The 106,469-nt window shown below is 65.4% G+C and carries 116 protein-coding genes and 2 pseudogenes; 62 read left to right on the forward strand and 56 right to left on the reverse strand.

Going from position 1 to position 106,469, the window contains the following annotated elements; all coding sequences use genetic code 11:
- The 4 genes and pseudogenes from FMM79_RS16310 to FMM79_RS16325 all read left to right on the forward strand — a co-directional run.
- Positions 1-127, forward strand: a pseudogene (locus FMM79_RS16310) (IS630 family transposase); the annotation flags it as partial.
- Between the two features lie 692 nt (positions 128-819).
- Positions 820-2,832: an NAD(P)-binding protein gene (locus tag FMM79_RS16315; RefSeq protein ID WP_162528533.1), complete on the forward strand. Its 2,013-nt coding sequence runs from the start codon at positions 820-822 to the stop codon at positions 2,830-2,832.
- Between the two features lie 141 nt (positions 2,833-2,973).
- On the forward strand, positions 2,974-3,498 hold the full coding sequence (locus FMM79_RS16320) for a hypothetical protein (RefSeq protein ID WP_148628512.1): 525 nt from the start codon (positions 2,974-2,976) through the stop codon (positions 3,496-3,498).
- Between the two features lie 2 nt (positions 3,499-3,500).
- Positions 3,501-3,872 (forward strand): c-type cytochrome, encoded by a 372-nt coding sequence (locus FMM79_RS16325; protein ID WP_148628513.1) that lies wholly within the window; start codon positions 3,501-3,503, stop codon positions 3,870-3,872.
- 170 nt (positions 3,873-4,042) lie between these two features.
- Here the strand turns inward: FMM79_RS16325 and FMM79_RS16330 are convergent, their stop codons facing one another.
- From FMM79_RS16330 to panC, 6 genes are all read right to left on the reverse strand, one after another.
- Positions 4,043-4,624 (reverse strand): TetR/AcrR family transcriptional regulator, encoded by a 582-nt coding sequence (locus FMM79_RS16330; RefSeq protein ID WP_148628514.1) that lies wholly within the window; start codon positions 4,622-4,624, stop codon positions 4,043-4,045.
- Positions 4,625-4,695: 71 nt separating this feature from the next.
- The gene (locus tag FMM79_RS16335; protein ID WP_148628515.1) at positions 4,696-5,085 is read right to left on the reverse strand and encodes a hypothetical protein; all 390 of its coding nucleotides are present in this window, start codon (positions 5,083-5,085) and stop codon (positions 4,696-4,698) included.
- Positions 5,078-5,311 (reverse strand): hypothetical protein, encoded by a 234-nt coding sequence (locus FMM79_RS16340; protein ID WP_148628516.1) that lies wholly within the window; start codon positions 5,309-5,311, stop codon positions 5,078-5,080. The genes FMM79_RS16335 and FMM79_RS16340 overlap by 8 nt, the downstream gene beginning before the upstream one ends.
- Positions 5,308-6,663: a HAMP domain-containing sensor histidine kinase gene (locus FMM79_RS16345; RefSeq protein WP_240339262.1), complete on the reverse strand. Its 1,356-nt coding sequence runs from the start codon at positions 6,661-6,663 to the stop codon at positions 5,308-5,310. The genes FMM79_RS16340 and FMM79_RS16345 overlap by 4 nt, the downstream gene beginning before the upstream one ends.
- On the reverse strand, positions 6,660-7,346 hold the full coding sequence (locus tag FMM79_RS16350; RefSeq protein ID WP_148628517.1) for a response regulator transcription factor: 687 nt from the start codon (positions 7,344-7,346) through the stop codon (positions 6,660-6,662). Before FMM79_RS16350 ends, FMM79_RS16345 begins: the two co-directional genes overlap by 4 nt.
- Positions 7,347-7,466: 120 nt before the next feature.
- The gene (panC, locus tag FMM79_RS16355) at positions 7,467-8,321 is read right to left on the reverse strand and encodes a pantoate--beta-alanine ligase (RefSeq protein ID WP_148628518.1); all 855 of its coding nucleotides are present in this window, start codon (positions 8,319-8,321) and stop codon (positions 7,467-7,469) included.
- A gap of 160 nt (positions 8,322-8,481) precedes the next feature.
- Here panC and FMM79_RS16360 point away from each other — a divergent pair, with 160 nt between their 5' ends.
- From FMM79_RS16360 to FMM79_RS16375, 4 genes are all read left to right on the forward strand, one after another.
- Positions 8,482-9,294 carry a division plane positioning ATPase MipZ gene (locus FMM79_RS16360; RefSeq protein ID WP_148628519.1) on the forward strand — a complete coding sequence of 271 codons (813 nt, stop codon included), beginning with the start codon at positions 8,482-8,484 and terminating at the stop codon, positions 9,292-9,294.
- Complete coding sequence (locus FMM79_RS16365; RefSeq protein ID WP_148628520.1) at positions 9,291-9,614, forward strand: J domain-containing protein; 324 nt, start codon at positions 9,291-9,293, stop codon at positions 9,612-9,614. The genes FMM79_RS16360 and FMM79_RS16365 overlap by 4 nt, the downstream gene beginning before the upstream one ends.
- Positions 9,615-9,616: 2 nt before the next feature.
- On the forward strand, positions 9,617-11,074 hold the full coding sequence (gene pgmG / locus FMM79_RS16370; protein WP_148628521.1) for a phosphoglucomutase/phosphomannomutase PgmG: 1,458 nt from the start codon (positions 9,617-9,619) through the stop codon (positions 11,072-11,074).
- A gap of 70 nt (positions 11,075-11,144) precedes the next feature.
- Positions 11,145-13,607, forward strand: coding sequence for a ligase-associated DNA damage response DEXH box helicase (locus tag FMM79_RS16375; protein ID WP_148628522.1), 2,463 nt, complete (start codon positions 11,145-11,147; stop codon positions 13,605-13,607).
- A gap of 87 nt (positions 13,608-13,694) precedes the next feature.
- On the opposite strand, the gene FMM79_RS16380 is transcribed toward FMM79_RS16375, so the two are convergent.
- From FMM79_RS16380 to FMM79_RS16395, 4 genes are all read right to left on the reverse strand, one after another.
- Positions 13,695-14,129 (reverse strand): biopolymer transporter ExbD, encoded by a 435-nt coding sequence (locus FMM79_RS16380; RefSeq protein WP_148628523.1) that lies wholly within the window; start codon positions 14,127-14,129, stop codon positions 13,695-13,697.
- Between the two features lie 29 nt (positions 14,130-14,158).
- A complete protein-coding gene (locus tag FMM79_RS16385) occupies positions 14,159-14,689 on the reverse strand; it encodes a biopolymer transporter ExbD (protein ID WP_205466701.1) in 531 nt (176 codons plus the stop codon).
- A gap of 125 nt (positions 14,690-14,814) precedes the next feature.
- Positions 14,815-15,588 (reverse strand): MotA/TolQ/ExbB proton channel family protein, encoded by a 774-nt coding sequence (locus FMM79_RS16390; protein WP_148628525.1) that lies wholly within the window; start codon positions 15,586-15,588, stop codon positions 14,815-14,817.
- Positions 15,589-15,663: 75 nt separating this feature from the next.
- Positions 15,664-16,335 (reverse strand): energy transducer TonB, encoded by a 672-nt coding sequence (locus FMM79_RS16395; RefSeq protein ID WP_148628526.1) that lies wholly within the window; start codon positions 16,333-16,335, stop codon positions 15,664-15,666.
- 403 nt (positions 16,336-16,738) lie between these two features.
- On the opposite strand from FMM79_RS16395, the gene FMM79_RS16400 reads away from it, so the two are divergent.
- Positions 16,739-17,542 (forward strand): hypothetical protein, encoded by an 804-nt coding sequence (locus tag FMM79_RS16400; RefSeq protein WP_240339263.1) that lies wholly within the window; start codon positions 16,739-16,741, stop codon positions 17,540-17,542.
- Between the two features lie 114 nt (positions 17,543-17,656).
- On the forward strand, positions 17,657-18,964 hold the full coding sequence (locus FMM79_RS16405) for a homoserine dehydrogenase (protein WP_148628528.1): 1,308 nt from the start codon (positions 17,657-17,659) through the stop codon (positions 18,962-18,964).
- Positions 18,965-19,086: 122 nt separating this feature from the next.
- Here FMM79_RS16405 and FMM79_RS16410 read toward each other — a convergent pair whose 3' ends face one another.
- On the reverse strand, positions 19,087-19,563 hold the full coding sequence (locus FMM79_RS16410) for a hypothetical protein (protein ID WP_240339264.1): 477 nt from the start codon (positions 19,561-19,563) through the stop codon (positions 19,087-19,089).
- A 60-nt stretch (positions 19,564-19,623) separates the two neighbouring features.
- On the opposite strand from FMM79_RS16410, the gene glpX reads away from it, so the two are divergent.
- The gene (glpX, locus tag FMM79_RS16415; RefSeq protein ID WP_148628529.1) at positions 19,624-20,601 is read left to right on the forward strand and encodes a class II fructose-bisphosphatase; all 978 of its coding nucleotides are present in this window, start codon (positions 19,624-19,626) and stop codon (positions 20,599-20,601) included.
- A gap of 193 nt (positions 20,602-20,794) precedes the next feature.
- Complete coding sequence (locus FMM79_RS16420; RefSeq protein ID WP_039389128.1) at positions 20,795-21,730, forward strand: ribose-phosphate pyrophosphokinase; 936 nt, start codon at positions 20,795-20,797, stop codon at positions 21,728-21,730.
- 20 nt (positions 21,731-21,750) lie between these two features.
- Here FMM79_RS16420 and FMM79_RS16425 read toward each other — a convergent pair whose 3' ends face one another.
- Positions 21,751-22,704, reverse strand: a complete 954-nt coding sequence (locus tag FMM79_RS16425; RefSeq protein ID WP_371710949.1) for a helix-turn-helix domain-containing protein — start codon at positions 22,702-22,704, stop codon at positions 21,751-21,753.
- Between the two features lie 134 nt (positions 22,705-22,838).
- Here FMM79_RS16425 and hisN point away from each other — a divergent pair, with 134 nt between their 5' ends.
- The 15 genes from hisN (at position 22,839) to FMM79_RS16500 (ending at position 36,859) form a co-directional block, all read left to right on the forward strand.
- A complete protein-coding gene (gene hisN / locus FMM79_RS16430) occupies positions 22,839-23,624 on the forward strand; it encodes a histidinol-phosphatase (RefSeq protein ID WP_148628531.1) in 786 nt (261 codons plus the stop codon).
- A gap of 37 nt (positions 23,625-23,661) precedes the next feature.
- On the forward strand, positions 23,662-24,111 hold the full coding sequence (locus tag FMM79_RS16435) for a gamma-glutamylcyclotransferase (protein ID WP_162528534.1): 450 nt from the start codon (positions 23,662-23,664) through the stop codon (positions 24,109-24,111).
- A gap of 327 nt (positions 24,112-24,438) precedes the next feature.
- Positions 24,439-24,891, forward strand: coding sequence for a hypothetical protein (locus FMM79_RS21270; RefSeq protein ID WP_153269332.1), 453 nt, complete (start codon positions 24,439-24,441; stop codon positions 24,889-24,891).
- Positions 24,892-25,003: 112 nt separating this feature from the next.
- Positions 25,004-25,207 (forward strand): 50S ribosomal protein L35, encoded by a 204-nt coding sequence (rpmI, locus tag FMM79_RS16445; protein WP_007012839.1) that lies wholly within the window; start codon positions 25,004-25,006, stop codon positions 25,205-25,207.
- 13 nt (positions 25,208-25,220) lie between these two features.
- Positions 25,221-25,580, forward strand: coding sequence for a 50S ribosomal protein L20 (rplT, locus tag FMM79_RS16450; RefSeq protein WP_039389117.1), 360 nt, complete (start codon positions 25,221-25,223; stop codon positions 25,578-25,580).
- A gap of 203 nt (positions 25,581-25,783) precedes the next feature.
- The gene (locus tag FMM79_RS16455) at positions 25,784-26,632 is read left to right on the forward strand and encodes an AraC family transcriptional regulator (protein ID WP_240339273.1); all 849 of its coding nucleotides are present in this window, start codon (positions 25,784-25,786) and stop codon (positions 26,630-26,632) included.
- Positions 26,633-26,721: 89 nt separating this feature from the next.
- Positions 26,722-27,819: a phenylalanine--tRNA ligase subunit alpha gene (pheS, locus tag FMM79_RS16460; protein WP_148628607.1), complete on the forward strand. Its 1,098-nt coding sequence runs from the start codon at positions 26,722-26,724 to the stop codon at positions 27,817-27,819.
- A gap of 23 nt (positions 27,820-27,842) precedes the next feature.
- Positions 27,843-30,254 (forward strand): phenylalanine--tRNA ligase subunit beta, encoded by a 2,412-nt coding sequence (pheT, locus tag FMM79_RS16465; RefSeq protein WP_148628534.1) that lies wholly within the window; start codon positions 27,843-27,845, stop codon positions 30,252-30,254.
- A 37-nt stretch (positions 30,255-30,291) separates the two neighbouring features.
- Positions 30,292-31,182, forward strand: coding sequence for an aldose 1-epimerase family protein (locus FMM79_RS16470; RefSeq protein WP_148628535.1), 891 nt, complete (start codon positions 30,292-30,294; stop codon positions 31,180-31,182).
- A 117-nt stretch (positions 31,183-31,299) separates the two neighbouring features.
- Positions 31,300-32,052: an SDR family NAD(P)-dependent oxidoreductase gene (locus FMM79_RS16475; protein WP_148628536.1), complete on the forward strand. Its 753-nt coding sequence runs from the start codon at positions 31,300-31,302 to the stop codon at positions 32,050-32,052.
- 95 nt (positions 32,053-32,147) lie between these two features.
- Complete coding sequence (locus FMM79_RS16480) at positions 32,148-33,686, forward strand: peptide chain release factor 3 (protein WP_148628537.1); 1,539 nt, start codon at positions 32,148-32,150, stop codon at positions 33,684-33,686.
- A 107-nt stretch (positions 33,687-33,793) separates the two neighbouring features.
- A complete protein-coding gene (locus FMM79_RS16485; RefSeq protein WP_148628608.1) occupies positions 33,794-34,495 on the forward strand; it encodes an endonuclease/exonuclease/phosphatase family protein in 702 nt (233 codons plus the stop codon).
- Between the two features lie 148 nt (positions 34,496-34,643).
- On the forward strand, positions 34,644-34,982 hold the full coding sequence (locus FMM79_RS16490; protein ID WP_039389106.1) for a P-II family nitrogen regulator: 339 nt from the start codon (positions 34,644-34,646) through the stop codon (positions 34,980-34,982).
- 14 nt (positions 34,983-34,996) lie between these two features.
- Entirely contained in the window at positions 34,997-36,316 is a 1,320-nt protein-coding gene (locus FMM79_RS16495; protein WP_148628538.1) for an ammonium transporter, read from the forward strand.
- A 204-nt stretch (positions 36,317-36,520) separates the two neighbouring features.
- Positions 36,521-36,859, forward strand: a complete 339-nt coding sequence (locus tag FMM79_RS16500; protein ID WP_148628539.1) for a P-II family nitrogen regulator — start codon at positions 36,521-36,523, stop codon at positions 36,857-36,859.
- A gap of 192 nt (positions 36,860-37,051) precedes the next feature.
- Here FMM79_RS16500 and FMM79_RS16505 read toward each other — a convergent pair whose 3' ends face one another.
- Complete coding sequence (locus FMM79_RS16505; protein WP_148628540.1) at positions 37,052-37,486, reverse strand: TIGR01244 family sulfur transferase; 435 nt, start codon at positions 37,484-37,486, stop codon at positions 37,052-37,054.
- A 299-nt stretch (positions 37,487-37,785) separates the two neighbouring features.
- On the opposite strand from FMM79_RS16505, the gene FMM79_RS22125 reads away from it, so the two are divergent.
- The 6 genes from FMM79_RS22125 (at position 37,786) to queC (ending at position 42,926) form a co-directional block, all read left to right on the forward strand.
- Complete coding sequence (locus FMM79_RS22125) at positions 37,786-38,544, forward strand: cold-shock protein (RefSeq protein ID WP_148628541.1); 759 nt, start codon at positions 37,786-37,788, stop codon at positions 38,542-38,544.
- Positions 38,545-38,691: 147 nt separating this feature from the next.
- Positions 38,692-39,882, forward strand: a complete 1,191-nt coding sequence (locus tag FMM79_RS16515; protein ID WP_148628542.1) for an aspartate aminotransferase family protein — start codon at positions 38,692-38,694, stop codon at positions 39,880-39,882.
- Entirely contained in the window at positions 39,882-40,808 is a 927-nt protein-coding gene (gene argF / locus FMM79_RS16520) for an ornithine carbamoyltransferase (RefSeq protein ID WP_148628543.1), read from the forward strand. Before FMM79_RS16515 ends, argF begins: the two co-directional genes overlap by 1 nt.
- Positions 40,805-41,722: an Hsp33 family molecular chaperone HslO gene (locus tag FMM79_RS16525; RefSeq protein WP_148628544.1), complete on the forward strand. Its 918-nt coding sequence runs from the start codon at positions 40,805-40,807 to the stop codon at positions 41,720-41,722. The genes argF and FMM79_RS16525 overlap by 4 nt, the downstream gene beginning before the upstream one ends.
- A 35-nt stretch (positions 41,723-41,757) precedes the next feature.
- Positions 41,758-42,171 carry a hypothetical protein gene (locus tag FMM79_RS16530; protein ID WP_240339265.1) on the forward strand — a complete coding sequence of 138 codons (414 nt, stop codon included), beginning with the start codon at positions 41,758-41,760 and terminating at the stop codon, positions 42,169-42,171.
- A gap of 59 nt (positions 42,172-42,230) precedes the next feature.
- Positions 42,231-42,926 (forward strand): 7-cyano-7-deazaguanine synthase QueC, encoded by a 696-nt coding sequence (queC, locus tag FMM79_RS16535; RefSeq protein WP_148628545.1) that lies wholly within the window; start codon positions 42,231-42,233, stop codon positions 42,924-42,926.
- A 360-nt stretch (positions 42,927-43,286) separates the two neighbouring features.
- Here the strand turns inward: queC and FMM79_RS16540 are convergent, their stop codons facing one another.
- The 19 genes from FMM79_RS16540 to FMM79_RS16630 form a co-directional block, all read right to left on the reverse strand.
- Positions 43,287-44,288: an OmpA family protein gene (locus FMM79_RS16540; RefSeq protein ID WP_148628546.1), complete on the reverse strand. Its 1,002-nt coding sequence runs from the start codon at positions 44,286-44,288 to the stop codon at positions 43,287-43,289.
- 191 nt (positions 44,289-44,479) lie between these two features.
- Positions 44,480-44,938 (reverse strand): DUF2793 domain-containing protein, encoded by a 459-nt coding sequence (locus FMM79_RS16545; protein WP_148628547.1) that lies wholly within the window; start codon positions 44,936-44,938, stop codon positions 44,480-44,482.
- Between the two features lie 45 nt (positions 44,939-44,983).
- Entirely contained in the window at positions 44,984-47,182 is a 2,199-nt protein-coding gene (locus FMM79_RS16550; RefSeq protein WP_148628548.1) for a phage tail protein, read from the reverse strand.
- 25 nt (positions 47,183-47,207) lie between these two features.
- Positions 47,208-47,648, reverse strand: coding sequence for a hypothetical protein (locus tag FMM79_RS16555; RefSeq protein WP_240339266.1), 441 nt, complete (start codon positions 47,646-47,648; stop codon positions 47,208-47,210).
- Positions 47,645-48,463, reverse strand: a complete 819-nt coding sequence (locus tag FMM79_RS16560; RefSeq protein WP_371710950.1) for a DUF2163 domain-containing protein — start codon at positions 48,461-48,463, stop codon at positions 47,645-47,647. The genes FMM79_RS16555 and FMM79_RS16560 overlap by 4 nt, the downstream gene beginning before the upstream one ends.
- On the reverse strand, positions 48,463-50,811 hold the full coding sequence (locus FMM79_RS16565; RefSeq protein WP_148628550.1) for a DUF2460 domain-containing protein: 2,349 nt from the start codon (positions 50,809-50,811) through the stop codon (positions 48,463-48,465). Before FMM79_RS16565 ends, FMM79_RS16560 begins: the two co-directional genes overlap by 1 nt.
- A gap of 41 nt (positions 50,812-50,852) precedes the next feature.
- Positions 50,853-51,416, reverse strand: coding sequence for a tail tape measure protein (locus FMM79_RS16570; protein WP_148628551.1), 564 nt, complete (start codon positions 51,414-51,416; stop codon positions 50,853-50,855).
- The gene (locus tag FMM79_RS16575) at positions 51,406-51,612 is read right to left on the reverse strand and encodes a phage tail assembly chaperone (protein WP_240339267.1); all 207 of its coding nucleotides are present in this window, start codon (positions 51,610-51,612) and stop codon (positions 51,406-51,408) included. The genes FMM79_RS16570 and FMM79_RS16575 overlap by 11 nt, the downstream gene beginning before the upstream one ends.
- Entirely contained in the window at positions 51,609-51,923 is a 315-nt protein-coding gene (locus tag FMM79_RS16580; RefSeq protein WP_148628552.1) for a gene transfer agent family protein, read from the reverse strand. Before FMM79_RS16580 ends, FMM79_RS16575 begins: the two co-directional genes overlap by 4 nt.
- Positions 51,920-52,327: a phage major tail protein, TP901-1 family gene (locus FMM79_RS16585; RefSeq protein WP_148628553.1), complete on the reverse strand. Its 408-nt coding sequence runs from the start codon at positions 52,325-52,327 to the stop codon at positions 51,920-51,922. Before FMM79_RS16585 ends, FMM79_RS16580 begins: the two co-directional genes overlap by 4 nt.
- Positions 52,328-52,351: 24 nt before the next feature.
- Complete coding sequence (locus FMM79_RS16590) at positions 52,352-52,744, reverse strand: DUF3168 domain-containing protein (RefSeq protein WP_148628554.1); 393 nt, start codon at positions 52,742-52,744, stop codon at positions 52,352-52,354.
- A gap of 3 nt (positions 52,745-52,747) precedes the next feature.
- The gene (locus FMM79_RS16595) at positions 52,748-52,930 is read right to left on the reverse strand and encodes a hypothetical protein (RefSeq protein WP_148628555.1); all 183 of its coding nucleotides are present in this window, start codon (positions 52,928-52,930) and stop codon (positions 52,748-52,750) included.
- Entirely contained in the window at positions 52,927-53,472 is a 546-nt protein-coding gene (locus tag FMM79_RS16600; RefSeq protein ID WP_148628556.1) for a hypothetical protein, read from the reverse strand. Before FMM79_RS16600 ends, FMM79_RS16595 begins: the two co-directional genes overlap by 4 nt.
- A 192-nt stretch (positions 53,473-53,664) precedes the next feature.
- A complete protein-coding gene (locus FMM79_RS16605; protein ID WP_148628557.1) occupies positions 53,665-54,807 on the reverse strand; it encodes a phage major capsid protein in 1,143 nt (380 codons plus the stop codon).
- Between the two features lie 85 nt (positions 54,808-54,892).
- Complete coding sequence (locus FMM79_RS16610) at positions 54,893-55,330, reverse strand: HK97 family phage prohead protease (RefSeq protein ID WP_240339268.1); 438 nt, start codon at positions 55,328-55,330, stop codon at positions 54,893-54,895.
- Positions 55,327-55,635 (reverse strand): DUF6127 family protein, encoded by a 309-nt coding sequence (locus FMM79_RS16615; RefSeq protein ID WP_148628558.1) that lies wholly within the window; start codon positions 55,633-55,635, stop codon positions 55,327-55,329. The genes FMM79_RS16610 and FMM79_RS16615 overlap by 4 nt, the downstream gene beginning before the upstream one ends.
- Positions 55,632-56,828 carry a phage portal protein gene (locus FMM79_RS16620; RefSeq protein WP_148628559.1) on the reverse strand — a complete coding sequence of 399 codons (1,197 nt, stop codon included), beginning with the start codon at positions 56,826-56,828 and terminating at the stop codon, positions 55,632-55,634. Before FMM79_RS16620 ends, FMM79_RS16615 begins: the two co-directional genes overlap by 4 nt.
- An 86-nt stretch (positions 56,829-56,914) precedes the next feature.
- The gene (locus FMM79_RS16625; protein ID WP_148628560.1) at positions 56,915-58,237 is read right to left on the reverse strand and encodes a DNA-packaging protein; all 1,323 of its coding nucleotides are present in this window, start codon (positions 58,235-58,237) and stop codon (positions 56,915-56,917) included.
- Entirely contained in the window at positions 58,227-58,739 is a 513-nt protein-coding gene (locus FMM79_RS16630) for a hypothetical protein (protein WP_148628561.1), read from the reverse strand. The genes FMM79_RS16625 and FMM79_RS16630 overlap by 11 nt, the downstream gene beginning before the upstream one ends.
- A 192-nt stretch (positions 58,740-58,931) precedes the next feature.
- On the opposite strand from FMM79_RS16630, the gene FMM79_RS16635 reads away from it, so the two are divergent.
- Together FMM79_RS16635 and FMM79_RS16640 are read left to right on the forward strand one after the other, a co-directional pair.
- Positions 58,932-59,570 (forward strand): YqaA family protein, encoded by a 639-nt coding sequence (locus FMM79_RS16635; protein ID WP_148628562.1) that lies wholly within the window; start codon positions 58,932-58,934, stop codon positions 59,568-59,570.
- Positions 59,571-59,683: 113 nt separating this feature from the next.
- Positions 59,684-60,238, forward strand: a complete 555-nt coding sequence (locus tag FMM79_RS16640; protein ID WP_148628563.1) for an NADPH-dependent FMN reductase — start codon at positions 59,684-59,686, stop codon at positions 60,236-60,238.
- 89 nt (positions 60,239-60,327) lie between these two features.
- Here FMM79_RS16640 and FMM79_RS16645 read toward each other — a convergent pair whose 3' ends face one another.
- From FMM79_RS16645 to FMM79_RS16655, 3 genes are all read right to left on the reverse strand, one after another.
- A complete protein-coding gene (locus FMM79_RS16645) occupies positions 60,328-61,566 on the reverse strand; it encodes an aminotransferase class I/II-fold pyridoxal phosphate-dependent enzyme (protein WP_148628564.1) in 1,239 nt (412 codons plus the stop codon).
- An 11-nt stretch (positions 61,567-61,577) separates the two neighbouring features.
- Positions 61,578-61,817, reverse strand: coding sequence for an acyl carrier protein (locus FMM79_RS16650; protein ID WP_039391734.1), 240 nt, complete (start codon positions 61,815-61,817; stop codon positions 61,578-61,580).
- A 149-nt stretch (positions 61,818-61,966) separates the two neighbouring features.
- Positions 61,967-62,329 carry a response regulator gene (locus FMM79_RS16655; RefSeq protein WP_148628565.1) on the reverse strand — a complete coding sequence of 121 codons (363 nt, stop codon included), beginning with the start codon at positions 62,327-62,329 and terminating at the stop codon, positions 61,967-61,969.
- 62 nt (positions 62,330-62,391) lie between these two features.
- On the opposite strand from FMM79_RS16655, the gene FMM79_RS16660 reads away from it, so the two are divergent.
- Genes FMM79_RS16660 through FMM79_RS16680 form a run of 5 tightly spaced genes read left to right on the forward strand, consistent with a single transcriptional unit; the run spans position 62,392 to position 65,736 of the window.
- Complete coding sequence (locus tag FMM79_RS16660; protein WP_148628566.1) at positions 62,392-62,679, forward strand: DUF3572 domain-containing protein; 288 nt, start codon at positions 62,392-62,394, stop codon at positions 62,677-62,679.
- A gap of 37 nt (positions 62,680-62,716) precedes the next feature.
- The gene (locus tag FMM79_RS16665; RefSeq protein WP_148628613.1) at positions 62,717-63,367 is read left to right on the forward strand and encodes an HAD family hydrolase; all 651 of its coding nucleotides are present in this window, start codon (positions 62,717-62,719) and stop codon (positions 63,365-63,367) included.
- Entirely contained in the window at positions 63,360-63,824 is a 465-nt protein-coding gene (locus tag FMM79_RS16670; RefSeq protein WP_148628567.1) for a RidA family protein, read from the forward strand. Before FMM79_RS16665 ends, FMM79_RS16670 begins: the two co-directional genes overlap by 8 nt.
- Positions 63,805-64,572 (forward strand): glycerophosphodiester phosphodiesterase family protein, encoded by a 768-nt coding sequence (locus FMM79_RS16675; protein WP_148628568.1) that lies wholly within the window; start codon positions 63,805-63,807, stop codon positions 64,570-64,572. Before FMM79_RS16670 ends, FMM79_RS16675 begins: the two co-directional genes overlap by 20 nt.
- A gap of 21 nt (positions 64,573-64,593) precedes the next feature.
- On the forward strand, positions 64,594-65,736 hold the full coding sequence (locus tag FMM79_RS16680; protein WP_148628569.1) for a GNAT family N-acetyltransferase: 1,143 nt from the start codon (positions 64,594-64,596) through the stop codon (positions 65,734-65,736).
- 21 nt (positions 65,737-65,757) lie between these two features.
- Here FMM79_RS16680 and FMM79_RS16685 read toward each other — a convergent pair whose 3' ends face one another.
- Positions 65,758-66,108, reverse strand: a complete 351-nt coding sequence (locus FMM79_RS16685; protein ID WP_240339270.1) for a hypothetical protein — start codon at positions 66,106-66,108, stop codon at positions 65,758-65,760.
- A gap of 299 nt (positions 66,109-66,407) precedes the next feature.
- On the opposite strand from FMM79_RS16685, the gene dksA reads away from it, so the two are divergent.
- From dksA to FMM79_RS16710, 5 genes are all read left to right on the forward strand, one after another.
- Positions 66,408-66,866, forward strand: coding sequence for an RNA polymerase-binding protein DksA (gene dksA, locus FMM79_RS16690; protein WP_039389064.1), 459 nt, complete (start codon positions 66,408-66,410; stop codon positions 66,864-66,866).
- 211 nt (positions 66,867-67,077) lie between these two features.
- Entirely contained in the window at positions 67,078-67,443 is a 366-nt protein-coding gene (locus tag FMM79_RS16695; RefSeq protein ID WP_148628570.1) for a PilZ domain-containing protein, read from the forward strand.
- Between the two features lie 71 nt (positions 67,444-67,514).
- Positions 67,515-69,179 (forward strand): ABC transporter substrate-binding protein, encoded by a 1,665-nt coding sequence (locus FMM79_RS16700; RefSeq protein WP_240339271.1) that lies wholly within the window; start codon positions 67,515-67,517, stop codon positions 69,177-69,179.
- A 72-nt stretch (positions 69,180-69,251) separates the two neighbouring features.
- A complete protein-coding gene (locus tag FMM79_RS16705) occupies positions 69,252-69,641 on the forward strand; it encodes a DUF4112 domain-containing protein (RefSeq protein ID WP_240339272.1) in 390 nt (129 codons plus the stop codon).
- 4 nt (positions 69,642-69,645) lie between these two features.
- Positions 69,646-69,864, forward strand: a complete 219-nt coding sequence (locus tag FMM79_RS16710) for a hypothetical protein (protein ID WP_148628572.1) — start codon at positions 69,646-69,648, stop codon at positions 69,862-69,864.
- A 16-nt stretch (positions 69,865-69,880) separates the two neighbouring features.
- On the opposite strand, the gene arfB is transcribed toward FMM79_RS16710, so the two are convergent.
- The 4 genes from arfB to pabB are packed head-to-tail and all read right to left on the reverse strand — an operon-like array spanning position 69,881 to position 73,939.
- Positions 69,881-70,297, reverse strand: coding sequence for an alternative ribosome rescue aminoacyl-tRNA hydrolase ArfB (arfB, locus tag FMM79_RS16715; RefSeq protein ID WP_148628573.1), 417 nt, complete (start codon positions 70,295-70,297; stop codon positions 69,881-69,883).
- A complete protein-coding gene (locus FMM79_RS16720) occupies positions 70,294-70,947 on the reverse strand; it encodes an RluA family pseudouridine synthase (RefSeq protein WP_148628574.1) in 654 nt (217 codons plus the stop codon). The genes arfB and FMM79_RS16720 overlap by 4 nt, the downstream gene beginning before the upstream one ends.
- Positions 70,944-72,062 (reverse strand): pyridoxal phosphate-dependent aminotransferase, encoded by a 1,119-nt coding sequence (locus FMM79_RS16725; RefSeq protein ID WP_148628616.1) that lies wholly within the window; start codon positions 72,060-72,062, stop codon positions 70,944-70,946. Before FMM79_RS16725 ends, FMM79_RS16720 begins: the two co-directional genes overlap by 4 nt.
- A 50-nt stretch (positions 72,063-72,112) precedes the next feature.
- Positions 72,113-73,939 carry an aminodeoxychorismate synthase component I gene (pabB, locus tag FMM79_RS16730; protein ID WP_148628575.1) on the reverse strand — a complete coding sequence of 609 codons (1,827 nt, stop codon included), beginning with the start codon at positions 73,937-73,939 and terminating at the stop codon, positions 72,113-72,115.
- Positions 73,940-74,136: 197 nt separating this feature from the next.
- On the opposite strand from pabB, the gene FMM79_RS16735 reads away from it, so the two are divergent.
- A complete protein-coding gene (locus tag FMM79_RS16735; protein ID WP_148628576.1) occupies positions 74,137-75,735 on the forward strand; it encodes a helicase HerA-like domain-containing protein in 1,599 nt (532 codons plus the stop codon).
- A gap of 24 nt (positions 75,736-75,759) precedes the next feature.
- Positions 75,760-76,191 (forward strand): hypothetical protein, encoded by a 432-nt coding sequence (locus tag FMM79_RS16740; protein ID WP_148628577.1) that lies wholly within the window; start codon positions 75,760-75,762, stop codon positions 76,189-76,191.
- Between the two features lie 145 nt (positions 76,192-76,336).
- Here the strand turns inward: FMM79_RS16740 and FMM79_RS16745 are convergent, their stop codons facing one another.
- From FMM79_RS16745 to FMM79_RS16760, 4 genes are all read right to left on the reverse strand, one after another.
- The gene (locus FMM79_RS16745; protein WP_148628578.1) at positions 76,337-77,758 is read right to left on the reverse strand and encodes an ATP-binding protein; all 1,422 of its coding nucleotides are present in this window, start codon (positions 77,756-77,758) and stop codon (positions 76,337-76,339) included.
- Positions 77,755-78,489 (reverse strand): response regulator, encoded by a 735-nt coding sequence (locus tag FMM79_RS16750; protein WP_148628579.1) that lies wholly within the window; start codon positions 78,487-78,489, stop codon positions 77,755-77,757. Before FMM79_RS16750 ends, FMM79_RS16745 begins: the two co-directional genes overlap by 4 nt.
- 27 nt (positions 78,490-78,516) lie before the next feature.
- A complete protein-coding gene (locus FMM79_RS16755) occupies positions 78,517-79,152 on the reverse strand; it encodes an EF-hand domain-containing protein (protein WP_148628580.1) in 636 nt (211 codons plus the stop codon).
- A 519-nt stretch (positions 79,153-79,671) separates the two neighbouring features.
- The gene (locus FMM79_RS16760; protein WP_148628581.1) at positions 79,672-81,492 is read right to left on the reverse strand and encodes an aminopeptidase P family protein; all 1,821 of its coding nucleotides are present in this window, start codon (positions 81,490-81,492) and stop codon (positions 79,672-79,674) included.
- Positions 81,493-81,543: 51 nt separating this feature from the next.
- Between FMM79_RS16760 and FMM79_RS16765 the strand changes: the two genes are divergently transcribed.
- Together FMM79_RS16765 and FMM79_RS16770 are read left to right on the forward strand one after the other, a co-directional pair.
- On the forward strand, positions 81,544-83,613 hold the full coding sequence (locus tag FMM79_RS16765; protein WP_148628582.1) for a S9 family peptidase: 2,070 nt from the start codon (positions 81,544-81,546) through the stop codon (positions 83,611-83,613).
- A gap of 5 nt (positions 83,614-83,618) precedes the next feature.
- Positions 83,619-84,029, forward strand: coding sequence for a thioesterase family protein (locus FMM79_RS16770; RefSeq protein WP_148628583.1), 411 nt, complete (start codon positions 83,619-83,621; stop codon positions 84,027-84,029).
- A 12-nt stretch (positions 84,030-84,041) separates the two neighbouring features.
- Here FMM79_RS16770 and FMM79_RS21980 read toward each other — a convergent pair whose 3' ends face one another.
- A complete protein-coding gene (locus FMM79_RS21980) occupies positions 84,042-85,493 on the reverse strand; it encodes a diguanylate cyclase (RefSeq protein WP_305778400.1) in 1,452 nt (483 codons plus the stop codon).
- Positions 85,494-85,812: 319 nt separating this feature from the next.
- Positions 85,813-86,928: an alanine dehydrogenase gene (gene ald / locus FMM79_RS16780; RefSeq protein ID WP_148628585.1), complete on the reverse strand. Its 1,116-nt coding sequence runs from the start codon at positions 86,926-86,928 to the stop codon at positions 85,813-85,815.
- Positions 86,929-87,084: 156 nt separating this feature from the next.
- Here ald and FMM79_RS16785 point away from each other — a divergent pair, with 156 nt between their 5' ends.
- Positions 87,085-87,540: an Lrp/AsnC family transcriptional regulator gene (locus tag FMM79_RS16785; protein ID WP_148628586.1), complete on the forward strand. Its 456-nt coding sequence runs from the start codon at positions 87,085-87,087 to the stop codon at positions 87,538-87,540.
- On the opposite strand, the gene FMM79_RS16790 is transcribed toward FMM79_RS16785, so the two are convergent.
- The 4 genes from FMM79_RS16790 to FMM79_RS16805 all read right to left on the reverse strand — a co-directional run bounded on the left by FMM79_RS16790 (position 87,525) and on the right by FMM79_RS16805 (position 92,987).
- Complete coding sequence (locus FMM79_RS16790; protein ID WP_148628587.1) at positions 87,525-89,312, reverse strand: cation:proton antiporter; 1,788 nt, start codon at positions 89,310-89,312, stop codon at positions 87,525-87,527. The genes FMM79_RS16785 and FMM79_RS16790 overlap by 16 nt on opposite strands.
- Positions 89,313-89,412: 100 nt before the next feature.
- Complete coding sequence (locus FMM79_RS16795; protein ID WP_148628588.1) at positions 89,413-89,838, reverse strand: hypothetical protein; 426 nt, start codon at positions 89,836-89,838, stop codon at positions 89,413-89,415.
- A complete protein-coding gene (locus FMM79_RS16800) occupies positions 89,835-92,285 on the reverse strand; it encodes a DNA translocase FtsK (protein WP_148628589.1) in 2,451 nt (816 codons plus the stop codon). Before FMM79_RS16800 ends, FMM79_RS16795 begins: the two co-directional genes overlap by 4 nt.
- 87 nt (positions 92,286-92,372) lie before the next feature.
- Positions 92,373-92,987, reverse strand: a complete 615-nt coding sequence (locus tag FMM79_RS16805) for a thiamine phosphate synthase (RefSeq protein WP_148628590.1) — start codon at positions 92,985-92,987, stop codon at positions 92,373-92,375.
- On the opposite strand from FMM79_RS16805, the gene FMM79_RS16810 reads away from it, so the two are divergent.
- Positions 92,986-93,648, forward strand: coding sequence for a YggS family pyridoxal phosphate-dependent enzyme (locus FMM79_RS16810; RefSeq protein WP_148628591.1), 663 nt, complete (start codon positions 92,986-92,988; stop codon positions 93,646-93,648). The two genes, FMM79_RS16805 and FMM79_RS16810, sit on opposite strands and share 2 nt — an antisense overlap.
- A gap of 31 nt (positions 93,649-93,679) precedes the next feature.
- On the opposite strand, the gene FMM79_RS16815 is transcribed toward FMM79_RS16810, so the two are convergent.
- Both FMM79_RS16815 and pyk read right to left on the reverse strand, forming a co-directional pair.
- Entirely contained in the window at positions 93,680-94,309 is a 630-nt protein-coding gene (locus tag FMM79_RS16815; RefSeq protein WP_148628592.1) for a LysE family translocator, read from the reverse strand.
- A gap of 78 nt (positions 94,310-94,387) precedes the next feature.
- The gene (gene pyk / locus FMM79_RS16820; RefSeq protein ID WP_148628593.1) at positions 94,388-95,869 is read right to left on the reverse strand and encodes a pyruvate kinase; all 1,482 of its coding nucleotides are present in this window, start codon (positions 95,867-95,869) and stop codon (positions 94,388-94,390) included.
- A 77-nt stretch (positions 95,870-95,946) separates the two neighbouring features.
- On the opposite strand from pyk, the gene FMM79_RS16825 reads away from it, so the two are divergent.
- The gene (locus tag FMM79_RS16825; RefSeq protein WP_084591942.1) at positions 95,947-96,258 is read left to right on the forward strand and encodes a DUF1244 domain-containing protein; all 312 of its coding nucleotides are present in this window, start codon (positions 95,947-95,949) and stop codon (positions 96,256-96,258) included.
- A 25-nt stretch (positions 96,259-96,283) separates the two neighbouring features.
- On the opposite strand, the gene FMM79_RS16830 is transcribed toward FMM79_RS16825, so the two are convergent.
- Both FMM79_RS16830 and FMM79_RS16835 read right to left on the reverse strand, forming a co-directional pair.
- Positions 96,284-97,348: an AI-2E family transporter gene (locus FMM79_RS16830; protein WP_148628594.1), complete on the reverse strand. Its 1,065-nt coding sequence runs from the start codon at positions 97,346-97,348 to the stop codon at positions 96,284-96,286.
- 79 nt (positions 97,349-97,427) lie between these two features.
- Positions 97,428-98,540: an acyltransferase gene (locus FMM79_RS16835; protein ID WP_162528535.1), complete on the reverse strand. Its 1,113-nt coding sequence runs from the start codon at positions 98,538-98,540 to the stop codon at positions 97,428-97,430.
- A 227-nt stretch (positions 98,541-98,767) separates the two neighbouring features.
- Between FMM79_RS16835 and FMM79_RS16840 the strand changes: the two genes are divergently transcribed.
- Positions 98,768-99,004 carry a DUF2312 domain-containing protein gene (locus tag FMM79_RS16840; protein ID WP_039389019.1) on the forward strand — a complete coding sequence of 79 codons (237 nt, stop codon included), beginning with the start codon at positions 98,768-98,770 and terminating at the stop codon, positions 99,002-99,004.
- Between the two features lie 39 nt (positions 99,005-99,043).
- Here the strand turns inward: FMM79_RS16840 and FMM79_RS16845 are convergent, their stop codons facing one another.
- Positions 99,044-99,778: a type II CAAX prenyl endopeptidase Rce1 family protein gene (locus tag FMM79_RS16845; RefSeq protein WP_148628596.1), complete on the reverse strand. Its 735-nt coding sequence runs from the start codon at positions 99,776-99,778 to the stop codon at positions 99,044-99,046.
- Positions 99,779-99,875: 97 nt separating this feature from the next.
- Here FMM79_RS16845 and FMM79_RS16850 point away from each other — a divergent pair, with 97 nt between their 5' ends.
- Complete coding sequence (locus FMM79_RS16850; RefSeq protein ID WP_148628597.1) at positions 99,876-100,193, forward strand: heavy metal-binding domain-containing protein; 318 nt, start codon at positions 99,876-99,878, stop codon at positions 100,191-100,193.
- A gap of 30 nt (positions 100,194-100,223) precedes the next feature.
- On the opposite strand, the gene FMM79_RS16855 is transcribed toward FMM79_RS16850, so the two are convergent.
- Entirely contained in the window at positions 100,224-100,604 is a 381-nt protein-coding gene (locus tag FMM79_RS16855; RefSeq protein ID WP_148628598.1) for a helix-turn-helix domain-containing protein, read from the reverse strand.
- Between the two features lie 156 nt (positions 100,605-100,760).
- Between FMM79_RS16855 and FMM79_RS16860 the strand changes: the two genes are divergently transcribed.
- The 8 genes and pseudogenes from FMM79_RS16860 to FMM79_RS16895 form a co-directional block, all read left to right on the forward strand.
- Positions 100,761-101,879, forward strand: coding sequence for an NADH:flavin oxidoreductase (locus tag FMM79_RS16860; RefSeq protein ID WP_148628599.1), 1,119 nt, complete (start codon positions 100,761-100,763; stop codon positions 101,877-101,879).
- 149 nt (positions 101,880-102,028) lie between these two features.
- Complete coding sequence (locus tag FMM79_RS16865) at positions 102,029-102,166, forward strand: hypothetical protein (protein WP_205466704.1); 138 nt, start codon at positions 102,029-102,031, stop codon at positions 102,164-102,166.
- A 163-nt stretch (positions 102,167-102,329) separates the two neighbouring features.
- Positions 102,330-103,094 (forward strand): YebC/PmpR family DNA-binding transcriptional regulator, encoded by a 765-nt coding sequence (locus tag FMM79_RS16870; protein WP_148628600.1) that lies wholly within the window; start codon positions 102,330-102,332, stop codon positions 103,092-103,094.
- 148 nt (positions 103,095-103,242) lie between these two features.
- Positions 103,243-103,719, forward strand: a complete 477-nt coding sequence (gene ruvC / locus FMM79_RS16875) for a crossover junction endodeoxyribonuclease RuvC (RefSeq protein WP_148628601.1) — start codon at positions 103,243-103,245, stop codon at positions 103,717-103,719.
- Between the two features lie 54 nt (positions 103,720-103,773).
- Entirely contained in the window at positions 103,774-104,388 is a 615-nt protein-coding gene (ruvA, locus tag FMM79_RS16880; RefSeq protein ID WP_148628602.1) for a Holliday junction branch migration protein RuvA, read from the forward strand.
- Positions 104,385-104,927: a DsrE family protein gene (locus tag FMM79_RS16885; RefSeq protein WP_148628603.1), complete on the forward strand. Its 543-nt coding sequence runs from the start codon at positions 104,385-104,387 to the stop codon at positions 104,925-104,927. Before ruvA ends, FMM79_RS16885 begins: the two co-directional genes overlap by 4 nt.
- Positions 104,927-105,970: a Holliday junction branch migration DNA helicase RuvB gene (ruvB, locus tag FMM79_RS16890; protein ID WP_148628604.1), complete on the forward strand. Its 1,044-nt coding sequence runs from the start codon at positions 104,927-104,929 to the stop codon at positions 105,968-105,970. The genes FMM79_RS16885 and ruvB overlap by 1 nt, the downstream gene beginning before the upstream one ends.
- A 256-nt stretch (positions 105,971-106,226) precedes the next feature.
- Positions 106,227-106,469 (forward strand): annotated as a pseudogene (locus FMM79_RS16895) (PEP-CTERM sorting domain-containing protein); the annotation flags it as partial.

Raw genomic sequence — 106,469 nt, forward strand, 5'->3', positions numbered from 1 at the left:
GGCAGCCATCAACCGCTTCATCAAAGAGCACAACGAGGATCCGCGTCCCTTCGTCTGGAAAGCCGACCCCCACGACATCATCGCCGCTGTCAGGCGCGGGCACCAAACGTTGGAATCAATCCACTAGTCATCACGTAATCCCCCTTGTTGTTTCATTCCTCCCTCTCCGATTCTGGACCCGTGCCTGTCTGTTCGTGCTGGCCGGATCTCTGGGTTCCGGCGTTATTTGTCCGGACCTTTGTGTCGGCTAGGATCGTCGTATGGGGCGACGGGATTGTGTTGCCGTTTTCTTTTGCGGCTTCGGCAGAACCTGCCAATTCGGACGCCGATTTTGCGAAATGTGCTGCTATCGGTGCAATTTGTGCGCTGCAGCATGCACGTTGCAGGAGCAGCTTTAAGTCCGGCGCATCAGGTCGATTCCGACAGAATTATGACTAAGGCTGTTTGCTTGTCGGATAAATATGGCCGAAATTGCGCCTGTAACCCTTTCCAAGGGGCCGTTTGGAAGGCTTGATGGCGCTCGCGAAGGACTCCCGCAGGCGCGTGGTATCGCGGCGCAGGTGTTCGGCTGGGCGGGTGTATTCGGCAGAATCTGTTTCGGCCTGCCCGGGATTCGGCACGTATCGAACAAGGCCGCTGATAGCCTCGCTGCAGAAGCCCGGAGCGCGGGAGCCCAAGACCTGCATTCCAGCCCGTGTTCGGGATCGCGCAGGATCGCGCCGTCCCGTCGACGAGCGGCCACAACAGATCGTGCCGACAGAGGGGCTTCGAACAGACACGAAGGCCGGCCGTGCGCTGGCCCAGACCAGGGGAACGACTATGAGGGGTGAAGACAGAGATCTGGGTATGGGCCGGTCGATCGACCGGCGCGATTTCATTCAGGGCGTCGCCGCCGCGACCGCGGGCAGCGCGATGGCCATGGCCGCGCCTTCCGCCTTCGCCAAGGCCGCGATGGGCCCCAAGGGTGCGGCGCTCTCGGGCGTCAACGTCGACGGCGCAGTGACCGCGGCGAACTATCCGCCCTTCCGCACCGGCATGCGCGGCCATCACCCCGGCGCCTACGAGGCTGCCCACGAGATGCGCGACGGCAAGGTCTTCCCTGCGGGCGATCCCACCGGGGAAATGTACGACCTTGTCGTGGTGGGCGGGGGCATCAGCGGCCTCGCCGCAGCCTGGTACTTCCGCGAGCGTTTCGGCAACGACGCGAAGATCCTCATCATCGACAACATGGACGACTTTGGCGGCCATGCGAAGCGCAACGAATTTCAGGCGAGCGGCAAGCAGCTGATCGCGAACGGGGGCTCGTCCTACATCGTAGGTCCTTCGTTCTGGACCAGGGATTCGATTGCGCTCGTTAATCATCTGGGCATCGGCCCGGGCAGTCCGACCGACCGCTCGGACGGCAATCTCTACAAGTCGCTGGGCCTCGCATCGGGGACATTCTTCCGCAAGGAGGTCTATGGCCGCGACCAGCTGGTGAAGGGCGGCTCGACGCTCGGCTTCGACCGCGCCTGGCTCGATCAGACGCCGTTCCCGCCCGCGGTCAAGGAAAGTCTCGACCGCTTCGTGAACGGCCAGATCGACTACCTTGCCGGAAAGAGCGCGGCGCAGAAGGTCGAGACGTTGCGTTCGATGAGCTACCGTGACTACATGCTCAACGTCGCCAAGGTGCACCCCGACGTGGTGCCCCTGATGCAGGGTATCTGGTGTCTGGGCTCGGACATGGGCTCGGCCTGGTTCGCCTTCTTCCGCCACCGTCCCGGGTTCGAGGGGCTGGGGCTGGAGCGTCCGGCCAACTCGCCCGAAGGCGAGACGATCCACCATGACGATTACCACCTGCCTGCCGGCAACAGCGACATCGCGCGCCTTATCGTGCGCGATCTCATCCCCGACGCGCTGCCGCCGGGCAACTTTGCCGAGGTCGAGACCAAGCGGGTCGACTACTCGACGCTCGACCGGCCCGGCCAGAAGGTGCGCATCCGGCTCAAGAGCATCGTTACCGGCGTGAAGCACGAAGGGCCGGACGGGCGCCTGTTCGACCCTGACACGTCCGAGTGCACGGTCAATTACATCAACGACGGCAAGATGATGGCGGTGCGCGGCAAGAACGTGGTCATGGCCTGCATGAACAACGTCGTGCCCTACCTCATTCCCGAATTGCCCGAGGAGCAGAAGGGTGCGATGCACCAGGCGGTGCGCGCGGTGAACCAGGTCACGAACGTGCTCTTCCACAACTGGCAGCCCTTTGTCGAGGCCAAGATAGGGCGGGTTTCGTTCCCCAACACCTTCTACGGGTCTATGGGCCTTGCCGCGCAGCGTTACCTTGGCGAAATGACCCCGCCGACATCGCCCGACCAGCCGATGGTCGTGGGCTTCAACACCGGCTCGAACTCGGGCGTGTGCTCGAACACGACGATGCTGAGCGATCTGTGTGGCGGGGCGGCGCCCGAGCCCGGCACCTACGCCGACGACCAGTTTCGCATGGCCCGTGCCGGTCTTCTGGCTACGCCCTTCGAATACTTCGAGAAGGCCGTGCGCAGCCAGGCGGCCGCGGTCTTTGCGGACACAAGCTTCGATCCGGCCCGTGATATCCTGGCGATCACGGTCAACCGCTGGGGCCATGGCTTCGCCACCGGGCGCAACACCCTGTTCGAGGCCGACCGCGAGGCCAAGGTCTCGCCCACCGCACTGGCCAAGCAGCCCTTTGGACGCATCACCATCGCCAATTCCGATGCGGGCGGCGTCTCGACCGCAGGCACGGCGATGGACGAGGCGTTCCGTGCGGTGCGTGAACTCGAACAGCGTCAGTTCGGTTTCTACGAAGTGATCTGACCTGTGATGCGGGGCAGGGCCGGAGCCTTGCCCCCCTTTGGCGACCTTTCTTCCCCTCAACCTTCATGCGCACGGCATACGCGGTGCTTGCCCGCTGGCATGCACGGACAGCGCCCTTGCGCCCCGACCAGGAGATATTCGATGAACGGGATTGCCCGGACCTTCTCGGCGGCAGCCCTTGGCCTTGCCACCACCGGCGTACTTGTTACCGGCCTTGCGGCAGGCCAGGCGCAGGCCGCTGCGCCCGAACTCGACCCGCGCATTTCCGGTACACAGGGCCTTATCGGCTACTGGAAGGTGGACCTCGCGGCCTCGACCTATCCCAAGACCGCGCCGCTCGCCGCGGTCCGCAGCTTTGCCTACTCCGAGGACGGCAAGATCCTTGTCTCCTTCGCGAGCAAGGGCGCGGATGGCAAGCTGACCTTCGGCCATTGGGCCGCGACGCCCGACGGCACGCCCGCGATTGAGTACCACGTCGATGCCAATTCCTATCCCTACAACGTCGTCTCGTGGAAGTTGGTTGGCCCCGGACGCCTCGAACTCGTGGTCGCGCGCAACGGAGGGTCTTACACCTGCATCTACCAGCTTTCCGAGGACGGCGAGACGCTGAACTACAGTTATGGCGACACCAACATCGTCTACCGCCGCTGGGACCTGATGGACTAAGCATGACGCGCACACTTTGCACGCTGGCCGCAGGGCTCCTAGCAGGCCTGTCTCTGCCCGCCGAGGCGCAGGATGCGGTCACAGGCCGCAAGGTCTTCGGCGGCTCTTGCGCGGTCTGCCACGGCACGACGCCGGGCGAGAAGAAGATGGGGCCCAGCCTCTTCGGCGTGGTGGGTCGTAAGGCAGGCTCGGCCGAGGGCTTCCGCTTCTCGCGCGCACTCGCCAAGGATGGACGGAGCTGGAATCCGAAGAGGCTGGAGGCCTTCCTTGCCAACCCGCGTAAGGAAATTCCCGGCACGCGCATGGCCTATGCGGGCTTGCGCAATGCCGAGCAACGCAAGGCGCTTGTGGCTTATCTTGCGACCCTGAAGTGACGCAGGCGTTGTCGGGAAAGGGCAGCGAAAGATAAAGACGAGGATTTCCGAGGGCCATTGCCCTGGGGCTCCCCGAAATGGCGACCTTACCCTGCGCGCGCTACTTGGCTCCGCAAGGTGGCGTTGCCGATTTTGCGGCAAGGGATGAAGGCCCCTTGGCATGTCGTACTTCAAGCCTCTGGCACCTGATAGATCGCCAGGATCTGCCGCGTCACTTCGTCCAGGTTGAGGCGTCCGGGGCGGTACCAGTTCCCGGCCGAGTTGATCGTGGTCAGCAACAGGATCCGGTAGAGCGCACGGTCGATGTGCGCGGGCAGCGGTGTGGCCTCCACGAGCTCGGTGAAGAGTGTCTCGAAGGCGTCGCGCCGCTCGATCAGCTTGGCGCGCACGGTCGCAGGCACGGCCCGAAAGTCGTTCATCAGCGGCAGTGTCACCGAGGCCGGATCGAGCTGGATCGCGATCAGCACCCGGCAGGCGGTTTCCAGTCTCCGGGCAGGATCGCAAATCGGCGTGATAGCGCTTCGGATCGCCTCTTCCGCGCCGCGTAGCGCATTGTCGTGGACGCGGATGAAGAGCGCGTCCTTGCTCTTGATGTAGTGGTAGAGAGAACCGCCGAGCAGGCCCACCTTTTCCCCGATGTCGCGAATGCTGGTTGCCGCATAGCCCCGCTCGGCGAAGAGTACGGCGGCCGCGGCCAGGATGCTGTCTTCGCGCGAAGGATCGCGGGACGGAGAGGGAGCCGGGTTCGCCATGCCCTGCTGGGTGGCGAGCGCAGAGGGACAGTGCAAGCCCAAAATGGCGAAAGGGCCGGCGCCGGGGCCTGCTAGTCCACGACGACGAAGTAGCCGGCGAGGTTCTTGCTGTGATTGCGGATCTCGATGACGTAGCGCTGGGTGAAGAGGGGCACCCACTGGCAGGCGCCGTTGTTTCCTTCGCACACGGCGCGGGCATTGCGATCCAGGACCCGCAAGGACCACGGCGCTTTTCCGGCGGAAGAGAGGGCAATGGGCGCCTTCTCCCCTGAGAGGAAAACCTGTTCGAACTGGTCGGCCTTACCGCCGGTGACCTGCCCGCTACGGTAGCCCGGGCTGAGCGGGCTGCCGCGGTAGATCGGGGCGGGCGCGGATGTGGCGGGGGCAACGGTTCGCCACAAGGGCACCGGGTCATTGCCCGACCACTCGGCAATCGGATGCGCGCCGGCGCGTTCAATCACGGCCAGCGCTCTCGAGCCTTTCAGGATCGTCCCCGGCGTGGGCCTGCGCGGCCTCGGACAGGGTCAGGGCGACGACGCCGCTGACACTGTCGGGGGCCGCCTGGGCTGTCGCGCCTTGTGCCAGGGCACATGGTGCGAGGTTAAGCGCAAGACCGCCCAAAATAGCCGTGCGGGTCTGTCTGCTATGGGCTTCAAACAGCGAAGGAGTGCGCCTGGACAAGGTCATGTCGTGGTCTCCGGTGTCACGGTAAAGCAGGCGCCGTGGGGGGAGTCGACGAGGGCGATCTCGAGATGGTGGCGCTGGGCAATCGCCCGGCACAGCGTGAGGCCAAGCCCTGCGCCGTTGCCTTCCGGGTGCGGTCCGGCGCGGGAAAATTTCTCGAAGACCTGCTCGCGTTGTCCTTCGGGGATACCCGGACCGTCATCGCGCACGGTGAGCCGGGGACCGGCCTCGAGCGCAAGAGTAATCGTACCTCCTTTCGGAACGAACTTGAAGGCGTTGTCGAGCAAGTTGGTGATGAGGCGGGTAAGGGCCATTTCCTCGCCGGGGATCACGACGTCCGGCTCAATGTCGAGGATGAGCGCGTGACCGGTCTCCTCGGCGCTGTCGGCGTACAGTTCGCCAAGCCGCTGGGCGATCTCGGACAGGTCTACGGGCACGAGTCCGTGCCGGTCGCCGCGCCGGGCCTGGCTGGCGGCGATGTCGAGGAGCGATTCGAGCATGCGGATGATGCGCCGGATCTCGCTGCGCGCGCTGGCGATGCGCCGGGCGGTTTCCGGGTCGGGGGTCGCGGCCAGCGTTTTTACCAGCCGGTTGTCGAGATGCATCAACGGCGTGCGGATCTCGTGGGCGACGTGGTCGGTCGTCTCGCGGTTGGCGCTGGCAAGGCGGCGCAGGCGGGCGAGCGCGTTCGCCGAGTGGCGGGTGAGTTCGCCAATCTCGTCCTCGTTCTCCAGATGGCGTGACAGCGCTTCGAGCGCGGTGTCGTCGGGAGTGCGAAACGCGGTGTTGAGCCGTTCAATACGTGTGGCCAGGCGTCGCACGGCGATGAGCCCGGTAAGCGCGACGGCGGCCACGATGATGAGCCCTCCAGCAAAGAAGACGAAGCCGACTTGTCGGCGCAAGGTATTGAGGTCGCGCGCTTCATGCGCGACCAGAAGGCGCAGGTCCGGGCTCAGCTCGGTAACCCGGCCATAGGCGTGGCGGTTGCGCTCGACCGCGATTTTACCGGTCTGGGAGAGGTTGGCGTGCAGGTCCGGCCAGCGCGTGAGGTCGCCGGCCAGCCGCTGGCCTTGTCCGCCAACCAGCATGTAGTGCGTCAAGGTGCCCTTGCGCGGTTCGAGCGCGATACGGTCGGCTATGCGGTCCTGCAGTTCAGCGAAGCCATTGCTGGTGTAGATATCGACAAGCCCGGCCATATCGACGTCGACCGCGCGCTCGAGCGCGATCTGGTTGGCGCGCGAAATGGTCGTATCGGTCAAAATCCAGAGCACGAAGGTGATGCTGAGCGCGCTGAAGCAGGCCAGCACCACGATCCGCGAATAGATCGAGTGGCGCAAGCCAAGGCGCTTGATCACCGGCCTTCGAGCAGGCGGTAGCCTGCGCCCCAGATGGTTTCGAGCGCGGGGCTGTCGAAGCCTTCCTCCAGCTTGCGGCGCAGGCGCCCGATGTTGACGTCGACGACGTTGGTCTGCGGATCGAAGTTCATCTTCCACACGTCGCGCAAGAGCATTTCGCGGGTGAGAACCTCGCCCGCGTTCTCCATGAAGTAGCGGAACAGTTCGAATTCGCGCGGGCTGAGCGAGAGGTGGCGGTTGGCCCGGAAGGCGGTGCGCGCTTTCACGTGGCACTCGAACGCGCCGTGGAGGATCACGGCGCTGTGCGCGCGGCCCGAAGCGCGGCGGTGAAGCGCACGCAGGCGGGCAAGCAGTTCCTCGCTTTCGAAGGGCTTGGCAAGGTAGTCGTCCGCGCCGCCGTCGAGCCCTTCGGCCCGGTCGCTGGTGCGCCCGAGGGCGGAGAGCATGAGGACCGGGGTGTCGATGCCGCTCTCGCGCAGGCGGGCCAGGATGGTGAGACCGTCGAGATCGGGCAGCATGCGGTCCAGGATGATGACGTCGAAAGGCTCGGCGCCCGCGCGCTTGAGCCCGTCGGTGCCATTGTCGGCCCATTGCACGACATCGCCACCTTTCGCAGCCAGATCACGGACCTGCCGGGCGGCGCGGGCGTCGTCCTCGACGTAGAGAATGTTCAGTCCGGCCATGTTCCCGTTTCCTGTTTGCCGGGAGCCCCGAATTTCAAAAGGATACCCTAGCTTGGTCGCCTTCGCGCGCAAATGACGAAGACTGTGAGAATTGGGACTGTCCGAATCGCACGCGGTGGCTCAGGCGCCCACCGCCATGTTGTCGATGAGGCGCGTGGTGCCAAGCCGCGCGGCCACGAGCAGGCGCATGGGGGCTGCAATCGGGGTATCGAGCGGCGCGAGGCTCGCCGCATCGCACAGCAGGGCATAATCAATGGGCCCGAAGTCCGAGGCCACGAGTTCGTCGGCAAGTGCGGCGAGCGCGGTCGCGGGAACTTCTCCCCCTTCGATCCGTGCAATGGCGGCCTTCATCGCGGCGGGAAGCGTGGCGGCCCGCGCGCGCTCGTCGGCGGAGAGGTAGGCGTTGCGCGAGGACATCGCGAGCCCGTCCGCCTCGCGGACGATGGGAACGCCGTGGATCGCGGTGACGTGCGGGCGCGTGAGGTCCAGGTCGCGCGCCATGCGGCGGATGACGGCCAGTTGCTGCCAGTCCTTCTCGCCGAAGAAGGCCATGTCAGGCCCAACCTGGTTGAAAAGCTTGGCCACAACGGTGGCCACGCCGTCGAAATGGCCCGGCCGAGCCGCCCCGCACAGTCCTTCGCTCACGCCCGAAACGCTGATCGAGGTGGCAAATCCGTCCGGGTACATCGCCGAGACCTGCGGCGCCCAGAGGAGGTCCACGCCTTCCTCTTCCAGCAGCCGTGCATCGCGTTCAAGAACGCGTGGATAGGCATCGAGGTCCTCGTTCGCGCCAAATTGCAGCGGGTTGACGAAGATCGAGACGGCCACCGCATCGGCGTGGCGTCGGGCTTGGCGCACCAATGTCAGATGCCCTTCATGGAGCGCGCCCATGGTTGGGACCAGCGCCAGCGTACCGTTCGCGCGCAATTGGGCGGCGGCACTGCGCAGTGGATCAAGGGCGTGCACGGTTTGCATTGGCAAGGACTGCTCCGATAGGATACCGCCAACCCGAGGCGGCCTCGTGACCATGCCCATAGCGGTACAGGTCACGCGGCGGCAATGGGTTGAAAACAGGGGAAGGTGCAAAGGCGGTCTTGGCCGCCCGGCGCCAGCAGAAAGAGCGAAATCAGGATCCGTGACAGCGCATCGAATCGTCTTCGCAAACGAAAAGGGTGGGACGGGCAAGTCCACCACCGCCGTTCATGTGGCCATCGCGCTTGCCTACCAGGGGGCCAAGGTCGCCGCGATCGATCTCGATCCGCGTCAGCGCACCTTGTACCGCTACCTTGAAAACCGGGTCGAGACCGAGCAGAGGCGCGGTATAGCGCTGCCGGGCGCCCGTTTCTCGGTCTATGACGGCGAGGATTTCAACGAGCTTGACGACCTCGCCGAGCAGATCGCGGACGGCTACGACTTCCTGATCTTCGACACGCCGGGCCGCGACGACGCCTTCGCGCGCCACGTCGCCTCGACCGCGGACACGCTGGTCACCCCGCTCAACGACAGTTTCATCGACTTCGATCTCATCGGCCAGGTTGAGACCGAGACCTTCAAGGTCAAGAAGCTCTCATTCTACGCCGAGGTGATCTGGGAAGCGCGCAAGAAGCGCGGGGTCAAGTCCATCGAGCAGGGTGCGCGGGAGCTTGACTGGGTGGTCGTGCGCAACCGCATGCAGCACGTCGAGGCACGCAACATGCGCCGCATGGACGGCGCATTGCAGGAACTGGCGCGCCGCGTAGGCTTCCGCATCTCGGGTGGCCTGTCCGAGCGTGTGATCTTCCGTGAGCTGTTCCCCTCGGGCCTGACGCTGCTCGACAAGGGGCATCTGGGTGAACTGGGCACCAGCCACCTGGTCGCCCGTCAGGAACTGCGTGGCCTGGTGAAGGGCCTCAATCTGCCCCGTCCGAGCCGCACCGAGGCGCCCGCAGCCATCGCTTCTGGCCGATGAAGTTCCTCTGGATCATCGTCCTGGCCGCGATTGCCTGGCGCATGATTCTGGGCCGTTGGCCCTGGCAGACCCTGGGCATCAGCCACTGGCCGGACAGCCCGCCCAAGCGCCGCACCTTTGCGCAGACGCAGGCGCAGGAACTGCTGGGCCTGAAGGATGGTGCCAGCCGCAAGCAGATCCTGGAGGCGCATCGGCGCCATGTGGCGCTGGTCCATCCCGATCGCGGGGGATCGAGCGAAGAGGTTCACGCCGCCAATGCCGCGCGCGACACCCTCCTCGACGCGCTTGGCGATACGGGGGCGGAGCGCTCGGGGCGTTGACCATGGTTCTTGCCCCGGGACCGCTCCACCCGCGTGGGGGACATGTCTTCGATGCTTCGCTTCTGCGCGCCTACGATGTGCGCGGTGTCTATGGTGCGACCCTGTTCGAGGCCGATGCCTACGCGATGGGGCGCAGTTTCGGCTCCGTGGTGCGACGCAGGTCTTCTTTCGAGACCCCGAAGGTAGTCGTCGGCCGGGATGGCCGTCTCAGTTCGCCGCAGCTTGAACAGGCTCTTGTCGAGGGCCTTTGCGAGAGCGGCGTTGCTGTCATCCGGATTGGGCTTGCGCCCAGTCCGATGCTCTACTTTGCGGAAAGGTCATTGGAAGATGTGGAAGGCGGCATTGAGGTAACTGGCAGCCACAATCCCCCCGATCATAACGGCTTCAAGATAGTACTTGGCGGGCGTCCCTTCTTCGGGGCGGATCTCGCGCAGCTGGGCGACATGGCTGCGCGCGCGGACTGGATGGAGGGGATGGGCGCCGCGGAAGGGCGCGATGTCGCGCCGGACTACATCGCCGCGCTGCGCGGCGGGCTCTGCCAGGCGGACCCGGATGCGCTCGCGCGCCTGCGGGTCGCGTGGGATGTAGGCAACGGCGCTGCCGGTCCCATCGTCGAATCTCTGTGTCGGCAGTTGCCCGGAACCCACCATGTCCTGCACCCCTGTGTCGATGGACGGTTTCCCAATCACCATCCCGATCCCACTCTCCCGGAAAACCTGACAGACCTTCAGGCGCTCGTCGCGGCGAAGAGCCTCGATTTCGGAGTGGCTTTCGATGGCGACGCGGACCGGATCGGCGTGGTCGATGGGGAGGGACGGATTGTCTGGGGAGACCAGCTGCTGGCGCTTCTGGCGCGCGACATTCTGGCGCACCATGGCGAAAGAGGCGGCGGTATGCGGCCTTCGGTGGTGGGGGATGTGAAGATGTCCGCAACCACGTTCGCACAGATCGAGGCCGCGGGCGGGGTGCCGGTCATGGCGCCATCCGGCCATTCGCACATCAAGTCCACAATGAAGGCGACGGGGGCAATTCTGGGCGGCGAGATGAGTGGCCACCTGTTTTTTGCCGACCGTTACTTCGGGTTCGACGATGGTATTTACGCAGCCGTACGGATGATGGCGCTGGTGGCGCAGGTCGGGCGCTCGGTTGCCGATCTGCTGGACAGCCTGCCGCGCACGTTCGCCACGCCCGAGCTGCGCTTTGCTGTGCCTCCGGCTCGCCGTACCGCCGTGGTGGCCGAAGTGGGAGAGCGTCTGGCGCAGGAGGGGCTCGTCCCGGTGACGCTTGATGGTCTGCGTCTTGATGGACCGGATGGCTGGTGGCTGCTGCGCGCGTCCAACACGCAGGACATGCTGACCGCACGCGCGGAAAGCACGTCCGAAGAGGGGTTGGCACGCCTTGTCGGGCAGATCGATGCGCAATTGGCGCTATCGGGTATCGTCCGGCCGCGCGAAGCCTGAAAACGGTGGGGGGAACTGGCCCGCGGCGCAGGGATTGCACGAAAGGTCAGGCGGCGGAGTAAGAAGCAGGATGGTCGAGCAGGCAATACCCCCGGAGATCACGGCGTGGTTTGCAGGGCGCCAATGGCGCGTGCGCCGCCACCAGGCCCAGATGCTGGAGGCCGCCGATGCCGGACTCCATGCCCTGCTCGTCGCCGATACCGGCGCGGGCAAGACTCTCGCAGGTTTTCTGCCTACGCTTTGCGACTTCACACCGTCACGGCTGAACGGAAAGGCGCCGCCCGAAGGGCTGCACACACTTTACATCTCGCCGCTCAAGGCGCTTGCGCATGACGTTCAGCGCAACCTGATTGCCCCGATTGAGGACATGGCGCTTGCCATTCGTGTCGAGACACGTAGCGGGGATACGCCTTCCGATCGCAAGGCGCGCCAGCGCGCCCGGCCACCGCATGTGCTGCTGACGACGCCCGAATCGCTCTCGCTGTTACTGAGCTATCCGGAAGCGGCGGATATGTTCGCCAGCCTGCGCCGGGTGGTGATCGACGAGGTCCATGCCTTTGCGGCGGGCAAGCGCGGTGATCTGCTGGCGCTTGCGCTCGCACGGCTCCAGGCGCTGGCGCCGGGGCTGCAGCGTGCGGCACTTTCCGCGACGCTGGCCGATCCCGATGCCTACCGGGGCTGGCTTGCGCCTTGGGGTGACCTCGATTCGGTTGCGCTGGTCGAAGGCGAAGCGGGGGCGGCTCCGGTCGTCGAGATCCTGGTGCCCGAGGACGCGCGGATCCCCTGGAGCGGGCATGCGGCAACCTGGGCGATCCCGCAGCTCATGGAGCGGATTGCGGCGCACCGCACAACGCTGATCTTCACCAATACCCGCTTCCTGGCCGAGTACATCTTCCAGGAACTGTGGAGTGCGAACGAGGACACGCTGCCCATCGGCATCCACCATGGCTCGCTGTCCAAGGAGGCGCGGCGCAAGGTGGAAGGGGCTATGGCGCGGGGCGAATTGCGCGCTCTTGTCTGCACGGCCAGTCTAGACCTCGGCATCGACTGGGGCGATATCGACCTTGTCGTGCAAATGGGCGCGCCCAAGGGCTCCTCGCGGCTTCTGCAGCGGATCGGGCGCGCGAACCACCGGCTCGACAGCCCGAGCGAGGCACTGCTGGTGCCGGGTAACCGTTTCGAATTTCTTGAGGCCTTTGCCGCTCAGGAGGCGGTGCGCGAGGGGCAGCGTGATGGGGAGGGCTTTCGGCCGGGCGGGCTCGACGTGTTGGCCCAGCATGTCATGGGGCGGGCCTGTGCCGGTCCGTTCACCGAAGCCGAGGTGCTCGACGAAGTGCGCTCCAGCGCGGCCTATGCCCGGGTGGACGCGGCCATCCTGCGACGCGTGCTCGAATTTACGGCGACGGGGGGGTACGCGCTGCGGGCCTACGACCGGTTCCGGCGCATCGTGAAGGACCGCGATGGGCTCTGGCGCCTCACCCACCCCGAGCACGCGGCGCGCCATCGCCTGAATGCGGGCATTATCGTGGACTCTGAAATGCTCGAGGTACGCTTTCGCAACGGACGCTCTCTGGGCAAGGTCGAGGAAGGCTTCGGGGCAAGCCTGGAGCCGGGCGATACCTTTCGCTTTGCTGGGCTCGACCTTGAGGTCGAATCGCTCAAGGACCTCGATCTTATCGTGCGCGCAGCAAAACGCTCAGCCACGATCCCCAGTTACATGGGCCAGCGGATGCCGATCTCGACGCATCTGGCGGGACGTGTCCAGGCGATGCTGGCTGACCGTGCGGGCTGGGCGCGGTTCCCGGACGATGTGCGCGAATGGTTGGAGGTGCAGGACTGGCGTTCCCACTTGCCCGCGCCCGGGCGCCTGTTGGTCGAGAGTTTCCGGCATCGCGAGCTTGCTTATACCGCTTTCTATACTTTCGAGGGCTGGAACGCGAACCAGTCTCTGGGGATGCTGATTACCCGGCGCATGGAGGACAGGGGGCTGGGACCGCTCGGTTTTGTGGCGACCGACTATACGCTGATTGTATGGAGCCTGAAGGCGGTGGCAGAGCCCGCCGCGCTGCTTTCACCCGATATCCTGACCCATGAATTCGTCGATTGGGTGCAGCAGAGCTATCTACTGCGCCGGGCCTTCCGGGAGGTGGCGGTCATTTCCGGTCTGGTCGAGCGCCAGCAGCCGGGAAAGCGCAAATCGGGGCGGCAGGTCACGTTCTCGACTGACCTCATCTACGACGTGCTCGCGAAGTACGAGCCTGATCACGTGTTGATCGAGGCGGCCTGGGCCGATGCGCGCGCACGTTTGACGGACGTGGCGCGGGTGGGGGATCTGCTGGAACGCGCCGCGCGGGAAATCGACCATGTCCACTTGGAGCGAATCAGCCCGCTGGCCGTCCCGGCGCTCTCCATGATTGGACGCGAGAACCTGCCCACGGGCGCTGGCGAAGACGATCTACTGTTCGAGGCCGAGACATTGGCGGGGCTTGCCATGCAGGTGCAGCCAACGATCGAGGATCCCGAGGTCTTGTGAGCACGCTGTATAGGGTGCGGACATGAAAAAGGGGCGGATTGCTCCGCCCCTTGATCTGTGCTCGCAAGAGCTCGGTATCGGCTCGGCTTACTTGCCGAATTCGGCGAACTGTTCGTTGCCGACGAAACCGAACTTTGAGACGTTCGATCCCTTGATGATCTGCAGCACGTTGGCCGACAGCTCGTAGCTGGCGTTCGGCTCGGGCTGGAACTGAAGTTCCGGCTCGACTTCGTACTGAAGCGACTGCTGAAGCAGGTTCAAGAGGCCGGGGCCGTCCACCGGAGTGCCGTTCCACAGGATCTCGTCGTTCACGGTAAGAACGACCTTGTTGCGGATCGGATCGACCGGCGGGGGATCATTCGGTGTCTGCGAATTGACCGGCAGGTCGATGTTGATCGCGTGGGTCGCGACCGGGATGGACATGATGAACATGATGAGGAGGCAGAGCATGACGTCGATGAGCGGCGTCGTGTTCATTTCCATCATCGGCGCGCCGTCTTCCTTGCCGCCTGACATAGCCATGAGGGTGTTCTCCTGTTCTTGCCGGGGGCTTAGTTCGGGTCGATCGGGTTGGTGATGAAGCCAACCGTCGGGTAGCCCGAAATCTGCACGTTGTAGATCGTGCCGGCCACGCAGCGCCACGGGGCTTCCACGTCGCCGCGGATATGCACCTGGGGCACCAGGTCCGGGTTCGACATGAGGGCCTCGGGGCCGCCTGCACGCTTGACGATGCCGTCAAGGCGCTTGAACGCGCGGTCGCGAAGTTCCTCGGCCGAGACCGGGGTGATGTTGTTGAAGTAAACGCGACACTCACCGTTGCGCGATGCGCCCTGGTAGCCCGGTTCACCTGCACTGCGTCCGCCATCGTCGGTCGTCGAAACGGTGAGGAGAAGGTTTTCGACCTTGTCCTTCGATTCGACGGCCTCGATCACCGGGATACGCAGCTTTTCGATCGTCTGGATCGCGACTGGAACCGCGATCAGGAAGATGATCAGAAGCACCAGCATGACGTCGACGAGCGGCGTCGTGTTGATGTCGGACATCGGTGTCTCAGCACCGCCTCCGCCCGATGATATCGCCATAGTCTTATCCTAATCCTTGCGTTGCCTTGGGGAAGGCGACGGTCAGCGCATGCATAGTACCGCCGCCGCCTTTGCTCCCCGGAGGTTGCGGGACCAGCGCGGCCGATCCCGAAAGCCCGGACTGATTACGACTTGGCGGGAGCCGGCTTGGCCGGAGCAGTGGCCGGCTTCTTGGCCGCCGATGCGGTCGCGGTGATCGGCTTAACGGCACCCTTCGAGGTGATGTAGGCAAGAACGTCGCTCGAGAAGCCGGTCAGCATCTCGGCGATGCGCTTGTTGCGAGCCTGGAGGTAGTTATAGGCAAGCACGGCCGGAACGGCGACGAGCAGGCCGAGGGCGGTCATGATGAGAGCTTCACCGACCGGGCCGGCGACCTTGTCGATCGAGGCCGAACCGGCAAGGCCGATGGCGATGAGGGCGCGATAGATGCCGACAACGGTACCGAACAGACCGATGAACGGAGCGGTTGCACCGACGGTGGCGAGGAACGGCAGGCCACCGGCGAGGCGGGCGTTGATCGAGGCTTCCGAACGGGCCAGCGAAGCGTGCAGCCAGTCGTGGGCTTCGAGTTCGTCGGTCATCTTGGCGTGCTGCTCTTCAGCAACGATGCCGTCGTCGACGAGCTGGCGCCATGCGCTGTTCTTCTCGAGCTTGGTGGCGCCGTCCTTGATGGTCGGAGCCTTCCAGAACGAGTTGCCTACGGCCTTGTACTGGCGGAAGATCTTCGACTGTTCGAACCACTTGGTGAACAGGATGTAGAACGAACCGAACGACATGATGCCGAGGATCACGACGGTGGCGTAGGCGATGAAACCGCCCTGTTCGAGGGCTTCGGCAAAGCCGAACTTGTTCTGCGGCGCGGCTTCGCCGGCGGCGGCAAGGATATCAACGATAAGCATGCGAATTACCTCTCAAGAAGAATGCAGGATTATAGGGCCGTCTCACACCGAGGGCGGGGCCCTGTATCAATGGGCTTAGTTGAGCTGGTAGACGATTGTGGTCGAGTAGCTGCTCGAGATCGGGTTACCGGCTGCGTTGAGCGCCGGTTCGAAGCGCGCATAGCGCTCCATGCCGTCGCAAGCTGCTTCGTCCAGATCCGGGCTGCCGCTCGAGCTGGTCACCTGGCAGCTGCCGGCACGACCTTCGGCCGTCACCGTCACGCGAACACCCACACGACCTTCACGACCCTCACGCGCGGCGCGGCTCGGGTAGTTGCGCTGAATCTGCGCGGCCCAGCGGCCCGCGTTCTTCGTCGAGGCACCACGTGCCTTCGAAGGAGCCGGGGGAGCAGGCGGTGCCGGCGGTGCCGGCGGCGCAGCCGTGGTGATCACGGCGGGCGGTGCAGGCGGCGCCGTGATCACGGTCTGAACCGGCGGCGGGGCCGGAGCGATGTTGATCGGCGGCGGCGGCGCCACGATGGGCGGCGGCGGCGTATCCGGCTGCGGTTCGGGAGGCGGCGGCGGGGGCTCTTCCTCCTTCGGGGGTTCTTCCTTGATATCCACGGTGGTCACTTTGCTGATGACCTTCTTAGTTGCCTCATAGGCAAGGCCCGAGATCAGCGCATAGCCGATGAACACATGGATCAAGGCGACGATGACAATAGTGGTAAGTTTACTACCACTCATTTGCTGGTCAGCGTAAGCCATTCAGACGCATCACTCCATTACCAAGCCCCGGCCATGCACGAAAACGCACATGTCCAAGGGCGCCGATGGCCCTCGCTGCACGCGAAGCCCATGACGAAATTCGAAATTACCCACCCTGACGGCTGACAGTCCACCTCGCGATTGTCACGCAACAGCAAGGCTTACCGCGGAGCATGTTTGTTTTATCGCCCCGTTTTGCAGTTTTCTTAGCGTTGAAGGTGCCCCTGCGCAACGCCCAATCGCAGAGCGTGGGGTTAACCTCCAATTAAGCTGCATTTGCCGCATGGTGCATCGTGAGATGGATTGCCGCAAGGCTTTTCACGTCTCATAAGATTGCGAATTTGTTACGGAGTCTGATTTCATGCCTGCTGTGCGACGCCCTTTTACGACGGGTCTGGCCGCTTTGAGTTTCATTTTTCAGGCCGTGCCCGCACTTGCGGCTAACCCGCAGTCTCCGGGCGCGGACGTGACCTTTGCGGACCTTGCCGATCTGGCCGATTCGGCCCCCATGGTGATCGAGGCGCAGGTGACACGCATGACCCGTCTCGGGGCTGATAGGGCGGCTGGTCTTGCACCGGGAATCGGGCGTTTTTATGTCGAGGCGGACACGCGTGCCTTGCTCGTCGGCAAATCGCCGATTGGCGAATCGTTGCGCTATCTTGTCGACATGCCCCTCGATTCCCGCGGCAAGGGTGAGGATCTGAAGGACCGGATGGTCATCCTCTTTGCACGCGCGGTGCCGGGCCGTCCGGGCGAGGTCCAGCTGATCGAACCGGATTCGCAGCTGCTGTTTACGCCGGCGCTCGACGCAAAGTTGCGCGGTCTTCTGCGCGAGACGGTCGCGCCCGATGCACCAGGCGAGATCACCGGCGTGCGCGAACTGCTCTATGTACCGGGGACGCTGGCCGGGCAGGGTGAGACGCAGATCTTTCTGAATACCCGGGATGGTTCGGCCGCCTCGATCACGGTGCGCCATGAACCGGGCAAGCCGGTCGCCTGGGGCGCCTCCTTCTCCGAACTGGTTGCCGACGTCACGCAGCCGCCCGCGCCCGAGACGCTGGAATGGTACCGTCTGGCCTGCGCGTTGCCCCAGTACCCGCCGCAGGGGGCCAATATCTCGCAGGGGTACGACGCCAAGCGCCAGGCACAGGACGATTACCGTGCGGTCCTGCGTCAGTTGGGGCCGTGCACGCGCAACCGCTCATAATGCTGTGCTGCCTGCGCGCGAAGGCCGGTCTGCGAGCAAAGGGCAGGCCACGTGCGCAAGGTGCTGGAAAATCGCGTGCAGCTGTCCTAGGGCCCGGGGCCGAAAGGGGACCCGATGACTGAACCGCTGAAGATCGCACTTGCAGGCCTTGGAACCGTGGGGACGGGCGTTGTCCGTCTGATCGAGACGAATGCGCAGCTGATTGCTCGCCGCGCCCGGCGCCCGGTGCAGATTACCGCCGTCAGCGCGCGTGACCGTACCAAGGATCGCGGCGTGGACCTCTCTGCCTACGCCTGGGTTGACGATCCGGCCGAGCTCGCGACGCGCGAGGATGTCGATGTCGTGGTGGAAATGGTCGGCGGCTCGGATGGTCCGGCGCTTGCCATCGCGCGCACCGCGTTGGCCCACGGCAAGAGCCTCGTCACCGCGAACAAGGCAATGCTCGCCCATCATGGCCTGGAACTCGCCGAAACCGCTGAGAAGGCGGGCGCCGCGCTCAAGTTCGAGGCGGCGGTTGCAGGCGGTATTCCGGTGGTCAACGGCCTGATCGACGGCGCGGCGGCCAATGCGGTCGAGCGCGTCTATGGCATCCTCAACGGCACCTGCAATTACATCCTCTCCACCATGGAGGACACAGGTGCCGACTTCGGCGACGTGCTTGCCGATGCGCAGCGTCTGGGATACGCCGAGGCCGATCCGACCTTCGACGTCGAGGGCATCGATGCTGCGCACAAGCTCTCGCTGCTCGCCTCGATCGCGTTTGGCGCGCGTCTCGATTTCGAGGCGGTCGAGTGCGTGGGGATCAGCCAGGTGAAGGCGGCGGACATCGCGCAGGCCCAAGATCTGGGCTACGTCATCCGTCTGATCGGCATGAGCGAGGTCGACACCGCCGAAGGCTCCCCCCGCCTGTTCCAGCGCGTGCGTCCTTTTCTGGTCCCGACCGGCCACCCGCTCGCCAATGTCGATGGGCCGACCAACGCGATCGTGGCCGAGGGCAATTTCGTCGGCCGTCTCCTGTTCCAGGGCGCGGGCGCAGGCGATGGTCCGACCGCGAGCGCGGTCGTGGCCGACATCATCGAGGTCGCGCGCGGTGAGAAGGGGCCAGCCTTCGCGATGCCCGTGGCCGAACTGGAAGTCATGGAGCCGGCTGCCTCCGGGCACCGCGTTTCGAGCTTCTATATCCGCTTCACCGTGCCCGACCGCCCGGGCGTACTTGCCGAGATTACCGCGGCCATGCGCGATGCGGGTGTCTCGATCGAGAGCATGATCCAGAAGGGCGATCCCGACCAGGACGGCGAAGTGATCCTTGCTATCGTCACCCACCCGGGCCCCGAATCGGGCGTCGTGGAAGCGGTGCGCATCCTTGATGGGTCAGCCAGCCTGATCGCGCCGCCACTGGTGATGCAGATCCTGGGCAGCTGATCGGTGTCGGGCCTTTGTGGCCAAGGCTCCGAGCCCATGTAGAAATGCGAAGAAAAGGGGCGTGCCATGCCCGTGGCGCGCCCCTTTTTGCGTTTCGCCCCTCTGAGTCCGGGGCGACCGTGCTAATTCACCCGCAGGCGGCCCTTGGCGATCTTGTCCGCGTCCGAGCCCTCCGGCGCTTCGGGGATGGCGGAAAGGTCAATGATGAGCGGCTGCTCGGGCGGGCAGGGGCCGACCACGCACATGCCGCTCGCGGTCGCCTTGCCCTTGAAGATACCGCCACCTGCGACGTCGGGCGCATGCAGTCGGCCATCGTCGGTTCCGGCAGAGGCTGTGGGGTCGTCCTCGGTGGTGGAGGGGATGCGGAATTCCTCCTCGTCGGGGGCGCACACGATGATCTCGCCCTGGCGGATCGTGCGCAGGCAGGCCCGGCGGGAGCGGTCGCGGGTGACCCGTCCGCCGTTGCCCAGCATCTTTTCCGCAATTGCGCGGTCCGCCTCGGAAACCTGGGAATCGGCGGGATTATCCCCATCCTGGCCGAGCGCCGAGGTCGGGACGAGCGCGGCAAGCGCCAAAAGCACAGTTCGTCTTCTCGACAACTCAGGTTCCTCTGTTTAAGGCAGGCAAACCTTTCCTCCACGGATTAATCCGGAGTGAACATGTCTGAACATACCCCTGCCAGTAAAGTCCTCGATCGCGTCCTCGTCCTCGAAATGGTGCGTGTGACCGAAGCCGCGGCAATATCCGCCTCCAAGCTTGTTGGGCGCGGCGATGAAAAGGCGGCCGATGCGGCGGCCGTCGAAGCCATGCGCAAGGCCTTCGACGAACTCTACATGGACGGCACGGTCGTTATCGGTGAGGGCGAGCGCGATGAGGCGCCGATGCTCTTCATCGGTGAAAAGGTCGGCGGCGCGCCGGGCAAGGGGCCCAAGATCGACATAGCGCTCGATCCGCTCGAAGGCACCACGATCACCGCCAAGGCCGGTCCCAATGCGTTGGCCGTTCTGGCTGCCGCTGAAGAAGGTGGCCTGCTCAACGCGCCGGACGTCTACATGGACAAGATCGCGGTGGGCCCGGGTTATCCCAAGGACGTGATCAGCCTCGACAAGAGCGCGACCGAGAACGTCAAGGCGGTTGCGGCGGCCAAGGGTGTGGAGCCGGGCGACATCATCGTGTGCGTGCTTGACCGTCCGCGTCATGCCGATCTCATCGAAGAGTTGCGCGGCCTGGGCTGCGGCGTGGTGCTGATCGGGGATGGCGACGTGGCCGGTGTCATCGCGACCACTGACGAAAACACCAACATCGACATCTACATGGGGTCGGGCGGCGCGCCGGAGGGCGTGCTGGCAGCGGCGGCCCTGCGCTGCGTGGGCGGTCAGTTCAACGGACGCCTCCTGTTCCGTAACGATGACGAGCGTTCGCGCGCCCGTAAGTGGGGCATCGAGGATCTCAACCGTATCTACAAACTGGAAGACCTCGCCAAGGGCGACTGCATCTTCGCGGCGACGGGTGTGACCGATGGCTCGCTGCTCGACGGCGTCAAGCACTTCAAGAACGGCAAGCTCACCACCGAGAGCGTGGTCATGCGCGCCAGCTCGGGCACGGTACGCTGGATCAAGGGTGAGCACGCGATCTGAGCGCAGCGTTCTGACAGCTAACGGGAAAGGCCGGTGCCACGCAGGTGGGGCCGGCCTTTTTGCTGAACGGTATACGCCCCGCGCAGGCATTTGTGGCGCGCAAAAAGCGGGATGCCTCTATTGCATTTGGGTGACGGGTCACTAAGGGCGGGCGCGTTCTGGCCTCACGAGTGGCATTTTTCGGGGATTCGCAATGAAGATCATGTCGGGTAACAGCAACCTTCCGCTGGCGCGCGCGGTTGCCGCCTATCTGGAGCTGCCGCTGACCGATGCCAGCGTGCGTCGTTTCGCGGACGAGGAAATCTTCGTCGAGATCCACGAGAACGTGCGCGGCGAAGACGTTTTTGTCGTCCAGCCGACCAGCTACCCGGCCAACGACAACCTGATGGAACTGCTGATCTGCATCGACGCGCTGCGCCGTGCCTCGGCGCGCCGCATCACCGCCGTGGTTCCCTATTTCGGCTACGCCCGCCAGGACCGCAAGCCCGGCCCGCGCACGCCGATTTCGGCCAAGCTGGTTGCCAACCTGATGACCGAAGCCGGCGCCGACCGCGTCCTCTCTGTCGATCTGCACGCTGGCCAGATCCAGGGCTTCTTCGACATCCCCACCGACAACCTGTTTGCAGCCCCCGTGATGGCGGCCGACATTCAGGCCCGCTACGGCGACCAGTCGCTGATGGTGGTCTCGCCGGACGTGGGTGGCGTGGTGCGTGCCCGTGCGCTGGCCAAGCGTCTTGACAATGCGCCGCTCGCCATCGTCGACAAGCGTCGTGACCGTCCGGGTCAGTCGGAAGTCATGAACATCATCGGCGACGTCCAGGGCCGCGCCTGCATTCTCATCGACGACATCATCGATTCGGGCGGCACGCTGTGCAACGCGGCGCAGGCGCTGATGGACCAGGGCGCGGCGAGCGTCACGGCCTACATCACCCACGGCGTGCTTTCGGGCGCGGCGGTTTCGCGCGTGAACAATTCGGCGCTCAAGGAACTTGTTATCACCGATTCGATCCAGGCGACCGAAGCTGCGCAGGCTTCCGACCGTATCCGCATCCTCACCATCGCCCCGCTGCTGGGCGAGGCGATCCGCCGCATCGCCGACGAGAGCTCGGTTTCGAGCCTGTTCGATTGATCGACCGGGGCAGAAGGCCCTCAGGCGGGGGGCTTCTGCCAAGGACGCGCGTCTCCGGGCGCGATTCGCTTGAGGTCTTCCAGGCGCCGTGCCTGGCGGGCCTCGAGCGAAAGCGTCAGCAGCGGTTGCGCGGTCGCGGCGAACTGGCTCGGCGAAACCCCGAACAGATCCGCGAATTCGTGGATCAGGTGACTTTCATCGTAATAGCGCAGCATGATCGCTTCGGCTTCGGAACGGTCACCCACCCCGCGCAGGTGGCTGGCCATGTCGAGCGCGCGCGCACGCCGCAGGACCTGCTTGGGCGGTAGTCCGTAGTCGCGCAAAATCACCCGTTCCAGCCGCCGCCGATCCACCCCGCATTCCCGCGCGGCCTGTGCCACCGTCATTGATGGCGTGCGGTAGGCCAGTTGCTCGAACTGGACCGAGATCGGGTCGGGCACGGCGCCCCCTGTTTCCTCCACCCGTTCGCGAAACAGGTCTTCCAAGGCTCGCGCCCAGTCCTCGGGAGTACCCTCAGGCGCGAAGCGGGCGAGAAGTTCGTCTTCGGGAAGACCCAGGTCGCCGGTGCGCACCAGCCGGTTGACGATCTCGCCCAGCGGTACGCCTTTGAGTGCCGTGCTGGCTCCGGGCCGGATTGCCACTCCGATGTTGGTGAAGCTCCCCGAAACCCGTATCGGCATCGGATGGGTCTGCGGGCCGAACAGGCAGGCCGAGCGTTCCGCCTCTTCCCAGCCATTCGCGGTCTTCGCGGCCCAGCGCCCCGCAAGCTGCAAGCGCAGGCACGCGATGTCGTTAAACTGGCTGCATTTGAGGGTGTAGCCTTCAGGAAGATCGACCTTGCTGATGTAGATCCGGCCGATCCACGGCGCAACATCGCGCGAGGGCGCGCGATTGTAGGACAGCGGCTGTCCGGTAGGTGTGGTCCCGAACTCGGGAACGATAAGGGGGTCGAAGGCGGGAGCCTTTTTCTGCATCAATTCCAACTCTTGTAGTCTGCTCCCTTTCGTTCGGCGTAGTCGGTGATTTGCGAAGCGACAAGCGTCAATCGCGCGGGGACGGTTGCACCATGGTCTTGACCTGGCCGGGATGCTGGGAGAACAGGGCAGCCATGACGATCGAACAGGACCTCGCCCTTGCCCTGCGCCTTGCCGATGCGGCTGGCGAGGCTATTCGCCCCTATTTCCGTGCTGCCAATCTCGACACCGAGAAGAAAGGTGATGCCTCGCCCGTAACCGTGGCAGACCGCGCCGCAGAAGAGGCTATGCGCGAAATTTTGCGGGTCGAAGTGCCCGAGGATGGCATCACCGGTGAGGAATTCGGCACCGAGAAGGGCACCTCGCGGCGCGAATGGGTGCTCGATCCTATCGACGGTACGGTGTCTTTCGTGGTGGGACGCCCGATTTTCGGCACGCTGATTGCGCTGCTTGTCGATGGCTGGCCGGTGCTGGGGGTGATCGACCAGCCGATCTTGGGCGAGCGCTGGGTGGGCGCGAGCGGGCGCGCGACCACCTTCAACGGAAAGCCCATCGAAACGCGCCGCTGCCGCAAACTCTCGGATGCGGTACTGGCAACGACGGGTCCGCACTATTTCGACAACCACCAGGGCGAGCACTTCATGGCGCTCGCCGCCAAGACCGACCACAAGCGCATGGTCATGGGCGGGGATTGCTACAACTACGGCCTGCTTGCCTCGGGCCATATCGACTTGGTCTGCGAGGCGGGTCTCAAGCTTTACGACTGGGCCGCGCTCGTCCCCATCGTCGAGGGTGCAGGCGGCATGATGTGCGACTGGAACGGCGATCCTTTGCACGCGGCTTCGGAAGGGCACGTGCTGGCGCTAGGCGACCCGGCACGCATGGAAGACGTGGTTGAGGCGATGGTTTGCAACCATTGAGTTTGCGCCGCCGGGCGGCGTGCACGGGAGTTCGGGGGTGAACGCGCCGCGCCGCTTCTTCTTCTACGGGACGCTGCTTGCGGGCATGGATATTGCTCTCACCCGCCGGGTCCATGGCCACCTTCTGGCGCTGGGGCCTGCGCAGGTGCGCGGGCGCCTTGTTGCGATCCCCGACCCCGACGGGTGGTATCCCGCGCTTCTGTCCGGAGAGGGGCGCGTTGCAGGGATGCTCTACGCGGCTCGGCCCTCCTTCTCACGTGCGACGTTGGACGAACTCGACGCTTACGAAGGCGGTTGTTCCCGGGCGCATGGGGCGGGCGAGTACCGGCGCGTGGCGATCGGTGTACGGTTGGACGATGGTCGGTGCCGGGCCGCGCAGGCCTATCTCTATGCCCGTCCGCTGCCGCGCGGGAGCCGGGAACTGCCCGGCGGGGATTTCGTGAGCTGGCTTGTGGGCACCGGGGCCTCACCCTTTCGGCAGGCGTGATGCCTCTGGCCACTTGTATTCACAAGGTGAGCCTCCATACCTGCGCGCAGGATGAGGATCGGGGTACGAATCGCAGCTGCGGCCTATAGTGTACCCGCAGCCGAGCGCGCGCCGTAAACTCACCTGGAAGAGGCTTTCGCACGCACCCTGGCGCGCGACAGGTGCGCCGATAGCCCGGGGCAGGCGGACGGCTGGCGCGCGCTGCCCGCAAGGGCGGACCGGTAGGGCGGCGTGGGGGCGCGCTGGCAGGTGCGCGGCCAGACCCGCTTTGCCTGATCGCTGGACTATTCCGACCAAACGCAGGCGGCGCTTGAGGTGGGGGAGCGGATGCTTGCGCGGATGGCGCAGGCGGGCCTGACGGGCACCGCGCTTGAAGCCGCGCTCACAGCGGCGAAGCGGGCGGCCAACCATGCGGCCACGCACTTGCCCGAGCACAGTCCGCTACAGACCCTGGCGCTGGGACAGGTAGAGGAGGTCTGGGCTCTCGCGCAGGACGTCGCGCAGCGGCTCGAGCCCCGGCTGCTCGACGCCACCGCCAGCCGCGGCGATCTGGTCCGTTTCGCACCAACTTTTGCGCCACGCTTTGCGGTTGGAGCGGACCTGGCCTTGCGGACGGGGCGTGAGGAGGCCGGGTTCCGCTACCTCCAGCTTGCCAACATGTCCGACATCGTGGCGGTGACTCGCGAAGTGGCCCCGAAGGCGCGGCGCAGCCTGGGAACTGGGCGGCGATGGTCCTGGTCAGCCACTGAGGGGCTTGCCTTCTGTGCCGTTGGCCGGTAATGGGCCGCCCTTCAATCGACACGGTTGAGTCTTTCACAAAGAGATTCGCGGGTCGGCCTGGCGACAAGGGCTGCCAGGGTCGACCGAACGTGTCCCTGTAAAGGAGACGAAAATGCCCAAGTTGAAGACGAAGAGCGGCGTCAAGAAGCGCTTCAAGCTCACCGCCACCGGCAAGGTGAAGCATGGCGTTGCTGGCAAGCGCCACCGCCTGATCAGCCACAACGGCAAGTACATCCGCCAGAATCGCGGCACCGAGGTCATTTCCGACGCCGATGCCAAGACGATCAAGAAGTGGGCGCCCTACGGGCTCAACTGAGGAGTACTGACCAATGAGCCGTATCAAGCGTGGTGTTACCACCCGTGCCAAGCACAAGCGTATTCTGGATCAGGCCAAGGGTTACCGCGGCCGTCGCAAGAACACGATCCGCGTTGCCCGTCAGGCCGTCGAAAAGGCTGGCCAGTACGCGTACCGTGACCGCAAGGTCAAGAAGCGCAACTTCCGTGCGCTGTGGATCCAGCGCATCAATGCTGCCGTCCGCAACGAAGGTCTGACCTACTCGCAGTTCATGCACGGCGCCAAGCTCGCCGGCATCGAGCTCGACCGCAAGACCATGGCCGACCTCGCCATGAACGAGGGTGCGGTGTTCTCGACTGTGATCGCGCAGGCCAAGGCCGCGCTTCCGGCGTAAGCATCGGATCGGATACGGGGCGGCTCTTCGGGGGCTCCCGTGGACGAAGCGCAAGGGCGCGGGCAACAATGTCCGCGCCCTTTCCTTTTGGGATATACTTATCCTCATTTTAACCCTTGTAACTTTTACTTAACCGTCGGAACTTTCTCGGCTATGGGTCGGGCATGACAGCTCGCTGTAAAGTTACGGCTAATTACTTGGATGTGGTTCCGGAACTGCATCGCTACTTTGCGAGCGTATTCCTGATCGAGATCGACGTTTCCGATGGTGGGATGGTCGAAGACTTTATGTTCCCGGATTGGGCGACCATGCGTTTCAATGCGCAAGGGGTCGTAGGGGGCACCACCCGTTCGGGTGAGGCGCTGCCCGGTTCGCGCTTCGTGGTGTCCGGCGCGCGTTCTCAGGAAGCCTATGTGCGGACCGGCAGCGTGCGGCAATGGGGTGTCTTGATCCACCCGCTAGGCTGGGCGCTGCTCGTGGGCAAGCCTGCGCGCGATTACGCCAACCGCCTTGTGGACGGGATGGCCGATCCTGCCTTCGAACGGTTTCGTCCCCTGGCCGACAGGCTCGCATCGGATGCGTTCGATCCGAAGGGCGAACTGTGCCGGATCACTGAATTCTTCATGGGGCTGGAGCCGATCGACGACCCGGCCGCAAGCACCATTGCAGCGGCTTACGAGGCGATCCTGGATCCTGAGGTGTGCAGCGTGGAGGACCTTGCCGAACGGGCCGGTGTCGCGCGCCGCACGTTGGAGCGGCTGTGCCAGCGCGCCTTCGGTTTTCCGCCCAAGCTCCTGCTGCGCCGCCAGCGCTTCCTGCGCAGTCTTGCGCATTTTGCTGCCGACCCTTCGCTAAAATGGATCGAGGCGCTCGATCCGGGCTACTGCGACCAAGCCCAGTTCGTGCGCGACTTTCGCGAGTTCATGGGCATGACGCCTTCCGAATACAGCCATCGTTCCAAGCCTTTCGTCGATGCCGTGCTCAAGGAGCGGGCGCGCTACATGGTGGAGCAAGTCGGCCCACGCGGCGCCACGCGTTCGCTGGTCGCCTGATCGGCGGGCGCTCCATCGTTGCGCTTCGCCGGAGAGGCTCCTAAAGGACCCCGCTCAGGACATTGACCAAAGAACAGGCAGAACTCGACGTGGACTACGCAGCAACAGGCCAGGACGCCCTTTCGCGCATCGAAGGGGCCGGGGATCTCGATACGCTGGAAGCCCTGCGCGTCGAGTTCCTGGGAAAGCAGGGCTCGATCTCGGGCCTGCTTAAGACCCTGGGCAAGATGACCCCGGACGAGCGCAAGGAAGAGGGCCCCAAGATTCACGCCCTGCGCGAGAGCGTGACGGCTGCCATCGCCACGCGCAAGGACGCACTCGAGAGCGCCGCGCTTGAAGCGCGCCTCGCCGCCGAGACGATCGACCTCTCGCTTCCCGCGCCCGAAACCCCGCGTGGGTCCGTCCACCCGATCTCGCAGGTCATGGACGAACTGGCCGAAGTCTTCGCAGACCTGGGCTTTGCCGTCGCGACTGGTCCCGAGATCGAGGACGACTGGCACAACTTCACCGCGCTCAATATGCCCGAGACGCACCCCGCGCGCGCGATGCACGATACTTTCTACTTCCCCGACCGGGACGAGAAGGGCCGCGAGATGCTGCTGCGCACGCACACCTCGCCCGTGCAGATCCGCTCGATGATCGAGAATGGCGCGCCGATCCGTATTATCGCGCCGGGCCGCGTCTACCGCTCGGACAGCGACGCAACACACACGCCGATGTTCCATCAGGTTGAAGGTCTGGTCATCGACAAGGGCATTCACCTTGGTCATCTCAAGTGGACGCTGGAGACCTTCCTCAAGGCCTACTTCGAGCGTGACGACATCGTCCTGCGCCTTCGCCCCAGCTACTTCCCCTTCACCGAACCTTCGGTGGAAGTGGACGTGGGCTACAGCCAGGAGAACGGACGCCGCGTGGTTGGTGGCTCGGGCGATGCGCCGGGCCACGCCTGGATGGAAGTGCTCGGCTCGGGTATGGTCAATCGCCGCGTCATCGAAGCGGCCGGGCTCGACCCCGACGAATGGCAGGGCTTTGCCTTTGGCACCGGCGTCGACCGCCTCGCCATGCTCAAGTACGGCATGGATGACCTGCGGGCCTTCTTCGATGGCGATGTGCGCTGGCTTTCGCATTACGGTTTTTCCGCCATGGACGTGCCGACCCTCTCGGGTGGCGTCGGCACCCCGGCCTGAGCGGAAAAAGAGGACTAGATACGATGAAATTCTCGCTTTCCTGGCTCAAGCAGTACCTTGAGACCGACGCCGGCATCGAGGATGTCGCCGCCACCCTCAACCGCATCGGCATTGAGGTCGAGGGCATCGAGGATCCGGCCGAGAAGCTTGCCGGCTTCCGCGTTGCCAAGGTCCTGACCGCGGCCAAGCACCCGGATGCGGACAAGCTGCAGGTCCTCTCGGTCGACACGGGCGAAGGGGATCCGCTGCAGGTCGTGTGCGGCGCGCCCAATGCGCGCGCAGGGATGCTGGGCGTGCTCGGCCTTCCCGGCGCCAGCGTACCGGCCAATGGCATGGTGCTAAAGAAGTCGGCCATCCGCGGCGTCGAATCGAACGGCATGATGTGCTCGGTGCGCGAGCTGGAACTGGGCGATGCGCATGAAGGCATCATCGAGCTTCCCGAGGATGCGCCGGTGGGCATGGCCTTTGCCGAGTACCACGGCGCCGATCCGGTCATCGACGTCTCGATCACGCCCAACCGTCCCGACTGCATGGGTGTCTACGGCATCGCGCGCGACCTCGCCGCAGCCGGTCTCGGGACGCTCAAGGCCATCGAGGCCGACGAAGTGGCTGGCACCTTTCCTTGCCCTGTCGAGATTCGCATCGAGGACGCCGAGGGTTGCCCGGCATATCTTGGCCGCGTCATCAAGGGCGTCAAGAACGGCCCTTCGCCGCAGTGGCTGCAGGACTGTCTCAAGGCCGCGGGTCAGCGCCCGATCTCCGCGCTCGTTGATGCCACCAATTTCGTGATGCTGGCCTATGGCCGCCCGGCCCACGCCTATGACCTCGCGAGGCTGACCGGGGTGGTCACCGCGCGCCGCGCCGCCGAGGGCGAGAAGGCCACCGCGCTGAACGAGAAGGAATACACCCTCGATTCCAGCATGACCGTGATCGCCGACGAAGCCGGTGTGCACGATATTGCGGGCATCATGGGCGGCGCGCACTCGGGCTGCGAGGAGGCGACCACTGACGTTCTCCTCGAGATCGCCTACTTCGATCCGCAGCGCATCGCGCTTACGGGCCGTGCGCTCAACCTGACCTCGGACGCACGTGCGCGCTTCGAGCGTGGCATCGATCCGGCCTTCCTCGACACCGGCCTCCATATCCTGACCCAGCTGATCCAGTCGCTGTGTGGCGGCGAGGTTTCCGAGGTCGTACGCGTGGGCGCTGCGCCCGCAACCCCCAAGATTATCCACTTCGACCCGGCGCTCACTGCTGATCTCGGCGGTGTGGTCATCGCGCCCGAGCAGCAGCAGGCGATCCTGGAAAGTCTCGGGTTTTCGATCGTTGCCGAAGAGTCGGGACACGACAAGGGCTGGGCCGTTACCGTGCCGGGCTGGCGCCCGGACGTCGATGGTGCCCCCGACATCGTCGAGGAAGTCGTGCGCATCTTCGGCCTTGATAACATCGAGAGCGTGGCCCTGCCGCGCGCCGATGGCGTTGCCCTTCCCACCGCGACCCCGGCGCAGCAGCTGGAGCGCCGGGTGCGCCGCGCTGCGGCTGCGCGCGGTCTCAACGAGGCGGTGACCTGGTCGTTCCTGCCGCAGGCAGAAGCCGAGGCCTTTGCGGGCGAGGCGCAGCTGTGGGTGCTGGCCAACCCGATCAGCGAAGATCTCAAGGCCATGCGCCCCTCGCTGCTGCCCGGCCTCATCTCGGCTGTCAAGCGCAATCTGGATCGTGGATCTTCCTCGCTGCGCCTGTTCGAGCTGGGCCGCCGGTACCTGCGCGGCAAGGGCGGGGCGAGCGATGAGAAGATGACGCTGGGCGTCGTGCTTGCGGGCGACAAGACCCCGCGTGGCTGGGCCACCGGGAAGGCCGTCGCCTTCGACGCTTACGACGCCAAGGCCGAAGCCATGGCGCTGCTCGCCGAAGCGGGCGCTCCGGCCGAGAAGCTGCAGATCATGGGCCAGGCAGGCCCTCAGTTCCACCCCGGCCAGTCGGCAACCCTGCGCCTGGGGCCCAAAAACGTGCTCGCGCGCTTTGGCATGCTGCATCCGGCCCTTGCCAAGCAATTCGATATCGCGGGTAGCGTGGTTCTCGTCGAGATCTTCCTCGATGCGATCCCGGGCAAGAAGGGCGCGGCAAGCTTTACCCGCACCTCCTACACCCCGCCCGCGCTTCAGTCGGTGACGCGCGACTTCGCTTTCCTTGTCCCCGCCGAGCTTCCCGCCGCCGACTTGGTGCGCATGGTGCAGGGCGCAGACAAAGCGAACATCGTTGCTGCCCGCCTGTTCGACGATTTCCGCGGCCAGGGCGTGCCCGAAGGCCAGAAGTCGCTCGCTCTTGAAGTCACGCTCCAGCCGCTTGAAAAGAGCTACAAGGAGGCCGATCTCAAGGCGATCAGCGAGAAGTTGACGCAGGCCGCCGCCAAGCTCGGAGCCACGCTGCGCGGCTGACGCGCGGCGAGGCAACGAACGGACAGGAGACGCACGCGTGTCGGACAGCGAACTGGTCACTATCCGCTCCGGGGACCTGACGGCCCGGATCAACCCGCTGGGAGCCGAGCTCTGGTCCCTCGTCGATGGCGAGGGCCGTGAGTTCATGACCGACGGCAATCCGGAATTCTGGGGCGGCCACGCGCCGATCCTGTTCCCGATTGTCGGGGGGCTCAACAACGGGCGCTATCGCCTGAACGGCACCGAATACGAATTGCCGCGCCACGGCTTTGCCCGGCACAGCGAATTCGAGGTGCTGATCGCCGAGGAGGAACGCGTGATGTTCAGCCTCGGGGCGAGCGAGGCGACCCGCGCGGTCTACCCCTTCGAGTTCAAGCTCAACGTCAACTTCCGGCTCATCGAAAAGAAGCTGGTGATTGGTGCGGGTGTGCAGAACTGCGGCGAGGTGCCGATGCCTTTCAGCATCGGTTTCCACCCGGCGTTCGCCTGGCCGCTCCCTGGCGCGGGCGCCAAGGAAGACCACAAGATCGTCTTCTCCGAGGACGAGCCGCACCGCATCCGCCGTCTCGATCCCGACACCGGCCTGCTGCTCGCAGACCGCAAGCACTCGCCGATCAAGGGCAATTCCTTCGTGCCGCGCGCCGAATTGTTCGAGGCCGACGCACTGATCTGGGACAAGCTCAACAGCCGCGTGGTCAAGTTCGGTCCGACCAACGGCCCGCGCATTGCGATCAAGAGCCCAGCACTCCCCATGCTCGGCATCTGGCAGAAGCCCGGCGCGGACTTCCTGTGCATCGAACCCTGGCAGGGGATTGCCGACCCGGTCGGCTTTGAAGGCGATTTTCGCGAGAAACCGGGCGTGGTCTCGGTGCCGGCGGGTCAGACGCGGTTCTTCGAATTGCACATCGCGGTTCTCGACGCGGGCTGATGCGTTGCGCGCGGGAGTGCTTTTCCGCGCGCGATGAGGTACTTGGGGGGCACGGCCTCTTGAATTGGCGGGCCGCCTGACGAATTTTAGCGCCCCATACGTCCCAAGGAGATCCCCATGAAGACTGCCCTCGTTACCGGAGCAACCTCGGGGATTGGCGCGGACACGGCGCGGGCGCTGGTCAAGGCGGGGTGGCGCGTGGTGGCGACGGGCCGCCGCGCCGACCGTCTGGCCGATCTGGTCAAGGAACTGGGCGCAGACAACGTCCATGCCTGTGCCTTCGATGTCTGCGATGAGGCCGCGCGCGACGAGGCGCTGGCGCTGCTGCCCGCCGATTTCGGCCAGATCGATTGCCTCGTGAATAACGCCGGTCTCGCGCTGGGTACCAGCCCGGCGCAGGAGAGCGACCTCGCGCAGTGGAAGACCATGATCGACACCAACGTCACCGCGCTGGTCTCGCTCACCCACAAGCTTCTGCCGATGTTGATCGCGCGCAAGGGAGTGATCGTGAACCTGGCCTCGGTTGCGGCGACCTATCCCTACACCGGGGGCAACGTCTACGGCGGGACCAAGGCTTTCGTGCGCCAGTTCTCGCTGGGCCTGCGCTCGGACCTTGCAGGCACGGGCGTTCGCGTCACCTCGATCGAGCCGGGCATGGTGGAGACTGAGTTCACCGTCGTACGGACCGGCGGCAACCAGCAGGCCTCGGACGATCTCTACCAGGGCGCGAACCCGATGACGGGCGCGGACATTGCCGAGACGATCCTGTGGGTCGCGAGCCTGCCTGCGCACCTCAACATCAACACGCTCGAACTGATGCCCGTCAGTCAGTCCTTCGCGGGCTTCAAGGTCGCGCGGGAAGAGGGCTGATCCGCCCCAGCTTTTGAGCGGGCGGGAGCCTCTCGCCCGCTTTCTTGGCTGTCCCGGCGTTGCGATACCCGAACAGGGCGCGTAAAGGCCCGCCCATGAGCAATTCACGCCGCACCTTCGCGATTATCTCGCACCCCGACGCGGGTAAGACCACGCTGACCGAAAAGCTGCTGCTGCAAGGCGGCGCGATCCACCTTGCAGGCCAGGTCAAGGCGCGCGGCGCAGCGCGCCGGGCGCGTTCGGACTGGATGAAGATCGAGCAGCAGCGCGGCATCTCGGTGACGAGCTCGGTGATGACTTTCGAGCGCACCGACGCGAATGGCGGGACGGTGACCTTCAACCTGCTCGACACCCCGGGCCACGAGGACTTCTCGGAAGACACTTACCGCACGCTGACCGCCGTCGATTCGGCGATCATGGTGATCGACGCGGCCAAGGGCATCGAGCCCCAGACCCGCAAGCTGTTCGAGGTGTGCCGCCTGCGTTCGGTGCCGATCATCACCTTCATCAACAAGGTCGACCGCGAAGGCCGGGCCTGCTTCGACCTGCTCGACGAAGTGGCTGACATGCTCGCGCTCGATGTGTGCCCGATGTCCTGGCCGGTCGGCATGGGTGGCCTGTTCCAGGGCATCTACGACATCGAGAGCGGCAAGGTCAGCCGCCCCGAAGGCCCCAGCAAGGAGTTCCTGGGCAAGATCGACGAGAATGTCGAACTACCCGAAGAGGTCGCCGAGGAAATGGAGTTGGCCCAGGTCGGCTATCCCGATTTCGATCTTGAGGCGTACCGCGCGGGCGACCTGACCCCGGTCTACTTCGGTTCCGCGCTCAAGAACTTTGGCGTTACCGAGTTGATCGAAGCCATTTCGCAGTACGCCCCGCCGCCGCGTCCCCAGCCGAGCGAGGAAGGCCCCGTCGATCCCGAGACACCGGAAGTCACCGGCTTCATTTTCAAGGTCCAGGCCAACATGGACCCAATGCACCGTGACCGCATTGCGTTTATGCGTCTTGCCTCGGGCACTTTCAAGCGGGGCATGAAGCTGACGCCGTCCGGGCTGGGCAAGGCCATCGCCGTGCACTCGCCGATCATGTTCTTCGCGCAGGACCGCGAGATCGCCGACACCGCCGAGCCGGGCGACATTATCGGCATTCCCAACCACGGTACCCTGCGCGTGGGGGACACGCTGAGCGAGAAGAACAAGATCCGCTACATCGGCCTGCCCAATTTCGCCCCGGAGATCCTGCGCCGCGTGGCGCTCAAGGATCCGACCAAGACAAAGCAGCTGCGAAAGGCGCTCGACGATCTTTCCGAAGAAGGCGTGATCCAGGTGTTCTACCCCGAGATCGGCGCGCAGTGGATCGTGGGCGTTGTGGGCCAGCTCCAGCTCGAAGTGCTGATCTCGCGCCTTGAGGCAGAATACAAGGTCGAGGCCATGCTCGAGGCCTCGCCCTTCGACACCGCGCGCTGGATCAAGGGCTCCGACAAGGCGCTCGACGAGTTCGAGAGCTTCAACAAGATGAACCTGGCGCGTGACCGCGACGGGGACCTTGTTTTCATGGCGCGCTCGGCCTGGGACGTGAACTACCAGCAGGAGCGCAACCCGGAGTTGACCTTCAGCGCGACCAAGGAGCGCTGAGGGCGGAACTCAAGCCCTTCCCGAGGCTTGCTTAAAGAGAGGTCTTGCAAGCGGGCGTGCTGTTCCTGGCTTGCCAAGGCCTGTCTGATGCCGGGAAGGGAGCCTTCGTGCCGCTCACGTTTGCCAGCTATAACATCCACAAGGCTGTCGGTCTCGACCGTCGGCGCGACCACGAGCGGATCCTGCGAATTTTGCTGGAAGTCGATGCTGACATTGTCGCGCTGCAAGAGGTGGACCGCCGTTTCGGGCGGCGCATGGCCGCGCTTCCGCTCGATGCCATTCACGCCGCGACCGACTATACGCCGGTTCCGCTTTCGATGAAGCCCGACAGCCTGGGCTGGCACGGCAATGCGCTGTTGGTGCGCAAGGGGATCGAACTGCTGGAGGCCGCGCCGGTCGACTTGCCCGTGCTGGAGCCGCGCGGCGCAGTGCGCGCCGATCTTGCGGTGGAAGGGCGCAGGGTGCGCGTGGTCGGCATGCACCTTGATCTTTCGGGGTTGCGCCGGCGCCAGCAGGTGCGCCGCGTACTCCATCACATCGCGCAGTGCCGCGAGAAATGTCCAACTGTATTGCTCGGAGATTTCAACGAGTGGTCGCAGAAGGGCTGTTTTCGCGAGTTCGGTCATGATTGGCGGGTGTTGGCACCTGGCCGGAGTTTTCCCTCCCGCAGGCCGATAGCTCAGTTGGATCGCATCATTATATCCGAAGGGTGGGAACTTCGTGGAACAAATGTCCATCGCAGTGCGCTTACCGCGATAGGATCTGACCATCTGCCTGTATTTGCTGCGCTTGACTTGCCTAAAATTTAGGCAGCTGCACAGGAATCGGGCTTTGCGCCAGTCGAAAATAGCGTTGCCGGTGCGTTAAGCGGCGTAAATCTCCGAATAGGTGATTTGGCATAGAACTTGCTGATCTGTTTTTAGCCGGCGTGGGGCCGGTAGCAAACAGGGGACAGGCATGAAGTTCATCATAGCCATCATCAAGCCCTTCAAACTCGACGAAGTTCGGGAAGCGCTTGGCGCGATCGGGGTCGCGGGCATGACCGTTTCCGAAGTGAAGGGGTTCGGGCGCCAGAAGGGGCAGACCGAAATCTACCGTGGGGCCGAATACTCCACCAACATGCTGCCGAAGGTGAAGATCGAAGTGGCCGCGCCGGACGAACTGGCGCCCAAGATCGTCGAAACCATCCAGCAGGTCGCCAGTACCGAGGCCATCGGTGACGGAAAGATCTTCGTTCTCGACCTCGCGTCCGCCGTGCGCATCCGCACCGGCGAGGCCGGCGATACGGCGCTTTGAGGAGGCTAACCAACATGAACCGCACGATTCTCGGCGGCGCAGGCGCTCTTACCGCGTCGCTGTTCGCTGCTATGCCCGCCTTCGCGCAGGAAGCTGCCGTGGCAGCGCCTGTGCCCAATCCCGGCAACAACGCCTGGATGATGACCTCGACGGTCCTCGTCCTGCTCATGATCCTGCCGGGCCTGGCCCTGTTCTACGGCGGCCTTACCCGTTCCAAGAACATGCTCTCGACCATGACCCAGGTTGGTGCCGCGGCCGCGCTCGCGATGCTCATCTGGGTGATCTACGGCTACTCGACCGCGTTCGGTCCGGAAGGCAACGCCTTCTTCAGCTGGGGCAACCTGTTCCTGTCGGCGACCACGCCCGACAGCACTGCGGCCACGTTCTCGGACGAGGTCATCAGCGAATACGTCTTCATCAGCTTCCAGATGACCTTCGCAGCGATCACCGCCGCGCTGGTATTCGGTGCGACCGTTGAGCGCATGAAGTTCTCGGCGGCCATGGTCTTTGTGGCCGTGTGGCTGACGATCGTCTACTTCCCGATCGCGCACATGGTCTGGTGGGATGGCGGACTGCTGTTCGACAGGGGCGCACTCGACTTTGCGGGCGGTACCGTGGTCCACATCAACGCAGGCGTCTCGGCGCTTGTTGCGTGCATCATTCTGGGCAAGCGCAAGGGCTATCCCAGCGAACCGATGCCCCCGCACTCGCTGACGCTGACCATGGTCGGCACTGGCCTTCTGTGGGTGGGCTGGTTCGGCTTTAACGCTGGTTCCGAGCTCGAAGCTGATGGCACCGCAGGCCTTGCCATGATCAATACTTTCGTTGCAACCGCATCGGCGGGCCTGTTCTGGATGCTTGCCGAGCGTCTGGCCGGGCACAAGGGTTCGGCCCTGGGCTTCTGCTCGGGTATCATCGCGGGTCTTGTTGCGGTGACCCCGGCAGCCGGGAACTCGGGCCCGTTCGGTGCCATTGTGCTGGGCGCGATTGCCTCGATTATCTGCTTCTTCATGGTCTCGAAGGTGAAGCCGGCGCTTGGCTACGACGACTCGCTCGACGCTTTCGGCATCCACGGCGTGGGCGGCATCATCGGCGCCATCGGTACCGGCTTCGTCTACCAGCCGAGCCTGGGTGGCCCCGGTGACGGTTCGACTGCGATGATGGCCCAGGTCATCATCCAGATCGAAGCTGTCCTGATCTCGCTCGTCTGGGCGGGTGTGGGCACCGTTATCGCCATCTTCGTCGCCAAGCTGGTCACCGGCCTGCGCGTCAGCGAAGAGGTGGAGCACGAAGGTCTCGACATCGGCGAGCACGGCGAGCGCGCCTACAACTGATCTTACCGAATTGGCTGCGGCGGCGCAGGCCGTCGCCGCAGCCTCACTATGTTCCTCCTGCGAACACAACCTTTCCGGGCCGGACGCGTATGCGCCGGCCCTTTTTTCATCTGGTTTTCCGAGAATTCAGCGTGGATTGACGCATGTTGTGCAGTCCCTAAGCTGCCCTGATCGGGCCAAGGCCAAGCAGGATGGGGAACTGCCATGAAATTCGTGACCGCCGTGATCAAACCGCTCAAGTTCACTGAAGTGAAAGCCGCGCTCGACAAGGCCGGGGTGTCCGGTCTCACGGTTTCCGAGGTGAGCGGGGTCGGGCGTCAGAAGGGGCAGACGGAAGTCTACCGCGGGGCCGAGTACACCTCGAACATGCTGCCCAAGGTCAAGCTGGAGATTGCGGTGTCGGATGCGTTTGCCGACACGGTTATCGGCGTCTTGCGGGAGGCGGCGAGCACGGGTGAGATCGGCGACGGCAAGGTCTTTGTGTTCGACCTCGCCGAAGTGCTGCGTGTGCGCACGGGCGAGCAGGGCGATCTCGCGCTCTGAGCTGCCGTCAGGTTTCAGGAAGGCGGACAGTCACAAGGATGATGCCCGAGTGCCACAGCCCTCAGGCTCTCCGAACTGTCTAGCCACCGTCCGAGCGCTCCCTCGGTGTCAGGAGGCGAGGGAGTCGATTCTAGGGGGCAAGGAGCGATCGCCCCTTGAAGTTGCTTTCTGAGAATCCCTGGACGAACTCCGTCAGCCTTTCGCGCTGGCTGCCAGCACGTCGACGATCTGGCGGATTGGCGAGATGTCATAGCCTGCTGCGGCGGCCTGTGCGGCGATGACGCCAGGATTGTCACCCGACTTTGCACGGGCGAGCGACCACAGGAGGGTCGAGCGAGTGCCCGAGCGGCAGTAGCCCAGGGCCGGGCCTTCGCTGCTTTCAAGTGCGGCGATCATGGCATCGACCTGGCCTTCGCTGAAACCACCGTGGGTGATCGGAATGGCCGTGTAGGCGATGCCCGCTTCCTTCGCTGCCGCTTCGATCTCGCTGCCGGGCGTCTGGTCGTCGCTTTCGCCTTCGGGGCGGTTGTTGACAATCAGCGTGATGCCCAATGCCTTTGCCTCGGCAATCGCGGACGCGTCGATCTGCGGGCTGGCGTACATGGAATCGGTAATTTTGGCGAACATGGATTCGAGCCTCCGGCCGGCGTTTTGCGCCTCGTAAGACGCGGAAATGATTCGCCCATCAAACGTGAGTCAGGGCTTCTGGCAAGCCCCAATTTCGCGCTCAAACGGCTCAGACTGTCGGTGCCGGACCGAATTGGCGTGTAATTCCGTTCGCTATCGGGCCAAGACTCGTGTATGAATCCTAAATCGCAGCAGAGCGATTGCGGAAATCGCAGGTAACTCTGGCTGACTCTCGGCACGGTTCGTCCACGTGTACGGGTGACTGCTTACTAGGACGCATCGAAGGTACGTTCGTAAACATGGGTTTTGATAGAGGTCGTCGCGGAAGGGGACGCGACAAGCGGGATCGGTTCGGAGAGGACGAATTTGATCCCTTCTTTGCCGGACAGGACCGTTTCGGCGGTGGTGACCGTTTCGGCGGGGGCGACCGCTTTGGAGGCGGTGGTGATCGCTTCGGCGGTGGCGGCGGCGGTTTCGATGACCGCGGTGGCGCGCGCAGCGGCGGTGGCGGCTTCGGCGGCGGCGCACCGCGTGGCGGCGGCGGTGGTGGCCGTGGTGGCGGCATGCCCGCACAGGTCGTCGGCCAGGGCCGCGGCGTCGTCAAGTTCTTCAACGCCTCGAAGGGTTTTGGCTTCATCCAGCGCGATGAAGGCGGGGACGATGTCTTCGTACACATCAGCGCGGTGGAGCGTGCAGGCCTTGAAGGTCTCGCCGAAGGCCAGCAGCTTGAGTTCCAGCTCGTCGATCGTGGCGGCAAGGTCTCGGCCAGCGATCTCTCGGTCGTGGGCGACGTGATCCCGGTCCAGAAGCGCGATGCTGCGCCCCAGCGTCAGCTGACGGGCGAAAAAGCTACGGGGACGGTCAAGTTCTTCAACTCGATGAAGGGCTTCGGCTTCATTACCCGCGATGATGGTCAGCAGGATGCCTTCGTGCACATCAGTGCCGTGGAACGTTCCGGCATGACCGGCCTCAATGAGGGCGACCGTTTGGAATTCGACATCGAGGTCGATCGACGAGGCAAGTACTCGGCGGTCAACCTGACGCCGCTCCAGGGTTGATCCCGGCGGGTAGGTCCCCGGTTATTTGACCGGGGGGCTGCAAAAGCCTAGAAGCGCGCAAATGGCGGTCCTGCAAGGGCCGCCATTTGTCGTTTGCGTTTGATTCCCCCCCCCTTCCTTCAAACTTCACTCGAGGAATTTTTCGAAATGTCGATCACTCCGTTGATGCCTGTGTATCCCCGGTGCGGTGTTCGGCCCGTTCGCGGCGAACATTGCCATCTCATCAGCGAGGATGGTCGCCGATTCCTCGATTTCGCGAGCGGGATTGCCGTCAACGCGCTCGGCCATTCGCACGAAGGTCTGATTTCGACCATCCAGAAGCAGGCCGAGACGCTGATGCACGTCTCCAATCTCTATGGCAGTCCGCAGGGTGAGGCCATCGCACAGCGCCTGGTCGACCTGACCTTTGCCGACACCGTTTTCTTCACGAATTCGGGTGCAGAGGCGGTCGAGTGCGCGATCAAGACCGCGCGCGTCTACCACCAGTCGGCGGGGAACGATGAAAAGTTCGAGCTGATCACCTTCAACAACGCCTTTCATGGGCGCACGATGGCGACAATCAGTGCGTCGAGCCAGGAGAAGATGCACAAGGGCTTCCTGCCCCTGCTGCCCGGCTTCAAGTACATCGATTTCAACGACCTTGAGGCCGCCGCCGCCGCGATCGGGCCCAACACGGCGGGCTTCCTGGTCGAGCCGATCCAGGGCGAGGGCGGCATCCGCGTTGCGGACGAAGCCTTCCTCAAGGGCCTGCGTGAGCTGTGCGACAAGCATGACCTCATGCTGATCCTCGACGAGGTTCAGAGCGGTGTGGGCCGGACTGGCACCTTCTACGCTTACGAGCAGTACGGGATCGAGCCGGACATTCTCGCCACGGCCAAGGGCATTGGTGGCGGCTTCCCCGTCGGCGCGTGCCTCGCCACCGAGCAGGCGGCGCGGGGCATGACCTTCGGCACACACGGCTCGACCTATGGTGGCAACCCGTTCGCGATGGCGGCCATCGGCGCCGTACTCGACGTCGTGGGCGAGGATAGCTTCCTTGCCGACGTGCGGGCGAAGGGGGAACGCCTCAAGGCGCGTCTCGAGCAGTTCATCGGCAATTACCCCGAGCTTTTCGAGGGTGTGCGCGGCAAGGGCCTTTTCCTCGGCCTGAAGATGAAGGTCGAGCCGCGGCCCTTCGTCGCCCACATGCGCGACAACCATCAGGTTCTCGCCGTTTCGGCAGGTGACCAGGTGATGCGCGTCATTCCCCCGTTGGTGATCGACGACAGCCACATCGATGAATTCCTCGAGAAGCTTTCAGCGGCCGCGGCCAGCTACACGCCCGAGGACACGGTCTGATGTCGCGCGATTTCCTGAGCCTTAGCGATGCGGGCGGCGACACCATCGCCGCGATGATCAACGATGCGATCGAGCGCAAGGCGGTACGCGCTGGCTGGCCCAAGGGCCAGGCAGACAGTGATGCACCGCTTGCAGGTCACACGCTGGCCATGATCTTCGAGAAGAACTCCACGCGTACGCGCGTGTCCTTTGATATGGCCATGCGCCAGCTGGGCGGCAGCACGATCATCATGGAAGCGGGCAGCACCCAGATCGGGCGCGGCGAGACGATCGCGGATACCGCGCGGGTCCTCAGCCGTATGGTCGATGCCATCATGATCCGCACCGATGATCACGCCAAGATCGAAGAGCTGGCGCACTACGCGGACGTTCCCGTGATCAATGGCCTGACCGATCTTTCGCACCCCTGCCAGATTGTCGCCGACCTTCTTACTATCGTCGAGCATGGCTTTGCGCTGCCTGGTCTGCAGATGGCCTGGCTGGGTGACGGCAACAACGTCTCGCATTCGATGATCGAGGCGGCCGGGCTGATGAAGTTCACGTTGCGCCTGGCCGTGCCCAAGGGGTACGAACCTGATGCAGGCTTCGTCGACCGGGCCCGTGCAGCGGGCGGTGAGATCGTCATCACGCACGATCCGCTCGAAGCGGCGCGCGGCGCGCAGGTTGTCGTCACCGACACGTGGGTCTCGATGGGCCAAGAGGGTGGCGAAGCGCACATCAAGGCGCTCGAACCCTACCAGGTCAACGAGAGCCTCATGGCCCACGCGGCCGAGGGGGCAATGTTCCTGCATTGCCTTCCTGCGCACCGTAACGAGGAAGTCACTGACGCGGTTATTGACGGTCCGGCCTCGGCGGTCTGGGATGAGGCGGAGAACCGCCTCTACGGCCAGAAATCGGTCCTGCTGTGGAGCCTCGGCAAGCTGTGAGCGAAGATCCGACCCTGCCGCGAGAGGACACCGGTTTCGACCGGGTCCTTGCCTTTTCGCTGCCCAATCGGCACGCGCGTGGACGTGTCGTTCGCCTCGGGCCGGTACTCGAAACCGTCCTTTCGGCGCACGCCTATCCGCCCGTGGTCAAGCACCTTCTGGCTGACGCGCTGGTGATGACCTCGCTCATGGGCTCGCTGCTCAAGGAAGAGGGGGCGCAGCTCACGATCCAGGCGCAAGCGGAGGGCGGCCTGGTCGACATGATGGTCTGCGATTACCGCGATGGCGAAGTGCGTGGCTATGTGCATTTCGATGCCGAGAAGTTCGCCAACATGCAGGACGAGGAGCTCCAGCTCGATCTCCCGGCCCTGTTCGGTACCGGGTATCTTGCGATCACCTTTGATCTGGTGGCTACGAAGAAGCGCTACCAGGGCGTGGTGCCGCTCGAAGGGTCTTCGTTGGCGGATGCGTGCGAGGCGTACTTCGCCCAATCCGAGCAGGTGCCCACGCTCCTTCGCATCTCGGTGCGTTCGAATGGGGAGCGCTGCATGGCAGGCGGGCTCCTCATGCAGTTCCTGCCCGATGGGGAAGAAGGCCAGGCACGGCTGCATGCCCAGGAAGATCATCCCGACTGGGAGCACGTTTCGGTCATGGCCGGCAGTGTGCAGCGCGATGAGCTGCTCGATCCTGTCCTGACATTGGAAGAGCTTCTTTGGCGCCTCTTTCACGAGGAGGATGAGGTCCGCGTCGAGCCGCTCGTCCTGCTCCAGCGGGGCTGCCGCTGCACGGTCGAGCACTACAAGACGATCCTTTCGCGCTTTCCCGACGATCAGCTCGCCGACATGCGCGAAGAGGATGGCACCATCCCGGTCGACTGTGCGTTCTGTTCCAAAGTATTGAATATTCCGGTTTAGGGGATGGCCGGGGCGCCAACGGCAAGAGAGCGAGGATGATGAAGAAGTTTGCCAGGACGTTCCTATTCGCAGGGCTGTGCGGGTTTGGCCTGATGGCCGGGCCAGCGCTCGGCGAGGGTGAAACTCTGGCGATGCTGGACCGCCTCGATCCTGGCAACTGGATGCTGCGTATGCGTGGCTCTGGCGGCGGTGAGGAGCGGATTTGCATTGGTTCCGGTCGCGATCTGGTGCAACTGCGCCACAGCGATCTGGATTGTGAGCAGGTCGTCGTACTGGACCGACCCAGCGAGGTGACGGTCCAGTATACCTGTCCCGGAAATGGCTATGGACGGACAACGATCCGGCGTGAGACCGACGGCCTTATTCAGATCGACAGCCAAGGGATCCGAAACGGTTTGCCCTTCGCCTTTGCCGCCGAAGGTCGGCGTCTGGGGACGTGCCCGCGCTGAACTGAGCGCCATCGGTGATGTTCTTGCACGCCGGGACATTCAAGCCTAGCGCAAGAGGCATGACGACTACAGGACAGGATTCGGTCAAGGATGCCGTTGTGCTCCTTTCGGGCGGGCTCGATTCAATGGTTTCGGCGGCGCTCGCGCGGGAGCAGGGCTACCGCGTCAACGCGCTCACGATCGACTACAATCAGCGGCACCAGTGCGAGATCGATGCGGCGAGCGCCATTGCGCGGCACCTCGGTGCTGCGCGTCATGTAATTCTGCCTCTCGATTTACGCCGCTTCGGAGGCTCTGCACTCACGGACGACATCGCAGTACCCAAGGAAGGTGTTGGCGAGGATATTCCGGTGACTTATGTCCCGGCGCGCAATCTGGTGTTTCTGTCGCTGACACTGGCCTGGGCGGAGGCGATCGGGGCCAGTGATATTTTCATTGGTGTGAATGCACTCGACTATTCAGGCTATCCGGATTGTCGGCCAGAGTTCATTTCCGCATTCGAGAATATCGCCGACCTGGCGACAAAGGCCGGGGCGGAAGGGCAGCCGTTCCGTATTCGCGCGCCGCTCCAGTTTCTGGGCAAGGCAGACATCGCGCGTGAATGTATTCGGCTCGGCCTGGACCCGGCGATGAGTTGGTCCTGCTACGATCCGCAGTCCGATGGGCGTGCGTGTGGGGAGTGCGACAGCTGCCGCTTGCGCAAGGGCGGCTTCGAGCAGGCGGGCCTGATGGATGGGACCGATTACGCGGCCTGATCGGCGAGGAACTCTGGTTTCCAGAGGTTAGGCCATGCACGCAGACCACAATTGAACAATCAAGAATACGATAGATAGATCGGAGGGGCGTCGCCCTCGGGCTCCTCAAGCCAGCTGGTAGCCGTTCCGTCTGGCGACCTGGCTGAGAAGGGTGCGTCGGCTGATCCTTGAGGGCTGCGGGGCGCGCCGAGTTCTCTCCATGGCTTGAAGCCGCGTTGGTCGCCCTGTGTGATCGGTGGCGATCACGATCCGGGCTCCTCGCAACAGCCCCTGTGAACGTGGAAGGAAGATGCGCCTTGCCCAAAGAAAAAGGGGCCGGATTTCTCCGGCCCCCTGATCTTTGTACCGTTGCCGGTCAGCTTACATGCCCGAACCCGGACCGTAAGTGATTTCGACGCGGCGGTTCTGCAGTTCGCGGACGCCGTCGGCGGTGGGAACGCGCTGGTTCTCTTCGCCGAAGCCTTCGCTCGAGATCGCCGTACCCGGGATGCCGTGCGAGGTCAGGTAAGCCTGAACCGAGTCGTTACGACGCTCGGAAAGACCCATGTTGTAGGTCTTGGCGCCCGACGAGTCGGTGTAGCCAGCGAGCATGATCGGAACGTTGTCGCAGTTGCCGTAAGCCGTGATCGCGCTGTCGAGGACCGTGGCGGCCTCAGGCGTGATGTCCGAGCTGTCCCAATCGAAGAACACGATGTACGGGCCCTTGTTGCAGACAACCTGCGGCGGCGGCGGCGGCGGCGGAGCCGCTTCCTCACCGAAGTTGTAGCTGATGGTGCCCATCAGCGAGTGCGAACGCCAGCGGGTTTCCAGGCTGTCGCCTGCCGTGGTCACCAGATCGATGTTGTCAGCGTTGAAGAAGCGATACTTCAGGCCGACATCGACATGGTTCGAAAGCGGAGCGCGAACACCCGCGAGAACCTGCCATGCGAAGCCCGTGTCGCTGTCGTCAACGAGATCGTAGCTGACGCGTGCGACACCGGCGCCACCGCCGACAAAGCCCTGGAGGCCGTCGTCGGGACCGAAGTCGAGAAGGCCGTTGACCATGAACGACAGCGCATTGGCGTCGCCGAGGTATGCAGCCGGACCAGCGTAATCGACATAGTTGTCGACGCTAGCTTCGCGGTAGCTGGCTTCGGTTTCGAGACGGAATGCCCCGAAGTCGTAGCCAACCACGCCACCGCCATCAAAGCCGGTGTTGAAGTCGAACTGGCCAACGTTGTCGACACCATTGATGTCAGCGTCAGCATCTTCGACGATCATGGCGCCGAAATCGAGCTCGACATACCATGCGCCATCGCGCGCGAGCGCGGGAGTGGCGATAGCTGTCGAAGCCAGCGCCAGTCCAATGACGAGTTTCCTCATACGTTTCCCCTACTGATAGAGATTTGGAGCCACCGAGTGCGAAGAGTCTCTAACCCTTCAACAATCTGCGCGCAAGCGCACATTGCGGACCACTGTTGCAAGAATGTCACGCCGGAAAGGGTCGTTGGCCGCGCATCGCTACCGCAGCGGTAATTTTGCATTGCCCCTTTGCCCTCGTCCTTGGTTGCCCATCAAGCCCCTGGGAGAATGCCCAGGATCTGCAGGGCCGAGACCAATTGCGTGACCGCGGCCCTTGCTTCGATGTCAACCACCGCCCCTCCGTTTGGTTCCTGAACACTTTGCGTTTTTTTCCAGCCTGCCTGGAAAAATCGTTCCTGTGCAGCGGCTATGTCGTAAATACGCAGACCATCCCGGGGCGGCACGAAGAGCCATTGCCCCCCCTGCCTGCAGGCCAAGGATTCGTCGTGGCCCGCCCATTCGCCTGTGGCGCCTGCGCCGATCAGCCAGGCTTGCCCATCTTCGGCAGTGGCAGGGGGTGTTGCAGCTACACCCTCGACCGTGGTGTGCAGCAAGGCGTCGAGACGAAAAAGGGCCTCGTTGATAAAAAATTCCTTCTGCGCCTGCCCCTGAAAAAGCAGCGGCAAGGTGTAGCGGGGGCTGGCGGCATTAAAGGTAACCGAGTCTGTCATGCTTGCACTCCTTGGAACGGTTTCGGTCGTGGGCAGGGCAATGCGTCAGGCCGGCTCGAGAGTGCCCAGGAGGAGGGCCGGGGAGAGGGCGTGGGAGCCTGCCTGGCGCACGTGCAACTGCGCTGTGTTGGCAGCTTCGCCGAGAGTGGCGGCCATCGCCGGTGAAATCTCGATCCGGGGCTCCTGGACCTGCCAGGAGGCCAGTGGCTGTTCGGGGTTCCCCAGAGTCAGGAGGTAGATCTCGGTCTCCTCCACCAGCGGAACGTCGAGTGTGTCGGCCCAGCGCCATGCGCCGCGCGCGCGGCGTGTCCAGGTAAAGCGGACGGTTCCATCGGGAAGGCGCGTGCGGCGCGGATGGACCGGGGCGAGCGGACGCTGTGTGATGCCATCAAGGTGCACCTTGGTGCGTACCGGTGCGGCATCGCCGCGCCCCAGTGCGACGACCTCGCGCTCCGCTGCGCTGCCCAGAAGAGCTGCGTCGAGGGGGCGGATGGCGGTGTCGAGAAGGGCAAAGGGCTCGCCCGTGGCATGGCCCGCCAGGCCAGCCTCGCTGCCAGCGAGGCCGCGCAGGAAGCCGGAGAGCCGCCATGAGCCAGGGCCTATCAGGTTCGCCTCGGCGAACTGGACAAGTTCTTCGCCAACAAGCGCGAGATTGACGCCTTGGGCGAGTTCGGCCGTGTTCGCTCCACTCAAAACCATTGCGGGATCAGGAAGGGTGACATCGAGCCAGGACGTCCGGTCGAGCAGAAGCAAACTGGCTGGGGCGAGAGCATTGGTGGTAACCCCCATCAGGGCCCGCGTCCGTCCGGTCGAGCCGAGCGGTTCCAGCGCTCCGCTGCCGGGATCGGCATAGAGCGCGGCGCCCGGCCAGCCTGCGCTGGAGGAGGAGGCCGCTACGTGGGGCCGCGGTGCGGCGCTGTGCGCGCTGGCGCTGTCCAAGGGAAGTTCGAACGCCACCAATTGGGTTTCGCCCGGGGGCAGGTCCACGGGAGGGGCATAGCGACCCGAGGTCCCGGTCAGAGGAGTGGTATCCAGTGCTGCTGTGGGCAGGCGGCGCTCCAACTCCAGCTCGACGCCCGCCTCGCACCACTCCCAGGCGCGCACGCGCCATGTGCCGGAATGTTCCGGTAGGCGCACTTCGACGCCCGGCGCAATGGCGGGATCGAGTTCGGTCGTGCGCCAGGCAATCGTATCGCGTGCGCGCTCCGCACGCCGGTGCGCACGGTGGATCAGGCGGGCGGCACTGACTGCATCGAGGCTCGCGGGCAGGTCGATGCCGACTGGCGCGCCTGGGGCGGGACGCCCGGCAACGCGCTGCACTCCGGGCAGGTAGTCCCGATCCTGGTCGTAGTAGCGAAGGAGTGCAAGCGGGCTTGGTGCGGCTTCGCGGCGGCTCCTGGCAAAGCCGCTCCGCGCGCCGAACCCGTCCTGGTCCTCGGGCACGGCGGCAGCGCCGAGTGTCTTCATTGCGCCCGTAGCGCTTTCCTGGCGCAAGATCAGGGTCTCGCCCGAGGCGTCGGTGTCGAGGGGGAAGACCGCGTCGAGCGCCTGAAGGCTTTCCACCACCGGACCTGAACAGCTGAAGCCTGTCAGTTCCGGCAGCTGGGCGCTGGTCTCGCAGGCCTCGAGCGCGTCGTCGAGGATATCCTGCAGGTGGACCGTATCGCCCGCGAAGACTTCGAAGGTCAGGCCAGGAATACGGTTGTAGAAGTCGGCGAGCTGCAGATCCTCGAAAACGACGTAGGCAAGGCCACGATAGGCGGGGCAGCTTTGTGTACCCTCGGCGCTGGCAAGCAGGGGGTCGAGGGGCTGGTCCCCGCGTCCTGTGTGAACGCGCACGGTGCCGCCGGCCTTGAGGTCCCCCTGCGCGCCGCGCAGCAGTTTGCCGTCAGCCCAGATACGCCCAATGCCCTCAATCGGACGGCTGGCAAGCGCAACGGCGAAGCTTGCACTATACGAGTAGGTGGAAAGGGCAGGGGAACCCTTGCCGGTGCCCACTGTCTCGCTGTGTTCGGTGAGTTCGGTGGCCCAGATCATGCTGCCCGCGACGCGCATCGCGCCGTAGTGGCGGGGGAGGACCTCGCCATAGGTCGAGCGCGTCGCATCGAGTTCGCTCAGGCGGGGTCCCTGGCGGGACGAGGCAAAGAGCGCGCCGTCGATCTGGCGTCCGACAAGCGAACCGATGGCTCCGCCAACGGGACCGGCAAGGGCCGTGCCCGCCGCGCTGAAGACAAGTGTGGCCATGAGGAAAGCATCCCGCAGGAGTGGATCAGGAGGAGAGAGAGGGAAGGCGCCAGGCACCAAGCTGCCGCCAGGAGGCAGGCAGCGGACCCTCGACGATGCGGCGGAGGCCCGCATGGGCATGGATCGCGATGTTGCTGTCGGGCGCGCTGTGGATGAGGAAATGGTATTGGCATGTACAGGTGCGGACCATCGCGATGTCTCCGGGCGCTGGCTTGCCAAGAGCTGGGTGCAGTCCGGCGGCAGCGAGAATGCTCCCGGCATCGGGGGGCTGCTCGGAGCGCAGCGTATAGCGCGCCGGTAGTGCGAGTGGCCGGTCCAGTCTCGCCAATGCGGCGCCGATGAGGCCTGCGCAGTCCAGTCCCGTCGCCGGATTACGCCCGCATAGTCGGAAGGGCGTGCCTACGAGAGCGCGCGCGGCTTCGATCAGGGCGGCAGGAGTAGAAGCGAGGTGCGTGGCGCGGGTCACAGGGCGGAAGGGTAACGCTGAAGCAGGTCGTTGCCGGGCAGGTGCGGCTCGCCCCTGAAATTGATGGCGTTGGCAAAGCGGGTGGAGCAGGTGTTCAGCGTGTGGTCGCAGCCCTCGCGCAGGCGCACGGGTGTGCCTGGCAAGGGAGCCGGCTCCATCGCTTGGTCGAGCACCAGCGCGCCCTCAGCGGTCACGCCGAGAATGGTGACGATCTGGCCCGTGCGTGCGCCATCGAGCCAGCGCAGGGTGCCGCCCGTAAACAGGACAGGATCGGTGAGGCTCGCAGGCGTGACGCTATTTTCCTCTTCGTTGGCATCGAGGATGTGCGTCTCGGTTTCGAAGCGACGCGCGCTGAGGTTGCAGCCAGGTCCTGCAAATTCCGCGCGGCACGAAGGGCTGGTGCGCGGCAGGGTGTCGCGCGCGAGTTCGCTCTTGCGCGAGGAAAGCTGAGCCTCGAAGCCGCCGTCGCTTTCGAGGATGGTGCCAAGGCTTCCGGTGTAGAGCAGGTGGTGCTCGAAGGTTTCCCAGTCGACAAGGCCAATACGTACCCCTGCGCCGTCGAAGCGACCCTGCTCAAGATCCTCCTGGGTGATCGAACCATGGGTGATGGCCCCGCGCACGTCGGCGCTGTCCGGTTCGAACCCGGCTGAACGGCGGATCGAGGAGGGCAGCATTCCGGGCGAGGCGCGGTGGAGGACCCCATCGAACCACAAGTCCGCATCGTGGGTGGTGAAACCCAGAGTGACGCCGTCGCGGCGCAGGATGCGCCAAAAAAGGGCTACGGTTTCAAGCTCCTCGGAAAACCAGGTGCGCATCACATGGCCTCCCGGATTTCGACGATGGGCACGCTGGGAGCCTCGCCGGCGGCGAACGAGGAGCCGGAAATTTCGAGCTGGTCATCGGCAAAACGCACGGGCACATCGAAGAGGAAGCCGGCGCGTACCACGCTTCCTGCTGGAGGCGCTTCGTCGAAGGTGATCACGCCGCCAGGCAAAAGGGTCCAGTTGCCCTTCTGGACCACGCCATCGAGCGAGACGAGCACGCTTGCGGCATCGGGCCGGGTAATCCGGCGCACTTGCAGGGCCTCGCCTTCGCCATAGCACTTGAGAAGCGCGAAATCGGCGCGCAGGCCATCTCCCTCTCCCAGTTCCTGGTCGAGCTCGGTGGGGGTGTCGACCATGCTGGCCGAGCTGAAGTCGCTGGGATCGCGCAGGCGAAAGCCACGCGCGGGACCACGGCGAGCACGGAAGAAGGCGATGAGCGTGCCCAGTTCGGCTTCCGAGCGCACGCCTGGCCCCACGTCGAAGCGCAGGCGGGCATTGGCCCAGAGGCTGTTGCGGCGCTCGAAGCCCGAAGCGGTCACCGAGACGCTGGTCGAGAATTCGGGGGTCACGGTGGCATCGCGGCCGAGCGCGAGAGGATAGAGGATATCGTCGAAGGCCTGCATTGCCTCGTCTCCGGTCGGGGGGGGAGGGGGCGCGGGAAGGCGCACGTAGCCATCGCGCATGATCTGGGGCAGCGCCCAGACAATGATCTCGTGGGGACTGCGGGCCTGGGCTTCGTCGATGCCGTCATCGATCCGCCGCCACAGGTCGGCGTCGTCAGGATCAAGGACGAAGCCCGCGAGGTAGTCCTGCTCTGTCGGGGGATAGCCCAGGCGTGTGTTCACCGTCTCGTAGGCGCGGCGGCGCGCGGCATCGCGCCCCTCAGTGAGCCAGTCGTAGTCCTCGACCTGGAGACGGTCGAAGGCCGGGGCCGCCCAGCCAACGGGCAAATTGGCGCGGTAGAGTTCGGGCATCGAAGGGGCGAGGATCGTGGGGGTGAAGACGAGCGCCAGCGCTTCGACGGGATCGGGCGCGACGGCGGCGCGAACTGCGCTCACCAGCGCGGCGGTGGATTGCGCGAGCAGGGCTCCGGCGGCATCGAGCAGGTCGGTCTGTGCGGGAGTGAGGGGCTCGCGCATGTCCGGGATGGTCACGGGATCGCCGCCCAGAGCTGCGGACGATGCCGCATCGTAGAGGCAGATGCTTCCCTCTGCGGTCGTCCACCACCAGGGCTCGCCGACCTGAAAGCGGACCTCGCACCCCGCGTCCGCCATCAGCTGGGCAAAGGAACCGCCGACCAATTGCAGCCAGGTCATTGCCTGGGCGTGGGCGGGGGAGAGCAACGAGGACGGTGGCTCCCAGCCGGTGAGCGCCGGATTGCCCAGATGGTCGCGCTGCATCCAGTCATCCGGGCAGTGCTGGGCGAAAAGTTCGTAGGAAAGGGACGCGATCGGGCGAAATCCTTGCGCGGCGCACGCGGCGAAGAAGGCCGCATGCCAGGTGCGGGTGGGGGTGTTGAGCGGATCGCCGGACGTCGAGACCAGAAAGTCGCCCGAGGCCTGGGCCAGGCGGAAGAAATGGCTCATGCCCACGTAGTGCAGGACCGTGCCGCGATAGCCGAGCTGGCGTATGGTGCGCACGAGCCGGGCCGGGGTCTGGACGCCGTCGTCATCATAGCCGGTCGCGATGGCAAGGCCGTGCGGGGGCAGGAAAACGTCGCCGATCTCCAGCATGGCGCGCTCGCCATCGCAGCTGATCGCGCTCACTTCGATCCAGCCTTCCGCCTCGGCGGGGAGCGGGGTTTCGCTGCCGGCAACGTAGCCCGGCGGCGCGAAGGAGATGAACATCCGGTCGATATCACCCGGCCACACCGGATCGGAGTCCGCCGGAAGAGAGAAGCCACCTTCAAGCTGCGAGAAGGGCAGCGTAATCACCGCATCCTCTGGGCTGCCCTGCGCATAGTTCCAGAGACGCACGTACCAGGTGCGCGCCGTCCCTTGCGAGTCGCGCCCCTCGATGGTCAGCGTCGGGCCATTGACCGCATCGAGCGCCAGCACGCCGCCCGAACGCCAGCGGAAGCTGAGGTGCGTGTGGGAGTAGTCACGGTCGGTGCGGTAAGCGAGGAGCGGGTGGTCGAGCGTGTCCTCGCTTGCCCAGATGAGACCGCCAAGGTCGATCTCGCGCAGGAAACTGGCCTCGACGCGCAGGGAATCGGGGCCAGTCGAGAGGATTGTCGCGACCATGGGGCGGGGGTAGTTGACGGTCCAGAAGCGTGGATCGAAGCGCTGGATCCAGTCACTGTCCTGTCCTTTGCGACTGTCGGCAAGCCAGAAGGCCATGGGCGGGTTCCTCGTCGGCGATAGAGTGGATGACCGAAACGTCAGGAGGCGGTGAGCGCACGGCGTACAGAGCTTGCAATCTGGCGCGAGGAGCGCTGCAAGGCGCGCGGGGTGCTCGCGCCGCGCTCCCCCGCAAGCGAGATGGCCACGCGTACGTCGCGCGGCGGCTGGCGGTTTTCTGCGGTCTCGATGCGGCCCGCCGAAGTGGGCACGAAAACTTCCGGCCCCCGTTCGCCCACGAGATAGCCCTGGCCAGGCGCCACGTTCCCGCCGGTCGCCCGGCCAGGCAGCCCGAGCAGCCCCGGGACCAGACCGGCCAGGGCGCCGCCCGCGCCGCTGCCGCCACTAACCGCGCCGATCAGCGTGGTCATGCCTTGCGCGGCAATGGCGTCAAAGGCGGAGAAGGCGGCACTCTTGAGATCCTCGAAGCCCAGGCTACCGCGGCGGATCGCCCCGGTCAGACTGCGCTCGAAGCGATCGCCTGCGCGGGCAAAGCCATCGCCAAGGCCGGTGTCGATCTCGCCGCGCAGGACCGCGATGTCGCGGGCAAAGGCCTGGGTGCTCGCGCGTACCTCGATCAGGAGTTCGTCCATGTCATCGCTCATTGTCTCGCTCCATCATGGCGTTGAGGGTGGCGCGGTCGAGCCCTTGGGAAGGGGCATCGGTCGCGGGCTGGAGGATCGTCGCCAATTCCTCGGGGGTGGCATTCCAGAACTCATGTGGTCGCCAGCCCAGCAGGCGGGCGGAAAGGGCGCACAGGCGGGTGGCACCGGCCCCGAACCGCACCGGGGTCTCGCTCACACCGTGCCCTTGAGGATCTGGCCGAGCAGGGTGCGTAACGGGACGGCACAGCGGGCCAGACCCAGCCGGGCGACAGCCTCGCCCACGGCTTCGCGCGGGAAGGCCGTGGCCGGCTGGAGGCAGTGCCAGAACAGCGTCGCCACTTCGCCCAGCCGCAGTTGGCCCTCGCCCGCCCGTTCGACCAGGGCATAGAGCGGCCCCAGTTCCTCTTCGGCGGCAACCAGCGCGGCGAACGAGGGGCGCAAGACATGCGCCTGACCTGCGATCTCCAGCGTGGCTTCGCCGCGCAAGGGGTTGGCAGGCGCGCTCATGCGGCCGCGATCGCGCCCGAGCTTTCCAGCTGGAGCGTGTAGTTGCGCTCACCGTTGAAATCGCCCGCATAGTCCAGGCGCTGGACGAGGAAGCGGCCACGCAGCTTCTCGCCGTCCTCGAAGCTCAGTTCGTAGTCGTCAAGTGTGCCTTCCATCGCGTTGACCCGGATGCGCGCTTCGGCCGCGCTGCCCAGGAAGATGCCCGCCGCGCTGACCGAGACCGTGCGGGTCCCTGCGCCCGAGAGCAGCTCACGCCAGCCCCCGCTGCCCTTGTGGGTAGTGACCACTGTCTCGCCGGTTACCGACATCTGCGTGGTGCGCAGGCCCGCGACGGTCTGATAGGTCGGCGGATTGGCGCCGTCGGAAATCTTGAGCAGGAACGCACTGCCTTTCTGGGCGGTCATGTCGGGTCTCCTGTGGGGAAGGGATCAGCTGGCGATGAGCCGGAAGGCGTATTCGAGAAGCACCGCGCGGCGGTTGCCGGGACGCTGCTCGGAGCGGGCGCGCAGAAAACGGGACGTGACGATCTCGATGCCTTCGTGCGCGGCGGGTAGGTTTTCGATGCGCGCCTCGATGTTGGCGACGAGCGCGGCCATGCTGGCGGGGACATCGCCACGGCCCTGTAGTTCAAGCGCCACGCGCACCTCGCGGCCGCGGTGGGTCTTGCTGCTCCAATCGGTGCTGGCGCTGGTGGCGATCGCCAGCCAGGGCAGGCTGGCGCGCGAGGGGGCTTCCTCGCAGATGGCGTTGAGGGAGCCGGAAAGGGCCGGGTCGCCTTGGAGCCAGGTAAGAAGGGCGGCGCGAAGGAGCATTTCTTCCATCTGTCATCCTTTCCCGAAAAGCGGCCAGACGAGGTCCGCGCGGCGCCAGGGGGCATCGCCGTCGCTGGACGCCAAACGGCGTGCGGCGAGCGTGGTCTCGGCAAGACGCCGGGCCTTTCGCGTCAGGTCGCGGGCGAGCGGCTCGAAGCTGTTTGCGCTGTCGCCTTCAAGGCGCCGTGCGCTCATGCTAGGCGCATCCGGCGCCAGGGCCGCCACAGCGCCGCGACCGAGGCCGGCGGCAGGGGCGAGGCGCCGCCGCCCTCGCGCTCGCGATGCTGGTGGGCGGCGAGGCGTACGATGCCGTGGCGCAAGGTGTCGGGCAGGGCGTCCCAGTCGGCCGCGAGCCCTGCGGTGAAGCGGACGGCGAGGCGGCCTGCGGCAAAAGACAGAAGGTGCACGCGGCCCGTCCCGTCCGCCTCGAGGTCGAGCGCATAGTCGCTGGCCGGGACAGGGGTGCGGGAGCCGTCTGCGCCGAGGATCTCGAGCGCGGTGATGGCCTGCACCGGGCGGGTGGCAAGGCTGGTCCAGTCGCGCGAGGAGGGGAGGACTTCCTCGCAGGTGCTTTCGAGTGGGAGCAGGCCGGTAAAGGCTTCGCAGGTCTCGAGCGCGGCGCCGAGCAGGCTGGCCAGCGCATCGTCATCGTACCCGGTCGTGATGCCGAGCCACTGCTTGAGCTCGGCAAGCGCCGATGACGGCAGCGCGGCCGGCGTAAGGATGACCCGGTTCATCGGCATCTCCGATCGTTGTCGTGGGCGGGAGAGATCAAAGAAAAGAAGGGCCCGCGCCGTCCGAGGGGAAGGCAGGCGGCGCGGGCCGGGCGCAAGGGCGAGCGGGGAGGGGAAGGCCCGCCAGGCGCGGAAGGAAGGCTTCCGGACGAGGGAAGAAGCCGTCCTTCTGTGCGCATCTTGCGCCGAGGTGGATCAGGCCGCGATCTTGAGCAGCTTGATCGCGTCGGAATCGAGCACCTGGCCGCCCACGCGCTTGGTCGCGTAGAAGTGGACGAAAGGCTTGTTTGTGAACGGATCGCGCAGGATCGCGGTCGCGCTGCGCTCGGCGATGAGGTAGCCCGCGCGGAAGTTGCCAAAGGCGATCGGGGTGGCGTTCGCGGCCACGTCGGGCATGTCCGAGGCCTCGACGACTGGGTAGCCGAGCAGGCGGTCGGGCTGGCCATCGACAAGGCCGGGCTGCCACAGGAAGGCGCCGTCGCTGGTCTTGAGCTTGCGCACCAGGGCCAGGGTCTGCGCGTTCATCACCCAGCTTGCGCCCTGGCGATGCCCGGCCTTGAGCGCGTGGACGAGATCGATCAGCTTGAGCTCCGGGTTTGCGCCAAGCGTGCTGGCGTTGCCCGAGACAACATGCTGGAGCGTGCCGAACTGGCGCGTGGCATCGCCCGCCGTGCTGGTCGTGCCGGTGATGAAGCCGCGGGGCTGGTTGGTGCCCGAACCCGATACGAAGGCAGCCCCTTCGGCGCGCGCGAACTCGGTCGCGATCTCGTCGGCGAGCCAGGTGGGCAAGTCGAAGCCGGCATCGTCGAGCATGGCCTGACTGGCGGCCGGGTTGGCATAGAGTTCACCCGTCGGCGGGGCGATCTCGGCGAAGCTGGGCGAGTCTGTTTCGGGGCGCGCGGCGGTCTCGCTGACCCAGCCCGATGCGGTGCCGCCGGTCGAGATCAGCTTGCGGTAGCCCGCCGAGCCGGTCTGGACGACCTGCGCGATCGAACGGATCGGGCTGACCGCCTTGAGGCGCGCGGCGATGAGTGCATCGATCTCGCGCGGGACGGCATAGCCGCCGTCGGCGGGGACGGCGCCGGAGATCGACTTCCACTCGGTCTCGCGCCCGGCGCGCAGGTAGCCATCGACGAAGCCCTTGAGTTCCAGGCTCGGCGCGCCTTCGGCGGAGCCGGCGATGACAGGGCGGGCCGCGGCACGGCTGACGCGATCGAGGCGCGCCTTCACCTCGTCAACATCGCCGCGCAGAGCCTCGACGCTCTGTTCGGTCGCATCCATGCGGGTGACGAGGTCAAAGGACGAATCGAGCGATTCGGCCGGGACGGAATTTTCCATGGGGTATCACCTTTCGCGGGGAGTGGAGCCGCCCGCGACGGGCGGCAGGGAAACGGGGAAGGAAGGGGAGCGGGGCGCGCGGACCTCAGGAGACGAGGTGGACGCGCGCGCCGTGCTGCATGGGGTGGGTGACGAGGCTCACCTCGAAGAGGTCGACGGCGAGTAACTCGCGGCCTGCAGGCCCGGTTCGGCTGGTGCGGGCCCGGTAGCCGAAGGAGAGGCCGGTCACGTTCCCGCGCTTCAGGGCAAGGCCAGGGGCGGCCTCGGGCCGGTCGAGCGCGGCAATCACGCGAAGGCCCCGGGCATCCTCGGAAACGGCCTCGATCCAACCGATGCGCAGGTCCGCGCGGTGTTGCCACAGGAGCGGCAACGGGTCCTCGCGCGCGGCCAGGGTGCGGGCGAAGGCGCCGCGTCGGATCGTGTCGCGGCCGGCATCGGGTGTGTCGAAGAGGGCTGCGTAGCCTGCAAAGCGCAAGGTGGAGCTGCGCGCGGGCGCGTGGGTAAACGGGGCAGGCGCGATCACCGCAGCATCTCTGTTGCGCCGAGCCGGACTGCAAGGCCGAGCAAGAGCAGGGCGAGGAACCCGCGCACCGCCCAGCCGACCGCGGCGTTGCGCGCGCTGGTCTTGGCATCGCGCCAGGCCCGCAGCAATTCGCGCAGTTCGCAGAGGTCCTCGGGTGCAGTGTCGTCATCGAGGCCGATGAGGGCCAGCATGCGCTGTGCGCCCACTTCGCTCGCCTCTTCGACGATCGCGCGCAGCGTCACCAGGTCCGAACCTTCGGCAGCGGCCTGCGCGATCAGGCCGACCAGCATATCCTTCTGATTCATGATTTGTTCTCCGGATGGCCAGTCGTGGCGGTGGGCAAAGTGGCGCGCGAGGACGAACGGGGCGATAGGCCGAGCAGGGCGCGCTTCTCGTCCACGTCGAGGAAATCGGCGTCGGAGACCTGCGCCCAGAGCCGCTCGCGGTCCTCGGCCAGCGCAGGCACTCGGTCGAGGTCGATGGCGAGATCGGCTTCGGGAAACCAGGGGCTGAGGGCTTCGCTCAGGCCGGCCAGCAGCTTGGCGGCTAGCGGCAGGAGGGTCAGGCGCCAGAGCGCGCGGTTGGCCTCGCGGTAGTTGGCATAGGTCGCATCGCCGGGCAGGCCCAGCAGCATTGGGGGAACCCCGAAGGCGAGCGCTACGTCGCGCGCGGCGGCAGCTTTCAGTGTTGCGAAGTCCATGTCCGCCGGGCTCATCGCCATGGCCTGCCAGGTAAGCCCGCCTTCGAGCAGCATGGGGCGTCCAGCGTTACCCACGCCCGAAAAGGCGCTGGAAAGCTCGCTCTTGAGGCGTTCGAACTGGTCGGGGCTGAGGGGCGTGCCCTCGCCCGTGTCGTAGACCAGCGCGCCCGAGGGGCGGGCCGCGTTCTCGAGCAGCTGGCGGTTCCATTCCGAGGCTGCGTTGTGGGTGGCGACGGCCTGATCGGCGGCACACAGGCAGCCCGCGCCGTAATGGTCGTCGCCGGGATGGAAGTGGCGGATATGGACGAGGTTGGGCGAGGCGTCCTCATCCAGAGCGGGGATCGTAATGCGCTTGCCCGCGACCTCGTAGCTGTAGGCCGTTGGCCAGCCGTCGCTACCGGCAAGGACGGTGATGCGCTCGGGGCGCAGGGCGAAGAGCTCGACAGGGTAGCCACGCGCATCCTTCAGGATCTGTACGTAGGCATTGCCGTGAAGAAGCAGCTGCGCGGCGAGCGTTTCGAGCAGCGACTGGCCCGCGCTGGTCGCGTTCACCAGCCGGGCGAGGGCGGGGTCGGCTGGCTTGAGCGGCGCGCCCGCGATGCCTTCGGCCACTAGGCGCACGGCGCGCTGGGCGACCGGGTTCTCGAGGTAGGCGCGCTGGACGGAGCCGGTGTACTCATAGGGCGCGCGGCCCGAGCCTCCCTCGGCGAAGTACCAGGGCGAGGCGGCGCCGCGCGCCAGCGGCACGCGCGCGGTTTCACCCTTGAAGGCGGCGGCAAGCGTATCGAGGAAGGACATGACCGGCCTTTCTCCCGCAAGCGGGACAAGCAAAGAGATGGGAGGGGGAGGGGGCGGAAGGCCTGATGGAGAGGGCTCCCTCCGTATCAGGCGAGGCGCACGCGCGGCTGCACGCTCTTGCCCAGAAGCAATTCGGTGAGTGCCCAGACCAGCGCATCGGCGCGGTCGGGCGAGCGGCCGGGACCCTGGTAGGTACCTCCGGCCAGAAGCCCGCACATCTCGTCCTCGAGATCGGGGAAGGTTCCCGCGTGACGTACCCGGCCCGCTTCGTAGAGCGCGGCAACAGGTTCGGCGCGGGCAACCTTGCCCCGGCTGGCATGGACGAGGCGCAAGGGGAGGGCGAAGTCTGCGGCGCGCAGGACGCTGGCGACCATCGCGCCGCCCTGGTTGGCTTCGGCAATGACGCGTTCGGCCTGCCAGGCCGAGGCGGCGGTAGCGGCCGCACGGGCCCAGCGCTCGGGGCTGGCCTTGCGCACCGAGGCATCGGCGAGGACATGGGCACGGCCCGTCGAATCGAGACCCGCGACCACGATTCCGCAGGCATCGCCGCCTGCCGACGCGGGAGGGTCGACCCCCACGACAACGCGTATGAGGTCGGTAGGTGAGGCTCCGCGGCAGGCTTCGAGGTGCGCGCGGCTCCACAGTGCGCCATCGATGTCGGCGAGAAGTTCGCCGTCGAGCTCCTGGCGACCCAGCTGACTTTGCCCGTAGGCGCGGCGCACGTGGGAGAGAAAGGTGGGCGGCAGGTTGGCCGCGTTGTCTTCGGTGCGGCCACGGGTAATGGCGAGCGTTTCGTCCGGTTCCGCAAGCAACCGGGTGACGAGGGGCACCGCGCGCGGCGTGGTAGTGGCGGCAAGCTGGGGGCGTTCACCCAGGCGCAGGCCCAGGACGAGGTTGTCGTAGGCGCGCACCGCGCGCTCGGAGGCATTGTCCCACTTGGCGATTTCGTCGCACCAGGCGTGGCTGTGCTGGGGACCGCGCAGGGATTCGGGCTCAGCGGCGGAGAACAGAAGGGCCTGTGCGCCATTGGGCCAGACGAGGCGGCGCAGCGAGGGTTCAAAGACAGGGCGGCGGCGCGCGGGGCAGATGGCAAGGAGGCCGCTCTCGCCCTCGACCATGACCGCGCGCACTTCGGGCAGGCTCGCGCCGACAAGGGCAATGCGGGCGTTCGGATCGACCTCGGCAACGCTGCGCACCCATTCGGCCCCGGCGCGGGTCTTGCCAAAGCCGCGCCCGGCCATGATCAGCCAGGTCCGCCAGTCGCCGTCAGGGGCCAGCTGTTCGGGCCGCGCCCAGAGCTTCCAATGGGTTTCCAGTTCCTCGCGCTCGGCCTCGGTCAAGGCGCGCAGGACCTGGTGGCGGTGCTCGGGCGCCATGGCCAGGAGGATCTGGAGATGCTCACTGTGCATCGGACGTTCCTGCCTTGGGGATGGAGGGGGCCGCGTCAAAACTGCGGGCGCGCATCTTCTCGATCTTGGCGTTGATGGAATCGAGAATGGCTTCGCTGTTGCGGTTCTCGACGATGGCACGCTGGCGGGCGGCGGATTCGCGGTGCGCGGTCAACAGGCGAAAGGCGGTGGCGTTGTCGAAAACGCGGGTGCCACGCTTCGCGCCCGTTGGCGGCTTGATCTCCCCTTCGCGCAGGCGCTGCAGGAGGGTCATTTCCAGGTGGTCGTAGCCCTCGCACAGGGCTTCCTGCCACTGGCAGTAGAATTCCGGATCATCGCGGCGCGCCTCGTAGGCGGTGGAGGAGGCAACCCCTGCCGCTTTGGCCGAGGCGCTGACGTTCGAGGTGGCCGCCAGTTCGGCCAGGAAGCGCCTGCGCCAGTTGCGCGGGGCCGCAGGCTTCTTGGCAGGGGCACGCGTCCGTTCCGGGCGCGCGCCACCTGCGGACGAGGTCGTGTCCGCCATGGGCTCTCCGTGTGGGCATCGATGGAAGGGGAAGGCCGGGAGAAGCGATTCGCTGGTCTCATCCGGCGTTGTTCCCCTTGTGTACCAATATCAATATAAAATGTCAAGAGTACTAACCAGACAGGTTATCTCTTGCCGCGCTCCAGGAAGGTCATTAAGCACACGAGCCTTAGTGATTAACCGGGGTTCCTGATGCTGCGACGCCTTTACGACTGGACCATGGCCAAGGCGTCGCACCGCCATGCCGAGCGCTGGCTGGCAGGGGTCTCCTTCGTAGAATCGAGCTTCTTTCCGATCCCGCCGCACCCGCTGCTGGGGCTTATGTGCCTGGCCGAGCCGAAGAAAGCGGTGCGCTTTGCCGCGATCACCACGCTGGCCTCGGTGCTGGGCGGTCTGTTCGGCTACCTGATCGGCTATTTCGTCTATGACCTGGTCGGTGAGCCGATGCTGGCCGCGCTGGGCCTTGCCGAAAGCTTCCCCAAGGTGCGCTGCTACTTCCAGGCGCACGGCGAACTGGCCGTGCTGCTGGGGGCGATGACGCCGCTGCCGTTCAAGCTGCTGACGATCATGGCCGGGTTCATGGAGATGAACTTCCTGACCTTCGTGATTTCCGCGCTGGTCGGGCGCGGTGTGATCTTCATGACGGTGGGCGTACTCTTCCGCCTGTTCGGGGCTCCGATCAAGGCGATTATTGACAAGCACCTGGGCAAGGTGACGGCGCTCTTCGGGGTTCTGCTGGTTGGCGGCTTCGCCGTGCTTTCGCTAGTGGGCGGCAGTGCGAAGGAAACGCAGGAGACCTGTGCGCCAAGCGAGCTCGCCGCTCCGGCCTGATCGGGGCGCCGGGTCGAAGGAACCTTGCGGGCCTTCCCGCGCTTCTCCTGTGAATTTCGCAGACCGGCCCCGCGTGTGAGCGAGGCCCTGCGCGCAGCAGGAGGAATTGACCGATGCCGTTCAAGATCGCCGTCGTCGTGGGGAGCATCCGCGCCGCGTCCACCAACCGCAAGGTTGCCGAGGCGCTGACCCGTCTGGACGTGGCCAAGGAGCACACCTTCACCTTCGCCGACATCTCCGGCCTGCCGCTCTACACCGAAGAAGATGACGAGGCGCAGGCCCCTGCGGTGAAGGCGCTTAAGACTTTGATCGAGGATTCCGACGGCGTGATCTTCGCGACGCCCGAGTACAACCGCTCGATGCCCGGCGTTCTCAAGAACGCGATCGACCACGCCTCGCGCCCTTGGGGCAAGAGCAGCTGGCTGGGCAAGCCCGCGGCGGTTTTCGGGGTCTCGCCCAGCGCAATCGGGACCGCGATGGCGCAGCAGCACCTGAGCAACGTGATTGCGTGCCTGGGCATGCCTACGCTGACCCAGCCCGAGGTCTTCCTGCAGTGGAAGGATGGCCTCGTTACCGAGGAAGGCACGATCGGCGAGGGATCGGCCGACTTCCTGGGCGATTTCATGGCAAGGTTCGTCGACCTCGTGGCGCTTCACGCCAAGGCCTGATCGCCTTCGGCCCTCAAGGACATGAAAAAAGGGCGGCCGGGTTTGAAACCCCGGCCGCCCTTTTTTGCGCTGGACTGTTTCTGGAAGAATCAGCCCAGGATGTTCACGGCCTCACCCGCGCGGGTGAACATGCCGATGATCTGCTGGACCTGCTCGGCCGAGTGCTCGGCGCACAGCGAGCAGCGCAGCAGCGTCATGTTGGCCGGGGTTGCCGGGGGACGTGCAAGGTTGACGTAGAGGCCTTCGTGCAGGAGCGCTTCCCACATCGCCGCGCCGCGTTCGAGGTCCGGCATGATGACCGAGATGATCGCGCTCTGCGGCTCGGTGGTGCCGAGCTGGAAGCCCGCGTCGGTCAGGCCCTTGTGCAGCGTCTTGGAGTTTTCCCAGAGGTGCGCGCGCTTTTCGCCCGCGTCCATCAGCTTGCGGATCGAGGTGCAGGCCGTTGCGACGACGCTCGGCGGCAGGCTGGCGGTGAAGACGTAAGGACGGCAGACGAGGCGCATGACCTCGAACTTGGGGTGGTTCGAGACGCAGAAGCCGCCGACCGTGCCGACTGACTTGGAGAAGGTGCCGATGACGAAGTCGACATCGTCGAGCACACCCTGCTCTTCGGCAACACCCCGGCCGTTGGGGCCGATGAAGCCCATCGAGTGCGCTTCATCGACGAGCACCATCGCGCCGTACTTCTTGGCGGTCGCGATCATTTCCTTGAGTGGTGCGATGTCGCCCAGCATCGAGTAGACGCCTTCGAGCACGACCAGCTTGCCCGCGCCTTCGGGAATGCGACGCAGGCGCTTTTCCATGGCTTCGATGTCGTTGTGCTTGAAGGGGACGACTTCGGCGTCGCCCATCTTGCACCCGTCCCAGATCGAGGCGTGGCTGTCGATGTCGAGGACGATGTAGTCGCCCTTGCCCGCGATCGTCGAAATGATGCCCAGGTTCGCCTGGTAGCCGGTCGAAAAGACCATGGCGTGCTTCATGTCGTAGAAGTCGCAAAGCGCCTGCTCGACCGCCTTGTGCGGCGAGTATGTGCCGTTGAGCACGCGGCTGCCGGTCGTGCCAGAACCGAAATCGTCGAGCGCCTGCTTGCCCGCCGCGATGACGTCGGGGTCGAAGGTCATGCCCATGTAATTGTAGGTGCCGAGCAGGATGGTCTCGCGCCCGTTGCACATCGCGACCGTGGGCGAGATCACGCGCTCCATGACGAGGCCGAAGGGATCGGTTACGCCCGTGGAAAGCAGGTCCGTGCGCATCTTGATGAGCGGGTCGAACTTGCTGAACAGGTCGGCGTGGTCAGCCGTTTGGTTTTCGCTGATCATGTCGGTCATACTGGTTTCTTTCAGCCCTGCAGCTTCATCACCGCATCGACGAGCTGGCCGAAGTTCTCGATCTCGGCCTGCTGATTCATCGAGATGATGATGTCGAATTCGTCCTCGATGGCGGCCACGAAGTCCATGACGGTCAGGCTGTCGAATTCCAGGTCGTCGGTGAAGCGCGTGGCGTCGGTGATCGCGACCTCCTTCTTGTTGAAGGGTTCGATCAGGGCGATGATGCGGGCCGAAACGTCTTGGCGGTCCATGGTCATTGATAACTCCGTAAGGTCCGGGGCGCTCTGTGGTCCGGAAATGCGGCGCAAAAGCGGCACGGGTGTAACATGTCAAGCGCGGCGGGACATAACGCACTCTTCTCAAGGGCAGGAGCGCGGGCGGTGTGGCCCAAGGGCCGCACTCAGATCAGCGCCCGCACGGCCTGCATGAAGGGACCGATCGAAACCGGCTTCGCCAGATAGCCTTCCGCGCCCGCCTCGCGAATCCGCTCCTCGTCACCCTTGCCCGCATAGGCGGTCACGGCCAGCACGGGAATGGCGCGCAGGACCGGGTCCTGCTTCGCCGCCTCGATGAGATCGAGCCCCGAGACATTGGGCAGCTGGATGTCCATGATGACCAGGTTGGGCACAAAATTGCGGGCCTTTTCCAAGGCATCGCGGCCATCGGCGACCGGCTCCACGGCAAAGCCCTGGCTGACCAGGACGTCGCAAAAGAGTTTCCGGTTGAGATCGTTGTCCTCGACAACGAGGATGCGCTTTGCCATGCGGTGCCCGAGCCCCATCTAAGGTTCATCGACCGCTCTAGGACAGCCAAGCGAGACTGACAATTCTTCCCAGATCGCCATCCCCCGCAAAGGCCGACGCGCCCGATCCGCAGGCCCTTTCCCTCAACGCACTGGGCTGGGTGCTGGCGGACGGCGACCGCGCCCAGCGCTTCCTGGCGCTGACCGGCCTCAAGCCTGATGATCTGCGTGCTTCGTTGGAAGATCCTGCAACGCTGGCGGGGGTGCTCGAATTCCTGTGCGCCTACGAGCCCGACCTTGTGGCGGCGGCCGAGGCGCTCGGAGTCGAGCCGCAGGTGATCGCCGAGGCCCGTGAAAGGATGGCGCGATGACGAAGTCACGATCCGGGGCACAATCGAGGAAACGGCCATGACCCGCCCGCTGCTGATTACCGACTGCGACGAAGTGCTGCTCTATATGATCGGTCACTTCTGCGAGTGGCTGGAGCAGGACAAGGGCGTCCTGTTCGACTTCGAGAAGCCCGGTTTCACCAATTCGATGACCCGCATCGGCTCGGGCGAAAAGCTCGACGAGGCGGAGATGTGGGGGCTCCTCAACGCCTTCTTCGATGACGAGATGCACCGTCAGACCCCGGTCGACGGGGCGATGGAGGCGATCGGCGCGATCCGCGAGCACGCCGACGTGGTGGTCCTCACCAACTTGATGGATCACCGCCAGGACGCCCGCGCGGCGCAGCTGCGCGAATTCGGGCTCGACCTGCCGATCTTTACCAACCAGGGCCCCAAGGGCCCTGCGCTCAAGGCCATCCTCGAGGAATACCGGCCGAGCCGGACAGTCTTCGTCGATGACCTTGCGCAACACCACGATTCGGTGGGGGACAGTGCTCCTGCCGTTCACCGCCTGCACCTGTGCGCCGAACCGCGCCTGGCGCGTTTCATACCCTGCGCCCACGAGGCCGGGCATGCCCATGCCCGGATCGATCGCTGGAGTGAGGCGTTGCCTTGGGTACTGGCTCGCCTCAATGGCGAAGATGAAGAGGATACGTCCCATAATGAGTGATATCGAAACCCGCCTTTCCGAACTCGGCCTGATCCTGCCCGAACCGGCCGCGCCCGTGGCGGCCTACGTGCCGGTGGTGGAAGCGGGCGGCATGGCGCACGTCTCGGGCCAGCTTCCCTTCGTGGGCGGCCAGCTCGTCACCGGGCGCCTGGGCGATGACGTGTCGCTCGAGGAAGGCATCGTCGCGGCGCAGGCCTGCGCGGTGATGGTTCTGGCCCAGCTCAAGGCCGCTCTCGGCTCGCTCGACCGGATCGAGCGGATCGTGAAACTCGGTGCCTTCGTCAACTCGACCGGGGATTTCACCGACCAGCCCAAGGTCGCCAACGGCGCATCGGAGCTGATGGTCGCTGCGCTCGGCGAAGCGGGCAAGCACGCGCGCAGCGCCGTGGGCGTGCCCGTGCTGCCGCTTGGCGCGGCGGTGGAAGTGGACGCCATCGTTGCTGTCCGGCCGGCTTGATCACTGGCTGAGCCCGGCTCCGCGTGGGGACAGGGTCGGCTGGATCTTCCAGCATGACTTTGCCCACCGGGGCCTGCATTCCGGGACGGTGCCGGAAAATTCCATGGCGGCTTTCGCGGCGGCCATGGCGGGCGGCCATGGCATCGAGCTCGACGTGCAAAGGTCGAGCGATGGGCAGTCGGTGGTCTTTCACGACGACGCGCTCGGACGGATGACCGGCGCGCAAGGGGCGGTCAACCGGCGCAGCGCCGTGCAATTGGCCGAGCTGCGTCTTCTGGGAACGGACGAAGCGATCCCGACCCTGCGCCAGGTGCTGGCGCAGGTCGCAGGCCGCGTGCCAATCCTCATCGAAATAAAGTCACGGCGCGAGGGGCGGGTCTCCGGGCGATGTCTTGCCGTGCGCCGCGTACTGGAGGGCTATACCGGCCCGCACGCCGTCATGAGCTTCGATCCGCGCATCGCGCGCTGGTTCTATCGCCATTCCCCGCACACCGTGCGCGGCCTGGTGATGAGCGAGGACGGGAACCGTACGCTGGCCGCGCGCGCGAAGCGGCGACTTGCAATGTGGAGCGCGAGACCCGACTTTCTGGCCTGTGACGTGCGTGATCTGCCGAGCCGCTTCGTGGCAACGCAGCGCGCGCGCGGCGTTCCGGTGGCGACCTGGACCGTGCGCAGCGCGGATGAGGCTTCCCGGGCCAAACAGTATGCCGACGCGCCGATCTTCGAGGTTGGCGCGGCGCAGGACTGAGACAGGAATCGAAGGGCAGGCGTGAGCGAAGGCGAATTTACCGCAAGGGTGCACGACGGCATCGGATCGCTTCCGGCCGGGGAATGGGACGCGCTGGTGCCGGGGGGCAACCCCTTCGTGCGCCACGCCTTTCTTTCCGCAATGGAGGATTCACAATCGGTGGGGGAGGAAGCGGGCTGGATCCCGGTCCCGATCACCATCGAAGGTGCTGACGGGCGGCTGGCCGCCGCGCTGCCCGCCTACCTGAAGGAACACAGCCAAGGCGAATACGTATTCGATCATGCCTGGGCCGATGCCTGGCATCGCGCAGGCGGAGCCTACTATCCCAAGCTGCAGATCTCAGTGCCCTTCACGCCCGCGACCGGCCCGCGGGTTCTCACGCGTGATCCGCGGCTGGGCCTTGGGCTTCTGCGGGCCGCCGAGACGCTGTGCCGCGACAACGGCTTTTCCTCCGCTCATGCCACCTTCATCGCGCCCGAGCAGGTGTCCTTGTTCGAGCGCGCAGGCTGGCTCCTGCGCGAGGATATCCAGTTTCACTGGGAAAACCGGGGCTACACGGTCTTCGACGATTTTCTAGGCGCCTTATCTTCGGCCAAGCGCAAGAACTTGCGTAAGGAGCGCGCGAAGGCACAGGACGGGGTCACGATCCGGCGTCTGCGCGGCGGGGAAATCTCCCCTGAGCACTGGGATGCCTTCTGGTTCTTCTACCAGGACACCGGCGCGCGCAAATGGGGACGGCCTTACCTGACGCGCGAGGCCTTCGACCTCCTGGGCGAGCGTATGGGCGAGGATATTCTGCTGGTCCTCGCCTTCATCGACGAGGCGCCGGTGGCGGGCGCGCTCAATTTCATAGGTGGGGACACGCTCTACGGCCGCTACTGGGGGGCCTCGATCGACAAGCCCTTCCTGCATTTCGAGTTGTGCTATTACCAAGCCATCGACGCGGCCTTGGAGTTGGGCCTCAACCGGGTCGAGGCAGGGGCGCAAGGGGGGCACAAGCTGGCCCGAGGCTATGAACCGGTCCGCACGGTTTCGGCGCACTACATCGTGCACGAAGGCTTACGCGCGGCCATAGCCGATTATCTGGAGCAGGAACGCGCCGGAATTGCGCGTGACCAACTCTTTCTTGGCGAACGCACCCCGTTCCGCAAGACGCCCGAGTAGGCCCGAAGGGCGGCGGCGACTTCAGGCCGCCTTGCGCAGTGCGGCGTGCGGGGTGGCGCGCAGCCACTGGCGGGCGCGGCGCTGGGCCTCGGCGATCTCGCGTGCGGTCATCTCTTCGGCGACGTCGGCGCGGCACTGCGCGGCATCTTCGTGTTCGCCGACAGCGGCGAGGTTGAACCACTTGTGCGCCTCGACCAAGTCGCAGGGGGCGCCATGGCTGCCGGTCGAGAAGGCGACGCCGAGATCGAAATAAGCCTCGGTATCGCCGACCGAAGCCGCAGCAAGGCAATTGGCAATCAGAAGGTCGCCGGTCTCGGCCGCGACCGGGGAAGATTTATTGAAATCGTTTGCGTTGATCCAGGCAGTACCCATATCGAAAAATCCCTTTTTGGCGGGCTCCGATTCTTGGGCCCCTTCGATAGCGTTCAGACTGGATTGTGCTGGTTGAGTTTGCGTTAACCGTGTTTGCGCAAAGTCGCGGTGGCGTTGTTCATGTTCAGCTGACGAAATCCATTCAGGAAATGTGTGGGCATCGTGTGATAACCGCTTGTGCCAACAATAGTGCGGAACTATAGGCCGCTACGACCGCGGATTGCTAACGCGCTACCGGAAAAAATCCGGAGCAGCAGGGCTGAAGCGATTCGGGGCGGATACCTGCGGAGTTTCTCTGGATGGCAACGGCCCTAGAAAATGAAATTGACGTACTCGCCAAGGCACGGCGGGTTATTGGCGGCGCTTACGTACCGAGCGACGATGAATCCTACATGTCCGAGCCACAGCAGGAGTACTTTCGTAACCTGCTTATGGCCTGGAAGAAATCGATCCTTGATGCCTCGGCCGGTACGCTGGCCCAGCTTCAGGACGGACCTTTGCGTGAACCCGATCTCAACGATCGCGCCTCGAGCGAGACCGATTGGGGCATCGAACTGCGCACGCGGGACCGTCAGCGCAAGCTGATCGCCAAGATCGACGCGGCGCTGCGCCGTATCGAGGAAGGCGAATACGGCTACTGCGAGGTGACTGGCGAGCCTATCGGCATTGGCCGCCTGCAGGCGCGTCCGATCGCGACGATGACCGTCGAGGCGCAGGAAGCGCACGAGCGCCGGGAAAAGATTTCCCGCGACGACTGAGGGTGGCCGGATCTGGCTCGAAAGCGGCTGTGAAATGGGTTTGGAGGCGCCGCTATCGGCCCTTTAAGACTTTGTTTGCCACTCTCGCTTACCAGTCTAGGAAAAGCAATCTGCTTGCCCGCGCGCCTCTGTCCTGTCATGTCGGGCCGCACGGGCAAGGCCGATCCCGGTGCCGGGCCATCGGCTGTGTCAGAGGCTGGACTTGATACCTATGGATGAACGCGAAAACCGCCAGATACCGCGCGACAGCCTGTTACTCATGGCTGATCTGCATGTCGACGGCCTCGAGGGCGAGCATCGTATCAAGGTCCGCAACCTCTCGGCGGGCGGCATGATGGGCGAGGGTCCTGTACGAGTCGTGCGCGGTTCGATCGTTCAGGTGAACATCCGGAATCTCGGCTGGGTCGAGGGTTCGGTGGCCTGGGTCCAGGACAGCCGTTTCGGCGTTGCCTTCCATACCGAGATCGATCCCAAGCGCGCCCGCGCGCCGGTCAAGCCCGGTGAAGACGTCGCGCCGCGCTACCTCAGCAACCACAAGGAACCTGGCCCCAGTGGAATGACCCTGCGCAAGATCTGATCCAGCCCAGTCCGGCAGGGGCAGGAATCGCGCGCACAAGCATTTGCGCAAGGTCCAAAATCGACTACTCGATGGACATGCCCGCTCTGCGCCTTTTCGTTCACACTCTCCTGCCCTCCTGCGCCTTGCTGCTTGCAGGCTGTGGGGACCAGGACAAGTCCGCTCTCGAGATCGCTGTGGTCGACCTGCCGTCCGAGGATGGACCGCTGGCCGAGGAGGATACGACCTCGGCGCGGCTGGTCCGCGCGGCAACGGTCGAGGGACTGGTGGCCTTCGACGCGGAAGGACGCGTCGTCCCCGCCCTGGCCGACCGCTGGATCGTCACCGACGACGGGCAAAGCTACATCTTCCGTCTGCGCGATGGCGAATGGCTCGACGGCGAGGAGCTGACGGGGGCCTCAGCGCGCACGGCCCTGCTCGCCGCGCTGCGCAACCTGCGCGGAACGCCACTGGAGCGCGACCTTGCCGGGATAGACGAGATCCGCGTGATGGCGGGGCGCGTGGTCGAGATCCGCCTTCTGCGGCCGATGCCCTACCTGCTCCAGTTGCTGGCGCTGCCCGAACTGGGTTTGCTCCACAAGGACATGGGGGCCGGACCGATGGCGCTTGTCACGGACCTGGAAGCGCAAATCGAAGGGGACGTTCCCGCGCCGCGCGCGGCGCCCGAGGCGAACGTAGCTGCCCAGAAAGAAGATGCGCCCGAGGACGGTACGGCGGAGCAGGCGGTTATGCGCTTGGCTCCGATCGAGCCATCCCGGCTGGGCCTCCCTGCCGTCGAGGCCTGGGAGGAGCGAACCCGGATGGTGGGCATGCATGTCCTGCCCGGTACCGAGGCCGTCGCCCGCTTCAACGCGGGCAAGGTCGATCTGGTCCTGGGAGGGCGGATTCAGGACTTCCTGCTCACCCGCAGCGTCGGGATCCTGCGCGGTACGATCCAGCTTGATCCGGTGGTGGGCCTGTTCGGGCTTCAGGTCATGCGTGAGGAAGGTTTCCTCGCCGACCCCGCCAACCGCGAAGCCATAGCCATGGCCATCGACCGGTCCGCTCTGATCGATCCCTTCGGCGTGGGCGGCTGGCGGCCGACGACCCGGGTGGTCTCGCCCAGCCTGGAAGGAGACCTGGGCACCATCGGCGAGCGCTGGAGCGAGCAGTCGCCCGAAGATCGCCGCGCCGTGGCTTCCTCGCGGGTCCGTGCCTGGATGGCGCGTACCGCGCTGGAGGCCGCGGAAGGTGAGAAGGCGCCGTCCAGTGCGGACGGTCCCGATGCCGCCGGTGCCCCGCCGGCCCCGCTCGACAACGCCCCGGAGCTGTCCCTCTGGCTTCCCGAGGGCGATGGAACACAGATCCTCTTTGCCCGGCTCGCTGCGGACCTTGCCGCCATCAGCGTGCGCCTGACCCGCGCAAAGGTCGCCAAGGAGGCCGATCTGGTGCTTATCGACGATGTCGCGCGCTATCCGCGCGCGACCTGGTTCCTCAACCGCCTCTCCTGCGCCGCCCGGCAGGGCCTGTGCTCGCCCGAAGCCGACGCCCGCGTCGATGAGGCCGCGCTCGCCTCCTCCGCCGAGGAGCGCGCGGCCCTGATCTCCGAGGCCGAGGCGGAACTTACAGCCGCGAACGTCTTTATTCCCTTCGGAACTCCCATCCGCTGGTCGCTGGTGCGCGGCACGGTCAATGGGTTTTCGACCAACAGCTGGGGCTGGCACCCCTTGATGCCCTTGTCCTGGCTGCCCAAGTAAGAGCGACGGCAGCGCCTCGGCTGCAGCAGGAAAGGCAGACAGGTGGTGACAGGACAGGGCTCGCCCCGGCGCATGAATATGGAGCTTCCGCTCGGCAACGATCCATTGGCGATCCGCCGCCGGGTGGAGTCGTTGGAATACATGCTCGAACGCGCGGTTACGGTGCCGGGGATCAACCGCAAGGTCGGGCTCGATGCCATTGTCGGACTGGTTCCGGTCGCGGGCGACATGATCGCGGCCGCCCTGGGCCTTTACATCGTCTGGGAAGCGCGCAAGCTGGGTATGCCCAAGTGGCAGATCGCGCGGATGATGGCCAATGTGGGCGTAGACACCGCGCTGGGCGCGATCCCGCTCGCTGGTGACCTTTTTGATTTCGTCTACCGCTCGAACAGCCGCAACCTGAAGATTATCCTCAAGCATCTCGACAAGCACCATCCGCACACGCGGATCATCGAAGGCTAGGCGGATGTACCTGCGACAGGGCGCGCTTGTCGTGCCGCTTGCCCTTGTTCTGGCCGGTTGCGGCCAGGCTGACAGCGAGCCGGGGCCGGGCGGCGTCACCGTGGGCGAAGCGCGCGCACTTGATGCCGCAGCCAGGATGCTCGACGAACGCCGGGTGCCGAGCGAGGCCCTTGTCCCATCGGGAATGGCTGCGCCGGAATCGAGCGAGGCTGCGCCGCGCTAGCGACAGTTCGGTCACTTCAGTCGGGATGTACCTTACCGCGCCCTGCCTTTACCGCGCTGCGAATTTTCTTGCCCTTCAGGCGCTGTGTCTTGCCCACTCGGTTGAGGCGGCTCTTGGCCCGCTTCTGGGGCAATTCGTGCGCGCGTTCAATGAGGTCGGCGAGCCGTTCGCGCGCGTCGGCGCGGTTGGCCTCCTGCGTGCGGAACTGGCGCGCGGTGAGGACCAGTTCGCCACTGGCGGTGAGGCGGCTGCCCGCCAGCTCCTTGAATCGCGCAAAGACCGGTGGACTGAGCCGCAGCGCGTAGACGTTGAGGCGCAGCTGCACTGCGGTCGCCACCTTGTTGACGTTCTGTCCGCCCGGGCCCGAGGCTGCGATGAAGCTTTCCGAGCAGAACGCCTGCGCGCGGTTGATGACGGTTTCGGCCTCGCTCATGCGTCTCCGAAACCGAGGGCGGCAAAGTCCGCAGGAAGCGGGGCCATCGCGCCGATCGGGTCCTTGGTGGGGCGGGGAACGAGAAGGCCGGCGGCGTGCAGCATGGTGCGCGGCGCGCCCTTGCGGCTGCCGTAGACCGGATCGCCGACCAGGGCAGCGCCGAGGCCCGAGGCCGCGTGAACGCGGATCTGGTGGGTACGGCCGGTTTCCGGGCGAAATTCGACAAGGGTGCGTCCATCGACCTCGGCCAGCTTGCGCCAGTGGGTGATGGAGGGCTTGCCCTTGCGCGCCGGGATCATCCGCCAGCCGCTCTTGGCGGTGCTGACCTTGGAAAGCGAAAGCGCGATCGTACCTTCCTGCTGTTCCAGCAGGCCATCGACGACGCCGAGGTAGCGCTTCTCCACGAGGCGCTCCTCGAAGGCGGCGGAAAAGCGCTTGAGCGCCTTGGGATTGCGCGCCAGCAGAAGGCAGCCCGAGGTGTCCTGGTCAAGCCGGTGGACGGGAAGGGGCGCGCGCTGGAAGCCGAGCTTTAGGTCCTCGAGGTAATCCTCAAGGCAGGCGCCGCCCGCGCGCGGACGGTCGATGGGAAGCCCGGCGGGCTTGTCGATGACCAGCGCCTCGGCGTCTTCGTAGAGAATGGGGATGTTCATGCGGCTAGGGCCTTTGCAATGCGGCGCAGCGCCTCGTCAAGCCGGGCCTCGTCGGCGGCGAAGCTGATCCGGAAACCGTCCCTTCCGCCAAAGGCCGAGGCCGGAACGATGGCGACGCCATGTTCGAGAATGTGAAGTGCGAGCGCGGTGTCATCACCGAAACGCTCCATCAGCGGGGAGGCATCGATCATGCAGTAGAACGCGCCATCGGGCGTAGGGGTAGAGAGACCGGGGATCGCGTTGATCGCGGCAACGACCTGGTCGCGCCGGGCGCGGAAGCGCTCACGCCACTGGCTAAGGAATTCCTGAGGTCCCTCCAGCGCGGCGACGGCAGCGGCCTGGCTGATCGAGCAGGGGTTGCCCGAGGAGTGCGACTGGAGCCGCTCCATCGCGCGGATCAGCCATTCGGGACCCGCGGCAAGGCCAATGCGGAAGCCAGTCATTGCGTGGCTCTTCGAAACGCCCGAGATGGTGAGCACGCGATCAGCCAGATCCGGGCACAGCGCGGCGAGCGTTGCATGGCCGCCACCTGTGTAATTGAGCGGGGCGTAGATATCGTCGGAGAGGACCATCACCCGCGGGTTACGGCGCAGGACCTCGGCGATGCCCAGAAGCATCTCGGCAGGATAGCACGCGCCGGTCGGATTGCCAGGTGAGTTCAGCATCAGCCACTGCGTGCGCGGCCCGATCTGCGCCTCGAAATCGGCGGGCGAGAAGCGGAAGTTGTCCTTAGGCGAGGTCCTCAGCGGCACCACCTTGCCACCGGCGAAGCGGATCATCTCGGGGTAGCTGACCCACCAGGGCGAGGGCACGACCACTTCCTCGCCCTCGCTGACGGTGGCGAGAAGCGCATGGAAGATCGCCTGCTTGCCGCCCGCGCTGACCGTGATCTGCGAGATCGGCACGTCGATGCCCAGATCGCGCCGGAAGTGGTGGGCCGCGGCGCGCTTCAACTGCGAAGTTCCGCCGACCGGCGTGTATTTGGTGAGTCCGGCCTCGAGCGCGGCGTGGGCGGCAGCCAAGACATGGGGCGGCGTGTCGAAATCGGGCTCTCCCACCGAGAGCGAGATGATGTCGCGCCCTTCCTCGCGCAATGCGATGGCGCGGTCGGTCATTGCGGTCGTCTGCGAGGGCGCGATGCGCGAGAGGGCGGTCGAAACGTGGGTCACGCGAGCAGCCTTGCCGGAAAGAGGCCACGCACCGCGTTGCCAAGGAAAAAGCCGTCCACGAGATCGTCCAGCGTGAGGTCGGCTTCCTGCGCGCGGCCGCTTTCGAGAAGCGAGCGGCGCAGGACACCGGGTAGAAGGCCGAGCGTGGCGGGCGGGGTCAGGAGCGCGTCGCCGCGCTCTACGAAGATGTTGGTGAAGCTGCCCTCGGTCACGCGGCCATCGTCGCGCAGGAGCAGGGCCTCGCCGGCCCCGGCCTCGCGGGCGAGCGCGAGGCTGGCCTCGTAGAAGGCGCGGTCGCTGGTCTTGTGGGCCAGGCGCCAGTCCGAGCTGTCGACCGGGATGCGCACAGCGGTCGCGACCAGCGGTTCGCTGGGGGTTTCGGGCAGGGGCCCAAGTTCAAGCGCAAAGGCCCCGCTGCGGGCGCTTACGAGGCGCAGCTTGGCAACCTGTGTAGCATCGAAGCACAGCGCCTGAATTGCGTTGCGCACCGCGTGGCGGTCGAACACGAAGCCCAGTGCCGCCGCGCTCGCCTTCATGCGCTCGAGGTGCATCTCGAGGAGCAGGATGCCCTCGTCGGGCGTGAAGCGCATGGTCTCGATGAGGTCGAAGCGCGCGGGCGATGGCGCTTTCCCCGATCCTTGCGTTCCCGAACCTCGCACGAAACCCCCTTTGACAAGACATTCCCGCCACTCCGGCAGGCTTTGCGAATCCGCAACGATGGCCGAGCCGACCCCCAGCGTCGCGCGGCCGCTGAGTACACCCGACCCGGCGTTTTTCGGGGTCAGGCGCAGCGTGCGGATTGCCACATTGAACGCGGCATCGCCAGTGGGTTCGATGTGGCCAATCGACCCGCAATAGACGCCACGCGGGCCCTGTTCGACCTCTTCGATCAGTTCCATCGCGCGGATCTTGGGCGCGCCGGTGATCGAGCCGCAGGGAAACAGCGCGCGCAAGAGGTCGAGCGGGCCCTTGCCCACAGCGAGCCGGGCTTCGACCGAGGAGACCATCTGGTGCACGGTCGGATAGCTCTCGATCGCGAAGGGGGCAGGCACGCGCACGCTGCCCGCCTGCGCCACCCGGCTAAGGTCGTTGCGCATGAGATCAAGGATCATCAGGTTCTCGGCGCGGTCCTTGACCGAGGCGGACAGCTCGGCGCGCAGGGCCACGTCTTCGGTGAGGTCGCGCCCGCGCGGGCGAGTGCCCTTCATGGGGCGGGCGTGGACGGTGCCGTCCCTGATCTGGAAGAAGAGTTCGGGTGAAAGGCTGAGATGCCAGTCGCGTCCATCGAAGATCACCCCGCCATAGCCCGCTTCGGAGGCTGGGCGCAGCTTGGCGTAAAGTCCCAGCGGATCGCCATGCCAGGGGCCTTCCAGCGGCATTGTCAGGTTTGCCTGATAGATGTCGCCCGCGTGGATCGCTTCCTGCAGTCGGTCGAAGGCGCGGGTGTATTCGCCGAGCGTACGCACCGGCTTCATCGGCCCGATCCACGCCTCGTCGCTGCCGGCATGGCGCGATAGCCACAGCTCCATGGCATCCGGCGCGATCGCTTCGTAGGCGGTGAAGGAGCCGAACCAGAGGAGCGGCCCGTCGACCTCCTGGTCTGCGAAGCGCTCAAGCCTGGCTTCCAGCACCAGCCCGGCCTCGTAGGTCATGTAACCGGCGAGATGCAGCCCTTCGTGCGAAAGCTCTTCCATCCGGGCAAGGGCGGGCAGCACCTCTTCGGGCGTGCGCGCGGAAACGATCTCCACCGGGCTGCGGTAGAGGCGGGCGTCCACGGCACCATGGGTGCGGGCATCGTCAAGGAGAATGAAGGGCTCGGTCATCGTCTTCGTCAGGCCCTTTAAAGCAATTATGCGTCCGGTGGAAACACCCGGAATGACACGGAAGCCCGGCCGCAGCGGGCCAGATGGCACTTGCCCACGGCAAAAACACTCTCGACCCCGCGCATGGCTCGCCTTTATCACCTATTGCGGAGCCGACCATTCCTGGCGAGCGGAAAAAAGAAGGCAAGACGAGGACGATGAGCGCACTCTATCTGGGATTGGGCGGAAACGGGCAGCGCCAAGAACTGCGGCTGGACCGGGCCAACCGCCACGGTCTTATCGCGGGGGCGACCGGCACGGGCAAGACAGTCACCCTCCAGACGTTGGCCGAGCAGTTCTCCGCACACGGCGTTCCGGTGTTCCTGGCCGACGTGAAGGGCGACCTTTCCGGCATTTCGATGGCGGGCAGCCCGCTCTTCAAGAATGCCGACAGGCTGGAAAGCCGCGCGCGAGAGATCGGGATCAGCGGTTACACTTATGCCGACAATCCCGCGGTGTTCTGGGACATCTACGGCAAGCAGGGGCACCCGATCCGCACCACGATTTCGGAGATGGGACCGCTGCTGCTCTCCCGGCTGATGGACCTCAACGACACGCAGGAGGGCGTGCTTCAGATCGTCTTCCGCTTCGCCGACGAGGAAGGCCTTCTGCTGCTCGATCTTGCCGACCTGCATGCGATGCTGGCCTATACGGCGCAGAACGCCTCGGAATTGTCCGCACGCTATGGCAACGTCACGAAGGCCAGCGTCGGGGCGATCCAGCGCCAGCTTCTCTCGCTGGAGGCGCAGGGGGCAGGCCAGTTCTTTGGCGAACCTGCGCTGGAGATCGAGGATTTTTTGCGTTGCAACGACAAGGGCCGCGGCTTCGTCAACGTACTTGCCGCGGATCAGCTGATGCGCAGCCCCAAGCTTTATGCGACGTTCCTCCTGTGGTTGCTGTCTGAACTGTTCGAGGCGTTGCCCGAGGTGGGCGATCCCGAGAAGCCGCGCCTCGTCTTCTTCTTCGATGAGGCACATCTCCTTTTCGACGATGCCCCCAAGGCGCTGCTCGACACGGTCGAGACGGTGGTCCGTCTGATCCGCTCCAAGGGTGTGGGCGTATTCTTCGTCACGCAGAACCCGGCCGACATCCCCGAGGACATTGCAGGCCAGCTGGGCAACCGCGTCCAGCACGCGCTGCGCGCCTTCACGGTGCGCGACAAGCGGGCAATTCGGGCCGCGGCGGGAACCTTCCGGATCAACCCTGACCTTGATGTCGAGGCGGCGATCACCGAGCTCAAGGTGGGCGAGGCACTGGTCTCCACGCTTGACGAGGATGGCACGCCCGGCGTCGTGCAGCGCACGCTCATCGCGCCGCCGCGCTCGCGACTGGGGCCTCTTGAGGCCCGCGAGCGCGCGATCATCCAGTCGGTCAGCCCCTTTGCCGGCAAATACGATGAAGCGGTGGACCGCGCTAGCGCCAAAGAAGTGCTTACGGCAAAAGCGGCCGATGCGGCGGTGACGGCTGAGGAAGTTGCCGAGAAGGGGGAAGAGGAAGTGCGCCGCCGCGAACGACGCAGTCCTAGCCTGTGGGACGGCCTTGGCGGCAAGGCCGCAAAGGCGGCTATGAGCGCGGCGGCGGCAAGCGCAGGTGCAATCCTGGCCCAGAAGCTGCAGGGCAGGACGAGCCGCGCCAACCCCGGCGCCTCGGCGGCGAGCGCGGCGGCTGGCACCTTTGGATCGGCGGTGGAAAAGGCCATCGGCATCCCGGGCATTGGTCGCTTTGCCCGCAATTTCATCGGCGGACTGATGCGCTAGGTCAGGCAATTTCGGGAGAAGGCGATGCGGACGCGGATCAGCTGTGCGGGCAAAATGGCGGGGGCTGCTCTCCTGGCGCTCGCGCTTTGCGCGTGCAGTTCTCAAGCGCCGGAGCCAGCGCCGACGCCGACCACCTACGACATCGACAAGGCGGACCTCTCCGCGCCCGAGCCCGGGGACATCTGCCGCACTCGCAATGCCGCCTTTCTGCGCGATGTCCTCTTGCAGATCAGCGCGGTCTTGCCTTCCGGCAGCCGCGGCCTCGATTTCCGGAAGTTCCGGGTTGATCAGGCGGACAATAAGGGCCTGTGGACGGCTACGGTAGGCTTCCAGGTTGGCTTGCCCGGCGAACCCGCACAGGCCATGCACGCCGTTGCTTCGTTCGATCCGGAAGACTGCACGACCGGGGAATGGTCGGTCCGTGATGGAGGGACGGGGGAGGCCTCGGAAAGATGACCTGGAAGATAGGTCCGAGGGCCATCGCCCTCGGGCTCCCCGAATTGTTGACCTCACCTTTCGCGCGCCGCCCTGGCGGAGAAAGGTGAGGTCGCCGAGGCTGGGGTCCAAGGGGTGATGACCCCTTGAAATTGTTCTTTCGTCCTTACCCTAGCGGAATTGTCAGGCGCGCGGTCAGGCCCTCGACGCGGCCTTCGGCACTGTGCCGGTTGGCCAGCGTCAGCGATCCGCCGTGCTGATCCGCGATGGCGCGGGCAAGCGCAAGGCCCAGGCCTGCTCCCCCGGTGGCCGAATTGCGAGAAGGGTCGCCGCGGGTGAAGGGATTCATCATGCTCTCGATGGAATCGTCAGGTATGCCCGGTCCATCGTCCTCGATCAGGATGATCGCCTGCCCGCCGTCCTTGCCGAGCGAAACACGGGCGGTGTTGCCATAGCGCAGGGCGTTGCCGATGAGGTTGCGCAGCGCGCGCCGCAGCCAGGTAGGCCGCAGTTCGAGCGCCATCCGGCAGGTCTCGCCCAGTTCCACCGGCTCGCCCATGTCTTCGTACTCCTCGACCACCGAGACGACGAGGGCGGAGAGTTCGGTGCGTTCAAGCGGGTCGCTCGGACGGCCCACGCGCGCCAGCGAAAGGATATCGTCAAGGGTGCGCACGATGTCCTCGATGGTTGTCGCCATGCGCGCACGTTCGATATCGTCCTCGACGCTCTCGATGCGCACACGCAGGGCTGCGAGCGGGGTCTTGAGGTCGTGGCCGATGGCGCCCAGCATCACGTCCTTTTCATCGAGCAGGTCGACGATGCGGGTTTCCATCGCGTTGTGGGCAAGGATCAGGCGCTGCATGTCGTCAGGACCCGACACGGGGATCTGTCCATCGAGGTCGCGCGCCACGGCGAAGTCCTCGACCCGGCGGGTGAGCGCGGCGAGTGGACGGGTCATGCGGCGAAGGATGAAGGTCACCGCCGCCATCAGCACGGCGTAGATGCCCAGCGTCTGGAAGATCAGGGGCATGAGCAGCAGGTTCATGGCGCGCGGCGAGAGCACGCGGGTGACGAGCCATTGGTCCTGCCCCTCGAGCTGTACGCCGACGACGATCAGGTGGTTGTCCAGGATCTCGTCTATCTGTTCCCGGGCCATACCGTGGTGGCGGGCGTGTGACAGGAACCGTTCGCTGGCGCGATCGTCGTCCCCAAGGCGGCGGTGGACGATCACGACACGCTCCACCTTGAGCGATTGCTCACCCAGGATCTGGGCCAGCTTGCTTTCGGCATGGCCGTCGCGCACTTCGCTGGCCGTGTTGGGCGCGGAGGAGGTGGTTTCGAGCGGGAACCCGCGTGGGCGCGGGCCGCCGAAGGGCGCACGGTCAGGCGGCTCGGCGCCGCGCAGCGCTTCGCGTCCGCGGGTTTCCATGACTATGCGGAAGGCCGCCACGTTGAGCATGCCGGTCTCGTAGCTATCGCGCTGGGCGCTGTAGACGAGGAAGGCGCTCAAGGACTGGACGAAGAGCAGGGCCACCGCCACGGCGAGCAGCATCTGTCCCATCAGACTGCGGGGAAGGAGGGCTTTCATTCGTCTTTCAGCGCCACCCGCTTGACGTCGGCGGCGAGCATGTAGCCGCCGCCCCAGACGGTCTGGATCAGCTGCGGATTGCGGCTGTCGATCTCGATCTTGCGGCGTAGGCGGCTGACCTGATTGTCGACCGCACGGTCGAAGAGGTGGGCCTCGCGGCCTTGTACCATGTCGAGCAGGCGATCGCGGTCAAGGACCTGGCGGGGATGCTCCAGGAAAGCCATGAGCAGGCGGAATTCGACCGAGGAGATCGCGACGACCGCCCCGTCCGCGTCGGTCAGGCGGCGCTTGAGGGGATCGAGCGTCCAGCCCTCGAAGAGAAAGGCCTCGTTCTCGGGGGCGGCAGGCACGCCGCGCGCTGCACGGCGCAGGACCGAGCGGATGCGGGCGACCAGTTCGCGCGGTTCGAAGGGTTTGACGACATAGTCGTCGGCGCCGATCTCGAGCCCGACGATGCGGTCGGTCGCCTCGCCGCGCGCGGTGAGGAAGATCACGGGCAGGTCCTGCGCCTCGACGAGATGGCGGCAGAACGAGAGCCCGTCCTCTCCCGGCATCATGATGTCGAGAAGGACGAGATCGGCCTTGTGGTCGCGCAGGAAAGTGCGCGCTTCGGCGGCGCTGCTGGCCTGGGTAACGGTGAACCCCTGGCGCGAGAGGTAATCGCCCAGGGGTTCACGCAGGGCCGCTTCGTCATCGACGAGAAGCAGGCGGACAGGCGCGGTGTCGTTCATAGCAATCCTTCGTTCCGCGCCCGTTCGTTACTTGGCCGAGCCTTCGGCCTTACGGGCCTTGAACTGGGCGCGCATCTTTTCGTGAGCCGCCTTGCGCTCTTCGGGGGTGATCTGTCCATCCTTGTCGGCATCGACCATGTCGAAGTGCTTGAGCGCCGCGGCAACAGCTTCCTCGCGAGTGATGGCGCCGTCCTTGTCGGTGTCGGCCATGCGCATCATCATCATGCCGCCGCCGTGGCGCGGGCCATGGTGACCGCGGCGCATGTGGTGCTTGCCGTGCTTGCCATGACGACCCTTGCCGTCGGCGCGCTCACCACGCTGGCCACGTTCGGCGCTCATGAATTCGTTCTTGGAGATCGCGCCGTCGCCGTTGGTGTCGAGCTTCTCGAACATGCGGGTGCGGCGTGCAGTCTGGCGCGCCTCGCGGTCGGCGGCGTCGATCTTGCCGTCCTTGTCGACGTCCATGCGGGTGAACATCGCCTCGGCCGCGGCCTGCGCTTCGGCGCGGGTGACGATGCCGTCCTTGTCGGCATCCATCATCGCGTGGCGGGGGCCGCGCGGCGCGTCGCCCTGCGCGTAGGCCGCGCCGCCAAGGGCGAGACTCGCCGCAGTGAGGCCAAGGGCGATAGTCTTGAAGCGGGTGGTCTTGAAGGTGGGGGTCATGTCCGGTCTCTCTTTCCTTTGGTTTCCCAAATGCGAATGGATCGAAAGTCGCGGCGGGCCTGGAAGGGAGGGGCAACCGCCCTGCTGCGACTTTCTGATAGCCGTTTTAAGGGACCCTTGTCGCGCAAGTTTGCCAGTCAGCCTGTCTTTTGTCGCCAATTGTCTCGGTCTGACAGACCCGTTCACACAGGCGCAAGAAGAGGAGAGGATCAGTCACACGGACGGCGCTGTGTGCCATGCCTCGGGGTAAGGAAAAGGGCGGTAGCGAAGCGTGCGACATCGGCGGTGTGCCAGACTCCGGCGGGGATGATGACATATAGTCCCCTGCGCGCAGGTCCTCGCGGATATGGCCCCCTTGGCGCTTTCCCGGATTAACAACAGCTTTTCAGCGAGGCAGGACCTAGGCTTGGCCTCCCGGTCCCAGGGGAACGGGCGTGCGGCCAGGTTCACGGACAAGCCGTGTCATGACGAGGTCTTTTTTCCAATACCGTCACCTGCCGGGAGGGAGGGCTCGGCGGCTCAGAGCGGCGCGCACTGCTCCTCCAGCCAGGTCTTTGCCGCGCCATCCAGTCGCGGACCGATCAGTTCATTGACGCGGGCGTGGTAGGCATTCCACCAGGCCTTTTCCTCTTCGGTCAGCAAGGCCGTATCGACCAGGCGTTTCTCGATCGGGGCGAAGGTCAGCGTTTCGAAGCCGTAGAACTCACCTTCCGCCCCCGGGATCGCGCGCGGGACGACGAGCACCAGGTTCTCGATGCGGATGCCGTATTCGCCTGCCTTGTAGTAGCCTGGCTCGTTGGAGAGGATCATACCCGGCAGTAGCGCCTGCTCGGTGCCCGGCTGGCCGCCGCCCGACTTGGCGATGCGCTGGGGACCTTCGTGGACGCCCAGGAAGCTGCCCACCCCGTGCCCAGTGCCATGCGCATAGTCGAGCCCGGCCTGCCACAGCGCGTGGCGGGCGAGGATGTCGAGCTGGCTCCCGGCCGTGCCCTTGGGAAAGAGCACGCGGTCAAGCGCGATATGGCCCTTGAGAACGCGGGTGAAGCGCTCTTTCACCTCGGCGCTCGGCTCGCCCGGACCGATCCACACGGTGCGGGTAATGTCGGTGGTACCCGCCGGGTACTGCCCGCCCGAATCGCACAGGAAGACTGAGTTCGGCTCCAGGGTGAGGTTGCTCTCTTCGGTCACCGCATAGTGGGGCAGCGCGGCGTGGGGGCCTGCGCCGGAAATCGTGTTGAACGAGGTGTCGCGAAGATCGCCGCTCTCCTGCCGGAAGCCGAGCAGCCTGGCGGCGGCCGAAAGTTCGGTGACCTCGCCCTTGGGACCTTCGAGAGCGAGCCAGTGGAGGAAGCGGGAGACTGCCGCGCCGTCACGCTCCTGCGCGTCGCGGTGCCCCTGCTGCTCGACCGGGTTCTTGATCGCCTTGGGCAGCACAACTGGGTCGCGCGCCTCTATCACCGTGGCGCCCGCGTGGTTAAGCGTGTGGGCAATCGCCACTACAGCGTTGTCGGGATCGAGCGCCACGCGCTTGCCAGCCAGGCACTCAAGGCCTGCGACGAAGCCTTCGCGTGGGAGGATCGAGACCGAGTTGCCCAGGTGCTGTTGCAGCTGCGGCGTCACCTTCTCCTCGGCGATGAAGAGGTCGGCGGTGCCATCGGCATGGGCGATGACGTAGGACAGCGCGACGGGGGTGTGCTCGACGTCCGAGCCGCGGATGTTGAGCAGCCAGGCAATCGAATCGAGCGCGGTAACGACTGTTGCATCGAGCCCGCGCTTCACAAGTCCTTCGGCCAGAGCCGCGCGCTTGGCCTCGCTTGATTGTCCGGAAAATTCCTCGGCGTGGACAAGCGCAGGGGCCGGGGAGGGGAGGGGCTGATCTTCCCACACGGCATCGATGGGATTGCCCTCCACGGCGACGAGCTTGCCACCCTTTGCCGCGATGGCCGCATCGACGCTGCGCGTCCAGTGCGCGGTGTGCAGCCAGGCATCGTAGCCGATTACGGCGCCTTCGGGCATGTGCTCGGCCAGCCACTGCGCGTGGCTGGTCTGGGGCACGCTTTCATAGGCGTAGAAGCGGGCATCGACCTGCTCGCGCACCTGGATGGTGTAGCGCCCGTCGGTGAACATGGCGGCGGCCGGTGTGCGGGCGGGGTCGGTGAGGACGATGGCTGAGCCCGCCGATCCGGCAAAGCCGGTCAGCCAGGGCAGGCGCTGGGCATAGGCGCCCACGTACTCGCTCATGTGCTCATCGCAAATGGGCACGACGAAGCCGTCGAGGCCGCGGCGCTTGAGTTCCTGGCGCAGCGCGTCGAGGCGCGATTCATGGGTGTTCATCAGCATTGTTTTGATGTCCGGCTTGCGGGAGTCATGGTGCACACATAGATGCAGGGCATGGCAGATTCCACCCAGGCACCCGTTTTGGCCCCCGTCGCGGCCAAGAAGCCCCACTCCTTCACCCACCACGGCATCACGGTCCAGGACGATTACGCCTGGCTGCGCGACCCCGGTTATCCCGAGGTGACCGACGCCGAGGTGCTTGCCCACCTTGAGGCGGAGAACCGCTGGTTCGAGGCGCGCATGGCCCCGCACCAGGAGCGCATCGACGCGCTGTTCAAGGAGATGCGCGCGCGCATCAAGGAAGCCGACAAATCGGTGCCGCAGAAGGACGGCGACTACCTGTACTGGATCGAGTTCGAGGAAGGTGCGGAATACAAGAAGTGGTGGCGCAGACCCGTCTCGGGAGGCGCGGACGAACTGATCCTCGACGAGGTGGCGCTGGCCGAGGGAAAGGAATACTTCCGCCTCGGCGCGCTTTCGCTGAGCGCCAACGGCAAGCTCCTCGCCTACTCGGTCGATGACAACGGTTCGGAGCGCTTTACCGTGCGCATCAAGGACCTCGCGACCGGCGAGCTGCTGGCCGACGAGATCCCGGGTACGCTCTCGGCGCTGGTCTGGGTGGCGAAGGACACCGGCCTTGTCTACTCGCTGGCAAACGAGCAGTGGCGCACGGACAACGCGCGCCTTCACTGGCTGGGCACACCGCTCTCGGACGACGTCGAGATCTACCACGAGGACGACGAGGGCTTCCGCGTCGGCTCTTCGCTCTCGGCCAACAAGAAGTGGCTCATCATCGGGACCAGCGACCATGAGACGAGCGAGGCGCGGCTGGTGCGCGCCGATGATCCGCTGGGCCCGCAGATCCTCGTCAAGGCGCGCGAGAAGGGCGTGGAATACGACGTCGACGAGCGCAACGACGTCCTGTTCATCCACACCAACGACACGCATGAGAACTTCCGCCTCGCCACCGCCTCGATCGATGCGCCAGCGGCCTGGAACACGCTCATCGAAGGGTCGGACGATTTCTACCTGACCGGCGTTGATCTCTTCCGCGACTTCTTCGTCGTCGAGGGGCGCGAGCGCGGGCTCGACCGTATCGCGGTCCACTACTACGACGATCCGAATCGGATCGAGCCCATCGACTTCCCCGAGGCAAGCTACTCGGCAGGCCTCGGCAACAATCCCGAATGGCACGTCGAAACTCTGCGCCTGTCCTACGAATCGATGGTGAAGCCTGCCTCGGTGATGGATTACGACGTGAAGGCGAAGACGCTCGAAACGCTCAAGGTTCAGGAGATCCCCTCGGGCTACGACGAAGATCTCTACGCCACCGAGCGCCTCGAAATCGCGGCGCGCGACGGCACCTTGATTCCCGTCTCCATCGTCTACCGCAAGGACCGCGAAGGGGCAGGGCCGCTCCACCTATACGGCTATGGCGCCTACGGCATCTCGATCGATCCGGGCTTCTCGACCTCGCGCCTCAGCCTTGTCGATCGCGGCTTTGCCTTTGCCATCGCGCACATCCGCGGCGGCGATGACATGGGCCGCGCGTGGTACAAGGCGGGCAAGCTGGAGCGCCGCACCAACACCTTCACCGACTTTGTCGACTGCGCGAAGGGCCTCATCGAGCGCGGCTACACGCAGGCGGGCAAGATCAGCATCTCGGGCGGCTCGGCGGGCGGCGAATTGATGGGTGCGGTCATCAATTCCGATCCGGAGCTGTGGGGGGCGGTTGTGGCTCACGTCCCCTTCGTCGACGTGCTGGCGACGATGCTGGATGAGACGCTGCCGCTTACTCCGGGGGAGTGGCCGGAATGGGGCAATCCCATCACCGACAAGGCGGCCTTCGAGCATATCGCGAGCTACAGCCCTTACGACCGCGTCGCGGCGCAGGCCTATCCGCCGTCGATGGTGACGGCCGGGCTCAACGACCCGCGCGTGACCTACTGGGAGCCGGCCAAGTGGGTGGCACGCCTGCGTGAGCTCAAGACCGATGGCAACGAGCTGATCCTCAAGACCAACATGGGGGCTGGCCACGGCGGCAAGTCGGGCCGATTCGAGAGCCTGAAGGAAACCGCCGAAGAGTTCGCCTTCATCCTGTGGCAACTGGGTATTGAGGGCTGAGCACGATGGCCGAGCCGTTCACACGCAGCTTCGAGGCAACTTCGGAGCACATTGACCAGCTCGGCCACGTCAACAATGCGATCTGGGTGCAATGGATGGAGGAGGTCTCCGTCGCCCATTGGGAGGCGGTCGCCCCGCCAGAACACCAGGCCGCCTATGTCTGGGTCGTGACCCGGCACGAGATCGACTATCGCGGGAACGTCCACGAGGGCGATCGCGTGACCGCCACGACCTGGATCCCCGATCCGCCCAAGCGCGCGACTTTCGACCGCTGTGTCGAGTTTCGCCGTGAGGGGGAAGAGGAAAAGGGCAAGGTTCTCGTGCGCGCCCGGACAACCTGGGCAGTGATCGAGGTCGCTTCGAGGCGGTTGGTGCGGATCCCCGAGGAGGTGGCCGCGCCCTTCTGGAACGGCTAGCCGACTAGCTGATCAGCCGACCAGTTCCAGGCGCGTGGTCGGGAGGGGCTCGATGGAGACGTTGCTGCGCACGCAGTCGCGCCCGGCCGCCTTGGCCGCGTAGAGCAACTCGTCACAGGCCGTGTAGGCCTCGGTAAACGAAGGTACGTGCGCGGGCGAGGTGTCCGGGCGATAGACACCCATGCTGGCGGTGACCAGCTTGCGTAGCCCTGCATGCTGCTTGGCGACCCGGCTGGGAATGGCCTGGCGCAGGCGTTCGGCGCGTTCCAGCGCGTCCTCACCGCGCAGGAGGAGCAGGAACTCCTCGCCGCCCATGCGCACCGTCAGGATGTCTTGGTCGTCCGTCAGCGCCTCTGCCACGGCTCTCAGAACCTCGTCCCCGGCGGCGTGGCCATGGGTATCGTTGATCGCCTTAAAATGGTCGATGTCAAGCGCGGCCATGGTGTGGAAACCGGTGCGGAAGAGCGTGTCGAACTTTTCCTCGATCGCGCGGCGATTGCAGAGGCCGGTGAGCGGATCGTGCAGCGCAAGATTGGCCTGGAAGCGCGCTTCGGCCAGGGCATGGTCGCGTTGCAGGCGGATGGTCATGATCCGTTCCGCTACGCCCAGCGTGGTCACCGCGACCTCGAAAGCAATCGCGAAGTGCTGCTCGACCATTAAGCCAAGCGGCGCGTCGGTCAGCCCCAGGATGGAGAGGTTGCGCGCGATGCCCAGCAGCATGAGCGGGGTCCAGCCCACGATCTGGAAACAGACGAGGCGGCTGCCCCGCAAGGCTGCGAGCACGATCGTGGCGAGCAACGTGGCGATGATCGGCAGGAACGACATGTAGTAGAGCGGCGCGACCGAGGGCAGCAGCACCCCGTCGGCAAGGAAGTAGTAGGCGCTCCAGAACAGGAACCAGGGGCAGAGCAGTTCGACGGCAAAGCGCTGGCGTGCGCTCAGCGTTTCGGGTTCGATCAGGCCGATAAAGAAGCGAAGAGTGGCGATGACCATGAACGCCCAGCTCAAAGTCGAGAGCAGGCACACTTCTGTGACCGAAAGACGCACGAAGCGGTTGATGAGACCGCTGCTGACGAGCGTCTGGGTGAGCATCGCAAGGACGGCTGCGGCATGCCAGAGGATGAAGCGCTGGCGCAGGATCCGGAAGAAGACGAAGTTCAGGATCAGCGGCATCAGCATTAACCCGCAGAGAGCGGCCAGGATCAGTTGCCGGTTGCCGACCGCCATGGGGGATGCGCGCGCGCCGATCTGTGCGTCGGAGAGGAGGCCGATATGGCGCGGTCCTGTTACTTTCAGGACATAGGCCTCTACCGGCCCGTCAAGGCGGGGGAGCGCGGTGTACATCTGCCAGCGCGTGGTGGAGAAGTGCAGGGCGCCGGGCGGGATCTGGCGCGTGACGTTGCGGCCATTGGCCCCGATCGCGGTGATCGACAGGCTGCGGTAACGCGTGAGTCGGGTGGTCAAAACGGCATCTTGGGGAAGTTTGCGTCCGGCGACATCGATGCGCACGAAGCTGGCCTGGCTCCCGCTGACTTGCCAGTTCGAGTGGCTGCAGTTCCAGGCTGCGCGGGTGCGGGCCAGCCAAGCGGGGGGCGTGTCCGCAGGGGCCAGGGCGTGGCACCGCGATTGGGCGGGGAAGTCATTGGCCGCCTGGGCGAATCCCGGAATCACTCCCGCGAAGAGGATCAGGAGACAGAACAGGAAAGGCCGAGCCCGCGGAAACATACACTGTTTCTTGGACCCGGCCTCTTCAAGATAAGGTTAATGTGCGCGCAATTGAACTCTACGCAAGCAGCTGCGAGACGGGCGTGTAATCGTAGCCCAGTTCGGTCGCGACCGCCATGTAGGTGACCTTGCCGGCGTGGACGTTGAGGCCCTCGGCAAGGTGTGGATCGCGCGCCAGCGCGCCCTTCCAGCCCAGATTCGCGATGGCAAGCGCGTGGGGCAGGGTCACGTTGTTGAGCGCGTAGGTGCTGGTGCGCGAGACCGCGCCGGGCATGTTGGCGACGCAGTAGTGGACGATGCCGTCGACCATGTAGGTCGGGTCGTCATGCGTGGTCGCGTGGCTGGTCTCGAAGCAGCCGCCCTGGTCGATGGCGACATCGACAAGGACCGCGCCCTTCTTCATCGTGCCCAGCATTTCACGCGTGACGAGCTTGGGAGCCGCCGCGCCCGGGATCAGCACGGCGCCAATCACGAGGTCGGCATCGGCCACGCTCTCAGCCAGGTTGGCAAGGCTCGAGAAGCGGGTCTTGGCGCGCGCCTCGAAGTAGTTGCCAAGGCGTTCGAGCACCTCGGGGTTGCGGTCGAGGATCGTCACGTCCGCGCCAAGCCCTGCGGCCATCTGCGCGGCGTTGAAGCCGACCACGCCGCCGCCGATGACAGCGACCTTGCCCGGCATCACGCCCGGAACGCCGCCGAGCAGCACGCCGCGTCCGCCCTGCGCCTTCTGGAGCGCGGTGGCGCCCGCCTGGATCGACATGCGGCCCGCGACCTGGCTCATCGGCTTGAGCAGCGGCAGCGCGCCGCCAGGGCCGGTGACGGTCTCGTAGGCGATGGCGGTGACGCCCGACTTCAGGAGGTCCTCGGTTTGGGCCGGATCGGGCGCAAGGTGGAGGTAGGTGTAGAGTATCTGGCCCTCACGCAGCATGGCGCGTTCGGGGGCGAGCGGTTCCTTCACCTTCACGATCATGTCACAGCCTGCGAAGACCTCTTCAGCGGATGCGATGACCTTGGCGCCGAGCGCGCTGTAAAGTTCGTCACTGGCGCCAATGCCTAGGCCCGCACCGCTCTGGACCCAGACCTCGTGGCCATTGGCAACGAGTTCGCTGGCGCTCTCGGGGGTCAGGCCGACCCGGTATTCGTGGTTCTTGATTTCCGTGACGGTACCGACGCGCATGGGCAAACTCCCTCATCCGTGCCTGGAGTAGGTCCAGGCGCCTGATGACGTCAGCCTACAGGAGGGCTCCCGCAAAGTTCTACCTCATTTGCCCTTGCGATGGGCTCAAGTTAGAATAATTTCGCTCTCTGATTTCAGTATGTGGGAAAATTTTTCATGGATCGAACCGACCGAGCCTTGTTGAAGGCGCTTCAGGCCGATTCCTCGCGTTCGATTGCCCAGCTGGCTGACGAGGTCCATCTTTCCGCCTCGGCCTGCCACCGCCGCATTCGCGCGCTGGAGGAGCAGGGGCTCATCGCGGGCTACGTGGCGCGGCTCGATGCGCGCCGGATCGGGCTGCCGGTGGAGGTCTTCGTCGAGATCGCGCTCACTAGCCAGAGCAGCGAGGCGATGGACCGCTTCGAGCGTTCGGTGCGCGACTTCGACGATATCCTCGAATGCCACCTGATGAGCGGGGGTGCGGACTACCAGCTGCGCGTTGCGGCGGCCGATCTCGATCACTACGAGACGATCCACCGCGATTGCCTTTCGCGCCTGCCCGGGGTGTCCTCGATGAAGACCAGCTTCTCCTTGCGCCGGGTGAAACGCTTTGCGGGCTACTCGGTGCCCTGAGGCGCTTCGCGGCCGCGCCCGAGGTGGAGCGGCTCGGTGATGATGCGGTCGTGCGCCACGCGCAGGTCGCGCGCCTCGTGCTGGAGCGAGAGGCGCTCCTTGTCCATCTTGCGGTAAGTGCCCTCGGCGCGGTCGATGTCGTCGACCGAGAGACCAAGGCCATCCAGGATCGCGCGCGAAAGCGTGACCGCCGAGCCGAGCACCTCGCGCACGATGAAGCGTGCGGGGCTGTCCTTGATCTTGAGGAGTGAGCGGCGGTCATACACGCGTGCGTAGATCGCGGCTTGCGGGAAGGCAGTCTGGACCGCGCGCAGGAATGCGTCGTCGAGCTGCTCGCCGTCGATGCAGAAGGCGATGATCTGAGCGTCCGAGCAGCCCGCCTGACGCAGGAGGTCGAGCCGGCGTCCATCCCCGAAGTAGACCTTGGCGCCGAAGCCCTGGGCCACATCGATCATCTGGATATCGGTGTCGATGAGAGTGACGGCGATGTCGGCGGCATTGAGAATCTGCGCGACGGTTTGGCCAAAGCGTCCGTAGCCCACGATGATTGCGCTTGCCCCGTCGGCACGCGGGCCTTCGCGCTCTTCCCCGGCATGCCCTTGTGGGGCCTCGCGGAACCGGCGGGTGGCCATCATCAGGAACGGGGTGGCGACCATCGAGAGGGTGACGATGGCCCCGAACAGGCTGGCGGCCTGGCTTTCGATCAGCATGGCCTCGCTGGCCTGCGCAAAGAGGACAAAGCCGAATTCACCGCCCTGGCTGAGCAGGAACCCCAGCGCGAGCGCGCTGCGCCATTTCATCTTGAAGGCAAGGCCAAGGGCAAAGATGATCGCTGCCTTCGCCGCAATGAGGGCCAGCGCCATCGAGACCACGAAGAGCGGACGCTCGGCAATGGCCGAGAGGTCGAGCATCATGCCGACGGCCATGAAGAAAAGGCCCAGGAGGAGAGAGCGGAACGGCTCGACGTCGGCTTCGAGTTCGTGGCGGTAGGGCGAATCGGCGAGCATGACGCCCGCGATGAAGGCACCGAGCGCAGTCGAAAGGCCAAGTGTCTGCATCAGTGCGGCCGAGGCGATGACCGTGAAGAGCGCGGCAAAGACGAACATCTCGCGCTCGCCCAGGTTGCCGATGAGGCGGAACAACGGACGGATCACGAAGCGCCCGGCGGCGACGAGGCCGACGATGGCGCCAACGGTGAGAAGCGCAAGCTGCCAGCCCGGAGGGCCCTCGGGCAGGTTGGGGTTGCGGTTCATCGCCGCGATGATCGTGATGAGCGGGATGATCGAGAGATCCTGGAAGAGCAGGATCGCGAAGGCGCGCTCACCGAAGGGGCTGTTGAGGCGGCCAGCGCTTTGCAGCATGGGCAGGACCTGCGCGGTCGAGGACAGGCCGAGCGGCAGGCCCAGCGCGAGCGAGGCCTGAACCGTAAATGGCGTGAAACTGTAGATTATCGCCGAGATGGCAAGCCCGCACAGCGCGACTTGCAGGAAGCCCAGTCCGAAGATCTCGCTGCGCATGCGCCACAGGCGGCGCGGCGCCAGTTCGAGGCCGACGATGAAGAGAAGGAGCGTGATGCCCAGTTCGGCAAAGTCGATCTTGCCCTGCGCATCCCCGATCAGCCCGAGAGCATACGGCCCCAGGATTGCGCCGGCGAGCAGATAGCCCAGTGTCGCGCCCAGCCCCAGCCGGCGGAACAGCAGCACGAAGACAAGGGCGGTTCCCAGCAGGAAAAACCCTTCCTGGAGCAGGAACGCCTGGCCATGCTCTTCCATTGGATCTTTCCTTGTCGTGTCGGCCAGAGCCGGTCAGGTTGCAGCTTGGCTGAAGCCGGGGGCGCTTAACCTAGGGATTGTCCTTGGCGTTACCAAGAGTTCAGCGTGGGAGAATGCCCCGGCAGACGTAGCCTAGCACCTTGCCCTGTGCGGTGTCCCATTGCAGCGCGCCGCTTTGCGATGAAGAGTTCGTGCCGCTTCCGATCGCGCGGCCATCGGGCGCGACGATCGACCAGCTCATGGTACGGTGGCGACCGCCCGCGCAATCGACGGCGCGTCTGTAGTAGAGCATGGTGCCCTTGGGGTAGGCCCCGCGCCGCGACTGGAGCACATTTGCCTCGATGTAGGTGCGGGTGTTCCCGGCGATCCGGATCGATCCCGTGTCGACGAGCACCGCGCGCCCCAGCGTGCGCTCGACATCGCGGGCGAAGAGGCGCTGCCACTGGCCCGGGGGCAGCGGGGCTGCGGCCAGGTTTGCGGGGAGGGTGAGTGCAACGACCGCCAGCGCGAGAGACACAGCCTTCACAGCGGGTTGCCGTTCTCGTCGCGGTAGATGTCGCGACGGCCGACGTGGTTGGCCGGGCCGACGTAGCCGTCGTTTTCCATGCGTTCCACCCACTTAGCTGCGGTGTTGTAGCCCACGCCCATCTGGCGCTGGAGCCAGGAGACCGAGACCTTCTGGTTTTCGAAGACGAGCTGGCAGACCTGGCGGTACTTGCGTTCCTCGGGCTGGTCGGAGGCGGTGGCGTCAAGGTCGTCGAAACCGAAGCTGCCTTCCTCGGGCTCTTCGGTCACGGCCTCGATGTATTCGGGCTTGCCCTGGCCGCGCCAGTGATCGGCGACGTGCTCGACTTCCTCGTCCGAGACGAACGGGCCGTGGACGCGCTTGATGGGGTCGGTGCTGGGCTTGTAGAGCATGTCGCCCTTACCCAGCAGCTGCTCGGCGCCCTGTTCGCCCAGGATCGTGCGGCTATCGATCCGGCTGGTAACCGCGAAGGAAATGCGGGTCGGCAGGTTGGCCTTGATGACGCCGGTGATCACGTCGACCGAGGGACGCTGAGTTGCCATGATGAGGTGGATGCCCGCCGCGCGGCTCTTTTGCGAGAGGCGCTGGATGAGCACTTCGATTTCCTTGCCCACGGTCACCATGAGGTCGGCGAGTTCGTCGACGATGAGGACGATCTGGGGCAGGACTTCGTAGTCGAGCTGGTTTTCCTCGTAGAGCGCCTCGCCCGTCTCGGCATCGAAGCCGGTCTGGACCCGGCGGCCGAGTGGCTCGCCCTTGGCGGCCGCCTTGCGGACCTTGTCGTTGAAGCCGGCGAGGTTGCGTACCGAAACCTCGCTCATCATGCGGTATCGCCGTTCCATCTCCTCAACCGCCCACTTGAGCGCGCGCACCGCCTTGGGCGGCTCGGTCACCACTGGCGAGAGCAGGTGGGGGATGTCGTCGTAGCTCTTGAGCTCGAGGACCTTGGGGTCGACCAGGATCAGGCGGCACTGCGCGGGCGTCAGGCGGTAGAGCAGCGAGAGCAGAATGGCGTTGAGGCCAACCGACTTACCCGAGCCCGTCGTACCGGCAACCAGAAGGTGAGGCATGGTGGCGAGGTCAGCAACGACGGGTTCGCCTGCGATATCCTTGCCCAGGATGATCGGAAGCATGCCCTTGTGGTGGGCGAAGGCCTCCGAGGCGACCATCTCCTTGAACGAAACCATCTGGCGGTCTGCATTCGGCAGTTCGATGCCCATGACGGTGCGCCCCGGGATCGAGGAGACGCGTGCCGAGATCGCGGACATGTTGCGCGCGATGTCGTCGGCCAGTCCGACCACGCGGCTGGACTTGATGCCGGGCGCGGGTTCCAGTTCGTACATGGTGACGACCGGGCCTGTGCGCACAGCCGTGATCTCACCCTTGACGTTGAAGTCGTCGAGCACGGTTTCGAGGAGGCGTGCGTTGCGCTCGAGGCTGAGCTTGTCGATTTCCCTGTCCGAGCCTTCGGGCGGATCAGTGAGAATGTCGAGCGCGGGCAGCTTGTATTCGTCGAACAGGTCGGTCTGGCTCGATCCCACGCCGATCTGTGCAGGCTTGGCCGCGCGCTGGCTGTCGACGATGGCAGGTGAACGGCGTGGGGCCGTGTCGGAAAGGCCGACGGCCGCGCCGCTGCGGGCGTCCTCGCGCACGGCCTTCGCCGGAGCGTCGGGCGTGAAGGGAAGGGCGTCCTCTTCCTCCTCGCGCGTCGCGCGGCCCTTGCGCCGTGCCTTGGGCGTACGCGGTTCCTTGCCTTCACGGGAGAAGCGCGAGGGGGAGGGCAGCACCTGGGGCAGGCGTCCGATGCGGCCGGGGAGCGAGAGCAGGCGCGCCCAGTCGAGCGCGAAGACGCGTCCGATGAGAGTGAGCCCCACGACGAAGAAGACAAGCGCGACGGCAATCTTGATCCAGACCACGGCGGCGGGCGGTGCCAGGCCAGCCAGCGCATCGACGAGGAAGGCGCCCAAGAGCCCGGACATGCCGCCCATCGAGGCGGGCAGAGTGCCGCCGGGCTCGGAAAACCACAAGGAAAGGACCGTCGTGATCAGCATCATTGCGACCACCAGCATGGCAACCGGCTTCCACCAGCGCTGGTTGGAAGGTTCGGCCTCGGCGTCCTCTTCCTCGACCAGCAGCCACAGCTTCCGGGCGAAGACATAGAGGAGCGGGGCGAAGAGCCAAGCGACGGGGCCGAAGTAGAACAGGAACTGGTCGGCTACCCAGGCCCCTACCGGACCCATCCAGTTCCGCACCTCACCGCCCGCGGCGGTCGAGGCGGACGGATCGGTCTGGCTGTAGGTTGCGAGCGCGGTGATCAGGAAGAGCATGGCGGCAAACAGCACCACGGCCCCGCCCAGTTCGCCCGCGCGACGTACCGAGCGCCGAAGCACGGCGCGCCAGTCCGGCTTGCCCGCGCGCTGTCCGGCGCCGATTGCCCGAGATGCCATGATCGAATTCCCGCGTATTGAAAATTGCGCCTTAAACCGCCCGATCATGCGCAGCCTGGGCGGTTTTCGTCAAGAACAGAGGGGGAATCAGGCTGTGGGCGGATGGCGCGAATCGCCGGAGAGGCCGTCGATTGCGGCCCAGCGTTCGATGCCCCGGGCCTGGGCGCGGCGGGCATTCATTCCCCCAAGTGCGATGACAGGGACATGCGCGCGCGCGGCGATTGCGCGAAAGCGCACGGGGCCCAGCACCTCCCCGGCCGGGTGCGAGCGCGTCACGAAGACGGGCGAAAGCAGCACCGCATCGGCGCGCGCGGCGTGAGCGGCGCGCAGTTCGGCGAGCGAGTGGACGGTGACGAGCCGAAGGCTCTGCCCGCCGGGTGCCAGCAGGCACGCGCGGCCATAGGCGCCGTCGGCCCCCCAGCGGCGTGCCTGCGCGACGGTTCCGGCCAGGATCACGGTATGGCCCTGGGCTCGCGCCGTCCGGGCAAGTCGGGTGAAGCGGGCACGCCGGGCCAGCTCGTCCAGGTGGTAGTGGCGGTAGATAAAGCCCGATCCACGCGGCAGGCAGGCCAGCGCGGGTTCCAGTTCGGCATCGTTGCGCGCATCGCTGATGAGCCAGAGCCGGGGAAGGGGGCTCGCTTGTGGCTTGCGCGGATTCGATGGGTGGCAGTTCGGCACGAGGACGCTATAGCAGCGCGCCATGAATGAGCCAGTCACTCCCCTTCACGAGGTGCGCGAAAGCATCGCGCACGCGGCCCGTATCGCCCAGCGCGAGACCTCGGGCATTGAACTCATCGCCATTTCCAAGACGCACGGTGTGGATGCGATCCGGCCGTTGATCGCGGAGGGCCAGCGCGTGTTCGGCGAAAACCGTGTGCAGGAAGCGCAGGAAAAGTGGCCCGAGCTGCGCGAGGACTACGCCGATCTGGTGCTCCACCTCGTCGGCCAGCTTCAGTCGAACAAGGCCGAGGACGCGGTCGCGCTGTTTGATTGCATCCACTCGCTCGACCGCCCCTCGCTGGTCAGCGCACTGGGCAAGGCGATGGCGAAGGCCGGGCGCAAGGTACCCTGCTTCGTGCAAGTCAATATCGGCGATGAGGACCAGAAGGGCGGCTGCGCCATTGCGGACGTGCCGGCGCTGCTGGAGGCCGCGCGCGAGGCCGAGATTCCGGTGATCGGCCTGATGTGCGTGCCGCCGCTCGGCATTGAGGCGGCGCCCTTCTTTGCGCTTCTCGCCAAGATCGCGCAGGACAACGGCCTCGACCAGCTCTCGATGGGCATGAGCGGCGACTTCGAGACCGCGATCATGCTGGGCGCGACCCACGTGCGCGTCGGCTCGGCGCTGTTCGGCGCGCGCGACTGAGCCGGAGCGCGCTCCTTGGCTGAGCGCCGGTTTAGCTGCGTGCGGTCAGGAGCGCGATTCCGAAGGCCACGAACAGGCCGCCGGTCAGCTTGTTGAAGAGGTTCTTGACGCTGGGGCGCTCCAGAACCTGACCCATCGAGCGCCCGCCCAGTGCATAGGTCATGTACCAGAAGCTCTCGATCACCGCGAAAGTGGCGAGCAGCACCGCGAACTGCGGGCCAGTGGGCTGTGCAGGGTCGATGAACTGGGGCAGCAGAGCCGCGGCAAATAGGATTGCCTTGGGGTTGCTCAGCGAAATCGCGAGGCCGCCCCGGTAGAGTGCCCCTGCACCGAGCCGTGCCGGGGGCAAGTTATTCTCGGCGACATCCAGCATGCCCGCCCGGGTGAGCCAGGCCTTGATCCCGAGGTACACGAGGTAAGCCGCGCCCGCATAGCGCAACGCCGTGAACAGTCCGGGCACCGCCACCAGCAGGGTCGACAGTCCCGCGACCGACGCGGTCAGCAGGATCATCAGCCCCGAAAGGCAGCCCGCCATCGCCGCGAACGTGCGCGCCAGGCCGAAGTCGACACTGCGCGTCAGGATATGCAGCATGTTGGGGCCAGGCGTGGCGCTGATCGCGAAGACGGTCAGGGCAAAGAGCCACCAGGTGTGGAGGGTCATTTCGAGAGTTCCGCGCAAACGACAACGCCGCGCCGGAGAGCGGATCCCCGGCGCGGCGCTGCGGCATGTGATGGGCTATCAGTTGGGCGTGTCGAGCTCGTTGCCCGTCAGGGTCACGATGTGCAGCAGGTTGGTCGAGCCCTTGGTGCCGAAGGGTACGCCTGCGAGCACCACCAGCTTGGTTCCGGCCGCGCCGAAGCCGTGGCGCAGCGCCATGCGCTTGCCCTTGGCGATCATTTCTTCAAAGGAGCCGATGTCGCGCGTCATCACCGTGTGCGCGCCCCACAGGAGGGCCCCGCGCCGGGCGGTTTCCTGGCTGGGGGTAAGCACCAGCATGGGGGCTGCCGGACGTTCGCGCGCGACGCGGCGCGCCGAGATGCCCGAGCCTGTGAAGACGATGATGCCTTCGATGGGGAGCGTGTCGGCGATCTGCGCGCACGAACCGGCGAGCGCGTCGGCGGTAGTCGCATCGAGTGGGGCCTTGGCGAGATGGATGCGCTCGCGGTAGGTGACATCGCTTTCCACCTTGACCGCGATGCGGTCCATGATGGTGACCGCTTCGACCGGCCAGTCGCCCGCCGCCGTCTCGGCCGAGAGCATGACCGCATCGGCGCCGTCGTAGACCGCGTTGGCGACGTCGGAGACTTCGGCGCGGGTGGGCGAGGGGCTCTTGATCATCGATTCGAGCATCTGCGTCGCGACCACGACCGGCTTGCCCCAGGCGCGGGTCTTTTCCACGATGTGCTTCTGGATCGGCGGCACTTCCTCGGGGAGGAGTTCGACGCCCAGGTCGCCGCGCGCGACCATGATGCCATCGGAAATCTCAATGATCTCATCCAGGCTCTCGACCGCGGCGGGCTTTTCGATCTTGGCCATGAGCGAGCCCTTGGGGCCCATCAGGCGGCGCGCTTCGGCCACGTCTTCGGGACGCTGTACGAAAGAGAGGCCGATCCAGTCCGCGCCTTGATCCATCGCGAAGTCGAGGTCGCGGCGATCTTTTTCGGTCAGCGCCGGGATCGGGACGAGCGCATCGGGCACGTTCACGCCCTTGCGGTCCGAGATCGGCCCGCCGACTTCGGCGCTGCACAGGATCTCGTCCGTTTCGGCCCGGATCACGCGCAGCTGCAGCTTGCCGTCGTCGATCAGCAGGCGCTGGCCCTTGGTTAGGATGCCGAAGAGCTCGGGGTGGGGCAGGCACACGCGTTCGTCGTTGCCTGGCGCAGGATCGCGATCGAGCGTGAAGTGCGCGCCATGCCTGATGAAGGCCTTGCCGCCTTCGAACGTGCCCACGCGCAGCTTGGGCCCTTGCAGGTCGCACAGGATCGCGATCGGACGCATCAGGTCCTTTTCCACCGCGCGCACGTTGGCGATGGTCTCGCGGTGGGTGTCATGGTCGCCATGGCTCATGTTCACGCGGAAGGCGTCGGCCCCGCGCTGGATCAGCTTGGCGATGGTCTCCTTGTCACGGCTGGCCGGGCCCAGCGTGGCCAGGATCTTGACCTTGCGCTGGCGCTTGATGCCACGGTGATGCGGAGAACGACGGTAGGGGATGCTTGCCAAGTTTTTTCTGCCTCTTTCGAAACCCGCCGCCCATATGGCAAAGGGTGGCTCCTAAACCAAGATCGAACGGCAGGAATATGGACGAGAAAGCAACGATAGACACGCTTGATGATGCAATTGCGGCAGCGGCGTTTCGCCGACTGGTGCATCATCTGCAACAGCGCCACGATGCCCAGAACATCGAACTCATGGGTTTGGCCGGCTTTTGCCGCAACTGCCTTGCCGACTGGATCCGCGATGCCGGCTTCGAGGGCGACAAGGCCGAGGCGCGCGCGGTGATTCATGGCATGCCCTTCGCCGAGTGGAAGGACAAATACCAGTCCGAGGCCACACCCGAGCAGCTGGCGCGCATGGAAGAGAGCCTGAAGAAGAACGCGCCGGGCCACTGAGCCCGCGGCGCGTCTGACCCCGGGGTCAGGCGTCTTCGGGCCCGATCTGCACGTCCTTGCCCAGCAGCGTCTTGATGTAGATACGCTGGACAAGGACGAAGGCGGTGATTGTGAGCGGGGAGGCGAGAAGAACGCCGAGGAAGCCGAACAGCATGCCCGCTGCCAGCACCGCGAAGAGCAGGATCGCGGGCGGGATGTTGACCGCCTGTTTCTGGATCATCGGCTGGAGCACGTTGCCCTGCAGCTGCTGCACCAGGAGATAGAGCAGGAGCGTCCACAGCGCCGTCATCGGCGAGACCGTGAAGGCGAGCAGTACGGCGGGGAAGCCGGCGATGACAGGGCCCAGCATGGGAATGACGTCGAGCAGGCCTGCCATGACGCCTAGGCCCGCGGCGGAAGGCACGCCAAGCAGTTCAAGCCCGATCCAGCTGAGGAGGGCAACCACGATGGAGGAGACGATCTGTCCCTTCATCCAGCCATTGAGGCCCATGCCCACATCGTCTAGCGCCTTGGCCGCTGTGGGTTCCGCGGCCTTGGGAATGAGCTTCAGTAGGCCGCGGCGGTAGAGGTCGGGATTGGCCGCCAGAAACACGGCTCCGGCCACCACCAGCACGAGGTTGGTCAGCGTGCTGCCCATGGTCAGGACATAGACGCCCGCCTGCGAGAAGATTCCTGAGATCTGCTCGCGCCCTTGTTCAAGGGCATTGCGCACCGTTTCGCCCAGGCCCAGGCTGTCCAGCAGGTCCTCGACGCGGGCGATGGCGCCCGGAATGGCGTCGCGGATCATGTCGAACTGGGCGGCGAGTTGCGCGCCGAAGAGGTAGAAAGCTCCGGCAAAGACACCGAGCAAGAGCAGCACGGCGAAGGTCAGGCAAATGCCCCGGCCCATTGGGGTGTGGCGGCAGATCACGCGGGTGATCGCATCGAAGACCACGCCCAATACGATCGCGGCAAAGACCAGCAGGAGGAAGCTGACCATGCGCACCAGCAGGAGGGCGACGCCGATGATCGCCAGCGCAGTGACGATTGCCATGGCAACTTTCGAAGGTGTCCAGTGCGGTGCGCTGTGGTGCGCGGTGGGGCCTTCCATGGCCGCTTCCCTTTCGTATTTTCCGTGGAGGTTCGAGGGGCAAACCACGGGGCCTTCTAGATGTTCCGGCAGGTGCGCTTCAGGCGGGCAGCAGACGGGCTCTGGAAAGATGGCTGACGAAGGCGGAACGCGCCGCTTCGAGAGTGAAAGCAAGCAGAGCCGTCTGGGCCAGCAACGAGGCCAAGATGAGAAGCGAGTGGCGTCCTGCGTAGATCCATTCCTGCGCAAGGTAGGTGCACAGGAATGGGTGGATCAGCCAGAGGGGAAGCGAATGCTGCCCCAGCCACGCGAGGGGCGCGCGGGACGCAGGCGTACGCCCGCACGCGATGAGGGAAGGGAGCGCCAACGGGCAGGCGACGATCAGAAAGGGGGTAAGTACCTTGGGAGCGGCGGTCTCGATAAGAAGGAAGCCTGCGCCAAGAACAAGCGATGCGCCCATCGCAAGGCGGCCAAGGTTAGCTCTACCCCTTGGCAGAGGCCGCATTTCCATGCGCGCGAAGGCCATTCCATACGCGAAAGGCAACTGCCAAATGAGCAGGTTCGTGAATGAGAAAAGCGCCGGATTGAGCTGGCGTCCGTCGAGAAACGCGCCGGACAGGAAGGCCAGCAGAGCCAGACCAATTAGCCAGGGCAACCGCTTGGTTAAACGGGCAAGAATGGGAAAGAGAAGGATGAGCGCCAGATAGGTTTGTGCGAACCACCATTCGTAAACGAGCGGCTTGCCCAGCGTGAAGAGCCCTTGCAGGCTTAGGTGCCCAGCGATGCTGGCAAGGCGCTCGTCGCCAGGCGTGAGAGAGGGCAAGGTCAGGACCAGCAAGCCCGCCAAGGCAAAATAGAAGGCGTATGTGCCGAGAAAACGTCCCGCCTTTCTGAGGTGCCGTTGCCATATGTCGGGCGCGGCGGCCCCTTGCATAAATCCGTAGCCGGAGAGGAAGATGAAGACCGCGACGCAGATCTTGCCGAGGCGTCCCACATGGTACTCCAGCGGCAAGGCTGCGAGCAAAGGTTCGAAAGAACTGGGCGGGCGGATCAGCGTGGGCAGGGCGAACAGGTGATGCGTGAACATCAGGAGGATGGCGATCCCCTTGATCGCGTTCGCATCGGCACGGGAAATGAGGGGCTGGTGCCCTCCGGCGAAGCCCTGATCCTGCGTTTGCTCAGGCGCGATACCGCAAGGATGTGCGCGAGCCACTGTGTCTTCCATCGCCACCCCCCGAAAGCGCGCATGTGATGGTGCAGGGTATGTCGGAGAGGGCGGTGCGCGGTATGCGAACTGCATCCGTTTTCGCGCACGGTGGGTCTTGAATAGGCTATCCACAGGATCACCTTTTGCGCAAAGGCGGCGCAGCGGCTATCAGCCGGCGCCCGTTCGCCTTGGCGACACCCGATTCTCAAAACTTCTTTCGGAGCTGAAATTCCATGGCCGAAACTGCCGACGACCGCCTTCGCCTGCTGATCGAACGCATCGAGCGTCTCGAAGAGGAAAAGAAGGGTATCTCGGACGACATCCGCGACGTGTACAACGAGGCCAAGGCTGTCGGCTACGACGTCAAGATCATGCGCCAGATCGTGCGCCTGCGTAAGATGAAGCCCGACGACCGTCGCGAGATGGACATGGTGCTCGAGACCTACCGCAGCGCGCTCGGTCTCGACTGATCCGGTTGGGAGCACCGGGGCGCTCGCCCCGGCGGCTCCTTACATTCCCGCGAGAAAGGCCAGCGCCATTGTCGCGGCATTGGCACCTGCGTGCTGGAGCATCCCTGCGCCCACGCCCAGTCTCTGGCGGGTATAGCCCAGCATGATCCCGGCCCACAGCTGGGGCAGCACCAGCAGCGCGGTCAGCGCCGAGGCGTTGCCGTAGTTGAAGATGTGAATCCCTGCGAAGACCAGCGCGGCCAGCCAGTAGATCACGGGGTAGCCGCTGCGGAACCATCCGGGCGCCGAACGAGGGCGTAGCGCGAACCAGCCCACCCCCGCGATGAGTGCCAGACCCAGCAGACCCCCGGCGATCCACAAGGGGCCAAGCCCATGGGCCTGCTCCGCAATCACGATGGCACCCAGAAGTCCGCTGCCCAGCAGCCACAGCGCGCGCGGGCGCCCGCTCTGCCACCCCCGAAACAGCACTTCCTCGATGATCGGCGCGGCAATCACCGTGACGGGCAGCAGCCATCCGGCTGGCAACTGGTCGAAGGCGTCGGGCGGCGTCAGGCCAAGCTGGCGCTGGATGAGCGCGGTCAGCGGCAGGGTGACCAGCAGCAGCACCGCTACATGCAGGGCATAGAGGACGCCCAGCACCTTCCAGCTGGAAAGGTGACGCAAACCTTCCGGCACGAGCACGCGCGGGCGGCGCACGAAGAGGGCAAGGTCGGCCAGAATGGCGGCGATGCCGGGCGAGGCGGCGTTTGCCAGGGGAACCGTTGGGCGTGTCATTGGCTATCTCCTGACCGATAGGTCCTTGCCAAAGCGTTGTGTTCCCGCTGCATTTCGGGAATGGCTTGGATCACGCACATAGATGGGAGCCTTGCCGATGATTGTCACCACCACGCCGCTTATCGAGGGCCAGCCTGTTCAGCAGTACTTCGGCATCGTAACCGGGGAAGTCATCGTGGGCGCCAACATCTTTCGCGATCTCTTCGCCTCGATCACCGATATCGTGGGCGGCCGCTCGGGCAAGTACGAGCAGGTCCTCCAGCGCGCCCGCAAGGAGGCGCTCGCCGAAATGGAAGCCGAGGCCGCGCGGCTGGGCGGTAATGCGGTGATCGGGGTCGACATCGACTACGAGACGATCGGCAAGACCGGCTCGATGTTGATGGTCAGCTGTTCGGGGACGGCCGTGCGGATTTGATCCGCGCGCGTCCCGGTCCTCGCCTGCCACTTAGGCGCTGACCCGGGCTTCCTCCTGGCACCGATCGAAGTCGGTACGCGCGGCATCGACCTGCGCCATGTTGTCGATCGTCCAGAGATAGAGCGCCTTGAAGGGCGGTAGGAGCGATTGGCCCAGTGGGGTCAGGCTGTATTCCACGGCCACCGGCGCTGCCGGAATTACCTGGCGCTTGACGAGGCCATTACGCTCCAGCTTGCGCAGGCATTGCGTCAGGGATTTCTGGGTCACGCCTTCCAGGTAGCGCTTGATTGCGTTGAAGCGTACCGGTCCGTGGTCGAGGACGGTGAGGACCATCATCGACCACTTGTCCGCGATCTGCTCGAACAGCTTGCGGCTGGGGCAGTCGACAGAGAAATGCTGGCACACGGGCATGGCGAAACTCGCAGGTAGACGGTTGGTCGAGGGGTGGTATCCTTGAGGATACCTGGCGAATTGAAGGTGCGTTCTTGAACTCAGGTATCAAAGATATACCTAGGCGGCTCTTCGAGCAATCTCTCCCCCGATCCTTGTTCCGATGGAGCCTCTCCCATGAGCACATCCGCCACCGACATCCTGTTCCAGCCCTTCCAGCGCGGCGGCCTCGAACTTGCCAACCGCATCGTCATGGCACCCATGACTCGCTCGTTCGCCGAAAATGGCATCGTCGGCCCTGAGCAGGCGGCCTACTATGCACGTCGGGCCGAGGGCGGGGTGGGCCTGATCCTCTCCGAAGGGACCGTGATCGACCGCCCCAATTCGCGCAACGAGCCGGGCATTCCTTTCTTCCACGGCGAGGACGCGCTCACAGGCTGGAAGGGCGTGCTGGATGCGGTCCACGCCGCAGGTGGCCGCATGGGCCCGCAAATCTGGCACACCGGCTCCACGCGCGGCATGAGCGGCTGGGAGCCGGAAACCCCGGTCGAGAGCCCTTCGGGCCTCGTCGGTCCCGGGGATCCGCGCGGCAAGGCCATGAGCGAAGAGGACATCGCCGACACCGTTGCCGCCTTTGCGCGGGCCGCGGCCGATGCCAAGCGCCTGGGCTTCGACACGGTCGAACTTCATGGCGCGCACGGCTATCTTATTGACCAGTTCTTCTGGGACGGCACCAACCATCGTGAGGATCGCTATGGCGGCGCGACGATTGCCGAGCGTTCGCGTATGGCCGCCGAAGTAGTCGCGGCCGTGCGCGAGGCGATCGGCCCGGACCTTCCGCTTATCCTGCGTCTCAGCCAGTGGAAGCAGCAGGATTATACGGCGAAACTTGCCACCACGCCTGCCGAAATGACATCCTGGCTGGCTCCGCTCGTTGATGCGGGCGCGAATGTTCTGCACTGCTCGCAGCGCCGCTTCTGGGAGCCCGAGTTCCCCGAGATCGACGGCGAGCAGGGCCTGAACTTCGCTGGCTGGGCCAAGAAGCTCACCGGCGCGACCACGATCAGCGTCGGCTCGGTCGGCCTTTCGGGCGAATTCCTTGCTGCGTTCGGGGGCGAGACGTCCAAGGCTACGGGCCTTGAGCAACTGACCGCGCGCATGGAGCGCGACGAGTTCGACCTCATCGCCATCGGCCGTGCGCTCATTTCCAACCCCGACTGGGTCGCCAAGGTGCGCGGCGGCGATGCGGACGGCCTCAAGGGCTTCGATCCGGCCGCGCTCGCCGAATTGGTCTGAGCGCAGAAGGGCGAAGAAGACGTTTCCAACAAAGGGCCATCGCCCATGAGCCCTTACCTGCGTGCTTCACTTTCTGCGCCACGCTGGCCGGCGTAAGGTGAGGCAGGCAGTTTGGAGAGCCCGAGGGCTTCCGGAAACATCTTCCTGAATTGCCCGCCGGTCCCGGCGTTTCCGAGACCTTTGCCGGGATTGCGCTTCCCAAAGCGGGCAGTGTCGCCCTGCATGAGGCGATAGGCTTCACGTTGGTGGGCATTTACCGCGAGGTTGGCTGGAAACCGGGCGCCTGACGCGACGTGGGATAGTGGCAAGTGTTGCTCTAGGGCGTTCGCTTGTTGTAAGGGCGCCCGACCAGATTTTCCAACGGACTCGCCCCGTACCGCCGCGCGCTGGCCTTCTTGAGGTCTGGCAGCCTGGGAGACACGCGGCGGGCACAAGACAAGAGCGGACCCGATGGCAGGCCATTCCAAATTCAAGAACATCATGCACCGTAAGGGTGCGCAGGATAAGAAGCGCTCGGCGCAGTTCAGTAAGCTGAGCCGCGAAATTACCGTGGCCGCCAAGATGGGCATGCCCGATCCGGACATGAACCCGCGCCTGCGCGCCGCGGTCAACGCCGCCAAGGCGCAGTCGATGCCCAAGGACAACATCCAGCGTGCCATCGACAAGGCCTCCAAGGGCGATGCCGAGAACTACGAGGAAGTGCGCTACGAGGGCTACGGCCCGGGCGGCGTCGCGCTCATCGTCGAGGCGCTGACCGACAACCGCAACCGCACCGCCACCAACGTGCGCACCGCTTTTGCCAAGAACGGCGGCAACCTGGGCGCGAGCGGCGCCGTTTCGCATGGCTTCGAACGCCTCGGCCTGATCGAGTACCCGGCAAGCGTCGGCGATGAGGAGAAGGTCCTCGAAGCTGCGATCGAGGCCGGCGCCGACGATGTCGAGAGCGACATGGGCGATGGCGACGAAAACCCGGGCAGCCACGCGATCTGGTGCGCGCCCGAAGCGCTCCACGAAGTTGCAGGCGAACTCGAGAAGGTGCTGGGCGAAGCTGAAGGCGTGAAGCTGGCCTGGCGTCCTAACATCAAGGTTGATGCCGACGAGGGAGTTGCGAGCACGCTGCTCAAGCTGGTCGACACGCTTGACGACGACGACGATGTCCAGACCGTCTGGGGGAACTACGAGATCTCCGACGAAGTCATGGAAAAGCTGGGCTGATCTGGCCCAGACCGGGCTGCGAAAGGCCGTCGACTGCGCTGCCGGTGCTCACATGCTGAAGCACGCTGCGCGCCAGTTCTCGTCGACGACCTCTCTCGCTCTGGCCTGAACCAGATCTCTGGATCGACAGAACGGGGCGTTTGCCGGCATGATCATCATCGGGCTCGATCCCGGTCTTACCTGCACGGGCTGGGGCGTGGTTGCCAAGAGCGGCAGCCGTCTCAGCCACGTGGCCAACGGGCAGATACGCACCAACGCCAAGGCCTCGATGGCCGAGCGGCTGTTCGAACTCGACAGCGCGCTGCTTGACGTGATCCTCCACCATCGGCCTGATACCGGCGCGGTGGAGGAGGTCTTCGTCAACGTGAACCCGCAATCGACGCTGAAGCTGGGCCAGGCGCGCGGCGTGGCCATGCTCGCCATCGCGCGCGCGGGGCTGCCGGTGGCTGAATACTCCACCAAGATCGTCAAGAAAGCCCTCGTCGGCACTGGCGGGGCGGACAAGAAGCAGATCCAGCATATGCTCAAAGTGCTGCTGCCCGGCGTCCAGCTTGCGGGCGAGGATGCCTCGGACGCGCTCGCTGTCGCGATTACCCACGCCAACATGCTGGGAAGCCATCGCTAAGCGGTGCCGGTTTGGACTGGCCATGGGATGGCCTTCCTGCCATAGGAACAAACCATGATCGCGAAGCTGACTGGATTGCTGGATGACACGGGCCCCGACTGGGCCGTGATCGATGTAAACGGCGTGGGCTATCTGGTCCACTGCTCGGCGCGCACGCTCGACCATCTGGGTATCCGGGGCGACAAGGTCGTGGTGCACACCGAGATGCAGGTCTCCGAGACCGACCAGCGCCTGATCGGATTTACCTCAGCGGCCGAGCGAAACTGGTTCCGCCTCCTTACCGCGGTACAGGGGGTGGGCTCGAAGGTCGCGCTCGCGATCCTTTCGGCCCTCACCACCGAGGAGCTCCAGCGCGCCTGCGCGGGCGGGGACAGCGCCATGGTCGCGCGCGCCAATGGGGTCGGCCCCAAGCTTGCGACGCGCATCGTCAACGAATTGAAGGAGAAGGCGGGCGGTATGCCGGTCGCGCCCGGATCGCCGGGCATTGCCGCCTCGGACGCGGCGAGCCCTGTCGGTTCGTCCAGTACGGACGCCGTCTCCGCGCTCCAGAACCTGGGCTTCAAGCCCGCCATCGCCAGCACCGCGGTCGCGCAGGCTGTGGGCGAACTGGGCGAGGATGCCGGGCTCAACGACCTCGTGCGCGTGGCGCTGAAGAAGGCGGCGGGGTGAGGCGCGCGTCGTTTCTCCTGTCGGCTGTGGTCGCGCTGCTTCCGGCTGCGACGATTGCGGCGCCTGACGCTCGCACAGGCCCCGTCTTTACCGAGTACGGACGTACCTTTGTCGTCGAGCCGGACATGCCGATCCCGGCCGATGCCGAATTCAAGGTTGCCTTCGATATCTCGATGGCGGCGCCACCGGGCGAGGTGAACCGCCATATCGACAGCGCGGCGCGCTTCATCAACATCCAGGTGGCCACCGGTGTGCCGCGTGAACGCATTCACGTTGCGATCGTCGTGCATGGTCCGGCAGGCGCCGACCTGCTTGCGGCTGAGGCGTACGCTGCGCGCCATAGCGGGACGAAGAGCGCCAGCGCCCCGCTGGTCCGCGCGTTGCTCGACCAAGGCGTGCGGGTGATCCTGTGCGGGCAGAGCGCGGCGGCCATGGACCTTGCCAGGGCCGATCTCATTCCCGGCGTGGAGCTGGCGCTTTCGGCCATGACCGCCCACGCCCTCTTGCAACAGGACGGCTACACGCTGAACCCCTTCTGATGACCGACAATCCCATCCTCTCGCCCGCGACGCAGCCCGAAGACGCCGATGCCGCGCTGCGCCCCAAGACGCTGTCCGATTTCGTTGGGCAGGAGGCGGCCAAGGACAACCTCCACGTCTTCATCGAGAGCGCCAAGTCGCGCCGCGAGGCGATGGACCACACGCTCTTCTTCGGCCCGCCCGGGCTGGGCAAGACGACGCTCGCCCAGATCGTCGCGCGCGAGCTGGGCGTGGGTTTCCGCGCCACCTCGGGCCCGGTGATCGCCAAGGCGGGAGATCTGGCTGCGCTGCTCACCAATCTGGAACACGGCGATGTCCTTTTCATCGACGAGATCCACCGCCTCAATCCGGTGGTGGAGGAAGTGCTCTACCCCGCGATGGAGGACCGCGCGCTTGACCTCATCATTGGCGAGGGCCCATCGGCGCGCTCGGTGCGCATCGACCTGCCACCTTTCACCCTGATCGGCGCGACGACCCGCCAGGGCCTGCTCCAGACCCCCTTGCGCGACCGTTTCGGCATCCCGGTGCGCCTGCAGTTCTACACCGTGCCCGAGCTGGAACACGTGGTGACGCGCGGCGCGAACCTCTTGGGCATCGGTATGGACAAGGGCGGGGCGACCGAGATCGCGCGCCGTTCGCGCGGGACCCCCCGCGTGGCAGGCCGGCTCATGCGCCGCGTACGCGACTTTGCGCATGTCGCGGGCTCGGACGTCATCACCCAGGCAATCGCGGACGACGCGCTGACCCGGCTCGATGTCGATTCGATCGGCCTCGACATGCAGGATCGGCGCTACCTGACGATGATCGCGGATATCTACAAGGGTGGTCCGGTGGGCGTGGAGACGCTCGCCGCGGGCCTCTCCGAGCCACGCGACACCATCGAGGAAGTGATTGAGCCCTACCTTATCCAGCTGGGCCTTGTGGCGCGCACCGCGCGCGGACGCTGCCTCAACGACCGGGGCTGGCAGCACCTGGGCCTGACGCCTCCGGCAGGGCCGCAAGGCGGGCTTTTCGATTCGTCGGCAGGCCCCCTGTCCGATTGAAATCACGCAGGACAGGCGGGGGCGAGCGTTTACGCTTGCCCCCGGAACAAGTCCCGTTTCGAAACACATGGTTAGAAAGAGCCACGTAATTGCGCGATAATTGGCGGGATTCGGACAAAAACACGGTTAACGCCGTTGCCCTGTTAACGTCTCTCTGCCTTGAGTGTGCTAGCAACCGTATTCGAGCAAAGTATCCGGGAGGGCCGTAGCCAGCCAGTCCGAAAGGGCTGCAGGACCTGCGCAGAGAGCAACGTATATGTCGATCCGTACTGCCATTGCCAAACTGTCCGCCTGCGCTGCGGGCTGCGCTGTGATCGGCGGGGGCGCGGTGCACGTTGCCGAGACCCAGTCGGAGACGACCGAGTATCGCAAGCTCAAGCAGGCGAAGGTCGCTCGTCCGGCAAAGCGCCTCAGTCCCAAGGAAAAGCCGCGCACCACCCGCCGCGTGCGCGAGATTGTGAAGCCGCCCGAGGACCCGCCCCTGGCGATGCGCCAGGGC

Source organism: Novosphingobium sp. BW1, from assembly GCF_008107685.1.
Classification (GTDB): domain Bacteria; phylum Pseudomonadota; class Alphaproteobacteria; order Sphingomonadales; family Sphingomonadaceae; genus Novosphingobium.

Excerpts from the sequence above, each read along its gene's own strand:
- FMM79_RS16625 (WP_148628560.1), bottom strand. The coding sequence starts at position 58,237 with ATGCACAGTGAGCATCTCCAGATCCTCCTGGCCATGGCGCCCGAGCAC.
- FMM79_RS16375 (WP_148628522.1), top strand. The coding sequence starts at position 11,145 with ATGGTCGAGCAGGCAATACCCCCGGAGATCACGGCGTGGTTTGCAGGG.
- FMM79_RS16560 (WP_371710950.1), bottom strand. The coding sequence starts at position 48,463 with ATGCGCACCTGGTTTTCCGAGGAGCTTGAAACCGTAGCCCTTTTTTGG.
- FMM79_RS16500 (WP_148628539.1), top strand. The coding sequence starts at position 36,521 with ATGAAATTCGTGACCGCCGTGATCAAACCGCTCAAGTTCACTGAAGTG.
- FMM79_RS16550 (WP_148628548.1), bottom strand. The coding sequence starts at position 47,182 with ATGGCCACACTTGTCTTCAGCGCGGCGGGCACGGCCCTTGCCGGTCCC.
- FMM79_RS16770 (WP_148628583.1), top strand. The coding sequence starts at position 83,619 with ATGGCCGAGCCGTTCACACGCAGCTTCGAGGCAACTTCGGAGCACATT.
- FMM79_RS16760 (WP_148628581.1), bottom strand. The coding sequence starts at position 81,492 with ATGCTGATGAACACCCATGAATCGCGCCTCGACGCGCTGCGCCAGGAA.
- FMM79_RS16320 (WP_148628512.1), top strand. The coding sequence starts at position 2,974 with ATGAACGGGATTGCCCGGACCTTCTCGGCGGCAGCCCTTGGCCTTGCC.
- FMM79_RS16700 (WP_240339271.1), top strand. The coding sequence starts at position 67,515 with ATGGACATGCCCGCTCTGCGCCTTTTCGTTCACACTCTCCTGCCCTCC.
- FMM79_RS16425 (WP_371710949.1), bottom strand. The coding sequence starts at position 22,704 with ATGCAGAAAAAGGCTCCCGCCTTCGACCCCCTTATCGTTCCCGAGTTC.
- FMM79_RS16480 (WP_148628537.1), top strand. The coding sequence starts at position 32,148 with ATGAGCAATTCACGCCGCACCTTCGCGATTATCTCGCACCCCGACGCG.
- FMM79_RS16570 (WP_148628551.1), bottom strand. The coding sequence starts at position 51,416 with ATGAGCGATGACATGGACGAACTCCTGATCGAGGTACGCGCGAGCACC.
- FMM79_RS16365 (WP_148628520.1), top strand. The coding sequence starts at position 9,291 with ATGAAGTTCCTCTGGATCATCGTCCTGGCCGCGATTGCCTGGCGCATG.
- argF (WP_148628543.1), top strand. The coding sequence starts at position 39,882 with ATGTCGCGCGATTTCCTGAGCCTTAGCGATGCGGGCGGCGACACCATC.
- FMM79_RS16870 (WP_148628600.1), top strand. The coding sequence starts at position 102,330 with ATGGCAGGCCATTCCAAATTCAAGAACATCATGCACCGTAAGGGTGCG.
- pheT (WP_148628534.1), top strand. The coding sequence starts at position 27,843 with ATGAAATTCTCGCTTTCCTGGCTCAAGCAGTACCTTGAGACCGACGCC.
- glpX (WP_148628529.1), top strand. The coding sequence starts at position 19,624 with ATGTCTGAACATACCCCTGCCAGTAAAGTCCTCGATCGCGTCCTCGTC.
- FMM79_RS16620 (WP_148628559.1), bottom strand. The coding sequence starts at position 56,828 with ATGTCCTTCCTCGATACGCTTGCCGCCGCCTTCAAGGGTGAAACCGCG.
- FMM79_RS16645 (WP_148628564.1), bottom strand. The coding sequence starts at position 61,566 with ATGACCGACATGATCAGCGAAAACCAAACGGCTGACCACGCCGACCTG.
- FMM79_RS16825 (WP_084591942.1), top strand. The coding sequence starts at position 95,947 with ATGGACGAGAAAGCAACGATAGACACGCTTGATGATGCAATTGCGGCA.
- FMM79_RS16515 (WP_148628542.1), top strand. The coding sequence starts at position 38,692 with ATGTCGATCACTCCGTTGATGCCTGTGTATCCCCGGTGCGGTGTTCGG.
- FMM79_RS16840 (WP_039389019.1), top strand. The coding sequence starts at position 98,768 with ATGGCCGAAACTGCCGACGACCGCCTTCGCCTGCTGATCGAACGCATC.
- FMM79_RS16565 (WP_148628550.1), bottom strand. The coding sequence starts at position 50,811 with ATGGCCTTCTGGCTTGCCGACAGTCGCAAAGGACAGGACAGTGACTGG.
- FMM79_RS16845 (WP_148628596.1), bottom strand. The coding sequence starts at position 99,778 with ATGACACGCCCAACGGTTCCCCTGGCAAACGCCGCCTCGCCCGGCATC.
- FMM79_RS16405 (WP_148628528.1), top strand. The coding sequence starts at position 17,657 with ATGACTGAACCGCTGAAGATCGCACTTGCAGGCCTTGGAACCGTGGGG.
- FMM79_RS16605 (WP_148628557.1), bottom strand. The coding sequence starts at position 54,807 with ATGGAAAATTCCGTCCCGGCCGAATCGCTCGATTCGTCCTTTGACCTC.
- FMM79_RS16745 (WP_148628578.1), bottom strand. The coding sequence starts at position 77,758 with ATGAAAGCCCTCCTTCCCCGCAGTCTGATGGGACAGATGCTGCTCGCC.
- FMM79_RS16615 (WP_148628558.1), bottom strand. The coding sequence starts at position 55,635 with ATGAATCAGAAGGATATGCTGGTCGGCCTGATCGCGCAGGCCGCTGCC.
- FMM79_RS16705 (WP_240339272.1), top strand. The coding sequence starts at position 69,252 with ATGAATATGGAGCTTCCGCTCGGCAACGATCCATTGGCGATCCGCCGC.
- FMM79_RS16630 (WP_148628561.1), bottom strand. The coding sequence starts at position 58,739 with ATGGCGGACACGACCTCGTCCGCAGGTGGCGCGCGCCCGGAACGGACG.
- FMM79_RS16750 (WP_148628579.1), bottom strand. The coding sequence starts at position 78,489 with ATGAACGACACCGCGCCTGTCCGCCTGCTTCTCGTCGATGACGAAGCG.
- FMM79_RS16475 (WP_148628536.1), top strand. The coding sequence starts at position 31,300 with ATGAAGACTGCCCTCGTTACCGGAGCAACCTCGGGGATTGGCGCGGAC.
- ruvA (WP_148628602.1), top strand. The coding sequence starts at position 103,774 with ATGATCGCGAAGCTGACTGGATTGCTGGATGACACGGGCCCCGACTGG.
- rpmI (WP_007012839.1), top strand. The coding sequence starts at position 25,004 with ATGCCCAAGTTGAAGACGAAGAGCGGCGTCAAGAAGCGCTTCAAGCTC.
- FMM79_RS16640 (WP_148628563.1), top strand. The coding sequence starts at position 59,684 with ATGCCGTTCAAGATCGCCGTCGTCGTGGGGAGCATCCGCGCCGCGTCC.
- FMM79_RS16665 (WP_148628613.1), top strand. The coding sequence starts at position 62,717 with ATGACCCGCCCGCTGCTGATTACCGACTGCGACGAAGTGCTGCTCTAT.
- FMM79_RS16600 (WP_148628556.1), bottom strand. The coding sequence starts at position 53,472 with ATGAACCGGGTCATCCTTACGCCGGCCGCGCTGCCGTCATCGGCGCTT.
- FMM79_RS16815 (WP_148628592.1), bottom strand. The coding sequence starts at position 94,309 with ATGACCCTCCACACCTGGTGGCTCTTTGCCCTGACCGTCTTCGCGATC.
- FMM79_RS16725 (WP_148628616.1), bottom strand. The coding sequence starts at position 72,062 with ATGACCGACCGCGCCATCGCATTGCGCGAGGAAGGGCGCGACATCATC.
- FMM79_RS16635 (WP_148628562.1), top strand. The coding sequence starts at position 58,932 with ATGCTGCGACGCCTTTACGACTGGACCATGGCCAAGGCGTCGCACCGC.
- FMM79_RS16850 (WP_148628597.1), top strand. The coding sequence starts at position 99,876 with ATGATTGTCACCACCACGCCGCTTATCGAGGGCCAGCCTGTTCAGCAG.
- FMM79_RS16695 (WP_148628570.1), top strand. The coding sequence starts at position 67,078 with ATGGATGAACGCGAAAACCGCCAGATACCGCGCGACAGCCTGTTACTC.
- FMM79_RS21270 (WP_153269332.1), top strand. The coding sequence starts at position 24,439 with ATGCTTGCGCGGATGGCGCAGGCGGGCCTGACGGGCACCGCGCTTGAA.
- ruvC (WP_148628601.1), top strand. The coding sequence starts at position 103,243 with ATGATCATCATCGGGCTCGATCCCGGTCTTACCTGCACGGGCTGGGGC.
- FMM79_RS16385 (WP_205466701.1), bottom strand. The coding sequence starts at position 14,689 with ATGGCGATATCATCGGGCGGAGGCGGTGCTGAGACACCGATGTCCGAC.
- FMM79_RS22125 (WP_148628541.1), top strand. The coding sequence starts at position 37,786 with ATGGGTTTTGATAGAGGTCGTCGCGGAAGGGGACGCGACAAGCGGGAT.
- FMM79_RS16580 (WP_148628552.1), bottom strand. The coding sequence starts at position 51,923 with ATGAGCGCGCCTGCCAACCCCTTGCGCGGCGAAGCCACGCTGGAGATC.
- FMM79_RS16800 (WP_148628589.1), bottom strand. The coding sequence starts at position 92,285 with ATGGCATCTCGGGCAATCGGCGCCGGACAGCGCGCGGGCAAGCCGGAC.
- dksA (WP_039389064.1), top strand. The coding sequence starts at position 66,408 with ATGGCAACGGCCCTAGAAAATGAAATTGACGTACTCGCCAAGGCACGG.
- FMM79_RS16540 (WP_148628546.1), bottom strand. The coding sequence starts at position 44,288 with ATGAGGAAACTCGTCATTGGACTGGCGCTGGCTTCGACAGCTATCGCC.
- FMM79_RS16735 (WP_148628576.1), top strand. The coding sequence starts at position 74,137 with ATGAGCGCACTCTATCTGGGATTGGGCGGAAACGGGCAGCGCCAAGAA.
- FMM79_RS16740 (WP_148628577.1), top strand. The coding sequence starts at position 75,760 with ATGCGGACGCGGATCAGCTGTGCGGGCAAAATGGCGGGGGCTGCTCTC.
- arfB (WP_148628573.1), bottom strand. The coding sequence starts at position 70,297 with ATGAGCGAGGCCGAAACCGTCATCAACCGCGCGCAGGCGTTCTGCTCG.
- FMM79_RS16810 (WP_148628591.1), top strand. The coding sequence starts at position 92,986 with ATGAATGAGCCAGTCACTCCCCTTCACGAGGTGCGCGAAAGCATCGCG.
- FMM79_RS16670 (WP_148628567.1), top strand. The coding sequence starts at position 63,360 with ATGAGTGATATCGAAACCCGCCTTTCCGAACTCGGCCTGATCCTGCCC.
- panC (WP_148628518.1), bottom strand. The coding sequence starts at position 8,321 with ATGCAAACCGTGCACGCCCTTGATCCACTGCGCAGTGCCGCCGCCCAA.
- FMM79_RS16860 (WP_148628599.1), top strand. The coding sequence starts at position 100,761 with ATGAGCACATCCGCCACCGACATCCTGTTCCAGCCCTTCCAGCGCGGC.
- rplT (WP_039389117.1), top strand. The coding sequence starts at position 25,221 with ATGAGCCGTATCAAGCGTGGTGTTACCACCCGTGCCAAGCACAAGCGT.
- FMM79_RS16490 (WP_039389106.1), top strand. The coding sequence starts at position 34,644 with ATGAAGTTCATCATAGCCATCATCAAGCCCTTCAAACTCGACGAAGTT.
- FMM79_RS16830 (WP_148628594.1), bottom strand. The coding sequence starts at position 97,348 with ATGGAAGGCCCCACCGCGCACCACAGCGCACCGCACTGGACACCTTCG.
- FMM79_RS16790 (WP_148628587.1), bottom strand. The coding sequence starts at position 89,312 with ATGGAAGAGCATGGCCAGGCGTTCCTGCTCCAGGAAGGGTTTTTCCTG.
- queC (WP_148628545.1), top strand. The coding sequence starts at position 42,231 with ATGACGACTACAGGACAGGATTCGGTCAAGGATGCCGTTGTGCTCCTT.
- FMM79_RS16805 (WP_148628590.1), bottom strand. The coding sequence starts at position 92,987 with ATGGCGCGCTGCTATAGCGTCCTCGTGCCGAACTGCCACCCATCGAAT.
- FMM79_RS16765 (WP_148628582.1), top strand. The coding sequence starts at position 81,544 with ATGGCAGATTCCACCCAGGCACCCGTTTTGGCCCCCGTCGCGGCCAAG.
- FMM79_RS16325 (WP_148628513.1), top strand. The coding sequence starts at position 3,501 with ATGACGCGCACACTTTGCACGCTGGCCGCAGGGCTCCTAGCAGGCCTG.
- FMM79_RS16390 (WP_148628525.1), bottom strand. The coding sequence starts at position 15,588 with ATGCTTATCGTTGATATCCTTGCCGCCGCCGGCGAAGCCGCGCCGCAG.
- hisN (WP_148628531.1), top strand. The coding sequence starts at position 22,839 with ATGACGATCGAACAGGACCTCGCCCTTGCCCTGCGCCTTGCCGATGCG.
- FMM79_RS16650 (WP_039391734.1), bottom strand. The coding sequence starts at position 61,817 with ATGGACCGCCAAGACGTTTCGGCCCGCATCATCGCCCTGATCGAACCC.
- FMM79_RS16595 (WP_148628555.1), bottom strand. The coding sequence starts at position 52,930 with ATGAGCGCACGGCGCCTTGAAGGCGACAGCGCAAACAGCTTCGAGCCG.
- FMM79_RS16685 (WP_240339270.1), bottom strand. The coding sequence starts at position 66,108 with ATGGGTACTGCCTGGATCAACGCAAACGATTTCAATAAATCTTCCCCG.
- FMM79_RS16340 (WP_148628516.1), bottom strand. The coding sequence starts at position 5,311 with ATGACCTTGTCCAGGCGCACTCCTTCGCTGTTTGAAGCCCATAGCAGA.
- FMM79_RS16855 (WP_148628598.1), bottom strand. The coding sequence starts at position 100,604 with ATGCCCGTGTGCCAGCATTTCTCTGTCGACTGCCCCAGCCGCAAGCTG.
- FMM79_RS16495 (WP_148628538.1), top strand. The coding sequence starts at position 34,997 with ATGAACCGCACGATTCTCGGCGGCGCAGGCGCTCTTACCGCGTCGCTG.
- FMM79_RS16585 (WP_148628553.1), bottom strand. The coding sequence starts at position 52,327 with ATGACCGCCCAGAAAGGCAGTGCGTTCCTGCTCAAGATTTCCGACGGC.
- FMM79_RS16785 (WP_148628586.1), top strand. The coding sequence starts at position 87,085 with ATGGATCGAACCGACCGAGCCTTGTTGAAGGCGCTTCAGGCCGATTCC.
- FMM79_RS16395 (WP_148628526.1), bottom strand. The coding sequence starts at position 16,335 with ATGGCTTACGCTGACCAGCAAATGAGTGGTAGTAAACTTACCACTATT.
- pabB (WP_148628575.1), bottom strand. The coding sequence starts at position 73,939 with ATGACCGAGCCCTTCATTCTCCTTGACGATGCCCGCACCCATGGTGCC.
- FMM79_RS16590 (WP_148628554.1), bottom strand. The coding sequence starts at position 52,744 with ATGGAAGAAATGCTCCTTCGCGCCGCCCTTCTTACCTGGCTCCAAGGC.
- FMM79_RS16330 (WP_148628514.1), bottom strand. The coding sequence starts at position 4,624 with ATGGCGAACCCGGCTCCCTCTCCGTCCCGCGATCCTTCGCGCGAAGAC.
- FMM79_RS16420 (WP_039389128.1), top strand. The coding sequence starts at position 20,795 with ATGAAGATCATGTCGGGTAACAGCAACCTTCCGCTGGCGCGCGCGGTT.
- FMM79_RS16315 (WP_162528533.1), top strand. The coding sequence starts at position 820 with ATGAGGGGTGAAGACAGAGATCTGGGTATGGGCCGGTCGATCGACCGG.
- ald (WP_148628585.1), bottom strand. The coding sequence starts at position 86,928 with ATGCGCGTCGGTACCGTCACGGAAATCAAGAACCACGAATACCGGGTC.
- FMM79_RS16710 (WP_148628572.1), top strand. The coding sequence starts at position 69,646 with ATGTACCTGCGACAGGGCGCGCTTGTCGTGCCGCTTGCCCTTGTTCTG.
- ruvB (WP_148628604.1), top strand. The coding sequence starts at position 104,927 with ATGACCGACAATCCCATCCTCTCGCCCGCGACGCAGCCCGAAGACGCC.
- FMM79_RS16380 (WP_148628523.1), bottom strand. The coding sequence starts at position 14,129 with ATGGCTATGTCAGGCGGCAAGGAAGACGGCGCGCCGATGATGGAAATG.
- FMM79_RS16755 (WP_148628580.1), bottom strand. The coding sequence starts at position 79,152 with ATGACCCCCACCTTCAAGACCACCCGCTTCAAGACTATCGCCCTTGGC.
- FMM79_RS16350 (WP_148628517.1), bottom strand. The coding sequence starts at position 7,346 with ATGGCCGGACTGAACATTCTCTACGTCGAGGACGACGCCCGCGCCGCC.
- FMM79_RS16530 (WP_240339265.1), top strand. The coding sequence starts at position 41,758 with ATGATGAAGAAGTTTGCCAGGACGTTCCTATTCGCAGGGCTGTGCGGG.
- FMM79_RS16545 (WP_148628547.1), bottom strand. The coding sequence starts at position 44,938 with ATGACAGACTCGGTTACCTTTAATGCCGCCAGCCCCCGCTACACCTTG.
- pgmG (WP_148628521.1), top strand. The coding sequence starts at position 9,617 with ATGGTTCTTGCCCCGGGACCGCTCCACCCGCGTGGGGGACATGTCTTC.
- FMM79_RS16505 (WP_148628540.1), bottom strand. The coding sequence starts at position 37,486 with ATGTTCGCCAAAATTACCGATTCCATGTACGCCAGCCCGCAGATCGAC.
- FMM79_RS16655 (WP_148628565.1), bottom strand. The coding sequence starts at position 62,329 with ATGGCAAAGCGCATCCTCGTTGTCGAGGACAACGATCTCAACCGGAAA.
- FMM79_RS16720 (WP_148628574.1), bottom strand. The coding sequence starts at position 70,947 with ATGAACATCCCCATTCTCTACGAAGACGCCGAGGCGCTGGTCATCGAC.